Here is a 115,343-nt window from a genome sequence, read left to right as displayed (position 1 = left end):
CGCCTGAGCCGGTCGCCTGCCGAGGTCACCGCCGCGATCGGTACGGGGTCGAGCCGAAAGCGTCGCCGTCCGCTTCCCGCGCGGCCACGTTCCCCATCGGTGCGCTGACGTACGCACGGGTCGTGGCGGGCGTCCGCGACGCCCCGATCGACGGGACGAGCCGGACCGGTCCGTCGAGGCCGGCACCACCGCCGCTGCCCCCGCCGTCGGTGTCCCCCGCCGCCGGTGTCCACCGCCGGCGCCCCCCGTCGGCGTCGGCGGCCCTCGTCACCGTCGGCGTGGTCATGTCGTCGGTAAGCCGGGCGCCGGGCCCGCCCGGACACCGCAGCGACGGGCCGCGCGCGGCATGTACAGGGCAGGCGTTTTAGGCTGGCCGCATGGCTCGCCCCCGACGCATCGTGCTCCTCCGTCATGGGGAGTCGGAGGGGAACATCGACGACTCCATCTACGAGCGGGAGCCGGACCACGCCCTCTCCCTCACCAAGGCGGGGCGGCGGCAGGCGGAGGAGGCCGGTGGCCCGCTCCGTGAGATGTTCGGCGACGAGCGGATCTCCGCCTACGTCTCGCCCTACCGCCGCACCCACCAGACCTTCCGCGAGCTCGCCCTCGACCCGGGCAAGGTACGGGTGCGCGAGGAGCCGCGGCTCCGCGAGCAGGACTGGGGCAACTGGCAGGACCGCGACGACGTACGGCTGCAGAAGGCGTACCGGGATGCGTACGGCCACTTCTTCTACCGTTTCGCCCAGGGCGAGTCCGGTGCGGACGTCTACGACCGGGTCGGGGCGTTCCTGGAGAGCCTGTGGCGCAGCTTCGAGGACCCGAACCACCCGCCGAACGTCCTGATCGTCACGCACGGCCTCACCATGCGGTTGTTCTGCATGCGCTGGTTCCACTGGACCGTCGCCGAATTCGAGTCGCTGTCCAACCCGGGCAACGCCGAATGGCGCAGCCTGCTGCTCGGTCCGGACGGCCGCTACACCCTCGACCGGCCCTTCGAGCGCTGGTGTGAACCCGAGCCTTATGGCGTCACCGGTTAAAGTGCACACCGATGACCCCCGACCACCGTGACGCAGACCGCTGTGCGCGGGCTCTGGCGAGCCTGCGCGGACTGTCCGTGGGCGATGCCCTCGGATCCCAGTTCTTCGTCCCCGCCCACTATCCCGCCCTCAAGCGCCGCGAGCTGCCGCCCACCCCGTGGCAGTGGACCGACGACACGGAAATGGCCTGCTCCATCCTGGCCGTGCTGGTCACGCACGGCCGGATCGACCAGGACGCCCTCGCCGCCTCCTTCGCGGACCACCACGACTTCGACCGCGGCTACGGCCCGGCCGTCAACCGCCTGCTCCGGCTGATCCGCGAGGGCGGCGACTGGCGCGAGCTGTCGTCGGCGCTCTTCAACGGCCAGGGATCCTGGGGCAACGGCGCCGCCATGCGCATCGCGCCCCTCGGCGCGTGGTACGCGGACGACCCCGAGCAGGCCACGCACCAGGCGGAGATCTCCGCCTACACCACCCACCAGCACCGCGAGGCCGTGGTCGGCGCCATGGCCGTGGCCGCGGCGGCCGCCCTGGTCGCCGACCCGAGCCGGCAGACCGGCCCCGAGGAGCTGCTCGACGGGGTACTGGCACTGATCCCGCGCAGCGCCGTACAGGCCGGACTCCGCCGGGCCCGGGACATGCTCGACTACGCCGACTCCGGCACCGTCGCCGCCGTCCTGGGCTGCGGCCGGCGCACCAGCGCCCATGACACCGTGCCCTTCACCCTGTGGGCGGCGGCCCGCCATCTCGGCAACTACGAGAAGGCCTTCTGGACGACCGTGCGGGCCGGCGGCGATGTCGACACCACCTGCGGCATCGTCGGCGGGATCGTGGCCGCCGACCCCGCCGGCGCGCCCCCTGCGGCCTGGCTGGCGGGCACCGAGCCCCTCCCGTCCTGGGCCCCCACCCTCGAAGACTGACCCCACGCCTGACCTCACGCCCGACCACAAGCTGCCCCACGACTCCGCGCCCTGGCCGGGAGCTGATCCTTCACTCCGTGGTCGGCCGGGCACTCCGTAGTCGGCCAGGCTACGGACTGTGCCAACGCGCTGCGCGAGCCCCCCACTTCGCGCTGCCCGCTCGCGTCCGAGAAGGCGAACGGCAACGATCCGAAGGCCCGGGAGGCCCGCACGCCGGCGGCTCGCGTACCCGTCGGTAGGGTCACCCGCGTGGGCCGCCCGCTCCCGCACCGGCACCGTTTGCGGCCAGGTGTGGATCCGATGCGGAACGCTGGGCCGAATAGGCGTAATCTGGCTGGCGCCATGCCGTACGAGCCCCCCACCCATACCGTCGAGCGATCATTGCGCGCCACGACGGGCGCCAAGATCGTTGCAGGGATCGACGAGGTCGGACGCGGAGCCTGGGCCGGACCGGTCAGCGTCTGCGCGGCCATCACCGGACTCCGCCGACCGCCCGACGGACTCACCGATTCCAAGCTCCTGACCCACAAGCGCCGCGCCGAACTGTGCGCAGTGCTCGGCCAGTGGGTCACCGCCTACGCCTTGGGGCACTCCTCGCCGCAGGAGATCGACGAGCTGGGCATGACCGCGGCACTGCGGCTCGCGGCCGTACGCGCCCTGGAGGCGCTGCCGGTCCGTCCGGACGCGGTCATCCTCGACGGTAAGCACAACTACCTGGGCACGCCGTGGCAGGTCCGCACGGTCATCAAGGGGGACCAGTCCTGCATCGCGGTTGCCGCCGCGTCCGTGCTCGCCAAGGTGCAGCGCGACGCGATGATGGCCGAAGTGGGCCTGGAATACGCCGACTTCGACTTTGCGGCCAACGCCGGCTACCCGTCGCCGACCCATCGCATCGCCCTGGAGGAGTACGGACCCACGCCGCACCACCGGGTGTCGTGGTCCTACATGGACGCGCTGCCCCGGTGGCGGCATCTGAAGAAGGTGCGCATCACCCCCGAAGCAGCCGCTCTGGAAGCCGGCGGCCAACTCGGCTTCGACTTCTGAGCGGTGCGGGCATCAATTCGGTACCCGATGACGTGTCCCGCACTTACGTTTGATAGACATCCCTTTATGCCTCTCATCCCCGAGGAGCCTCAGATTCACGAGAGTGTCCCGGGTCCCCGCGCAACTTCGGCCGCCGGCCGTACCGCGCCGACCCCCCGTCCTGTTCCTGGCCCCGGTCCCCGCCCCGCGCCGCCGCGCGGTGCTCCCGCGGCCAGCGCCCGTCCGGGAAAGCCCGGACCCGCTGCCCCGCCGCGTGGGCCTGTCGCCGCTCCGCCGGCGCAGCGCACCGGCTCCCCGCAGCCCCCGGTCGGCACGACCGGCACGGCCGGAGCGCAGCTCCAGCTGATTCCGGCGCCCGCCGCCGGTGCCATCGACGCCGCCGACGAAGCCGTCGACCTGCTGTTGGACTCGGGGCGTGCCCCGGGCGAAATCCTGGTGCTCACCACGGGCGAGACCCACCCGTGGGCCGCGCACGAGCTGTCCTTCGGTGAGGCGTCCTACTGGGCCCAACACGACGCCGCTGACGACGTGTTCTACGCGGATGCCGACGCCGAGCGTGCCACCGGCCGTCCCGTCGTGGTCGTCGCCGTCAACGGCGACACGGACGAGGCCACCGCACGGGCGCTGCCTTCGGCGATGGCCCGCGCCGGAGCGCTGCTGATCGTCTGCGGCGACCCGCAGCGGATCAACACCGTTCTCGGCGCCGGCGTCTGACCGCTCCGGCTCGCAGCAGCCCGTCGGCCCCCGAGGCCGTCGGGCTCGCCTGCGTTCCGGGACGTCCACAGCCCTGCTTTCGCGCACAGCTCTCGCGTCTTCTACGGCTCTCGTCTTCTCGTACGGCCGTATCTCCGCGTACGGCCGGCGTTCTCGTGCGGGCTTGCTGTTTCCGTACGGCGGCGAGAGGTGCTCAGCGGGCCGCCGTGTGCCGATGAGCCTCCGGAGCCCCGCCGCCGGTGCTCCGCGGCGCCGGCCGGCCCTGTGCGACGACGGTGGCCGTACGTGGCGCCTCCGGGCGTGGCGCAGTGGCGCGGCGCGCCGCGGCGAAGCCGGCTCCCGGACGGCGGGCTTCCGTGCGCCGCTTTTCCTTGGACGAAGACCTGGGCCGGCGCCCGCCCCGGCCTTCCCCCAGTACTTGCCAGCGGTCGGGGGTCAGCGCGATGTACGCACCGCAGCGGAGACCGTGCAGCGTGCAGGCGTCGCGCAGCCCCCACATCCACGCCCCGTCGGTCTCCGTCCAACGGGGTTCCCCGTCACGGCAGTAGAGCAGCACGGCGGTCCGGACCGGGGCCCGCAATCGGAGGTCGTGCGGGATCACCCGGCGCAGATGCGCCAGCAGGGCATTGCGGAACTCCCAGCCGTCGGGGGCGGCAGCGGGCTCGGTGAAGGACGCGCTGGCCGTTATCCGATCCTGCGGGTCGAGCACCGCCACGATGGCCGTCGACGCCCCCGGACGATGCCGCTCGTGCAGGCCGGCGACGACCTCACGGGGGTTGCGCAGCAGGGGTATACCTGCCGAGGCCCACTCGGCGGGCTCCAGCATCCGGCCCAGCCGGGCGGCGGGGTCGGTGGACGAGGGCGGCGAAAGGCGCGGTGGCGGGACGAAGTCGAAGGTCACGGTCCTCCCTTCGTCCACGCGTCAGCGCATCGGGCGGTGTCCTGATGTCCGAGCACCAGGGCATGACCGAGCGTGACCGCGGAACGGCCGGTACGGGGAAGCACCTCCAATTCTTGCGGTCGTACAGGGATGCGGGCAACGAGCAATTCCCTCAGGAGACTGGAATCGCGCCATGTGTGACGAAAGTTCCCTGCTGTCGCAGCCGTGCGTCGGCCCTGACCCGAGTCGTCGGGATTCCCGATGGCCACGGCGCCACCGGGCGGCCGCTGCCCAGGCCCGGGACCATCGCCTACGCCTGCACGGCGAGGACCAGCGGAAACACCCCCTCGGCTCCGGACCGGCGCAGCAGGCGGGCGGCCACCGCCAGCGTCCAGCCGGTATCGGCGTAGTCGTCCACCAGAAGCACCGGGCCGCCCGCGGACACAAGGCTCTGCGCCAGCTGCGGCGGTACGCCGAGTGAGCCGTGCAACGCGCGCAGCCGCTGGGCGCTGTTGCTGCGCGGAATCCTGGTGTCGGCACCGTCCTCCTCCGAGGTCACCACGCCCAGGAACGGCATCCGGCCGACCGCCGCGATCCGCTCGGCCAGCGAGCGGATCAGCTGCGGCCTGGTACGCGAGGAGAGACAGACCACTCCCACCGGGCGGGCCGGAGCATCCGGCTCCCCGGATGCCCAACCGCCGGGCCCCTTCGCCCAGTCGGCGAGGACCGTGACCACCGCGGAAGCCACATCGTCCGGAATCGGACCGTCCGGTGCCTGCGCCGCGAGCATCGGGCGCAGTCGATTGCCCCAGCCGATGTCGGAGAGCCGGCCCAGCGCCCGGCCGGTCGCGGCCAGCTCGTCCGCCGGAATGCGCCCCTTGAGGTCGAGGCCGACGGCCGGCAGCCCGGTCGGCCACATCCGCCGTGGCTCCACCTCCACTCCCGGACGCCCCAGCTCACCGCGCGCGGCATCCAGCGAAGCGGCCGACACCTCGGCGGTGAACCGTGCCCCGGCGCAGTTGTCGCACCGGCCGCAGGCGGCCGCCGCCTCGTCGTCCAACTGTCGCCGCAGGAACTCCATCCGGCAGCCGGTCGTGGTCGCGTACTCGCGCATCGCCTGCTGCTCGGCCTCGCGCTGCCGCGTCACCCACGCATAGCGCTCCGCGTCGTACGCCCACGGCCGGCCCGTGGAGATCCAACCGCCCTTGACGCGCTGCACGGCGCCGTCCACATCGAGCACCTTGAGCATGATCTCCAGGCGCGAGCGGCGCAGTTCGACCCGCGGCTCCAGGGCCGGCAGTGACACCGGCCGGCCGGCGGCGGCCAGCACGTCGAGGGTCTGGCGCACCTGTTCCTCGGGGGGAAACGCCAGCGAGGCGAAGTACTTCCAGATCGCCTCGTCCTCCCGGCCGGGCAGCAGCAGCACCTCGGCGTGCTCGACCCCACGGCCGGCCCGGCCCACCTGCTGGTAGTACGCGATGGGCGAGGACGGCGAGCCCAGATGCACCACGAACCCCAGGTCGGGCTTGTCGAAGCCCATGCCCAGTGCGGAGGTGGCGACCAGCGCCTTGACCCGGTTGGCGAGCAGATCGTCCTCCGCCTGCTGGCGGTCGGCGTTCTCGGTCTTGCCCGTGTACGACGCGACCGTGTGCCCGCGGTGACGCAGGAAGGCGGTGACTTCTTCGGCGGCGGCGACGGTGAGGGTGTAGATGATCCCCGAACCCGGAAGCTCGTGCAGATGGTCCGCGAGCCACGCCAGCCGGTGCGCGGCGTCCGGCAGCGGCAGCACGCCCAGACTCAGGCTCTCCCGGTCCAGCGGACCTCGCAGCACCAGCGCCTCGGCCGTGCCCTCACCCGTCCCGAGCTGTTCGGCGACATCAGCGGTCACCCGCGCATTCGCCGTCGCGGTGGTGGCGAGCACGGGCACACCCGGCGGAAGATCGGCGAGCATGGTGCGCAGCCGCCGGTAGTCGGGGCGGAAGTCGTGGCCCCAGTCGGAGATGCAGTGTGCCTCGTCGACCACCAGCAGCCCCGTCGCCGCCGCGAGCTTGGGCAGGACCTGATCACGGAAATCGGGGTTGTTGAGCCGCTCCGGGCTCACCAGCAGGACGTCCACCTCACCCGCCGCCACCTCGGCCTGGACGGTGTCCCACTCCTCGGTGTTGGCCGAATTGATCGTGCGCGCACGGATGCCGGCCCGGGCGGCCGCCTCCACCTGATTGCGCATCAGGGCGAGCAGCGGAGAGACGATCACGGTCGGTCCGCTGCCGCGCTCGCGCAGCAGCGCGGTCGCGACGAAATAGACCGCCGACTTGCCCCAGCCCGTGCGCTGCACGACCAGCGCGCGACGACGCTCGGCGACCAGGGCCTCGATCGCCCGCCACTGGTCCTCGCGCAGCCGGGCCGTACCGCCGGGATCGCCGACGAGCCGGGTCAGGACGGCATCGGCTGCGGCACGCAGATCTTCGTTGCTCATGCCCCCATGCAACCCGATGCCACTGACAATGCGCGAACCCCCGCCCGAGCCTGTGGATAACTCGTCACCCAGAGTTATCCACAGGGGTCGCGGCGCAGCGGCCGATCGCGAGATCTTCGAGTCATGAATCCGCAGAACGAACCGCGCAAGCGCAACACCGACCCCAACTCCCCGGCGTCCCCGGCGACTTCCGAGACACCCCCGCCCCCTTCCGACGCACCCACCCCTCCGAACCCTTCGACATCCTCACCCCCGACCCCTTCGACCTCCTCGACCCCGCCCACGCCGTCCACCCGTCCCACCTCCGCCACCCCTCCGACGTCCTCGACACGTTCCCACCCACCGGCCCCTCCCACTTCCTCGGTCCCAGGCCCGCGTCAATCTCCCGAGTCCTCCCACGCGCCGGTCGATCCCCGGCCCACCGACCCTGTAGGCCCCACCGAGACCGCCCGCCACACCGGCGCAACCGACACCCCGCACCTCTCCGTACCGACACCTACCGACGCGCTTCCGGAGCCGGCCGCGGAGTCCCAGGTCACGCTGCGGAGCCCGGCCGAGCTGGCCGACGCGCTGCCGTACCTGATGGGCTTCTATCCGGACGACAGCGTGGTGCTGGTCGCGTTGCACGGTGAGCGCGGACGGTTCGGCGGCCGGGTCCGGCTCGGCATTCCGGCGGACCGGACGCAGTGGTCCGACGTCGCCGACCAACTCGCCGAATGTCTGGTCTCGGCCGGTCAGGACGGGTCCCCGCGACCCACGGCGATCATCGTCTACCTCTGTCAGGAACCCGCGGAGGGCGAGAACGGCCGGGACGTCAGGGACCGGCTCCAGCCGTTCGCCCAGCGGCTGCGCACGGCCTGCGGAGCGCTCGACGTCCCCGTCCTCGAAGCCCTCTGCCTCTCCAACGGGCGCTTCTGGTCCTACTGCTGCCCCGACTTCCGGTGCTGCCCCGCGGACGGCACCCCGATGGTGATGCCGGGCACGTCCGTGATGGCAGCGGCGGCGGCCTACGCCGGCATGCAGGTGCGCGGTTCGCTCAAGGACATGGAGGCCAGGCTGCGGCCCCGCACGGGACAGCGGGCCGTCGAACAGGAAAAGGCCCTGGACGCGGCGGCCCGGGCACTGGTGCCCCGGATGCTCCGCCCGGACGGTGCGGCGGTCGTACGGAAGGACACCCTCGATCTGGCCGCCGCGATGATCCACCGCTTCCGTCAGGACACCCCCACGGGCAGCAACCGGGCCCGGGACGCCTGCGACGACGCCCTGATCACCAACGCCGAGGCGGCCGGTCTCATCCTCGGGCTCCAGGACCGCGTCACCCGTGACCGGGCGGCCGAGTGGATGGACGGCACGGCCGCCGCCCCCGCCCTCCGTCTGTGGCGGGCCCTCGCCCGGCGCTGCGCCGGAAGCTATGCCGAGCACGCCACGGCGCCGCTCACCCTGGCCGGATGGGTCAGCTGGTCCACGGAGGACGGCCCCTCGGCGCGGGTGGCCCTCGGGTGCGCCCTCTCGCTCGACCCCGACTACACCTTCGCCCAGCTTCTGCACCGCGCGATCAACGAGGGGCTCGACCCGGAACCACTGCGCCGTTGCCTGCGCGAGCAACACCAGGAGGCGACGAGCGCCGCTGCCTGCGCGCCCAGCTCCGGTGCGAAGCGCTCCCCGTCCGCCAAGCGCCCGGCGCCCGGCCGGACCGCGCCAGCCGGCCGCCCCCGGGGACCCCGCGGCGGCACGGGCCCCGGGGCGCGTACCACCGGGGGACGTGGCGGGCGGCGGAGCGGTCATGCAGACCGGAGCCGACGGTGACCGCCCGGTCGTTGTGCGGCCGGCGTGACCTGGGCGCCGGCCGGACCGTTCACCTGTATGGCGCAGGCCGTACGAAGCCCCGACGTCACCAGGGAGTGCAGAGCGTGCCAGGCATCGTCCCCACTACCCAACCGGCCCGCCGGCCGTCCCAAGAACGGCGTCCGGCGCCACCCCGGACTCCTCAACCACAGCCCGTCCACTCCTCGCTGGTCTGCGTGGCACTGCCGGCCCTCGCGGTGTCCCCCGCATCGGGGCAGCTGACCGGCCAGGGCATGGACGGCTTCTACCGGGACGGCCGGCGGGTCCTGTCCCACTGCGAGTTGCGCGTCGCGGGCGGGGAACCGCTGGTCGTCCAGGGCCGGATGATCGCCGCCGACCGGGCCCGGTTCGTCGGCACGATCCGCAGAGCCGGTGAGCGGGGCCCGGACCCGGACATCCGGATGGAGCGGGTACGGACGGCCGACGGCACCGAGCGGATCACCTTCCTCAGCAGCACGACCCGGCCCGTCAGGCTGCCGGTGGAGATCCATCTGCAGACCGACCTGGCGGAGCTCGGAGCCGTCGCCGTCGGCCTCCCGGGCCCCGAGCTGCGCGCCGCCGTCCACGGCTCCGGTCTCCGCTGGTCAGCGCCGGGAGTGCACGCGGTGGTGACCGCCGATCCGCCGCCCGAGGATGCCCTGGCCTCGGCCGGGCTGCTGCGCTGGGAACTCGAACTCCCCGCCGGCGGCCGCCGCACCATCGAACTCCGCGTCGCGCTGGAGCGGACCGCCGGACCGGGCAGCGGCTCCACCGGGCACCGTCGCGCCGGGGACGCCCGCATCCCCGGCCCGAGGAGCGGCACCTTCGCGCCGCGCACCCGCGCCGACCGGCCACCCCGCCCCTGGTCGGACGCCCGGCTGGAGTGCGACGACCCCCGTGCCGACGCCCTCCTGGCGGCCGGTCTGGACGATCTGTACGGCCTGGCGATGCGGGACCCGGCCGCGCCCGCTGATGTCTATCTCGCGGGCGGGTTCCCGTGGCGCTGCGGGCTGGCACCGGCCGAGGCGCTGTGGGCCGCCAGAATGCTGCTGCCCTTGGGCACCCGGCTTGCCGCGGGCACTCTGCGGGCGCTCGCCCGTGGCCAACAGGCCGCACCAGGGCCGGATTTCGGCCGAATTCCGGGGGCCCTGCGGGACGCGGGACCGCACGCCCCGCCCAGCTGCACGGGTATCGAGGCGACCCTGCTGTTCCCCGCCGTGCTCGCGGAGGCGCGCCGCTGGGGACTGCCCGAGCCGGAGATTGAACGGCTGCTGCCCGCCGCGGAACGGTGTCTGAGATGGCTGCGGATCGTCTCCGACCCGGTGGGCCGCGCCCGCAGCGGCTACATCCCCGACCCGGCGCCCGACGGGCCGTACCGCTGCGAGACCCAGGCCCATGCCCATCGGGCCGCCCTGCTGGGCGCGGACCTCCTCGACGCCTGCGGATCCCCCGACGCCGCGGTGCTGCGTGAGTGGGCCGCGGAGCTGCGCGCACGCTTCCGCAGGGACTTCTGGCTGGAGGACCGGGCCGGCGGCCGCCCCGCCGCCCTGCTCACCGCCGACGGCCGGCCCGTTCCCTACCTGGGTTCCGCCGCCGCCCACCTCCTCGACACCGGACTGCTCGGCGGTGGCGCCCTCGCCCCGGGGCTGCTGGACGCGGCCCAGACGGACCAGCTGGCCAGGCTCCTGAGCGGTCCGGCCATGGACTCCGGGTGGGGGCTGCGCGGCCTGGGCGCCAAGGAGAGCGGCTACAACCCGTTCGGCCACCGCAGCGGTGCGGTGCGCGTGCACGAAACGGCGATCGCCGCAGCCGGACTGACCGCGGCCGGCCACGAGCGGGCCGCCGCGGCTCTGACCAGGGGCATCCTGGATGCCGCGGAGAGCTTCGGGCACCGACTCCCGGAGATGTACGCGGGGGAGCAGCGCACGGCCGACGGAGCCCCCGTGCCACACCCGGCGGCCTGCCGCCCGGCAGCGGTGTCGGCCGCCGGCGCGGTGCACATACTGGTCGCCCTCGCCGGCCTGCGCCCCGATGTCCCGGCCGGCACGGTGTCCGTGCGACCGCTCGGTACGGCCCCGCTCGGCGCGATGCAGCTCACCGGGCTGAGCATCGCCGAGCAGCCGTTCGCCGTACGGATCAGCAGACTCGGCATGGGCATGGTGGAAGCGGCTGCGGAGGGCCTGCAACTGGGCTCATGAGGTACTGCGGGCCTGTTTATCGTCAGGCGGACGACTATGATCACGCCATGCCTCCCTACGACCCGTCGGCCTTCCCGCCCTTCGCTGTCACCGTCGACCTGGTCGTGCTCACCGTGCGCCGCCACGCCCTCTGCGCGCTGGCCGTCCGCCGCGGTGAGCCGCCGTTCCAGGGCCGCTGGGCACTGCCCGGCGGATTCGTCCGGGCCGACGAGGACCTTGAGGCAGCGGCCGCCCGGGAGCTCGCAGAGGAGACCGGTCTGCACGCCCAGACCCCGGCCGGACCCACGCCCGTGTACGGCGCCCATCTGGAACAGCTCGCCACATACGGCGATCCGAAGCGGGATCCCCGGATGAGGGTCGTCAGCGTCGCGCATCTGGTCCTCGCGCCGGACCTGCCGGCTCCCACGGCCGGCGGTGACGCCCATAGTGCCCGCTGGGCGCCGGTCGAGACCCTGCTGGAGCCGGACGACGCCCATGCCCGCGAGGGCGAGCTGGCGGCCCCGCTCGCCTTCGACCATGCCCAGATCCTCGCCGACGGGGTGGAGCGGGCCCGCTCGAAGATCGAGTACTCCTCGCTCGCCACGGCCTTCTGCCCGCCGGAGTTCACGGTGGGGGAGCTGCGCCGGGTCTACGAGGCCGTGTGGGGGGTCGCCCTGGACCCCCGGAACTTCCACCGGAAGGTGACCGGCACCCCAGGATTCCTGGTGCCGACGGGCGGCACCACGACGCGTCAGGGCGGCCGCCCCGCGCAGCTCTTCCGGGCCGGCGGCGCGACGCTGCTCAACCCACCGATGCTGCGCCCCGAGGTCTGAGTACGACCTTCGGCCTGGTCCGCCGTGGATCCGGTGAGGGCGACAACGGGCCGCTGTTCTCTCCTGTGCCCAGCGCATCGCGGAAACCGACACGATTGAACAATTACAAGAAAATAGGACATATTCCGATACCTTGTCCGAGTGGGTCCGCTCGTCCCGCCGATGGCCGACGTCCGGCCGCGCGCCTGTCGACGGCCCGCTCTCGCGGCGTCGCGGTCCGTGCGGCCGCCGGCTGCCGGTCGCGCCTCGGCCTGCTTCGGCGCCGCTCGCACCGCCCGCATCCTCGGCGTCACCGCCGGGCGCACCCCCCGATGTCGCCGCCCCGAGTGGGTTGCTCAACTCACCTGCCGCGTAACGACCGTGGCACGGGGAGCCTCGTGAGCCGAGGTGCGAAATGGGGCGTCATTCGGTGTGGTGGAGGCTCGTTGGTGCCGCTGTTCCGCGTGGGAAATTCCCTGATTTCAGGGAGTGGTTGTGCGGTGGCCGTCAAGTGGCGGTCCGGAATCGACCGCGCCATATCGGTCGTGAGAAGCGGTTCGGCTCAATCCGCAGGCACTGCGCCGTCGTTGCCGGCAACCGGCCCTGGCCTGCGGCGATGTCGCCACGGAGCGCTGCGGCTCTCCGTTCCGGTCGAGTAAGGCGCCTGTTTTGACGCCCTGTTGTTGCGCATGCTGTCCATAACTCGCCCTGGGCAGCGCATTTCCTTCCGATAAAGCGTCAATTCAGAGATGGGGGGCGATCACCCTTTCGTGTGCTTTTCACCAAAGACCTCAAGGGTGTTCAGGGTGTCGCCGACAAAGGATGCGTGAGTACCCTTGCGCACACCATGATGACCGCGGCTCGCCCCGGCGACACCGGCCTCGCAGGCCCGGGCGAGCTTGACCGCTACCCCTACGCCAACGCCGCCAACGCCGCGAACACCGGCAGCACGGCCGGCCCGGAGCGTGCCGAGCGCGTTCCGCAGGTCTGGGACGGCTCCGAGGCCGAGATCGGCCGGGTCGGCCGGCGCGCGGCCGGCAGCCGCGGCCGCGGCCTGCACGGCCAACTCGTCCAGCAGCTCGGCCAGATGATCGTCTCCGGCGATCTCGGCGCCGACCGTCCGCTCGTCCCCGAGGAGATCGGCCAGCGCTTCGAGGTCTCCCGCACCGTCGTCCGTGAGTCACTGCGCGTCCTCGAGGCCAAGGGGCTCGTGAGCGCCCGCCCCAACGTGGGCACCCGGGTGCGGCCGGTCAGCGACTGGAACCTCCTTGACCCCGACATCATCGAGTGGCGCGCCTACGGGCCGCAGCGTGACGACCAGCGCCGGGAGCTGTGCGAGCTGCGCTGGACGATCGAGCCGCTGGCCGCCCGGCTCGCCGCCGGGCACGGCCGGGAGGACATCCAGCAGCGGCTGGCCGACATGGTCGAGATCATGGGCCACTCCGCGGCCCAGGGCGACACCATGACCTTCGGCCGTGCCGACGCGGAGTTCCACTCCCTGCTGCTCCAGCTCGCCGGCAACCGCATGCTGGAGCACCTCTCCGGCATCGTCTCCTCCGCCCTGCACGTCTCCGGCGGATCCGCCGGCGGCTGTGAGCGGCCGGTCGAGACGTCCGTGGGCCAGCACATGAGGGTGGTCGACGCCATCGGCTCCGGCGACGCCACGGCGGCCGAATCCGCGATGCGCCAGCTCCTCGCCGCCCATGGCGAGGTGGTCGGCCACGGCTCCGGGACGCCCGTGGACCACGTCGTCCCCGCGCCCCGCGAGCACTGAAGGCCGTACCCGACCGCGTACGGAACGTAGGCGCCGCGCGGCCCCGTGCCCCGCGTACCCCCTCGGGCCGGGCACGCCGTACGCGGCGGAGGCGCACACGCTCGCCGGATCCGGGGCGTCGACCGGATCCGGCGGCAGATCTCGGGAGGATTGCATGTCATATGACAGGGAATGGGTCGTTATGGGGTGTGACTCGGGCCACGCAGATTGGGCGTAACGCTCTCCCGGGAAGCGCGATGACTTAAGAGGTGATAGCCGAGGAGGGAATACGAGCGGCGTTCGTGACGCTGTTCAACTCCCCGGTTGCCCCTGCGCCGTCGGTCCATCCCCACCGGCGGTCGTCGGCTCCGATCCACACTGGACGGGGTCGGAAGCCGTTTCCATCGTTCCGAGAGGTTGTTCGTGTCGGCCAGCACATCCCGTACGCTCCCGCCGGAGATCGCCGAGTCCGAGTCTGTGATGGCGCTCATCGAGCGGGGAAAGGCAGATGGGCAGATCGCCGGCGATGACGTGCGTCGGGCCTTCGAGGCTGACCAGATTCCGCCAACCCAGTGGAAGAACGTTCTGCGCAGCCTCAACCAGATCCTCGACGAGGAGGGTGTGACGCTGATGGTCAGTGCCGCAGAGGCGCCCAAGCGCACCCGCAAGAGCGTCGCAGCGAAGAGTCCGGCGAAGCGCACCGCCACCAAGACCGTCGCGGCCAAGACCGCCACGGTCAAGAAGACCACCGCCGCCGCCACCGCCCCCGCGGCGGACCCGGCCGGTGAGTCCGAGTCCGCGCCTGCGAAGAAGGCAGCGGCGAAGAAGGCGACCGCCAAGAAGACGGTCGCGAAGAAGACCACGGCCAAGAAGGCCACCGCGAAGAAGACCGCGGCCAAGAAGGACGTCGACGAGCTGCTCGACGACGAGGTGACCGAGGAGACCCCGACGCCCGGCAAGGGCGAGGGCCCCGAGGGCGCCGACACTCCGGAGAACGCCGGTTTCGTCCTCTCCGACGACGACGAGGACGACGCCCCCGCCCAGCAGGTCGCCGCGGCCGGCGCCACCGCCGACCCGGTCAAGGACTACCTCAAGCAGATCGGTAAGGTCCCGCTCCTCAACGCCGAGCAGGAGGTCGAGCTCGCCAAGCGCATCGAGGCGGGCCTGTTCGCCGAGGACAAGCTGGCGAACTCCGACAAGCTCGCGCCGAAGCTCAAGCGTGAGCTGGAAATCATCGCCGAGGACGGCCGCCGGGCGAAGAACCACCTCCTGGAGGCCAACCTCCGTCTGGTGGTCTCCCTGGCCAAGCGCTACACCGGCCGCGGCATGCTCTTCCTGGACCTGATCCAGGAGGGCAACCTCGGTCTGATCCGTGCGGTCGAGAAGTTCGACTACACCAAGGGCTACAAGTTCTCGACCTACGCGACGTGGTGGATCCGCCAGGCCATCACCCGCGCCATGGCCGACCAGGCCCGTACGATCCGCATCCCCGTCCACATGGTCGAGGTCATCAACAAGCTGGCCCGCGTCCAGCGCCAGATGCTCCAGGACCTGGGCCGCGAGCCCACCCCGGAGGAGCTGGCCAAGGAACTCGACATGACCCCCGAGAAGGTCATCGAGGTCCAGAAGTACGGCCGCGAGCCGATCTCGCTGCACACCCCGCTGGGTGAGGACGGCGACAGCGAGTTCGGTGACCTGATCGAGGACTCCGAGGCGGTCGTGCCCGCCGATGCAGTGAGTTTCACGCTCCTGCAGGAGCAGCTGCACTCGGTTCTGGACACACTCTCGGAGCGGGAGGCCGGCGTCGTGTCCATGCGCTTCGGTCTCACCGACGGCCAGCCGAAGACGCTGGACGAGATCGGCAAGGTCTACGGCGTCACGCGTGAGCGGATCCGTCAGATCGAGTCGAAGACGATGTCGAAGCTGCGTCACCCGTCGCGCTCCCAGGTGCTGCGGGACTACCTCGACTAGTCGAACCGCCCGGCCCGTACAGCGCCGTGAGCCCGGTCTCTCCAATGGGGAGGGGCCGGGCTCGCCGCCGTCCGGGTGCGGGGCGCAGCCGTTTGGGTCACTCTGGGTGGGCGACCGTGTCCCACAGTCAGGAGTCCGTATGCGTCCGACCGCAGGCGCCGCTCTCGGAGCCCTCGCACTGGTCCTCACCCTGCCGGTGCCGGCGGCCGCGGACGAGTCGGTGATCGGTGGGAAGCCCACCCAGCTGTCCCAGAGCCCCTGGGCGGTGGCGCTGGCCTCCCACGAGCGCTTCGGGACCCAGCGCTCCGGTCAGTTCTGCGGTGGGGTGCTGGTGGGGCACTCCACGGTCGTGACGGCCGCGCACTGCCTGAGCAAGGAAGTGCTGGGCGTCCCCTGGCAGCAGGTCCGGGACCTGCGCATCGTGATCGGGCGCGACAACCTCACCGGCGGTGGGGGACAGGAGGTCAAGCCGGCGAAGGTCTGGGTGAACCCCCGCTATGACAGCTGGACCAACGAGGGCGACATGGCCGTGCTCACGCTCCCGAGGCCGGTATCGAACCGGCCCATCCCGATAGCGGGACGGAAGGACCGGGGCTACCGGCCGGGCAGCCGGGCCACGGTCTACGGCTGGGGAGACACCACGGGCGAGGGCAGATATGCGACACGGCTGCGCTCGGCGCACGTCAACGTGCTGCGCGACGCGGTCTGTGCGCGGGCCTATCCGGGCACGGCGGACGGTACGTACCGGTCCCGCTCCATGCTGTGCGCGGGGGAGCCGGACGGCGGGCGGGACGCCTGCCAGGGCGACAGCGGCGGACCGCTGGTCGTCCGTGGACGTCTCGTGGGGCTGGTGTCCTGGGGGACCGGCTGTGGCCAGGCGGGGAGCCCAGGGGTTTACACGCGGGCCTCGGCGCTGCTTCCGGCCGTATCGGCGCACGGTGCGGGCTGAGCCGCGGGGAGCCGGCAGGCGAGTGGGGCGCGCGTACGAGTGCGGGCGGCCCCCCCATGGTGCCGGGGTGACCGCCCGCCGCACGGCGCAAGGCCGCTGCTCGCTCGTCGTGGATGCGAAGTGTCAGCGTTCCTCATCGGACGCGGACGCCGGAGAAGCGTTCAGCCGCTCCGTCTCGTCCTGTATTTCCGCGGCGATCTTCTTGAGTTCTGGCTCGAACTTGCGACCGTGGTGGGCGCAGAAGAGCAGTTCTCCGCCGGACATCAGGACGACGCGCAGGTATGCCTGGGCGCCGCAGCGGTCGCAGCGGTCAGCGGCCGTCAGCGGGCTCGCGGGTGTCAGAACAGTAGTCACGTCGCCTCTTCTCTAGCTCGACGAGCTGTCGTACCAGGGTCAACATCCAACCAGGCCGAAAACGTTCCCGCTCGTGCCTTTTCCTCGAAAAAAATTCTTCGAGGGGGCCGGGTGCTGCCGGGTGGCGGCGAATGAGCCGTATTGCTTGGTGGTCTGATTCACGTTGGGTGCTGGGTCGGTCCCCCCGGCTGGCTTGCCGGTTGTTGATGAGGACGTGCCCGGAGCCTAAATGGTTCATGCCTCGAAGGGAACGTGATGTGCACGTCACTCGGACGTCACCCCAACGAGCGATCGAACGCACGAGCGAAATTCTACTACCATGAGCATGCTTACGGGTGGCGTCACATCGGCTCTACCAGGCCTCGGTACCCTCTGACGGGCGACACCGCCACAACCGAGTCCGCGGAATGCGGACTGCCAGAAATTCAGCGAGGAGCGAACCGCGTGACCGCCGAGATGTCCGTGCCGTCCACCGCAGTGCTGACCGGGGCAGACCGGGACGGTTCCAACTACACCGCGCGGCATCTGCTCGTCCTGGAGGGCCTCGAAGCGGTCCGCAAGCGCCCCGGCATGTACATCGGCTCCACGGACAGCCGCGGTCTGATGCACTGCCTCTGGGAGATCATCGACAACTCCGTCGACGAGGCGCTCGGCGGCTACTGCGACCACATCGAGGTGGTCCTCCACGACGACGGGTCCGTGGAGGTGCGCGACAACGGCCGCGGCATCCCCGTGGACGTCGAGCCCAAGACCGGGCTGAGCGGCGTCGAGGTCGTGATGACCAAGCTGCACGCCGGCGGAAAGTTCGGCGGCGGCTCGTACGCGGCCTCCGGCGGTCTGCACGGCGTCGGCGCCTCGGTCGTCAACGCCCTCTCCGCCCGCCTCGACGTCGAGGTCGACCGCAACAGCAAGACGCACTCGATCAGCTTCCGCCGCGGCGTCCCCGGCATCTTCACCGAATCGGGCCCGGACGCCCCGTTCGACCCGGCAAACGGGCTGCACAAGGGCAAGCGGATCCCCAAGACGAAGACCGGCACCCGGGTCCGTTACTGGGCCGACCGGCAGATCTTCCTCAAGGACGCCAAGCTCTCCCTGGAGACGCTGTACGCCCGCGCCCGCCAGACGGCCTTCCTCGTTCCGGGCCTCACCCTGGTCGTCCGCGACGAGCGCGGCCTCGACGGCGCCGGCAAGACGGAGGAGACCTTCCACTACGACGGCGGCATCAGCGAGTTCTGCGAGTACCTGGCGCAGGACAAGGCGGTGTGCGACGTCCTGCGGCTGACCGGACAGGGCACGTTCAAGGAGACCGTGCCGGTCCTCGACGACCGCGGCCACATGACACCCACCGAAGTCACCCGCGAACTGGGCGTGGACATCGCGCTCCGATGGGGCACCGGCTACGACGCCACCCTCCGGTCGTTCGTCAACATCATCGCCACCCCCAAGGGCGGCACCCACGTCTCCGGCTTCGAGCGCGCGGTCACCAAGACGGTCAACGAGGTCCTGCGGTCGAGCAAGCTGCTCCGCGTCGCCGAGGACGACGTCGTCAAGGACGACGCCATGGAGGGCATGACCGCGGTCGTGACCGTCCGCCTCGCCGAGCCGCAGTTCGAGGGCCAGACCAAGGAGGTGCTGGGCACCTCCGCCGCCTCCCGGATCGTCGCCCAGGTGGTCAGCCGGGAGCTGAAGGCGTTCCTGACGTCCACGAAGCGGGACGCCAAGCAGCAGGCGCGCGCCGTCCTGGAGAAGGTCGTCGCCGCGGCCCGCACCCGTATCGCCGCGCGCCAGCACAAGGAGGCGCAGCGGCGGAAGACGGCGCTGGAGTCCTCCTCGCTGCCGGCGAAGCTCGCGGACTGCCGCAGCGACGACGTCGACCGCAGCGAGCTGTTCATCGTCGAGGGCGACTCCGCGCTGGGCACCGCCAAGCTGGCCCGGAATTCGGAGTTCCAGGCCCTGCTGCCGATCCGCGGCAAGATCCTGAACGTCCAGAAGTCGTCGGTCTCGGACATGCTCAAGAACGCCGAGTGCGGCGCCATCATCCAGGTCATAGGGGCCGGTTCCGGCCGCACCTTCGACATCGACGCGGCCCGCTACGGCAAGGTCATCTTCCTGGCCGACGCCGATGTCGACGGCGCCCACATCCGCATCCTGCTGCTGACCCTCTTCCAGCGGTACATGCGGCCGATGGTCGAGCAGGGCCGGGTCTTCGCCGCCGTGCCGCCGCTGCACCGCATCGAGCTGACCAACCCCAAGAAGGGGCAGGACAAGTACATCTACACCTACTCGGACAACGAGCTGCGCCAGACCCTGCTGGAGCTCCAGCGCAAGAACGTCCGCTACAAGGACAGCATCCAGCGCTACAAGGGCCTCGGTGAGATGGACGCCGACCAGCTCGCCGAGACGACCATGGACCCGCGCCACCGCACCCTGCGCCGGATCAACATCAGCGACCTGGAGGCGGCCGAGAAGACCTTCGACCTCCTGATGGGCAACGAGGTCGCCCCCCGCAAGGAGTTCATCACCAACTCCGCGGCCACTCTGGACCGTTCCCGGATCGACACCTGAGCGCTCCCTGAGCCCGGGCGGGCGTCTCTCCACCCCAGGGTGGAGCGGCGCCCGCCGCGCTTTCCACCCGCTCCCCACCCTGGCGCCGATCCGCGCGGCGGCCACTCTCCGTAGCGTCGGGGACGTCGGAAATCCCGTTCTCCCGGAGGCTCAGGTCATGAGCGGCCTGCTCAACATCGTGGCGATCGTCGCGGCTGTCGTGTTCGTGTTCATCAAGCAGTTCAGCGCCCAGCGGATCACGTCCGAGGGCAGGAAGTGGTGGCTGATCCCCGCCGTCCTGGCGTTCCTGGCGCTGCGCGAGCCGGGCCTCCTGGACCCCGCGCACCGGGCCGTCTCCGCCGTCCTGCTGGCCGTGGGGCTCCTGATAGGGCTGGCCTGCGGTGCGGGCTGGGCCTGGACGACGCGCATCTGGACGGACGCGGACGGGGTGGTGTGGACCAAGGGGAGTTGGGCCGCGGCAGGGGTCTGGCTCTGCGCCATGGTGCTGCGCGGCGGCCTGATGGCCCTCGCCGCGGTCCTGGGCGTCCATCAGGGCAGCCCGGCGATCATGCTGTCGGTCGCCGCGATGCTGCTGACCCGGACCGGGGTCACCACCTGGCGGGCCCGGAGCGTCCAGCGGACGTACGGTGTCCCTGTCGCCGGCTGAGGCCCCGGCGCGCCCCGTGTCGCCGTCCACCGATCGAGGACCGTACGTGCTGCCCCCTTCCTTGACGAGCTGGCCCCTGCGGGAGTCGCTGTCGCGCGAAGGCATGAGCGGCGCCCGGTTGTGGATCGGCCGGTCGGTGCGCCTCCTGGTCGTCGCGGGGCTGACGTGGTCCACCGTGGCCGGGCCGCACTTCCGGGGCTGGGCACTGGTGGCGGCGCTCGCGGGGGTCGCCGCCACGCTCGTGGTCTTCCGCGCCTTCTTCCGTGTGACGCGCGACCGCCTTCTCGGGCCGTCCGTCGGCCTGTTGTTCGTCCTGGAGGCCGCGGCCTTCGGCTTCTCCTTCGCCGGCGCCCGGACGCCGGCGATCGTCCTGTGGTGCGCCTGCGCCATCACCGCGATGGAGCGGCTGCCGTTGGCCGTCGGCGTGCTGTGCTCGTCGGCCGCGCTCGCCGCGTACGCCGTGATGAACACCGACGGCTGGCTGACGACCACCACGACCACCGCGGGCCTGGCCCTCGCCGGTTACGTCATCCGCCTCGACGCCGAGGCACGGGGCAATGCCCAGCGGCTGCTGGCCCAGGAGCGGGCGGCCCGCAAGGCCGAGGCGGAGTCGGCCGCACTGGCCGAACGGGGGCGGATCGCGCGGGAGATCCACGACGTCCTCGCCCACAGCCTCAGCGCCCAGTTGGTGCATCTGGAGGCGGTGCGGCAGCTGATCCGGCGCAGTCCCGACCTGGAGGCGGACCGCGCACAGCTCCTGGAGCGGGTGGTGGCGTGCCGGGGGATGGCCCGGGAAGGGCTTGACGGCACCCGTGAGGCGCTTTCCGCCCTCCGCGGGGAGCTGATCCCGGTCGAGGACTTCCTGCGCCGTCTGACGGCCACTGAGGGCGCTCGGCTGGATGTGACGGGCGCGCCCCGTGTGCTGCCGGCCGAGGCGGGCCTCGCGGTCCGCAGGGTCGCCCAGGAGGCGCTCACGAACGTGCGCAAGCACGCCCCGGGGGCGCGGGTGAGCGTGCGGCTGGACTACGGGGCGGACGACGTGGGGCTGGAGGTGCGGGACGACGGCGGCCGCGGGCGGGCCCCGGAACTCTCCGCACTCTCCGCGAGCGGTTCCGGGTACGGTCTGCTCGGGATGCGGGAGCGCGCCGAACTCCTCGGCGGAACGCTGGAGTCCGGCCCCGATGAGGAGGGTTTCGTGGTGCGGTTGCGGGTGCCCGCATGACGGCACGTACGGTGACGCGGGTCGTGGTCGCCGATGACCAGACGGTGGTGCGCGAGGGGATCGTGATGCTGCTGGGGCTGCTGCCGGGCATCGAGGTCGTCGGTTCGGCGGCGGACGGCGAAGCGGCGGTCCAACTGGTCGCCCGGCACGCCCCGGACGTCGTCCTGATGGACCTGCGCATGCCCCGCTGCGACGGGGTCGAGGCCACCCGCCGCATTCGCGCGGAGCACCCCGGCACCCAGGTCGTGGTGCTCACCACGTACGCCGACGACGACTCGCTCTTCCCCGCCCTGCAGGCCGGCGCCCGCGGCTATTTGACCAAGGACGCGGACGGGGACGAGATCGTGCGCGCCATCGACGACGTGCTCTCCGGTGAGGCCGGACTGGCCCCGAAGATCCAGCGCCGCCTCCTGGAGCGCTTCACCGAGCCCGCACGCACCGTGCCGCAGCCGCCGGCGGAGCCCCCGGACGGGCTGACCGCGCGCGAGGTGGAGGTGTTGCGGCTGGTCGCCGAGGGATTGTCGAACCCGGAGATCGCCCGCAGCCTGCACGTCTCCACCGCCACCGTGAAGACCCACATCAACAACCTCTTCGCCAAGGCGGGGCTGCGCGACCGGGCCCAGGCCATCCACTACGCGTACCGCCAGGGGCTCGCACAGCCGCCCGGGTAGTTCCCGGTGGTCCATCACCTGATGGGGTGAAGGGTCGGCAAGCGAGCGTCCGGGATCTTCCTTTCTGTCCACCCTTGGGCGGCACGGACAACCAACCCGTGCACCAAGGAGAGTTCGGTGGACAAGCAGGACGGCCGCTCGGCCGGTGAGCCCGGGGCCGTACGGCTCGACGACCCCTGGTACGACGCCCTCGCCCCCGGCTGGGCAGAACCGGCCGGTGCGGCGGACGCGGCGGCCCACGAAGGGGAGGCCGAGGAGCCGCTGACCGTGGGAGGGGTACGGGACGGCGGGATTCCCCCGGACGAGATCTATCTGGCGGTGCACCGGAGTGGGGCGTTCCAGGAGGTGCGCCGCCGCTACCGGAGCTTCGTCGTCCCCGCCACCCTTGCCTTCCTGGTCTGGTACCTCGCCTATGTGGTGGCGGCGATCGCCGCGCCGGGTCTCATGGCCCGTCAGCTCGTCGGTCCCTTCAACGTCGCGATGGCCGCCGGGCTCGGCCAGTTCGCCACAACGTTTCTGCTTGCCTGGGCCTACATGCGGCACGCCCGGCTCCGACGGGACCGCGCGGCACTGGAGATCCGCTGGGAAACCCAGGAACTGACCGGGGGGAACGCGCGGTGACCGGCGGCCACGAGACCCTCGGCCTGACGCTGGTCAGCGCCTTCATCGCGCTCACTCTGGCGATCACTCTCTGGGCGGGACGCCGCAGACGTGGCTCCGCGGAGGAGTTCTACGCCGGCGGGAGGCTCTTCTCGCCCATGGAGAATGGTTTCGCCATCGCGGGGGACTACATGTCCGCCGCGTCCTTCCTCGGCGTCACCGGGCTGATCGCCCTCTTCGGGTACGACGGTCTGCTGTATTCGGTCGGCTTCCTCGTGGCCTGGCTGCTCGTGCTCTTCCTGGTGGCCGAACTCGTACGGAACTGCGGACGGTTCACCCTCGCCGACGTCGTCGCCGCACGGATGCGGGAACGCCCCGTACGGATCGCGGTCGGCGCGGCGTCCGTCACCGTGTCCGTGCTCTACCTGGTGGCGCAGATGGTCGGGGCCGGCAGTCTGGTGGCGCTGCTGCTCGGCGGCGCCGGACCACAGGCCCGTACCTGGATGGTGATCGGCGTGGGCGCCCTGATGGTGGTCTACGTCGCCTTCGGCGGCATGCGGGCCACCACCTGGATCCAGGTGGTCAAAGCGGTGCTCCTCCTGGGCGGTGCCGTGGCCCTGACCGTCCTGGTGGTGGTCCGCTTTCACGGGGACCTCGGTGCGCTGCTGAACACCGCCGCCGAACGCAGCGGCCACGGACGGGCGTTCCTGGCACCGGGTCTCAAATACGGCGGTGGCTGGACCGCGCGGCTGGACTTCCTCAGCCTCGGACTGGCACTCGTCCTGGGGACGGCGGGGCTGCCGCACATCCTGTCGCGGTTCTACACCGTGCCCACGGCGCGGGCCGCCCGTCGTTCCGTCGGCTGGTCCATCGGACTGATCGGCGGCTTCTACCTGATGACCGTCGTGCTCGGCTTCGGAGCCGCCGCCGTGGTGGGCAGCGATGCGGTCCGGGCCTCCAACCCGGCGGGCAACACCGCCGTTCCGCTGCTCGCCGTCGACCTGGGAGGCGGGGCGGGCTCCACCGGAGGAACCGTTCTCTTCGCCGTGGTGGCCGCGGTCGCCTTCGCCACCATCCTGGCCGTGGTCGCCGGGATCACCCTCGCCTCGTCGGCCTCCGTGGCCCACGACCTGTACGCCTCGTTGCGCCGCCCGCGTGGCACGGTACGGGACGCACAGCGCCGCGAGGTGGCCGTGGCACGCCTCGCCGCGGTCGGGGTCGGAGCCGTCGCCATCGCACTGGCGCTGCTCGCCCAGGACCTGAACATCGCCTTCCTGGTGGGCCTGGCCTTCGCGGTCGCCGCCTCGGCCAATGTGCCGGCCCTGCTCTACGCCCTCTTCTGGCGCCGCTTCACGACGCGGGGCGCCGTCTGGTCCGTCTACGGAGGGCTGGTTCCCGCGCTCACCCTGGTGGTGCTCTCACCCGTGGTCTCCGGAGGCCCGGAATCACTCTTGCCCCACCTGGACTTCGCCGTCTTCCCGCTGTCCAACCCGGGGGCGGTCTCGATTCCCTTGGGCTTCCTGATGGGCTGGCTGGGAACGCTGCTCTCCCCGGAGGCCGCCGATCCGGCCCGGCACGCGGAGGCGGAGGTGCGGGCACTCACGGGGGCGGGCGCGGTCTAGCCCGCTCTGCGGGTCAGACCCACTCGTAGCGGTGTTCCGGCCGGCCCGTCTCGCCGTACCGGAGGGTGAGGCGGACCCGGCCGGCGCGTTCCAGGAGCTTCAGATAGCGCTGGGCGGTCTGCCGGCTCAGTCCGGCCCGCTGGGCGACGTCCTGGGCCGAGAGCGGGGTGTCCGCGGAGCGCAGCACCGAGCGCACCCGGTCGGCGGTGGCGGTGGAGTGCCCCTTGGGCAGCTCGGCGGAGCCGGCGTTGGCGGCGCCCAACGCGCCGAAGAGCGCGTCCACTTCGGACTGCTCGGCCTGCCCGCCGCCGGCGAAGGTGCGGTGCAGTGCCGCATAGCCCTCCAGCTTGGAGCGCAGGCCCGCGAAGGTGAACGGCTTGACCAGGTACTGGAGCGCGCCGTGCCGCATCGCGGCCTGTACGGTCGCGATGTCGCGGGCCGCCGTCACCATGATCACGTCGGTGAAGAGGCCGCGGCGCCGTAGTTCGCCGACCAGTTGGAGGCCGGTCCGGTCGGGCAGGTAGTGGTCCAGCAGGATCAGCTCCACGGGGTGCGTCTCCAGGGCGGCCAGGGCCTCCGCCGCCGTATGTGCGACGCAACTGACCCGGAAACCCTGCACCTTGGCGACATATGCGGCGTTGATCCGTGCGACCTGCGCATCGTCGTCCACGACCAGTACGTCGATCATCGGCCGGCCTCCGTGGCGTCCTCGGCGTGGCGCGCGCCCTGGGGTTCGCCGGCTGCCCCGGCCGGCTCCTCGGAGAGCGCGTCGGGGACCGTGACGGTGAACACGGCGCCGCCTCCTGGGCGTTCCGCCACCACGGCGCCGCCCCCGTAGCGCTCGGCGAGCCGGCGGACCAGCGCGAGTCCGATGCCGCGCTGCCCGTGGGCGGGCGGCTCCTTGGTGGTCCAGCCCTCGGTGAAGATCTCGACCCGATGCTCCTCGGGGACGCCCGGCCCGTTGTCGGCGACGCGCACGACGGCGGTCCGTCCCTCGTTCCGCACCTCCACCTCCACCTGGGCGTCGGGCGCACCGGCAGTGGCGTCCAGGGCGTTGTCGACGAGGTTGCCGAGGACGGTGACCAGGCTGTGCGGGTCGATCAGGCGGTCGGGCAGCCGGGTGCCGGACGCGATCCGCAGGGACACCCCCCGTTCGGTGGCGACGGTTGCCTTGCCCACCAGGAGGGCGGCCAGCAGCGGATCGTGGACACGCTCGGTGACCTGTTCCGCGGTGGCCCGGTGGACGCCCACGGCACGGGTCACGAACTGCACGGCCTCCTCGTGCAGCCCCAGTTCGAGCAGGCCGAGGAGGGTGTGCAGCCGGTTGGCGTGCTCGTGGTCCTGGGCCCGGAGGGCGTCGATGAGACCGCGGGTGCCGTCGAGTTCGCGGCCCAGCCGCTCCAGCTCCGTACGGTCGCGCAGGGTGACCACGGCCCCGCCGTCGTCGGTCGGCATACGGTTCGCCACCAGCACCCGGTGCCCGCTGACCGCCAGCAGGTCGGCGCCCGAGACGCGGCCGGCCAGCACATCGGTGGTCCGGCCCGGGGGAAGGGCGGCGTCCAGGGGGCGGCCGGTGTGCTCGGCGCGCAGATCGAGGAGGCGCTGCGCCTCGTCGTTCATCAGGCGGATCCGACCCTGGCCGTCGAGCGCGAGGAAGCCCTCCCGGATGCCGTGCAGCATCGCCTCTCGCTCGGCGAGCAGCGCGGAGATGTCGGAGAAGGCCAGGTCATGGGTGCGGCGCTGGAGACGGCGGGAGACGAGATAGGCGGCCAGCGCGCCGACGGCGAGCGCGCCGCCCGCGTACGCGAGCAGTTGGGGCACGGTGGACAGCAGCCGCTCCCGCACGCTCTCGTACGCGATGCCGACCGAGACCGCGCCGACGACCTTGCCGTTCTCGTCCCGCAGCGGGACCTTGCCGCGCGCGGAGCGGCCGAGGGTGCCCTCGTCGATCTGCATGACCTCACGGCCGGAGAGCGCGGCGCTGGGATCGGTGGAGACATGGCGTCCGATCTCGTCCGGATCGGTGTGGGACCAGCGCACTCCGCGCTTGTCCATGATCACGACGTATTCGGCTCCGGTGGCCGCGCGGATGCGCTCCGCCTCGTTCTGGACGGGCCCGTGGCGGCTCGGGCGGGACGCCTCCAGTGCGTCGTCGAGGCGCGGTTCGGCGGCGGTGGTCTGGGCGATCGCGAGCGCCCGGCGCATTGCCTGATCGTCCAGCTGGGCGCTGAGCGGGGCGAGGAACAGGCCGGTCGCCAGCGCGGTGACGCCCGTGGCGATGGCCAGCTGCATCAGCAGCACCTGGGAGAAGACGCGCCGCGGCCAGCCCAGCCGGGGGCGCGTCAGGCGCGGCCCGGTCGTGGTGCGTGCCGTGGGCGTGCCGCTCGGGCCGGTCGCTTTGCGCGGGGTGGCGGGGCCGGCGGGAAACGGTGCGGGGCCCGAGGGCTCTGCGGCGCTCGGGCGCGGAACCGACGCTTCCTTCTCGCCCATACGCACGAACAGTAAGCGGGCCGACCGCCCGGCCGGTAATCCCTGCGGCGAGGAATTCGGAGGGTGTCCGGATGGCCACGCGTGGCGCGCCGGCCGGGCCGCGACGGGAGAGGCGGAGCGGCCTGTGGACGGGGAGGGGCGGGTTCTGCGGAGTTATCCACAGGCCTTTCGCTCGCGGAGCGTGAGCACTTACGCTCGCAGAGCCGTTACAGAGCGTGACGGTGTGGTGGCGGTGGCGGTGGCGGTGGCGGTGGCGGTGGTCAGCGTCGCCACGGCCCGTGTCGAGTCAGTGAGGCAGTGAAGCCGTGAAGGAGTCAGGCCAGGTCTGCGGCGGTGAACGAGGTGACCGCCATGCGAGCCGGAGGAAGGAGGGGTGCGCCGCAGCTGGCGGGCGCGGGAGCGCCGTCGGTGCGCTGTTCGACGGTCACCTGCCAGGTCCGGCCGTCCGCGTGCGCGACCGTGACTGCCCAGGACGGCCCGGCACTGTCGGCTGACGTGGCGGCGGGGGCCGACGGAAGGGCCTCGACCCGTACGACGTCGAGTGCGTCCGCGCGGTCCTCACGGATCCGGGCACGGACCGCGAGGTCGGCCGCCTGGGCGGGGCGGTCCCAGGCCGAACGGCCACGGCAGTGGTCCAAGGCGATCCGTCCGCTGCGCGCCGCCGTCACGGCGGACTTGACCAGATGCGCCGAGGCACGGCCGTAGGCGTAACCGTAAGGAAGGAGAAAAAGGGTGGGGGAGAAGCGATGGCCGCCCAGGTGGGTGACCTCCCAGGTATCGATTCCGTCGGCGGCGAGTTCCGCGGCCAGCGGTCGTCCGAGAAGGGCGCAGCAACGGTCCCGCTTGCCGTTGGTGCAGACGAGGGCCAGCGGGTCGCCGGAATGCGGTTCCCAGATGCCGTGGTGTTCGCCCGCGCCGAGGCCGGCGAAGTCCAGCCCGAGGGCGACGCCGGGATCGGTGACGGTGGTCGTGCGGAGCCAGGAGCGCCCCGGCGCGGTGTGCGCGAGGAAGAGCCGGCGGCGGGAGACGCCGTGGCGGTCGGCGTGGCGGCCCGGCCGCCGGATCAGGGCGATGCGTACGCCGGTCCCGTCCGCCGCGGCGTTCAGGGCCCGGCCGAGCCCTGGGTCGAGGTGGCTGTCCGTGAGCGCCTTGGCTCCCCAGGGGCCGGTCTGCTCGATGAGCAGCCAGGTGCGGGCGGTGGCCGAGGTCCCGGCGAGCGGTTCGGCCGCGTTACGGGAGGCAGTGGCGCAGGTACTCACGAAGGCGAGCCTAACCTCATGGTTCGGACGCCAGGCACGCCGGACCGCTCGCTCGCCCGCGCGGGAGGAACGGCGGAGGCGGAATGGCTTCGCGCCATGGCGGCAACGCGGGCCCGTTCTTGGATCGCCGGCGGGGGAACGACCGGCCACTCGCTCCCCGTCGCGGGAGGAAGGCCGGATCGCTCGGGGCCGCTCAAGGTGGGTGAGTGAGGTGGCTGGGGGTTGCTCAGGGTGGATGAGTGAGGGAGCTCCGGGTCGCTCAAGGCGGATGAGTGAGGTGGCTCGGGGTCGCCCAGGGCCGGCGCGCAAGATGGCTGAGGCCTGCTCCCGGCAGACGCGCAAGGTGGCTCAGGCCTGCTTACGGCTGATGCGGACGACCGCTGGTGCCGGCGCATGGTGGATGCGCAAGGTGGCTTGGGCCTGGTCACGGCAGCGGCAGCGGCTGCGGAGGTCGTGGGCCGTGGTACTGGCCGCTGGGGCGCATGCGCAGGGGGCGCTCGTCGAATTCCTCCAGGGCGTGCGCGATCCAGCCGGCGGTGCGTGCGAGGGCGAAGACCGTTTCACCCGCCTCGGGCGGCATGCCCGCCGCGACGGTCAGCACGGCGAGTGCCAGGTCGACGTTGGCGTGCAGCTCCGTGTGGCGGGCGGTGGTGGTGACGACCTCGCGGGCGGCCTGAAGGGCGGGGGCGGCCTGCGGTACGTCCGCCAGCAGCCGGAAGAGGACGGTGGCGCGCGGGTCCTCACCCGGGTAGAGGCGGTGGCCCAGGCCCGGCACCCGGCGTCCGGCCCGCAGATGATCGGCCACCACGGCGGCCGCACTGCCCCGGTCCAGGACCTCCAGCAGCGTCCGGTGCGCCAGTCCGCTCGCGGCGCCGTGCAGCGGACCGTCCAGCGCCCCCAGGCCCGCCGAGACGATCGCGTACGGATGGGCGCGGGCGGAGGCCGCGACCCGGACCGCGAGCGTGGAGGCGGCCAGGTCGTGGTCGATGAGCAGGACCAGCGCGGCGTCCAGGACGCGCAGCGAGGCGGGGTCGGCCGGCTCCGCGGTCAGCCGGGACCAGAGCCGAGGCGCGAGCGGTCCGATGGCGGAGGGTTCTTCGCCGAGGGCCGGGAGGGCGTCGACGAGGGTCGGGATGAGGCTCCGGGCGGTGCCGAGGACGGCGTCCTCGGAGAGGTCGAACCGCAGCGGGTCGGCGGCCGCGGCGGCGATCACCGCGACCCGCAGCTGGTCCATGGGCCCGCTGTGCGGCGGCAGTGCCCGTACGGCGCGGCGGGCCGCGGTCCGGGCGTCCTGCGGGGCGGTGAAGCGGATGCCGCGGCGCAGTACGCCGGTCCACAGCCACTCCGCGACCTCCTCGTAGCTGTAGTGGGCGGCGAGCTCCGCGGTGTCCACGCCACGGAAGTAGCAGTGGTCGTGGTCGATCAGGGTGATGCCGGTTCGGATCCCCAACTCGGCGCCGGCGGCGGACGGTTCGCGGCGGCCGCTGCGGCGGGCCAGCGCGTCGACCTCCTTCGGGTCGAAGGTGCTGCCGCGGCTGCCCGGTTCCCGGTGGCTGGTCAGCTGACCGCGGCTGACGTACGCATAGACCGTCTCCGGCTTCACGCCGAGCCGGTCGGCCGCCTCCCGTGTGCTCAGCCGTCGCTCGCCGGTGTCCTGCGCCGTGTCGTGATCCGCCATGGGATCACCGTATCCAGCCAGTCCGTACCCGGACTCATCCATGTCCAGGACCCTCCCGCATGGACTCTTACATTGATTCAATCAATATTGACGAGCTTTGAGTCAAGCATAGATATTCGAATCAATATTTGGGAAGGAAGAGCGAGGAGAGCTGTCATGCCGATCGCTGAGGCGAACGCACCCATCGAGGTACCCCGCGGACTCGCGGGCGTCATCGTCACCGAGACCCAACTCGGCGACGTCCGAGGGCGCGAGGGCTTCTACCACTACCGCCAGTACTCCGCCGTCGAGCTGGCCCGGACCCGCACGTTCGAGGACGTCTGGTACCTGATGTTCCACGGCGCACTGCCCGACGCGGCTCAGCTGGCGGCCTTCAGGGCCGAGACCGCCGCGCTGCGCCCGCTGCCCGCGGTGGTACGCGACGCACTGCCCGCCCTGGCCCGGGCCGGTGCGCTCGCGGGCCCGCTCGCCGGGCTGCGCACCGCGCTCTCGCTGCTCGGCGCGAGCGCCGGTTTCCGGCCGCTGTACGACATCGCCGCGGACCGTCGGCGGGCCGACGCACTCGCCACCGTCGCCGCCGTACCGACCCTGCTCACCGCGCTGCATCGGCTCGGCCAGGGGCAGCAGCCCGTGGAGCCGCGACCGGATCTGGGGCACGCCGCCAACTACCTCTACATGCTCACCGGCGAGGAACCCGATCCACGCCGGGTCCGGGCGATAGAGGCCTATCTGATCTCCACGATCGACCACGGCTTCAACGCCTCGACGTTCACCGCCCGGGTCATCACCTCCACCGGGGCCGACCTCGCGGCCTGCCTCGTCGGAGCCATCGGCGCGCTCTCCGGCCCGCTGCACGGCGGGGCGCCCAGCCGGGCGCTGGACACGCTCGACGCGATCGGCACACCGGACCGGATCGACTCGTGGATCCGCGAACGAGTCCTGCGCGGCGAACGGATCATGGGCTTCGGCCATCCCGTGTACCGCACGGAGGACCCGCGCTCACGGATGCTGCGGGGGATCGCGGAGGAGTTCGGCGGGCCGCTGGTGGAGTTCGCAATCCAGGTGGAGTCGCGCGCCGAGGCACTCCTGGCCGAGCTCAAGCCTGGCCGCGAGCTGCACATCAACGTGGAGTTCTACGCGGGCGTCGTCATGGAGCTGTGCGGACTGCCGCGCGAGATGTTCACGCCCAGCTTCTGCGCGGCCCGGGTCGTCGGCTGGAGCGCCAACGTCCTGGAGCAGGCGGAGGACTCGAAGATCATCCGGCCGGCTGCCCGGTACGTCGGCCCGCCCCCGCCGCAGCCGTTGCCGGAGGTGGTGCCCAGCTAGTCAGCACCACGAGGTTCTGGGTGGCGGCGGGAGGTCGGCGGCATGAGGTCGGTGTTGCAGGCCGAGGCCGGCACCGGGCGGGCGGCGCCGGACATTGGCGCCAGGCCTGCACTGTGCCTCGGCGCCGACCCCGACACCCTGCGTCGGTGCGGGTCCCGGCATGGAGCTCGGCCCCGGGCCCGGCACCGGCTCCGGCATCGATTCCCGGCGTCGGTTCCCGGCAACGTGCCTCGGTTCCGGGCCGAGGTGGCGGGCCGAGGTTCCGGGCTGCGGTGGTGGGCCGAGGTGCCGCGCCGCGGCGCAGGGTCCCAGCGCCGGACCAGGGCGCGCGGCCTGGTGCCGGCCCGTAGCGCCCAACCAGGCCAAGAGCGCGACCAGGCCAACGAGCGCGACCAGGGCAACGAGTCCGACCATGCCAACGAGCCTGACCGGGTCCCGGCCGGGCGTCGGCCGGTTGGCCCCGCCCCGCCCCCCGCGCCGGACGAGGCGCTCGGGCCGAGCGGCGTACCCCAACGGCGCCGCCCCGAGTATGGCGCGAGGAGCGGCGCCAGCAGGTCCGTTAGGATCGACGGCTCGTCCGTCGCCGGGCCGTGCCGCCCGCCACCCGCACCATGGAGGCGCCTTCTGGCCACGCAACAGATCCCGGTCGTCGTGCTCGCGGGGTTCCTCGGTTCGGGCAAGACGACACTGCTTAACCACCTGCTCCGGGCCGGCGACGGGACCCGTATCGGCGCGATCGTCAATGACTTCGGCAGCATCGAGATCGACGCCATGACCGTCGCCGGGCAGGTGGACTCGATGGTCTCGCTCGGCAACGGCTGTCTGTGCTGTGCGGTCGATACCAGCGAACTGGACACGTATCTGGAGCGGCTGGCCCGTCCCTCCGCCCGTATCGACGTGATCGTCATCGAGGCGAGCGGGCTGGCCGAGCCGCAGGAACTCATCCGGATGATCCTCGCGAGCGACAACGACCGGATCGTCTACGGCGGGCTGATCGAGGTCGTGGACGCCGCTGAGTTCGAGTCCACGCGGGCCCGCCATCCCGAGCTGGACCGGCACGTCGGTATCGCCGACATCGTGGTGCTCAACAAGGCCGACCGGATCGACGATGCGGCGCGCCGGGCGCTCCGGGACACCCTCGCGGACCTGGCGCCCGGGCGGCCGGTGATCTGTACGGCGTACGGACGGGTCGACCCCGAGCTGTTCTTCGATCGCGGGGTGGGAGAGAACCACGACGCGGCCGTGCGCCAGTTGTCCTTCGAGGACCTGCTGCGCGAGGCGGCGGCGGCCAACGACGAGCGCCCCCAGAACCTCCGTGAGACCGGCCACCACGATCCCAACGACCGCTCCAAGAACGGCCGTTGCGACCACGACGACCGCGACCACGACGACCGCGAGGGCCACCACCACGACGACGGTCACCGCGACCCCGACAGCCTCTGCGGCCACCACACCTGTGGAGCGCACGGGGCCCACGACCACGACGGCCACCTCCATGCCGCCTACCAGAGCGTGGAGTTCAGCTCGGCGGAGCCGATGCACCCGCGTCGGCTCATGGGCTTCCTCGACAGTCGGCCGGCCGGGCTCTACCGCATCAAGGGCTTCGTCCACTTCGACGTCCCCGAGAACCGGCAGAAGTTCACCGTGCATGCCGTCGGCGACTTCCTGCGCTTCTACCCGGAGCCCTGGCCGAGGGGCGAGGAGCGGAGCACCCAGCTGGTTTTGATCGGCAGTGGCGTCGACGCCCCGGTGCTCCGCAAGGAGCTGGACAACTGCCGGGAGACCGGGCCGCCAGAAGCCGATGTGAACACCATGTGGGGTGTGCTGCGGTACGTGGCCTCCCGCGAGGGAGATGAGTCGGGAGACGCGTCCCTCGACACGTCAGCAGACGCGTTCCCCGACACGTCAGAAGACGCGTTCCCCGACACGTCGGGAGACGCGTCGGGGGACGAATGATGAGCAGGGGAAACAGAAGAAATACGTAACGCCGTCGGGCCGGTTCCGTACCGGCCCGACGGCGTCCACTTCTTACCCGGCGGCGTCCGTGCACCCTCCGCCGACGGCGTCAACGCTCCCGTCAGCAGAGAGGCGGAGCCCCGCTTCCAGAGCCCCGCTTCCAGAGCCCCGCTTCCAGAGCCCCGCTTCCAGAGCCCCGCCTAGAGACGCTCGCCTACACCGGTCCCGCCAGTGCCGCCACCGGCTTCGTCAGGCCCACTCCCGAGCCGTCGCGGCGCGGGTCCGGTTCCGGCAGGGGCACCGGCGCGCCCTTGGTGTCCGCCGCTCGCACCGGCGCCGGTCCGGCCCATGCCTGGATCAGGCAGTCCTCGCCCTTCAGGAACCGCTGGCAGCGCACCCCACCGGTCGCCCGGCCCTTGCGCGGGTACTGGTCGAACGGTGTGATCTTGGCCGTGGCGACCGAGTCGTCCAGGGTGCCGTGCGAGCCGGCGACGGTGAAGACCATGGCGTCGGCCGCCGGATCGACCGCCGAGAACGAGATCACCTTCGCGCCCTCGCCCAGCTTGACCCCGGCCATACCTCCCGCGGGCCGGCCCTGCGGCCGTACCTGCGACGCCGGATAGCGCAGCAGCTGCGCCTCGGTGGTGATGAAGACCAGGTCCTCCTCACCGGTGCGCAGCTCGACCGCGCCCACGATGCGGTCGCCCTCCTTGAGGGTGATGACCTCCAACTCCTCCTTGTGGGCGGGGTAGTCGGGCACCACCCGCTTGACCACGCCCTGTTCCGTACCGAGCGCAAGGCCCGGGGAGGACTCGTCCAGGGTGGTGAGGCAGACCAGGTCCTCGCCGTCCTGGAGCGTCAGGAACTCCGAGAGCGGTGCGCCGCCCGCGAGGCTCGGCGCCGCCGCGGTCTCCGGGAGCTGCGGCAGATCGATCACCGAGAGCCGCAGCAGCCGGCCCAGGGACGTCACCACGCCCACCTCGCCCCGGGTCGTCGCCGGCACCGCCGAGACGATCACATCGTGCTTGACCCGCTTGGCGTCGACGTCGAACGGCACCTCGCCGGTGACCGTACGTGCCAGCAGGCCCGTCGAGGACAGCAGCACCCGGCACGGGTCGTCGGCGACCTCCAGCGGCACCGCGCCGACCGTGGTGCCCGCCGACTCCAGCAGGACCGTGCGCCGGTCCGTGCCGTACTTCTTGGCGACCGCGGCCAGCTCGCCGGAGACCAGCTTGCGCAGCTCGGCGTCCGACTCCAGGATCCGGGTCAGCTTCTCGATCTCCTCCTGCAGCCGGTCCCGCTCCGACTCCAGCTCGATCCGGTCGAACTTGGTCAGCCGGCGCAGCGGGGTGTCGAGGATGTACTGGGTCTGGACGTCGCTCAGCGAGAAGCGCTCGATCAGCCGCTCCTTGGCCTGTGCGCTGTTCTCGCTGGAGCGGATCAGGCGGATCACCTCGTCGATGTCCACCAGGGCCGTGAGCAGGCCCTCGACCAGGTGCAGCCGGTCGCGGCGCTTGCTGCGGCGGAACTCGCTGCGGCGGCGCACGACCTCGAAGCGGTGGTCGACGTAGACCTCCAGCAGCTCCTTCAGGCCCAGCGTCAGCGGCTGGCCGTCCACCAGCGCGACGTTGTTGATGCCGAAGGACTCCTCCATCGGCGTCAGCTTGTAGAGCTGCTCCAGGACGGCTTCGGGGTTGAAGCCGTTCTTGACCTCGATCACCAGACGCAGGCCGTGCTCACGGTCGGTGAGGTCCTTGACGTCCGCGATGCCCTGGAGCTTCTTCGAGCCGACCAGGTCCTTGATCTTGGAGATGACCTTTTCCGGGCCGACGGTGAAGGGGAGTTCGGTGACGATCAGGCCCTTGCGGCGCGCGGTGACGTTCTCCACCGTGACCGTGGCACGGATCTTGAACGTGCCGCGGCCCTTCTCGTAGGCGTCCCGGACACCGCTCAGGCCCACGATCCGGCCGCCGGTCGGCAGGTCCGGTCCGGGGACGAAGCGCATCAGGGTGTCGAGGTCGGCGTTCGGGTGCTTGATCAGGTGGCGGGCCGCGGCGATGACCTCGCCGAGGTTGTGCGGCGGCATGTTCGTCGCCATACCGACGGCGATGCCGGAGGTGCCGTTGACGAGGAGGTTCGGATACGCGGCGGGGAGGGCGACCGGCTCCCGCTCCTGGCCGTCGTAGTTGGGCGAGAAGTCGACGGTGTCCTCGTCGATCGACTCGGTCATCAGGGACGTCGCGGACGCCATCCGGCATTCCGTGTACCGCATCGCGGCCGGCGGGTCGTCGTTGCCCAGCGAGCCGAAGTTGCCGTGGCCGTCGACCAGCGGCAGCCGCATCGAGAACGGCTGCGCCATGCGGACCAGCGCGTCGTAGATGGACGCGTCGCCGTGCGGGTGGAGCTTACCCATCACCTCGCCGACGACCCGGGCGCACTTCACATAGCCGCGCTCGGGGCGCAGGCCCATCTCGTTCATCTGGTAGAGGATGCGGCGGTGCACGGGCTTGAGGCCGTCGCGGGCGTCCGGCAGGGCGCGCGAGTAGATGACCGAATACGCGTACTCGAGGAAGGAACCCTGCATCTCGTCGACGACGTCGATGTCGAGGATCCTCTCCTCGAAGTCGTCCGGCGGCGGGGTCTTCGTGCTGCGGCGGGCCATCGCGGCTGCGGCTCCTTCTGCTGCGTCTACTGCCGAGGTCGGGGACGGCGCCGGGGCGTCGTCGGTCAATCAGCCGGGTCGATCAGCTGGGGGATCAACCGGCGAGTATCTCTGAGTCTGACGCGGACCATTGTGGACCGCCCCACTGACAACGCCGACCGCGACTCCCCCTTCCGCCCCCGCAGCGGCCCGGTGGCGGCCCCCACGACGGCCCGGCGGCCGCCCCCTGCCGGCTCTGCGCGGGTGCTCGTTCGGGGGCGGTCCTGCGGGAACTTCGCCAGATGCCGATGCGGTTGCATACAGTGACAGAACTTCCTCGCAAGCGATCGAAGGGACGTACATGCCCATGGGTCACACGGCCACAGAACAAGCCGGCTCCGGCGGCCTGACAGCGACCGAGCACCGGCTGGCCAACGGCCTGCGCGTGGTGCTCTCCGAAGACCACCTGACCCCGGTCGCAGCGGTCTGCCTCTGGTACGACGTCGGCTCCCGCCACGAGGTCAAGGGCCGTACGGGCCTGGCTCACCTCTTCGAGCACCTGATGTTCCAGGGTTCCGCGCAGGTGAAGGGGAACGGCCACTTCGAGCTGGTGCAGGGCGCCGGCGGTTCGCTCAACGGCACCACGAGCTTCGAGCGCACCAACTACTTCGAGACCATGCCCGCCCACGAGCTGGAGCTGGCGCTCTGGCTGGAGGCGGACCGCATGGGATCGCTGCTGACCGCGCTCGACGAGGAGTCCCTGGAGAACCAGCGCGACGTCGTCAAGAACGAGCGCCGCCAGCGCTACGACAACGTCCCCTACGGCACGGCCTTCGAGAAGCTGACGGCCATGGCGTACCCCGAGGGCCACCCGTACCACCACACCCCCATCGGGTCGATGGCCGATCTGGACGCCGCCTCCCTGGAGGACGCCCGGGCGTTCTTCCGTACGTACTACGCGCCCAACAACGCCGTCCTGTCGGTCGTCGGCGACATCGACCCGGCCCGGACGCTGGCCTGGATCGAGAAGTACTTCGGCTCGATCCCCTCCCACGACGGCAAGCAGCCGCCCCGGGACGGCACCCTGCCCGACGTGGTGGGCAGCGAGCTGCGCGAGGTCGTCGAGGAGGAGGTGCCCTCCCGCGCCCTGATGGCGGCCTACCGCCTGCCGCACGACGGCACCCGTGAGGCGGACGCCGCCGACCTCGCGCTGACCGTCCTGGGCGGCGGCGAGTCCTCCCGCCTGTACAACCGGCTGGTGCGCCGCGACCGCAGCGCCGTCGCCGCCGGCTTCGGTCTGCTGCGGCTGGCCGGTGCGCCCTCCCTGGGCTGGCTGGACGTGAAGACGTCCGCCGGGGTGGAGGTGCCCGCCATCGAGCGCGCGGTCGACGAGGAGCTGGCGCGGTTCGCCGCCGAGGGGCCCACCCCGGAGGAGATGGAACGGGCGCAGGCCCAGCTGGAGCGCGAGTGGCTGGACCGCCTGGCGACGGTCAGCGGCCGCGCCGACGAACTGTGCCGCTTCGCCGTCCTGTTCGGCGACCCGCAGCTCGCGCTGACCGCCGTACAGCGGGTCCTGGACATCACCCCCGAGGAGGTGCAGGCGGTCGCCAAGGCCCGGCTGCGCCCCGACAACCGCGCGGTGCTCGTCTACGAGCCCACCGAGCCGGCCGGCAACGGCACCGAGGAAGGGGAGACGGAGCAGTGAGCGACGCCACCCGCCAGGATTCCGCAGGGAGCACCATGCAGTTCCACCCGCAGCCCCAGAGCGGCGCGCCCAAGCCGTGGGCCTTCCCGGCTCCCGAGCGCAGCCAACTGCCCAACGGCCTCACCCTCCTGACCAGTCACCGCCCCGGCCAGCAGGTCGTCGCGGTCGAGATCAACCTCGTCGCCCCGCTGGACGCCGAGCCCGAGGGCCTGGACGGCGTCGCCACGATCATGGCGCGCGCCCTGTCCGAGGGCACCGACAAATACGACGCGGAGGGCTTCGCCGCCGAGCTGGAGCGCTGCGGCGCCACGCTGGACGCGCACGCCGACCACCCCGGCGTACGCGTCTCCCTGGAGGTCCCGGCGTCCCGGCTGACCCGCGCGCTCGGCCTGCTCGCCGACGCGCTGCGCGCCCCCGCCTTCCCCGAGAGCGAGATCGAGCGGCTGGTCCGCAACCGCCTCGACGAGATCCCGCACGAGCTCGCCAACCCGGCCCGGCGCGCGGCGATGGCGCTCTCCAAGGAGCTGTTCCCGGCCACCGCGCGGATCTCCCGCCCCCGCCAGGGCACCGAGGAGACCGTCGCGCGGATCGACGCCGCGGCCGTGCGCGCCTTCTACGACGCGCACGTCCGGCCCGCCACGGCCACCGCCGTGATCGTCGGTGACTTCACCGACATCGACCTGGCCGCGGCGCTGGCCGACACCCTCGGCGCCTGGAGCGGTTCGACGGCCGAGCCGGTCAAGGCCACCCCGATCGCCGCCGACGACACCGGCCGCGTGGTGATCGTGGACCGCCCCGGCGCGGTCCAGACGCAGCTGCTCCTCGGCCGGATCGGCGCCGACCGGCACGACCGCGTGTGGCCGGCCCAGGTGCTCGGCACGTACTGCCTGGGCGGCACCCTCACCTCCCGGCTGGACCGCGTGCTGCGCGAGGAGAAGGGCTACACCTACGGGGTGCGCGCCTTCGGCCAGGTATTGCGCTCCACGGCTCCCACGTCCCCCGAGGGCGCCACCGGCGCGGCGTTGCTCGCCATCAGCGGCTCGGTGGACACGGCCTCCACCGGGCCGGCGCTGGAGGACCTCTGGAAGGTGCTGCGGACCCTCGCGGCAGAGGGGCTGACGGACGAGGAGCGGGACGTCGCGGTGCAGAACCTCGTCGGGGTGGCGCCGCTCAAGTACGAGACCGCGGCGGCCGTCGCGGGCACCCTCGCCGACCAGGTGGAGCAGCAGCTCCCGGACGACTTCCAGGCGCAGTTGTACCTCCGGCTCGCGGAGACCGGCACGGTCGAGGCGACCGCCGCCGCCGTCAACGCCTTCCCGGTGGACCGCCTGGTGACCGTCCTGGTGGGCGACGCCGCGCAGATCACCGAGCCCGTCAAGGCGCTGGGCATCGGAGAGGTGACGGTCGTCAGCGGCTAGCCTTCCCTTGGCGCATGACGATGCGTCACGTTCTGACCGGCTCCCGTGGTGTTCGCTCACCACGGGAGCCGTCGCATGTCCGCCGGAGTCGGCCGGAGTCCGGCCGAAGCCCGTCGGTGTCCGCCGTATGTCCGGTTTGTGAGGGCCTGTTGGGCCGGAACTTGTGGCATCCCGCACAAAATTGCCGTTCCGTTTGGCTCCGCAAAGTGGCCCCGATTAGCGTCGGTCCGGCTGTTCGTCACAACTCCGCCACAACAGTGGCACCGGACAGTCATCGCCGAGTCCCCCTACGGCGCGAGCCAGGGGAGCCGGGGACCCACGTCCCTGGGGTGAATCGGGCCCCTCTCCGGAGGAGCCCGTAGGAGACCTTCCTGCTCCGAACCCGTCAGCTAACCCGGTAGGCGAGAGGGAAGGAAAGGACAAGCCAGCACATGGCGTTCACCCGTGCCACCGGGAAGCACCGCAGGGCCAGCCGCAGCGCCCGGACGACCCGCAACCTCGCCGGCATAGCCACCCTCGCCACCTCCGGAGTCGTCGCCTCCCTGGCCTCGCCCGCGATGGCCGCCACCGACGAGGCGCGCACCCAGGACACCGGTCTCACCCAGGCCGTCGTGCTCGGTGACGAACTCGCCCACCGCCTGGAGGTCCAGGCCGACGCCCAGCAGGCCGCCGCCGAGGTCGCCGCCGTGAAGGCGAAGGCCGAGGCCGAGGCCAAGAAGCGCGCGGCGGAGGCCGAGCGGCACGCCGAGGCGGCCAGGAAGAAGGCCAAGGCGGAGCGCGAGGCCAAGGAGCGGGCCGCCCGGGACGCCGAGCGCAAGCGCCTGAACGCCTTCGTCGCCCCCGTCGCGGGCTCCTACGTCTCCACCGGCTACCAGGCCTCCAGCAGCCTGTGGTCGTCCGGCAGTCACACGGGCATCGACTTCCACGCCGCCACCGGGGCCTCCGTCCACGCGGTCGGCGCGGGCACCGTCGTCGAGGCCGGCTGGGGCGGCGCGTACGGCAACAACATCGTGATCAAGATGCACGACGGCACGTACACCCAGTACGGCCACCTGTCGTCGATCGGCGTCTCGGTCGGCCAGACCGTCACCCCCGGCCAGCAGATCGGCCTCTCCGGGGCCACCGGCAACGTCACCGGCCCGCATCTGCACTTCGAGGCCCGCACCGGCCCGGACTACGGCTCCGACATCGACCCGATCGCGTATCTGCGGTCGCACGGCGTCAACGTCTGAGTCGGCGTCCGACCGGCCCGCCCCACGCCCTCAGCGCACGCCTCCTCATGCCCCGCGTCGGCTGGCCAAAAAATATCGCCGAATACGCGGAGTCCGTCGGAAAAGCCGCGCCGGTCGAATAGAGTCTCGGAAAAGCCGCCGACCGGCGGCGTTTTCCGGGGATTACGGCGGAGGCACGATCGATGCGAGGCCATATTTCCGCGCATGCGGTGTGCACGGCGATTCGCGAGGACATCGTCTCCGGCGCACTGGCGCCGGGGAGCCGGCTGATCGAGGAGATCCTGGCGGCGCGCTACGGCGTCTCCAGAGTGCCGGTCCGCGAAGCGCTGCGCACCCTGCAGTCGGAGGGCTTCGTCACCACCCGCCACCACGCGGGCGCCTGCGTCGCCGAGCCCACCGAGCAGGAGGCCGCCGACCTGCTCGACATCCGCGCCCTGCTGGAGCCGCTGGGCGCGGCCCGCGCGGCCGCCCGGCGCACCCCCGCGCATCTGAAGGTGCTGCGCGGACTGGTACGGCTGGGCCGCGAGCGGGCCCGCCACGGCAGCCCCGCCGACCTGCGCCAACTCGACGGCTGGTTCCACGAGACGCTGGCCCAGGCGGCCGGCAGCCCCAGCCTGACCGCACTGCTGACCCAGCTGCGCCGCAAGATCGAGTGGATGTATGCGACGGAGCCGACGCCGCGGGCCGGTGAGGCCTGGGACGACCACGGCGCGGTGCTGGACGCGGTGGCCCGGGGCGACGCGGAACGGGCCCGGGCCCTGATGGCGGCGCACATCGAGCGGTCGCTCCCGGTGTACCGGCTGCGGCGCCTCGCGGCACCCGACGTGAGCGATACGAAACGGCCCGTCAACACAGCGCGAGCCCGTTCTTAACAAGCGGGCCGTATACAAAGGGGTGTGCGTTTTCCGGGGCGGCGATGGTTTCCGCCTTTGATTTCAGGTTTCGGCACCTGCCTGCTTTCCGGCACGTATATGACACCGCAGGCTTTCCGGTGCATGCCTTTCCCTCGCGTACCGGCCCCAAGCCATGAAAATTCCGTGGCGGTCGGCACGGCATTTGCGTGGCCGAGGGACGGCGGTATTTCGCCAGGAACGAGCTTTTCCCGGAACGACATTTCTCCGGCACGCAGAACGGCCCCGCCGCGGCACCTCTTCAGGTCACCGTGGCGGGGCCGCCGCACGAAGGGACGTCCCGGGGGACTCAGACCGTCTCGGGGAGCTCTTCGAGACCCTCGGCGACGAGCTTGGCCAGGCGGTCGAGCGCTTCCTCGGCGCCCTCGGCGTCCGAGGCCAGCACGATCTCCTCGCCGCCCTGGGCGCCCAGGCCCAGGACCGCGAGCATGGAGGCCGCGTTGACCGGGTTGCCATCGGCCTTGGCGATCGTCATCGGGACGCCGGCGGCGGTGGCCGCCCGGACGAAGATCGATGCGGGGCGGGCGTGCAGGCCCTCGGCCCAACCGACATTGACGCGGCGCTCAGCCATGGTGTTGCCCTTCAAAGTCGTGACTGTTGTCTAGACCATTCTCTCACGCTGCCGGGACTGCTCCCAGACTCCCTCGACCTCGACATTACGCGCGCCGGGCCGGTTGTCGGTGGCCGGTCGTACGCTGTCCGCATGCAGAAGCCGCCGGACCACGCATACCCGACCCACTGGGAAGCCGACGTGGTGCTGCGTGACGGCGGCACGGCGCGGATCCGCCCCATCACCCCCGACGACGCCGAGCGGCTGGTCTCCTTCTACGAGCAGGTCTCGGACGAGTCCAAGTACTACCGCTTCTTCGCGCCCTACCCGCGCCTGTCCGACCGCGATGTGCACCGCTTCACCCACCACGACTACGTCGACCGGGTCGGGCTCGCGGCCACGGTCGGCGGCGAGTTCATCGCCACCGTCCGCTACGACCGCATCAACGACCAAGGGCTGCCCGCCAAGAGCCCCGAGGACGACCAGGCCGAGGTCGCCTTCCTGGTGCAGGACGCCCATCAGGGGCGCGGGGTGGCCTCCGCCCTCCTGGAGCACGTCGCGGCCGTCGCCCGCGAGCGCGGCATCCGGCGGTTCGCCGCCGAGGTGCTGCCCGCCAACACCAAAATGATCAAGGTCTTCACGGACGCCGGGTACACCCAGAAGCGCACCTTCGAAGACGGCGTGGTGCGGCTGGAGTTCGACCTCGAACCGACCGAGCAGTCCATGGCCGTGATGCGCGGCCGCGAGCAGCGCGCCGAGGCCCGCTCCGTCCAGCGGCTGCTCGCACCCGGCTCGGTCGCCGTCATCGGCACCGGCCGCGCCCCCGGCGGCATCGGCCGCACGGCCCTGCGCCACATCCTCGACGCCGGCTTCACCGGCCGGCTGCACGCGGTCAACCACGCCTTCCCCGACGACCTGCGGCGGCTCGACCCCGAAGGCGTGCCGGCGGTCCGTGCGCTCCGGGAGATCCCCGACCCGGTCGACCTCGCGGTCATCGCCGTCCCCGCGGAGCGCGTTCCCGAAGTGATCCGCGACTGCGGCGAACACCGCGTCCAGGGCGTGCTGATCCTCTCCTCCGGTTACGCCGAGGCGGGCCCCGAAGGCAGGGAGCGGCAGCGCGCGGTGCTCCACCAGGCCCGCTCGTACGGCATGCGGCTCATCGGGCCGAACGCCTTCGGCCTGATCAACACCTCCGCCGACGTCCGGCTGAACGCCTCCCTCGCCCCGCAGATGCCCGGCGCCGGCCACATCGGCCTGTTCACCCAGTCCGGCGCCATCGGCATCGCCCTGCTCAGCGGACTGCACGCCCGCGGCCCCGGGGACGGCGGGATCGCCGGCATCTCCGCCTTCGTCTCGGCCGGCAACCGCGCCGACGTCTCCGGCAACGACCTCCTCCAGTACTGGTACGAGGACCCGGACACCGATGTCGTGATCCTCTACCTGGAGACCATCGGCAACCCCCGCAAGTTCGCCCGGCTGGCCCGCCGCACCGCCGCCGTCAAGCCGGTCGTGGTCGCCCGCGGCGCCCGGCACAACGGCACCGCCCCGCCCGGCCACGCCGTGCCCACCGTCCGCGTCCCCGACAGCACGGTCGCCGCCCTGATGCGCCAGGCCGGGGTGATCCGGGTCGACACCGTCACCGAGCTGATCGACGCCGGGCTGCTGCTGGCCTCCCAGCCGCTGCCGGCCGGCCCGCGCATCGCCATCCTCGGCAACTCCGAGTCCCTGGCCCTGCTCGCCTACGACGCCTGTCTGACCGAGCGGCTGCGGCCGTCGCGCCCCCGGGTGCTGCCCTCCGCCGCGACACCGGACGACTTCCGCGCCGCGCTCGACGAGACGCTCGCCGGCGACGGCTGCGACGCGGTGATCGTCACGGCCATTCCCTGGGTGGGGGAGGAGGGCGGCGCCGCCCCGGGCGCGAGCGAGGGCACCGCGCTCGCCGCGGCCCTGCGCACGGCCGCCGCGGCCCACCCGGAGAAGCCGGTCACGGTCGTCCACCTCGCCATGGACGCCCTGGCCGAGACCCTCGCCGCCCCGCCGCCCCTCCCGGACCCGGTGCCCCCGGCAGCGGACCGGCCCGCCCCGCCGGCCGCCGCAGAGCCGGACCCGCTGACGCCGACCGCCCCCACCTCACCGACGACGGCAGCCCCCGCCCCACCACCCCGGCCCCCGCACCCGCCCGCCCGTCCGCCGTTCCCCCCGGGCCCGCCGCCCGGATCCCGCCCCGCTCTCCGGACGCCCCCGGCCCCCGCCACCGAGGCCGCCGCCCCGCCCCGTCGCCGTCCCACCCCGCTGCGCATCCCCGCCTACCCCGCCGCCGAGCGGGCCGTACGGGCGCTCGCCGAGGCGGTCCGCTACGCCGCCTGGCGCCGGGAGGCGGCCGACCCCGGCCGGGTCCCCGAGTACGACGACATCCAGGAGGCCGCGGCCGGCGCCGACATCGAGCGGCTCCTCGACCGGCTCGCCGCCGACGTCCCCAGCGGCCGCTCGGTACGGGTGCCGGACGACGACGCCGCGGCCCTGCTCGCCCGCTACGGCATCCACACCCGCCCCGTGCTCCCCGCCCCCGACCCCGACGCGGCCGTGCGCGCCGCCGACCGCCTCGGCTACCCGGTGGCCCTCAAGACCACCGCGCCCCACCTGCGGCACCGCGCCGACCTCGGCGGAGTCCGGCTGGACATCGCCGGCGAAACGGAACTCCGCCGCACCTACGCCGAATTGACCGATTTCCTCGGCTCGCCCGAAGAGCTCCGTCCGGTCGTCCAGTCCATGGTGCCGCGCGGTGTCGACACGGTCATCCGTGCCGCCATCGACCCGGCCGCCGGCGCCGTGCTCTCCTTCGGCCTGGCCGGCGCCCCCTCCCAGCTGCTCGGCGACGTCGCCCACCGCCTCATCCCCGCCACCGACCGTGAGGTCGCCGAGCAGATCCGCTCGATCCGCGCCGCCCCGCTGCTCTTCGGCTGGCGCGGCTCCCAGACTGTGGACACCGCCGCCCTCGCCGAGCTGCTGCTCCGGGTCTCTCGGCTCGTCGATGACCACCCCGAGGTGGTCGGGGTGGAGCTCGAACCGGTCGTCGTCGCCCCCCGCGGCCTGTCCGTCCTGGGCGCCGCCGTCCGCCTGGCCCGGCCGCCCGCCACCACCGACCTGGGCCCCCGCCGCCTGCCCGCCTACTGAGCCGCCCGGACCGCACGGACCCCGCCCCACGGGGGCCGTGGTGCCCCCCGAGCCCCGTAGGATGGACCCCATGGCTAAGACCGGTACGACGACCCAGGGGCTGCGCGCGGCGATCGAGCGCAGTGGCTATTACCCGACGCTCGTGGCCGAGGCGGTGCAGGCCGCGGTCGGTGGTGAGCCGGTGGTGTCGTACCTCGTCCACCAGGAGACGACCTTCGACGCCAACGAGGTCCGCCGCCACGTCACCGTCCTCGTCCTGACCGGCACCCGCTTCATCGTCAGCCACACCGACGAGCAGGCCGCCGACGCCACCTCCCCCTCGCCGTACGCCACCACCTCCACGGAGTCCGTCAAGCTCGGCCGGATCTCCTCCGTGGTGCTCAGCCGCGTGGTCGCCAACCCGGAGTCGTACACCCCCGGCCAGCTGCCCCGCGAGGTCGTGCTCACGATCGGGTGGGGTGCGGTGGCCCGGCTGGATCTGGAGCCCGCCGCCTGCGGCGACCCCAACTGCGAGGCGGACCACGGCTACACCGGCTCCTCCACCGCCGATGACCTCTCGCTGCGGGTCAGCGAGGCCGGCGACGGCCCCGACTCGGTGCGCGAGACGCTCGCCTTCGCCCAGGCGCTCTCCGAGGCCACCGCGGCCACCACCACCCCCCGCTGATGGTCGACGTCGTCCCCGCCTGGCCGGAACCCGAACCGCTCGACCCGCTGGCCGCGCCGGTCCCGCAGTACGGCACCGGCTCGCTCGCCGATCTGCTGCCCACCATCGCCGCCGGCCTCGGCATGACCGAGCTCGCCACCGGCATGGACCTCGCACCCGCCGACCGGGCCTGCGTCTTCCTGATCGACGGCCTCGGCTGGGACCTGCTCCGCGCGCACCCGGAGGAGGCCCCGTTCCTCACCTCCCTCCTCGGGTCGTCGTTCAACGGCAGCGGCCGTCCGCTCACCGCCGGCTTCCCCTCGACCACCGCGACCTCGCTCGCCTCGGTGGGCACGGGCCTGCCGCCCGGCGCCCACGGCCTGCCCGGCTACACCTGCCAGGACCCGGCCACCGGCGAGCTGATGAACCAGCTGCGCTGGTACCCGTGGACCGACCCGTACGCCTGGCAGCCGTACCCCACGGTCTTCCAGCTCGCGGACGCCGCGGGCATCCACACCTGCCAGGTCTCCGCGCCGGACTTCCAGCACACCCCGCTGACCAAGATCGCGCTCAGCGGCGGCAGCTTCCACGGCCGGCTCTCCGGCGAGGAGCGGATGGACCTGGCCGCCGAGCAGCTGGCCGCCGCCGACCGCTCGCTGGTCTACACGTACTACTCCGAGGTCGACGGCAAGGGCCACCGCTACGGCGTCAACTCCGACGCCTGGCGCGGGCAGTTGATGTACGTCGACCGGCTGGCCCAGCGGCTGGCCGAGCAACTGCCGCCGCGCAGCGCGCTCTACATCACCGCCGACCACGGCATGATCGACATCCCGTTCGGCCCGGAGTCCCGGATCGACTTCGACGAGGACTGGGAACTCCGCGCCGGCGTCCGCCTGTTGGGCGGCGAGGGCCGGGCCCGGCACCTCTACGCCCATCCGGGCGCGGCCGCCGATGTGCTCGCCGTGTGGCGCGAGGTGGTCGGTGACCAGATGTGGGTCGCAAGTCGCGAAGAGGCCATCGCCGCCGGGTGGTTCGGGCCGTACGTCGACGACCGGGTGCGCGACCGGATCGGCGACGTGGTCGCGGCCGCCCACGCCGACATGGTGATCATCGCGACCGAACGGGAGCCCCGCGAGTCGGAGATGGTCGGGATGCACGGTTCGATGACCTCCATGGAGCAGCTGGTACCGCTCCTGGAAGTCCGCACCTGACCGCACCCCGCCCGAGCCCCCGCCCCTCACCTCCCTTGCGCCCTCCGCCCGTTGGCCCTGCGCGGGCCGTGCCCTTCCCTGGGCGGGCAACGACTCCGACCCGAAAGGCCAGCCCCCGAGCCATGTCCGAATTGGTATTTTTCTCCGGAACGATGGACTGCGGGAAGTCGACTCTGGCGCTGCAGATCGGGCACAACCGCGCCGCACGCGGGCTGGAAGGGGTCATCTTCACCCGTGACGACCGGGCCGGCGAGGGCAGGCTCTCCTCGCGGCTGGGCCTGGTCACCGACGCCGTCGAGGTCGAGGAGGGCATGGACCTGTATGCCTACCTCGTCGCGCACATATCCCGCGGCGGCCGGGCGGACTACGTGATCGTGGACGAGGCCCAGTTCCTCGCCCCCGGCCAGATCGACCAGCTGGCCCGCATCGTCGACGACCTCGACCTGGACGTCTTCGCGTTCGGCATCACCACCGACTTTCGTACCCGGCTGTTCCCCGGCTCCCAGCGCCTGATCGAACTCGCCGACCGCATCGAGGCGTTGCAGGTCGAGGCGCTGTGCTGGTGCGGCGCCCGAGCCACGCACAACGCCCGCACGGTGGACGGTGCGATGGTCGTCGAGGGCGCCCAGGTCGTGCTGGGCGACGTCCGGCAGACCGCGGAAGTGGGCTACGAGGTGCTCTGCCGACGCCACCACCTGCGCCGGATGACCAGCGCCACGGCCCGTGCGGGCGCGCTCTCCCCGGACGTCCTGCCGGTCGCCCCGCCGCCGCGGGACGCGACGGGCTGACCCTTCGCCGGGGGCGGCCCCTGCCAGACTCGTCCCATGAACGGCTCGCCGAACTGGCCAGCGCCTTGCGGCCGGTGGACTTCGCCGTCACCACGTACGGGCGGCTGGACGCGGCGTTCAGCAACGCGGGCATCGGCGGCGACCGCACCCCGCTCCATCTGATGTCCGACGACGGGTATACCGGGTCCGCGGCCTTTTGTGAGACTGCGGCAAACACCTGGGTCACGGGAGACGCGAGTTGGCGAAACAGGAACGGGCGATCCGCACACGCAAGGCCTGCCTGGTGGCCGCCGCGGAGATTTTCAACGAGTACGGCTACGAAGCCGCCACCATCGCCGCCATCATCGAGCGGGCCAAGCTCACCCGGGGCGCGCTGTATTTCCACTTCACCTCCAAGGAGGAGCTCGCCCGCGGTGTGCTCGACGAGGCGGTGACCACCGAAGGGCTGGTGCCGCAGGCGCTCAAGCTCCAGGAGTGGGTGGACATCTCACTGTTGCTGGCTCACCGCCTGCCCCGGGAGCCCCTGTTGAGTGCGTCGATCCGGCTGTCCGTCGACTCCAAGGCGCGCAGCCTGTTCGGCACCCGCTGGCCCGACTGGATCGTGCTGGGCCGGGAGCTGCTCATCGAGGCCCGGGGAAGGGGCGAACTGCTGCCGCACGTCGACCCGACCGACACGGCCCGGCTGTTCGTCGGTGCCTGGACCGGCGTGCAGCTCGTCGCGGAGGCCGTGCCGAACGCTCCCGACCTCTCCACCGAGATCTCCCGGCTCCTGGAGCTCTTCCTGCCCAATGTCGCCGTTCCCGGGGTGCTGGCGAGGCTGGACACCTCACCGTTCCGCGCCGAGCGGCTCTTCGAGGCCGGGAAGGCGACGGCGGTCTCCTGAGTCGGGTGCCGGGAGGAAGGCGCCGTGGTGGCGTGATCAAAGAGACCGCCCGGTATTTTTCTTGTCCGTGCTGCTGAGCGCTGCCCCGCCCCCCGGTTCAGCGTCAGCGTTGCCCTGCCCCGCTCAGCGCTGCGCTGTTCCGCTAGCGCTGCGCCGCCCCGCTCAGCGCTGCTGGACGATCGTGAAGACCGCGCCCTCGCTGTCGGCGACGGTGGCCGCCCGGCCGTGGGCGGACTCGTGGGCCGGCTCCAGTACACGGCCGCCCAGTTCGGTGACGCGGCGGGCGGCGGCGTCCGTGTCGGGGACCGCGAAGTACGTCATCCAATGGGGGCCGCGGTCGCGGAGCGGGGCGTTGCCCACGCCGTGGATGCCGGCCACCGGGTGGCCCTTGAGCCGCAGCATCAGATAGTCGGAGCCGGAGCCGGTTCCCGGGTCGGTGCCGTCGGCCGGAGCCGGCTCGGCCTCGAAGCCGAAGACGTGCTCGTAGAACGGGCTGACGGCGCCGGTCTCCTGGGTGACCAGTTCGTTCCACACCGGGGTGCCGGGCTCGCCGGTGACCTTGGTGCCCATCATCGTCCGGCCCTGCCAGATCCCGAAGATCGCCCCCTGTGGGTCGGAGGCGATCGCCATCCGGCCCGCGTCATGGTCCGCGTCCAGCGGGCCGACACCCACCGTCCCGCCGCAGCAACGGACCTGTTCGGCGGTCACATCCGCGTCGTCGCTGGCCAGATAGGTGGTCCAGGCGACCGGCAGATGGCGGTCGGGCGCCAGCTCACCGACCCCGGCGACCTCCCGGCCGTCGAGGAAGGCCCGTGCGTACGGACCGAAGTGCTGCGGTCCCGGGCGGAACTCCCAGCCGAACAGCGCGCCGTAGAACTCCTGCGTCGCGGAAAGACTGTGGGCCAGGAGGCTCACCCAGCAGGGCGCGCCGGGCATCCGCCGAGTCGCTGCCTCGGTCGTCATCGTCACTCTCCTCGGAGCATCGGGGGCTGACCATGGGGGTACGGGCGGGGGTCCCGAGCAGATGCTCGCACCCTGTGTCCTGGTGTGCGCCCCGGCCGCGCCGTCCACGGCGCGTTCGCAAAGGAGAATGCCCGTTTTGGTGTTTCGAGTCCGTTTCGGAGTCGTTAATGCAGAGCGTAACTCCGTCATACGGAGGGTGCGTACCCGCCTTCTGTACGTAGTCGCCGCTACGCAAGGATGAGTCCCATGAATGTCATCATCACCGCTACCGAACTCGCGAGCGAGCTGGCGCAGCCCACTCCTCCGGTGGTCCTGGACGTCCGCTACCAGCTCGGGGGCCCGCCCGGCCGCCCCGAGTACGAGGCCGGCCATGTGTCCGGGGCGGTCTACGTCGACCTCGACGCCGAGCTGGCCGCGCCGCCCGGCCCGGCCGGCCGGCACCCGCTCCCCGATCTCGGTGTCTTCGCCAAGGCGATGCAGGCCGCCGGGGTCCGCGCGGACCGCCCGGTGGTCGTTTACGACGGCGGACAGGGCTGGGCGGCCGCCCGCGCCTGGTGGCTGCTGCGCTGGAGCGGCCACCAGGACGTACGGGTGCTGGACGGCGGGCTGTCCGCCTGGCGGGCCGCGGGCGGTGAGTTGAGCTGCGACCAACAGGCGCCGGAACCGGGAGACTTCACACCGGTGCCGGGCGCACTGCCGCTGCTGACCGCCGACGAGGCGGCCGCTCTGGCCCGCCGCGGTGTCCTGCTGGACGCCCGGGCCGGCGAGCGCTACCGGGGCGAGGTGGAGCCGCTCGACCGGGTCGCCGGGCACATCCCGGGCGCGGTGTCCGCGCCGACGACCGAGAACGTCGCCGAGGGCGGCACGGTCCTCCGGGACCGCGCCGAGCTGGCCGAGCGGTTCGCGGCGCTGGGCGCCACCCCCGACGCCGAGGTCGGCGTCTACTGCGGCTCCGGGGTCTCCGCGGCCCACCAGGTGCTGGCACTGGCGCATGCGGGCATCCCCGCGGCCCTGTACGTCGGTTCCTGGAGCGAATGGTCCGCCGACCCGTCCCGACCGGTCGCCACCGGCCCGCAGCCCGGCTGAGCCGTACTCACGGCCGTCCGCGGCCCCGTACACGGCCGTCCGCCCGGCTCCTGAGCGGGACCGGGCGGACGGACGGCGTCACGGGCGGGCGGCCGCTACTCCGGCTTCTTCCGCCGGGTGCCGAAGACGATCTCGTCCCAGCTGGGCACCGCGGCCCGGCGGCCGGGCCGGACGCCGTCCGCCTCGGCCTGCCGGTCCGTCGTCCCGGTCAGGCGGTCGCGGTGGCCGGCCACCGCCCGCGGCATCAGCACATCGGCGTACGCGGAACCCGCCCCCGCGCTCGCCGCCGGGGCCGGCGGCTCCTCGACCTCGGCCTCGGACTCCTCGTCGGTCTGCGGCGCCTTGGCGCTCTCCGGCACGACCATGTCGCCGCGGAAGCTCGGCACCGCCTCCAGCAGGCTGGTCAGCGAATCCCGCTCCCGCTCGCCGGTGGCCTCCTCCGCGCCCCGGGCGTCGTCCTCGCCGCCGGACCGGTCACCGCGCTCACCGCGCTCGGAGTGCCGGTCCAGCGTGCGGTCCAGCGGCCGGTCGCGCGGCAACCGGGCGATCCGCGGTACGAACGGGAAGCTCGGCTCGGGCGTGTCGTCGGCCTCGCCGATCAGCGCCCGGGCCTCGTCGTCCACGGCCTGGACGAGCCGGCGCGGCGGGTCGTAGGTCCAGCTCGCCGAGTGCGGTTCGGTGGCGACCCGGTAGACCAGCAGCACCTCCCAGGTGCCGTCGTCCCGGCGCCAGGAGTCCCACTGGACGCTGTCCTTGTCGGCGCCGCGCAGCAGCAGCCGCTCCGCGACCGCCTCGCCGAGCTGCGGGCCGGTGTTCTCACCGGGCCGGCGCACCGGCGTCTTGCGGGCCCGCTCGGCCATGAACGCGCGCTCGGCCAGCACCGGGCCCTCGAAGCGGCGCACCCGGTCGACGGGGATGCCGGCCAGCTGTGCGACCTCTTCGGCGGAGGCACCGGCTCTTATCCGGGCCTGGATGTCCCGCGGCCGCAGGTGGCTCTCGACCTCGATCTCGATCTGGCCCAGCCGCGCACGGTCGTTGCGGACGGCGGCGCGCAGCCGCTCGTCGATCGGAAGCGTGTACTCGGTGCTGTCCGCAGCTTTGAGCACCAGCCGTGTGCCGTCGTTGGAGACGGCCACGACACGCAGTTCGGGCATGGGGACCTCCCGGGTGGTGCCTGCCGACGTCACGTGCGTCGCTGCTTCCGCTAGTCGAGTGTGGCCTGCCCGGGTGCAGCCTGCCACAACATTGCCGAGTTGCCCGGCGTGTCGAGGCTTGGCCCTCGAACGCCGTTATGACACGGTTACCAGTTCGCAACGCTCAGTGACCATGCCGCTTGTCCTGTCGCCGATCACCCGTGCCGAGCGGCGGCGCCCCGGGGTTGAGTGCCGCCATCTGGCCCCTCCCGTGGGTTCCGGGCAGCCGGACGGGAACCGGGGCCAGGGTTGGTCACAGTACTCCATTCGGACCACCGAGGTGGACCGCCGCGCCGCCGAACTTATGGGGGAACAGCGGCGGTCGGTCACCTTGTCGATCTCTCGACCTGACGCACGGGTGGCGAGTTTCACATATTCCCCAGATTCGGAACTGTTGACTCCGCCAATCGGTCATTTCTCCGTGCAAGATGGATCGAAGGGGCTATCAAAGGTTGGAGATGGACGAAGAAACCGAAACTGGCACGAAGAAGAAGGAGAAGCGGATAGACCTGAGCGTCGCTCAGGTGGCCGGCAGTGCACTCGCCGCGGCCGCCGCCGCGTATCTCGCCGGTCAACTCGGTGTGTACGGAACCATCATCGGCGCGGGTCTGGTCAGTGTCGTGGCCACCACCGGCGGGTCGATATTCCAGCACCTCTTCCGGCGTACCGGCGAGCAGATCAAGGAGGCTTCGGTCAGCACCCGGCCGAGGCCGCGCCGCTCCTCCTCCCGCTTTCGATCCACCACCCGCCAGGCCGGGCAGCCCGACCCCACGATGGTGCTGCCCACCTTCGACAAGCAGGGCGCGGAGGACCCCGTCACCTCCGTCGCCGCCAAGACCTCCGGGCCCGACGCGGCCCGTACGCAGGTGATCCCCCGGGCCGAGATGGCCCGCCGGCGTGATCCCGCGAACGCCCATCCCCTCGACCGGACCCAAATGGTGCCGCGCCTCGACGAGCGCACCGTGGCAGTGGGGCGGCCGCCCGCGCGCCCGGCTGCCGCTCCCACCGCGCCGGTTCCGGCCTGGCCGCCCATCGGCCGGCCCAAGGAGATCAGCGCCACCACGTACGGCACCCGGCTGCGCGGCTGGAAGCGGCCGGCGCTCGGCGCGCTCGCGGTGTTCGCCCTCGCCATGGGCGGGGTCACCGCCACCGAGCTGCTGACCGGGCAGACCCCGAGCGGCCAGCAGGGCACCACGCTCGGCAACCTCACCCGGACCGGGAGCACCGGCCGGCACCAGCCCGTCACCCCGCAGTCGCCCGGCCCGGGCGACACCCCGGGGGACGGCGGCCGGCACGGCAGCGGCAGCGGTGCGACCCCGGACCCGGGCAGGTCCACCGACACCGGCAACGGCCGGGGCACCGACCACGGCACCCCGTCACCGAGCCCCAGCCCGTCCGACGGCGGCAAGAGCTCGCCGGACCCGGAGAACTCGCCGTCCACGAGCCCGTCCCCGAGCGGTTCGCCGGACAGCGGCGGCACCGGAAGCGGTGACGACGCGACCGGCGGCACCCAGGGGAGTCAGCAGAACGGGCCGGAGACCGAGGCGGGGGCGCCCGAACCGGGAGCTTCCTGAAACCGGCCGCTCCCGCCCGCGTCGGGTGTCCGGGTCAGTCCCCGAGCACCCGGCGCAGGTAGGCGTTGCCGAACCGGCGGTCCGGGTCCAGCCGGTCCCGGACCGCGGTGAACTCGCCGAACCGTGGACAGGCGTCGGCGAGGTACGCCGCGTCACGGGTGTGCAGCTTGCCCCAGTGCGGGCGGCCCTCGTGCGCGGTCATGATCCGTTCGGCGGCCGCGAAGTACGCCTCGTGGGGCGTGCCGCGGTACATGTGCACGGCGACGTAGACGGTGTCCCGGCCGGAGGCGGTGGACAGCGGAAGGTCATCGGCCGGCGCGGTGCGCACCTCCACCGGGAAGCTGATCCTGAAGTCCGAGCGCTCCACGAGCGCCTTCAGCTCGCCCAGCGCCGCGACCGCGGCCGCCCGGGGCAGCGCGTACTCCATCTCCACGAACCGCACCCGCCGCGGCGAGGTGAACACCTTGTAGGGGATGTCGGTGTACGTACGGGCCGACAGGGCGCGGCTGGAGATCCTGGCGATGCCCGGTATGGCGGCCGGCACCGCGCGCCCGACGGCGCAGGCGACCTGGAAGACGCCGTTGGAGAGCAGCTCGTCCTCGATCCAGCCGCTGATCCGGCCGGGTGGCGCCGCGGGGCCCTGGCTGCGGTTGTTGCGCTTGGTGTTGCAGTTGCCGGTGTGCGGGAACCAGTAGAACTCGAAGTGCTCGTTCTCGGCGGCGAGTTCGTCGAACCGGCCGGTCACCTCGTCGAACGGCATCGGTTCCTCACGGGCGGTCAGCAGGAATTCCGGCTCCACCGCGAAGGTGAGCTCGCTGATCACTCCGAGGGCGCCCAGGCCCAGCCGGGCCGCGGCGAAGACGTCCGGGTTCTCCCCGGCGGAACAGGTCAGCACCGAGCCGTCGGCGGTGACCAGCTCCAGGGCGGTGACCTGGGCGGCCAGCGACGCCGAGTCCCGGCCGGTGCCGTGGGTGCCGGTGCTGACCGCCCCGGAGACGGTCTGCTCCATGATGTCGCCCATGTTGGTCAGCGACAGCCCGTGCGCGGCCAGCGTCTCGTTGAGGTGCTTGAGGGGCGTCCCGGCGGCCACCGTGACCGTGCCGGCCGCGCGGTCCACCGCACGGACACCGGTCAGCCGCTCGGGGCGGACCAGCAGCCCGTCGGTGGCGGCCGCCGGGGTGAAGGAGTGGCCCGTACCGGCCGCCTTGACCGTCAGCCCGTCCGTGGCGGCGGCGCGGACCGCGGCGGCCAGCTCTTCGGTGCTCGCCGGGGCCACGCTCCGGGCGGGGCGGGTGGTGACGTTGCCCGCCCAGTTGCGCCACGGGGCGGCGGTGGAGCCGCGTCCTCCCGAGCCGTCGACGGCGTTGCTGACTGCCATGGTGACGTCCCCTCCCTCCACGCGGGCCGGCCGGTCGGCCGCGCTTGGTGTGAGCGCATGATGTCAGTCACCGCGGTGTCCTCCACAGGGGCCGAGCGGAATTAACCGATCAAGGAATCGGCCGTAATCACCCGGCTCCGGGACATCTCGTACCGCCGGTAACCCCCGGGGTCGCGCGACTCACCCGACGGGCTGCCCGTCGGGCCGTTCCGCGGCCGCCGTGCCGCCCTCCGGCAGCCCCGCCGCGACCGGGCCCGCCGCCGCGGCCGCCGGCTGCCGCGGACGGAGCCGGTGGTAGCCCGCGAACGCCACCAGCGCCGCCAGTACGCCCGACGCCCCCGGCACCAGATAGCCGCGCTCCGCACCCGCGGCGTCCACCACCCAGCCGGCCGCCGACGAACCCAGGGCGACCCCCACGGCCAGACCGGTGCTGGTCCACGTCATGCCCTCGGTCAGCTTCGACCGCGGGACGTGCTCCTCGACCAGCGCCATCGTCGTCACCATCGTCGGCGCGATGGACAGCCCCGCCACGAACAGCGCGGCGGCCAGCAGCGGCAGCGAACCCACCAGCTGCAGCGGCACCATGCTCACCGCCATCGCGCACACCCCGATCACCCAGCGGCGCGACGGATGGCCCTTGAGGTGCAGCAGCCCGAAGACGGCGCCCGCCACACAGGAACCGAGCGCATACACGGCCAGCACCAGACTCGCCGCCGTCTTGTGCCCGGCCTCCTCCGCGAACGCCACCGTCACCACGTCGATCGCCCCGAAGATCGCGCCGGTCGCCACGAACGTCCCCACCAGCACCTGCAGCCCCCGCGAACGCAGCGCCGAGCCACCGGCCTGCTGCTCCCCCCGATGCGGCACCGGCTCCGTCGCCCGCTGCGCCGTCAGCCAGAAGACCCCGGCCGCCAGGAAGCCCCCCGCCAGCAGCGGCCCGGCCTCCGGGAACCACGCGGTGGACAGCCCGATCGACAGGATCGGACCGACGATGAAGCACATCTCGTCGACGATCGACTCCCACGAGTACGCGGTGTGAAGCTCCCGCGGCGAGCCGCGGTACAGCTCCGCCCAGCGCGCCCGGACCATCGACCCGACGCTCGGCACGCACCCCGCACACGCCGAGAAGACGAACAGCACCCAGTCCGGCCACCGCTGCTGGGCGCTCAGCAGCAGACCCGCGACCGCGGCCAGCGACACCAGCGTCGCCGGGCGCAGCACCCGGCGCTGGCCGTGCCGGTCCACCAGCCGGGAGATCTGCGGGCCGAGCACCGCCGCGGACAGCGCGAGGGTCGCCGACAGCGCGCCCGCCAGGCCGTACCGCCCGGTCAGCTGGGAGACCATCGTGACGACACCGATGCTCAGCATGGACAGCGGCATCCGGCCCAGCAGCCCGGCGGCGGAGAAGGACTTGGTGCCGGGGCGGCCGAAGAGGGCGCGGTAGGGACTGGGCAACGGGGGCGCTCCGCCGGATGAGGACCGAAGATCGGTAAGGAATGTATGTGGCCGATACAGCTTACGGGCGGTGCCGAGCCCCACGCCTCCGGTTTTTCGGACCGGTCCCGCCGCGCTCACCGGCCGTCCGCGTACCGGGACCTGCCCGCCGCACCCGGGGGAGGGGTGGCAGGATCGATGCCATGCCCGAACAGCGTGATCCCCGCCCCTACGACGCCCTGCTGCTGCTCTCCTTCGGCGGCCCCGAAGGCCCCGACGACGTCGTCCCGTTCCTGGAGAACGTCACCCGCGGCCGCGGCATCCCCCGTGAGCGCCTCAAGGAGGTGGGGCAGCACTACTTCCTGTTCGGCGGCGTCAGCCCGATCAACGCCCAGAACCGCGAACTGCTCGACGCACTGCGCAAGGACTTCGCCGAGAACGGCCTGGAACTGCCGGTCTACTGGGGCAACCGCAACTGGACGCCCTACCTGACCGACACCCTGCGCCAGATGGTCGGCGACGGCCACCGCCGCATCGCCGTACTGGCGACCAGCGCCTACGCGTCGTACTCGGGCTGCCGCCAGTACCGCGAGAACCTCGCCGACGCGCTCGCCGCCCTCCAGGCCGAGGGACTGCCGGTCCCGCAGGTCGACAAGCTGCGGCACTACTTCAACCACCCCGGCTTCGTCCGGCCGATGGTCGACGGGGTGCTGGCCTCCCTCGCCGCGCTGCCCGAGGACGTCCGCGACGGCGCCCACCTCGCCTTCACCACGCACTCCATCCCCACCGCCGCCGCGGACACCTCCGGCACCCCGGGGGACCACACCGAGGGCGGCGAGGGCGGCGCCTACGTGGCCCAGCACCTCGACGTGGCGCGGGTGATCGCCGACGCGGTCCGGGCGGAGACCGGGGTGGACCACCCCTGGCAGCTCGTCTACCAGTCCCGCAGCGGCGCCCCGCACATCCCCTGGCTGGAGCCCGACATCTGCGACCACCTGGAGGAGCGGCACGCCGCCGGCGCCCCGGCCGTGGTCATGGCCCCCATCGGCTTCGTCTCGGACCACATGGAGGTCAAGTACGACCTCGACACCGAGGCCACCGCCAAGGCCGCCGAACTGGGGCTGCCGGTCGCCCGGTCCGCGACCGTGGGCGCCGACCCCCGGTTCGCCGCCGCCGTCCGCGAGCTCCTCCTGGAGCGCGCCGCCACCGAACGCGGCCGCACCCCCGAGCGCTGCGCCCTGGGCGCCCTGGGCCCCTCCCACGACCTGTGCCCGGTCGGCTGCTGCCCGGCCCGCACCCCGCGCCCGGCCGCGGCCGGCGCCGACTGGCCGGGCCCGGTCGCTCAAGGCCCCGCGTAGACCCGTACCCCGCGGCGGCGGACGCCCGGCGGCCGCCCCGCGCGCCGTCCACCGCCCCACCCCTGCCCGCCCGACCGCCGCTCGTCCGAGCAAGGAGCACCGTGCCCGACCCGACGCAGACCGACGCGCTGTACGACGACCTCCTGGAGCTGGCCCTGGAGGCCGCCCGCCGCGCCGGGACGCTGCTGCGCGACGGCCGGCCCGCCGACCTCGGTGTGGCCGCCACGAAGACCAGCCCGATCGACGTCGTCACCGAGATGGACCTCGCCTCCGAGAAGCTGATCACCGGCTTCCTCGGGGAGCACCGCCCCGACGACGGCTTCCTGGGGGAGGAGGGCGCCAGCATCGAGGGCACCAGCGGCATCCGCTGGGTCATCGACCCCGTCGACGGCACCGTCAACTACCTCTACGACCTGCCCTCCTGGGCGGTGTCCATCGCCGCCGAGAAGGACGGCGAGGTGGTCGTCGGGGTCGTCGCCGCCCCGATGCGCGGCGAGACCTGTCACGCCGTCCTGGGCCGGGGCGCGTACAACAACGGCGAGCCGGTCCGTCACCGGCCCGCGCCGCCGCTCTCCCAGGCGCTGCTCGGCACCGGCTTCGCCTACCTGGCCGACCGCCGCGCCGCCCAGGCCGAGGTCGTGCGCACCCTGCTGCCGCAGGTCCGCGACATCCGGCGGGGCGGGTCGGCCGCCATCGACCTGTGCGACGTGGCCTGCGGCCGGCTGGACGCCTACTACGAGCGCGGGCTGAACCCCTGGGACCTGGCGGCCGGGACGCTGATCGCCCGTGAGGCCGGCGCCCGCACCGGCGGCCGCCCCGGGCAGCCGGCATCCCACGAGCTGACCCTCGCCGCCTCCCCGGAACTCTTCGCGCAGCTCCAGCCGCTGCTGGACGAACTCGGCGCCTGGCACGACTGACCCGCGACCACGCCACCCTCCGGGCACGACCGCGCCCCGGCACCCGTCCTGGGTGCCGGGGCGCGATCCCCGTACGCCGGCGTGATCAGGCGTTGCTGACCGCTCCGTAACGCACACCGTGCTCGTTCGCCAGCCGCTGGAGGTCCTCGAGCTCGGCCTGCTCGACCTCGACGAGGAAGTCATCGCCCGCGCGGCGGGCCCGGTCCAGATCGGCTTCGGTGTTCTCTATGCGCTGCAAAATGCCTGCGGTGAACGCGTCCATGTGCGCCCCCTCGTCGTGGGTCGGTGGCACGGGGGTGTGCCGACGGTGGGTCGATCACGGCGTGGTCCCTGTGGAATGGATCAGTTCATGGCACGTAGGTCGCCAACGACAGGGCGTGATCGCGGGTGTGCAGTCGTCCTCCCCACCCGCAACCTCAGGGAAACCTCAACCCGCCCAGGAATCCTGCCGACCGGGCTCCCAGGCGCCCGGCCCCAGGGCCCGCCCCTCCCGCCTTACTGCCGGTTTATGGCTCTTCGGGGCAGGATGGAAGGGCTCCCAGTGATTGTTGTGCCCGCCCGAAAGGGCCGTGAGGAAGGACTAGCGACGTGCGTGTTCTCGTCGTCGAGGACGAGCAGCTGCTCGCCGATGCGGTGGCCACCGGACTACGCCGGGAGGCCATGGCCGTCGACGTGGTCTACGACGGCGCTGCCGCCCTGGAACGGATCGCGGTCAACGACTACGACGTCGTCGTGCTCGACCGCGACCTCCCGGTCGTCCACGGCGACGACGTCTGCCGCAAGATCGTCGAGCTGGGGATGCCGACCCGCGTCCTGATGCTCACCGCCTCCGGAGACGTCAGCGACCGCGTCGAGGGCCTGGAGATCGGCGCGGACGACTACCTCCCCAAGCCGTTCGCCTTCACCGAGCTGACCGCCCGGGTGCGCGCGCTGGGGCGCCGGACGACCGTCGCGCTGCCGCCCGTCCTGGAGCGGGCCGGGATCAAGCTCGACCCCAACCGCCGCGAGGTCTTCCGCGACGGCAAGGAGGTCCAGCTCGCCCCGAAGGAATTCGCGGTGCTGGAGGTGCTGATGCGCAGCGAGGGCACCGTCGTCTCGGCCGAACAGCTCCTGGAGAAGGCCTGGGACGAGAACACCGACCCGTTCACCAACGTCGTGCGGGTCACGGTCATGACATTGCGCCGCAAGCTCGGCGAGCCCGCGGTGATCGTCACCGTCCCCGGCTCGGGATACCGGATCTGACCGGCGATGCCTTCCCTGCCCTCGTTCTCCAAGCCGGCCGCCGCACCGCCGCCCATCCCGCCCAAACCCGCCTGGGACCCCCGCCCGCCGGTCAACGTCCGGCCCTTCCCGTGGCTCCGTCCGACCATCCGGATACGGCTGACGCTGCTGTACGGCGGGATGTTCCTGATGGCCGGCATCGTGCTGCTGACCATCATCTACATGCTCGCCGCGGACGCCCTGCACGACGGCAGCGCGCTGCCGCTGAAGATCCTCGGCGGCAAGTTCGAGTCCACCAGTGACATCTGCGACCTGCCCACCCAGACGTCCGGGCCGCTGCTCCAGCAGGCCGTCGAGCAGTGCCTCCAGCACCAGCGCGCCCTGGCGCTCAACAGCCTGCTGAACCGTTCGTTGCTGGCGTTGCTGGGGCTGACGGTGGTGGCGTTCGCCTTCGGTTATGCGATGGCGGGGCGGGTGTTGTCGCCGTTGGGGCGGATCACGCGGACCGCGCAGCGGGTGGCCGGGTCGGATCTGCACCGGCGGATCGAGCTGGGGGGTCCGGACGACGAGCTCAAGGAGCTGGCGGACACCTTCGACGAGATGCTGGACCGGCTGGACCGGGCGTTCGAGTCGCAGCGGCGGTTCGTGGCCAATGCCTCGCACGAGCTGCGGACGCCGTTGGCGATCAACCGGACGTTGCTGGAGGTGCAGCTGGCCGATCCGGACGCCTCGCCGGAGCTGGCGCAGCTGGGCAAGACGCTGTTGGCCACCAACGAGCGCAGTGAGCAGCTCGTGGAGGGCCTGCTGCTGTTGGCGCGTAGTGAGAACAAGGTGGTGGACAAGAAGCCGGTCGATCTCTCGGAGGTCGCCGCTCAGGCCGTGGACCAGATCCGCGAGGAGGCGCAGGCCAAGGGCATCGCGCTGCGCGGGGTCCGCCAGCAGGCCTTCGTCCAGGGCAACGGTGTGCTCCTGGAACGCATCGCGCTGAACCTGCTGCAGAACGCGGTGCGCTACAACACCCCCGAGGACGGCTGGGTGGAGGTGAGCACCGAGCCGCAGCCGGGGTGTGCGGTGCTGGTGGTCACCAATACCGGGCCGGTGGTCCCCGCCTATGAGGTGGAGAACCTCTTCGAGCCGTTCCGCCGGCTGCGCACCGAGCGCACCGGCAGCGACAAGGGTGTGGGGCTGGGCCTGTCCATCGTCCGCTCGGTGGTCCGCGCACACGACGGCACCATCACCGCCCAGCCCCGTGAGGGAGGTGGTCTCGTGATGCGGGTGGTGCTGCCGTTGTGAGGCCCTCGACAAGGCCGCTGTGCGGCCGCTGGAGCCGTCCGGCACCGCCCTGACCAGCCACGGGCCTCCGTAGGTAGGATCGCCCGTCTCGCGGCCGTACATCAGGGAGGTCGGCCGGCGGGGCCGGTTTGACGAACAGGGGGGCGGGGAGCGATCCTTCGCCACGTTCGCTTTGCGCGGAATTGGACCGGTCCACCAGCCGGTCGTCGCGTGTGTGATCGCTCACAGACGCGAATTTCCAGCCATCTACGCTCCGTGATCAAAAGCCCAGGTGGAATGCCGGGGAAGTCCGGGTTTCCCGGGCCCCGAATCACGGGAAGTACAGGTGATGGGCTGCGCGAGGTGCGACATTCGGACCGTGTACGGTCCTGATCGCCATCCAAACCGATCACCTCTTCAGGGGTGCGGTTGGGTGTCGATTGAGTAACAGACCTTGATGTGAGGCAAAATCTCCGCCTCAGGTCGGGCACAAGTCCGGCCTCTCACGCGTTACGAGCGCTGAGACACCGCAGACACCCAGAGGGGGAGAGCGAAAATGGCTACGGATTACGACACTCCACGCAAGACCGATGACGACCTCAACGAGGACAGCATCGAGGAGCTGAAGTCGCGGCGGAACGACAAGTCCGCCTCGGCCGTCGACGTCGACGAGTTCGAGCAGGCCGAGGGCCTGGAGCTCCCCGGCGCCGACCTGTCCAACGAAGAGCTCGCGGTGCGCGTGCTGCCCAAGCAGCAGGACGAGTTCACCTGCATGAGCTGCTTCCTGGTGCACCACCGCAGCCAGCTGGCCGCGGAGGACAAGAACGGCAACCCGATCTGCCGCGACTGCGCGGCCTGAGCCGGTCTACGCCGTGGCTGGCGTGAACCCGTTCCGCAAGCGTCACGAGGGCGGCCAAGGTCCGGCGGCCGGCGCACGATCACGCGACGAAACCGCGCCCGTGCCCGCCGACCCGACCGCCCCGGTACGGCGCGGCCGGGTGCGGGCGACGATCGCCGCGATCGCCGACCGGATCATCGAGATCGCCCCGCGGATCCCGGTCCGCGACCTGGCCACCCTGCGCGCCCAGTTCCCCGGACTGACCCCCGAGGAACTCGCCGACAAGCTCGTCGCGGGCGCCTGTGCGGGGACCGCCACCGTCGGAGCGGGCGTGGGCGCGGCAGCCATGCTGCCCGTACCGCCCGCCATGCCGGCCGAGCTGGCCACCGAGATCATCGGCGTCGCCGTGATCGAGCTCAAGCTCATCGCCGAGCTGCACGAGGTCTACGGCCTCCGGCCGCCCGGGAACCTCCGCCAGCGCGCGATGGCCGCTCTGACGTCGTGGACGGAGGAGCGGGGCATCGACATCGCGAAACCGACGTCGGTGAACGCCGCGCTCGGCGGGCAGATGAAGCGCGAACTGCGCCAGCAGATCATGAAGCGCACGCTGCGCAACCTCCCCAGCCTCACCCCGTTCATGGTGGGCGCCACCGTCGGCGGGGTCATGAACCGCCGCGACACCAGAAAAGTTGCGAAAAAAATCCGTAAGGACCTGCGGGCCAAGCAGGTGCCCTGGGACGCGCTGCCCGACGCCCTCCCCGCGTCCCCGCCGCCCGGGCCGGCCCCGCTCCCGCCGGCCGACTGAAGCGGACCGCTGAAGGGGACCGGCGCCCTCGGCCCGATGAGCCCCGCCCGCGCGTCAGGCGCGTACGGCCGTCAGTGCCGCCACCAGACGCTCCGGGTCCCGCGTCGACAGATAGGCGTACGGCGTCGGGTCGTCCGGGTCCGTGATCTCCACCCGCACCGCGGTCGGGACATAGCTGCGGAGCAGCATGAACGCCCGGGCATCGGCCTTGTGCGTCCGCCAGGCCAGCGCCTCCGCCGCGTCCAGCGCCCGGGCCTCGCCCAGCGCCGACGCCGGGATCTTCGCCTCACCGGCGATCAGCGCACCGCCCACCACCCGGATCCGCACCGACCCGTACGCGCTCACCGCCACGGCGGACAGCGCCGCCCCGCCGATCAGCCCGCCGAGCATCGGCAGCGTCCCCACCGGGAGCAGCATCAGGGCACAGGCGACGCCGACCAGCCCGGCGATCACCCACCAGGACCGGGGCGCGGTGAGACGTTCTTCGTACGACTGCATGGCTCCAGCTTGGCACGGCGGCGCGGGCCCCTTACCCGCGCGGGTAGGGTCTGCACTCGTGAGTGGAACTGACACAACGAGGCGGGGGCTGACGCCACCGACGGACGCCGTGGCTCCGGTCCGGCATGCCGAGGCGCCGGCGCCCGGAGAGCTCCTCGGCGCGCACTACGACCGCTGCTTCGGCTGTGGCACCGGCCAGCCGCACGGTCTGCACCTGGAGGCGCGGGCCGGCGAGGGCGTGAGCGTCCAGGCGGAGTTCACGGTCAAGGAGGCCCACCAGGGCGCCCCGGGCCTGGCCCACGGCGGGGTGTTGGCCACCGCGCTCGACGAGACGCTCGGCTCGCTGAACTGGCTGCTGCGGGTGATCGCGGTGACCGGCCGGCTGGAGACCGACTTCGTACGGCCGGTTCCGCTCGGCACGGTGCTGCACCTGGACGCGCAGGTCACCGCGGTGCACGGGCGGAAGATCTACTCGACGGCGGTGGGACGCATAGGCGGCCCGGACGGCCCGGTCGCGGTGCGCGCCGACGCCGTCTTCATCGAGGTGAAGGTCGACCACTTCATCGAGAACGGCAGGACCGAGGAGATCCAGGCGGCGATGGCCGACCCGGACCAGGTCAAGCGCGCGCGAGCCTTCGAGGTGAACCCGTGAGTGAGGTACGCAACCCCGTCGACGTACTGCTGCGCCGGCTCGACCCGGAGGTGCCCGTTCCGGCGTACGGGCATCCGGGCGACGCCGGCGTCGATCTGGTGACCACCGAGGCGGCCGAGCTGGCGCCGGGGGAGCGCACGGTGCTGCCCACCGGCGTGGCGATCGCGCTGCCGGACGGCTACGCGGCGTTCGTGCACCCGCGGTCCGGGCTCGCCGCGCGCTGCGGACTGGCGCTCGTGAATGCCCCCGGGACGGTGGATGCCGGGTACCGTGGAGAGATCAAGGTGATCGTGGTCAATCTGGACCCGCGGGAGACCGTGCGGTTCGAGAGGTTCGACCGGATCGCCCAACTTGTCGTCCAGCAGGTCGAGAAGGTGCGCTTCCACGAGGTGGCGGAACTTCCCGGCTCGGCGCGGGCCGAGGGGGGATTCGGTTCCACCGGCGGTCATGCGGCGGTGGACGGCTCCACGGGCGGGAATGAATACGCAGCGGTCGGTGCCGACCGGGAAGGACAGTGACGTGTTCGGACGTCGCAAGAAGAACAAGACTCCTGAGGAGTCGGCAGCGGGGCTCGTCGAGGAGACGGTGACCGGTGCGCCGGCCGAGGAGGTCAGCGACGAGGAGCAGAGCCGGGTCAATCTTCCGCCCGCGCCGCGCCCCGACGGGCCGTGGGACTCCTCCGAGGTCACCAACCCCGGCGAGGGCCGGGTCGACCTCGGCGGACTGTTCGTGCCCGGGGTCGAGGGCATGGAGCTGCGGGTGGAGGTCGCCGGTGACGCGATCGTCGCCGCGACGGTGGTGCTGCAGGACAGCGCCGTACAGCTGCAGGCGTTCGCCGCTCCCCGCAACGAGGGCATCTGGGGCGAGGTCCGCGAGGAGATCGCGGCCGGCATCACCCAGCAGGGCGGGGTCATCGACGAGGTCGAGGGCCCGCTGGGCTGGGAGCTGCGCGCCCAGGTGCCGGTACAGCTGCCGGACGGCACGAACGGCGTGCAGGTCGTGCGCTTCGTCGGCGTGGACGGCCCCCGGTGGTTCCTGCGCGGCGTGATCTCCGGCCAGGGCGCGGTGCAGCCGCAGGCCGCGGGCGTGCTGGAGCACATCTTCCGGGACACCGTCATCGTCCGCGGCGAAGGCCCCATGGCGCCGCGCGACCCGATCGTCCTGAAGCTGCCGGACGACGCCCAGATGGTGCCGGACGGCGTGCAGCAGGAGCCGGCCGAGCAGTCCCGCTTCGGCGGCGGCGTGGAGCGTCTGGAGCGCGGACCGGAGATCACCGAGATCCGCTGACACACGGTCCGGCCGGCGGGGCCCGCAAGGGCGCCAGGACCGGCCGGAACACGACGGTCATACGGGCCCGCACCCCTTGAAGGGGGTGCGGGCCCTCCGTATTTGCGCAGGTCAGGCCGAGCGGCGTATGAGATCCGTCAACGGGGCGCCAATGGCCGTAAGGGAGGCGTCAACGCCGTTCAGGAGCGGTCATGCGGACGGTTTGCTCTAGGGGTCCGAACTCCCCTCCCCTCTAGGAGCACACGATGGCCGACGTGGCCTTCGTCGTCGTCACGGTCGCGGTCTTCGCGCTGGTGGCCCTCGTCGCCAAGGGGGTGGCGAAGCTGTGACCGTCGAGAACGCGGTCGGCCTGATCGTCGCCGTCGCCCTGCTGGGATACCTCGTCCTCGCCCTCGTCTTCCCGGAGAGGTTCTGAGGTGATCACCGCTGCCTCCCCGGCGGGCTCGATGAGCCCCGTCCTCGCCGGCGTGCTCCAGCTGACGGCGCTCATCGCGGCGCTGGCCCTGGCGTACCGCCCCCTCGGCGACCACATGGCCGCCGTCTACAGCTCCCCGCGGCACCTCCGCGTCGAGAAGGTCCTCTACCGCTGCATCGGCGCCGACCCGGACGCCCGGATGCGCTGGCCCGCCTACCTGCGCGCCGTCCTGGCCTTCTCCGCGGCCGGGGTGCTCCTCCTCTACCTCCTGCAGCGCCTCCAGGGCGGTCTGCCGCTGTCCCTCGGGTTCGCGTCGATCAGCCCCGACCAGGCGTTCAACACCGCCGCGTCGTTCGTCGCCAACACCAACTGGCAGTCCTACAGCGGCGAGCAGGCCATGGGCCACGTCGTGCAGACCGCCGGCCTCGCGGTGCAGAACTTCGTGTCCGCGGCCACCGGCATGGCCGTGGCGATCGCCTTGGTCCGCGGCTTCGCACTCCCCCGAGCTCTCGGCTCCGCTCAAGCAGGGGAGACCCCCATCCGCACCGGCGAACTGGGGAACTTCTGGGCCGACCTGGTCCGCGGCACCGTCCGCATCCTCATACCGATCGCCGTCATCGGCGCCGTCGTCCTGGTCGCCTGCGGCGCCGTCCAGAACTTCTCCGGCATCCACGACGTCGGGCAGTTCTTGGGCGGGCACCGGCAGACCAACGGCGGTGCGGTCGCCTCCCAGGAGGTCATCAAGGAACTGGGCACCAACGGAGGCGGCTACTTCAACGCCAACTCCGCTCACCCCTTCGAGAACCCCGACGCCTTCACCAACCTCTTCGAGATCTTCCTGATCCTGGTCATCCCGTTCGCGCTGACCCGGACCTTCGGCAAGCTCGTCGGCAACGTCAGGCAGGGATACGCCGTCCTCGCCACCATGGGAGTCATCTGGCTCGGCTTCACCGCGCTGATGATGTGGACCGAGTTCGCGCACGGCGGCCCGGCCCTGCAGGCCGCGGGCGCCGCCATGGAGGGCAAGGAGACCCGCTTCGGCGTCGGCTCCTCGGCGATCTTCTCGGTCGCCACCACCCTCACCTCCACCGGCGCGGTCGACTCCTTCCACTCCTCCTTCACCGCCTTCGGCGGCGGCCTCCAGCTGCTCGGCATGATGCTGGGCGAGATCGCCCCCGGCGGCGTCGGCTCCGGCCTCTACGGCATGCTGGTCATGGCCGTCATCGCGGTGTTCCTCGCCGGCCTGATGGTGGGCCGCACACCCGAGTACCTCGGCAAGAAGATCGGCACCCGCGAGATCAAACTCGCCGCCTGCTACCTCCTCGTCACCCCGACGCTGGTCCTCGGCTTCACCGCCGCCTCGATGGTGCTGCCCGACGCACTGGGCTCGATGCTCAACACCAAGGCACTGGGCGCCGGTTCGCACGGCTTCTCCGAGGTCCTGTACGCCTTCACCTCCGGCGCCAACAACAACGGCTCCGCCTTCGCCGGCCTCAACGCCGACACCCCCTGGTACAACACCACGATCGGGCTGGCCATGCTGCTCGGCCGCCTCCTGCCGATGGTGTTCGTCCTCGCGTTGGCCGGCTCGCTCGCCGAGCAGCAGCCGGTCCCGGAGACCGCCGGAACCCTGCGCACCGAGAAGCCGCTCTTCGCCGGGCTGCTCGTCGGCACCATCCTGATCATCACCGGTCTGACCTACTTCCCGGCGCTGGCACTCGGCCCGCTGGCGGAGGGCCTGTCATGACCGCCCCCGCCAAGCCTGAGGAGCCCGGCTCCATGACCACCAGCCCGACAGCCACTCCGACCCGTGCCCCGCACCAGGACGCCCCCGGCGGGCACAAGCCCGGTGACGGCCGCGTCGGCGGCGGCCTCTTCGATCCCCGGCAGCTGGTCAGGTCCCTGCCGGACGCGCTGCGCAAGCTCGACCCGCGGGTGATGGTCAAGTCCCCGGTGATGTTCGTGGTCGAGGTGGGCTCCGTCCTCACCACGCTCTTCGCCTGCCTGTCCCCCGGGGACTGGTTCGGCTGGGCGATCGCCGTCTGGCTGTGGCTGACCGTGATCTTCGCCAATCTGGCCGAGGCGGTCGCCGAGGGCCGCGGCAAGGCGCAGGCCGACACCCTGCGCAAGGCCAAGACCGACACCGTGGCGCGCCGGCTGAACGACGGCATGGAGGAGCAGGTCCCCGGCACCGAGCTGCGCATCGGCGATCTCGTCGTCTGCGAGGCCGGCGACATCATCCCCGGTGACGGCGACGTCGTCGAAGGCGTCGCGTCCGTCGACGAGTCCGCGATCACCGGTGAATCCGCCCCGGTCATCCGCGAGTCCGGCGGCGACCGCTCGGCCGTCACCGGCGGGACGAAGGTGCTCTCCGACCGCATCGTCATCAAGATCACCACAAGGCCCGGTGAGACCTTCATCGACCGGATGATCAACCTCGTCGAGGGCGCCGCACGGCAGAAGACCCCCAACGAGATCGCGTTGAACATCCTGCTCGCCTCGCTCACCGTCGTCTTCCTGCTGGCCGTCGTCACCCTCCAGCCGTTCGCGATCTACGCCGGCGCCGAACAGCCCATGATCGTGCTGCTCGCGCTGCTGGTCTGCCTGATCCCGACGACCATCGGCGCCCTGCTCTCGGCCATCGGCATCGCCGGCATGGACCGGCTCGTCCAGCGCAACGTCCTGGCCATGTCGGGCCGGGCGGTCGAGGCCGCCGGCGACGTCTCGACGCTGCTGCTCGACAAGACCGGCACCATCACCCTCGGCAACCGCCGGGCCGCCGAGTTCGTGCCGGTACGCGGCACGACGGAGGCCGAGGTGGCGGACGCCGCCCAGCTCTCCTCGCTGGCCGACGAGACCCCCGAGGGCCGTTCGATCGTCGTGCTCGCCAAGGAGAAGTACGGCCTGCGCGAGCGGCACCAGGGCGAGCTGGTGGCCGCCGAGTGGGTCCCGTTCACCGCGCAGACCCGGATGTCGGGCGTGGACGTCACCGAGGAGGGCCGCCACTGCAAGATCCGCAAGGGGGCGACCGGTTCCGTCATCGCCTGGGTCAAGGCGCGCGGCGGTGCGGTCGCCGAGGACGCCCAGCAGCTCACCGACACCATCTCCCAGGCCGGCGGCACCCCGCTGCTGGTCGCCCTGGAGGACGAGCGCGGGCCGCGCGTCCTGGGCGTCATCCACCTCAAGGACGTCGTCAAGGAGGGCATGCGCGAACGCTTCGTCGAACTGCGCAAGATGGGCATCAAGACCATCATGATCACGGGCGACAACCCGCTGACGGCCAAGGCCATCGCCGACGAGGCCGGCGTGGACGACTTCCTCGCCGAGGCTACGCCCGAGGACAAGATGGCGCTCATCAAGCGCGAACAGGCCGGCGGCAAGCTCGTCGCCATGACCGGTGACGGCACCAACGACGCCCCGGCACTGGCCCAGGCGGACGTCGGCGTGGCGATGAACACCGGTACGTCGGCAGCCAAGGAGGCCGGCAACATGGTCGACCTCGACTCCGACCCGACCAAGCTCATCGAGATCGTCGAGATCGGCAAACAGCTCCTGATCACCCGGGGCGCGCTGACCACCTTCTCGATCGCCAACGACGTCGCCAAGTACTTCGCCATCATCCCGGCGATGTTCGCGGTGGCCTACCCGGGCCTGGACACCCTCAACATCATGCGGCTGTCCAGCCCCAACTCCGCCATCCTGTCGGCGATCATCTTCAACGCGCTGATCATCATCGCGTTGGTGCCACTCGCCCTCAAGGGAGTGCAGTACCGCCCGGTCAGCGCCGATCGGATGCTCCGCCGCAACCTGACCGTCTACGGCCTCGGCGGCCTGATCGCCCCCTTCCTCGGCATCAAACTCATCGACCTGCTCATCTCCCTCATCCCCGGGCTGCACTGATGCGGAAAGCGTGGTAACCGCCATGAACAACTCGGTACGCAACACCGCCCGGTTGCTCGGCGCCGGCCTGCGCGCCCTGCTCGTCCTGACCGTGGTGTGCGGCGTCCTCTACCCGCTGGTGGTCACCGGCGTGGCCCAGGCGGCCTTCCCCGACCAGGCCAACGGCTCCGAGGTCCGCTCCCACGGCAAGGCCGTCGGCTCGTCCCTCCTCGGCCAGCGCTACGACAAGGGCACCGACAAACACGGCAACCCCATCCCCGACCTGCGGTTCTTCCAGCCGCGCCCCTCCGCGGGCCTGGGCAGCAACCGGGCCAACGGCGTCAACACCCAGTACGACCTGCAGGTCTCCGGCGCCTCCAACCTGGGCGGCACCAACACCGACCTGATCAAGGCGGTCGAGGAACGCAAGAAGTGGGTCGCCGAGACCTACGGCGTCCCCGAGCCAAAGGTCCCCGCCGACGCCGTCACCTCGTCCGGCTCCGGCCTCGACCCGGACATCTCCCCGGCGTACGCACAACTCCAGGCCGACCGCGTCGCCAAGGAGAACCACCTCCCGGCAACCACGGTGCACCGGCTCGTCACCCGCCACACGGACGGCCGCACCCTCGGCTTCCTCGGCGAACCGCGGGTGAACGTCTTGGAGCTGAACATTGCGCTGCGGGATCTGGTGCGGGGACAGGGGGAGACGGGCTGAACAAGGTCTGAACCGGGCTGCACAGGGCTGCACAGGGCTGCACAAGGCGCTGAACTCGCTGAACTCGGACTTCCCGTAGGGAAGTTGGGGCAACCGGTGCGCCCTGGTGCGGCAACGTGAATTGGGCCTGAGCATGAGGGAGGCCGCCGTCGTATCTCCGTTTCATGAAGGAGGCAAAGCCTCCTGCGGCAAGGCTCTCGCCACCTTCGCGCCCGCGTTCCTGCGTACGCGACTCGCGCCCAGAACCCGAACTGAGCCGCGGACCGGCCGGCCCAACTGCCCTTTCCAGGGCCCGTCCGAGAGTTATCCACAGGCGTTGCCTGCCGAACTGCGGTGTCCGCATACTGACGCCATCGGCAGGCACCGCCGGGGGGCCGGCCGGTCGGCGCGGCGGGTCGATGCGGACCGAAGCCGCAAGGGGAGTGGGGGAGCGAAAATGCACAACGGGGGAAGCACAACCAGCACAGCGTCAGGAACAGCCGGCGCGGAGGCGGCCGATTCCGCTTCCGCGGCGATGGTCGTCGTCGAGGACCTGCACCGCAGTTACGGCAGCGAGGGCAGTGGCGCCGGCGTCGTCCACGCGCTCCGCGGCGTCTCCTGCCGGGTTCCACGCGGTGAACTGGTCGCCCTGCGCGGCCGATCCGGGTCCGGCAAGACGACACTGCTCAACCTCATCGGCGGCCTGGACGCCCCGGACTCGGGGCGCATCACCGTCGACGGCACCCCGCTCGCCGAGCTTGACGAAACCGGGCTGCTCGCAATGCGCCGCGACCGCATCGGCTTCGTCTTCCAGTCGTTCGGGCTGATACCGATCCTGAGCGCCGCCGAGAACGTCGGAGTGCCCATGCGGCTCCGCAAGGTCCCGGCGCGTGAGCGAGAAGAACGGGTCGCGCTCCTGCTGGCCCTGGTCGGCCTCGCCGAGCACGCCCGGCAGCGCCCGGGCGAACTCTCCGGCGGCCAGCAACAACGCGTCGCGATAGCCCGTGCCCTCGCCAACCGCCCCGCCCTGCTCATAGCCGACGAACCCACCGGCCAACTCGACGCGGAAACGGGGCTGGAGGTGATGGAACTCCTCCGCGCCGTCGTCCGCAGCGAGGGCGTCACGGCCCTGGTCGCCACCCACGACAACACCCTCCTGGGCCTGGCCGACCGCGTCCTGACGCTGAACGACGGGTTGATCACGGAGATGGGCGCGAACGGCCGGGAGGGCGAGCCGAGCCAGGCCGGCTCAGGGGCGACGCGGTGAACGGAGGCCGCTCCCGGCGGGCTCAGGATGCCGCTGTGGGCAGCGGCAGCAGGGCAGAGGACAGCAGGGCAGCAGCGGCCTGGCGCGGCGTCAGGTGAGGGCGATCGTGAAGAGGACGAACGCGAGCACGATGATGGCCACGCGGACGTAGTGGAAGCGGTCCCAACGGCCTACCTGTTGCTTCCAGTCGGCGGGTACGCCCTCCTTCGACCAGGTCGCGACGCGTGAGTTGATCGGCACGAGCAGCAGGATCGACATCACCACGCTCAGTACGAGCAGCACGGTGCCCACGGCGATGAGTGGGGCGCCCCGGTCGCCCCATGCCAGTGCGGACCATGCCGCGCCGAGGACGACCGAGCCGATGTACCAGAACGGCATGACCCGGCCGAGGATGCGTGCTCCGTCGCTTCGGGCGTCGAGTCCGCCGTCGTCCGGGAGCCGGTCGAGGATCGGGTTGACGAACACCGCCACTGCGAATTCCACGCCCACCATCAGTCCGACCACGACGACCGTGATGACGGCCAGTGCGTTGTGCATGTCCCCTCCAAGGGCTTGAAGTGTCAGCGGTCAGCGGTTAGCCGTCAGCGGCCGGCCGGCACCTGCATGCGCAGCTGCGGTTGCTAGCGGCGCTAGCTGTAAGTTCGATGCTAGAGGTATCGATGCTCTGTTGTCTAGCAGCGCTAGAATCGGTTCATGTCGGTACGTGAACGCAAGGAACGTGAGCGGGCCAACCGCCACAAGCTGATCGTCTCCACGGCCCGCGAGCTGGCCGAGACGCACGGATGGGACGCCGTCACCACGCGCCGCCTCGCCAAGCAGATCGAGTACAGCCAGCCGGTGCTCTACAGCCACTTCCGGGGCATGAAGGAGATCGTCGGAGCGGTCGCGCTGGAGGGGTTCGCCGAGCTGACGACCGCGCTGCGTGCCGTGGTGCCGGAAGGGCCCGCCGGCCGGGAGGCGGTGGCGGCGCTGGCCCGCGCCTACACCGACTTCGCCGCGCGCAATCCGGCCCTGTACGACGCGATGTTCAGCCTCGACAACGGCCTCCCGTTCGCCGACGAGGCCACGCCCGTGCCGCTGCGCGAGGCGTTCCAGGCTCTGCTGGACCCTCTCGTCGACCATGCGCACCCCGACGAACCGGGGCTGTTCGTCGAGACGTTCTGGGCGGCGCTGCACGGACTGGTCACCCTCACCCGCGCCGGACGCCTGCCCGCCGACCGGGCCCCCGACCGCCTCACCCTCCTGGTCGACCGCTTCGTTCCCCGGTAGGAGCGATACGGCTGAACTCCGGCGGGTTGGTGGTTGCCGGTCACCGGCCGCCGGCCATCAGCTGACGCCGCCCACCACCAGCCACATCCCACCACCCCGTGGCGGTGCGTCAGCCCCCCGCCGCCCGCGCCGTTACCAGACGTCGCCGTCGCGCCAGTCGCAGGTGAGGTCGGAGTCGAGATCCAGGGTGGCGGCGGGCGTCGGCAGGACGTAGAGGCAGTCGTCCTCGTCGGGGGTGCGCCGGACGCCGGACGGGGTGAGGGTCCAGGAGCGGCCGCGCCACTGCTGCCAGCCGCGGGCGGCGTAGAAGGCGGCGGCCTCGTCGGAGGCGCCGAGCGCGCCGAGGTCGTATCCGGCGCGGATCACTCGTTCCAGCGCGGCCATCACGGCCGCCCCGTGGCCGCGGCCGCGGCGGTCCGCACGTACGCCGACCCCCTCGACGTAACCGCAACGCAGCGCCCGGCCGCCGTGCAGCAGCCGGCGCTGGATCACCGAGGCATGACCGATGAGTTCGCCGTCCTCGTAGGCCAGGGCGTGCAGCCCGCCGAGGGCGTGGTCCCAGTCCTCCTCGGTCATGTCGTCGAAGACGTCGTGGAGGAGGGCGTGCACCGACGCGAGCGTTGCGGCATCCAGGTCGGCGGTGTGGGCGACCCGCACCGCTGGCATGCGGCCCGTCGTCAGATCTCCCGCGGGCGCGGGGCGGTGGCCGGTGCCGGGGGTGGGCTCGGAGGCGGGCGCGGTGTCCGTCATGAGGGCATCGTCGCAGTCGGTCGTGGCGTCCGGCGAGGTGTTTCCACCGGGCGGAACGGAGGGGAGTGGAGGGGAGCGGAGTGGAGGGGAGCGGAACGGGCAGGGGAGTGGGACGGAGAAGGACCGCCAGGGGAGGAAGGGCGACGGACCTCGCTCGGAGACGGACCCAGCTCGGAGGCGGACCACATAGCCGCTGGTCGCGAGCCGCTGGTCGGAAGCGGAGGCCGTGGAGCGGCGAGCGGGAGGCCCGCGCCAAGCCGGGACCGGAGCCCCGTATCAGAGTCGCGTCAAGACCGGGGGCGAAGTCGTCAACTGCGGCTTTTGTTCCCTTGTGCGGTCGGTAGGGTCGCAGCAGGCCAGCCCGGTGGGGGCGGCCTTCACGTAAGACAATGGGGCCATGGCACGCGGCAAGCTACGGATCTATCTCGGGGCGGCGCCCGGCGTCGGCAAGACCTACGCGATGCTGTCCGAGGCACACCGGCGCGTGGAGCGGGGCACTGACCTCGCGGTGGCGTTCGTCGAGCACCACGGGCGGCCCCGCACGGAGGTCATGCTGCACGGGCTGGAGCAGATCCAGCGTCGCGAGCTGACGTACCGCGGCTCGGTTTTCACCGAAATGGACGTGGACGCGGCGCTGGAACGCAAGCCCGCCGTGGCCGTGGTCGACGAGTTGGCCCACACCAACGTGCCCGGCTCGCGCAACGCCAAGCGCTGGCAGGACATCGAGGAGCTGCTGGAAGCCGGCATCGATGTCATCTCGACGGTGAACATCCAGCACCTGGAGTCCCTCGGGGACGTCGTGGAGTCCATAACGGGCGTCCGGCAGCGCGAGACCGTACCGGACGAGGTGGTGCGGCGGGCCGACCAGATCGAGCTGGTCGACATGTCGCCGCAGGCGATCCGGCGCCGGATGGCGCACGGGAACATCTACCAGCCCGACAAGGTGGACGCCGCCCTGTCGAACTACTTCCGGCCGGGCAACCTCACGGCGCTGCGCGAGCTGGCGCTCCTCTGGGTCGCCGACCGCGTCGACGAGTACCTGCAGGAGTACCGGGCGGAGCACTCGATCCGGTCGACCTGGCAGGCCCGCGAGCGGATCGTGGTCGGCCTGACCGGGGGCCCCGAGGGCCGTACGCTCATCCGCCGCGCCGCCCGGATGGCGGCCAAGGGCTCGGGCAGCGAGGTGCTCGCCGTCTACATAGCCCGCAGTGACGGGCTGACCTCCGCCTCGCCCAAGGAACTCGCCGTCCAGCGGACGCTGGTGGAGGACCTCGGCGGGACCTTCCACCACGTCATCGGGGACGACATACCGAGTGCGCTGCTGGAGTTCGCGCGCGGGGTGAACGCCACGCAGATCGTGCTGGGGTCGAGCCGCCGCAAGACCTGGCAGTACGTCTTCGGCCCGGGGGTCGGGGCGACCGTCGCCCGCGAATCGGGGCCGGACCTCGACGTGCACATCGTCACCCATGAGGAGGTCGCCAAGGGCCGGGGGCTGCCGGTGGCGCGCGGTGCGCGGCTGGGGCGGGCCCGGATCATCGCCGGCTGGCTCGTCGGTGTCGTGGGCCCGGCGCTGCTCTCACTGCTGCTGTCCGGCCTCGCCAACGGGCCCGGGCTGGCCAACGACGTCCTGCTGTTCCTCTTCCTGACCGTCGTGGCGGCGCTGCTCGGCGGGCAGCTGTCGGCGCTGGCGTCGGCCGCGGTCGGCTCGCTGCTGCTGAACTTCTACTTCACGCCACCGACCCACACCCTCACCATCAGCGACCCGCAGAACATCGTCGCCATCGCGATCTTCTTCGCGGTCGCGGTGTCGGTCGCCTCGGTGGTGGACCTCGCCGCCCGCCGCACCCACCAGGCGGCCCGGCTGCGCGCCGAGTCGGAGATCCTGTCCTTCCTCGCCGGCAGTGTGCTGCGCGGCGAGACGACGCTGAGCGCCCTGCTGGAGCGGGTGCGGGAGACCTTCGGCATGGACACCGTGGCGCTGCTGGAGCGGCGCAGCGACGTCGACCCGTGGACCTGCGCGGGCCGGGCCGGCGGCCCGGACAAGGGCGAGCCGCTGCTGCGCCCCGAGGACGCGGACGTCGACATGCCGGTGGGCGACCACATGGCGCTGGCGCTGACCGGGCGGGTGCTGCCCGCCGAGGACCGCCGGGTGCTGGCCGCCTTCGCCGCCCAGGCCGCCGTCGTGCTCGACCGGCAGCGGCTGGTCGGCGAGGCGGAACGGGCCCGGGAGCTGGCCGAGGGCAACCGCATCCGAACGGCGCTGCTGGCCGCGGTCAGCCACGACCTGCGGACGCCGCTGGCGAGCATCAAGGCCTCGGTCACCTCCCTGCGCTCGGACGACGTGGCCTGGTCGCCGGAGGACGAGGCGGAGCTGCTGGCGGGCATCGAGGCGGGCGCGGACCGGCTGGACCACCTGGTCGGCAACCTCCTGGACATGTCCCGGCTGCAGACCGGCACGGTCACCCCGCTGATCCGCGAGATCGACCTCGACGAGGTCGTACCGATGGCGCTGGGCGGCGTACCCGAGGACAGCGTCACCCTGGACATCCCGGAGGAGCTGCCGATGGTCGCGGTCGACCCCGGGCTGCTGGAACGTTCGGTCGCCAATCTCGTCGAGAACGCCGTGAAGTACAGCCCGGACGGGGAGGCGGTGCTGGTCGCGGCCAGCGCGCTCGGCGACCGGGTGGAGCTGCGGATCGCCGACCGCGGGCCGGGCGTGCCCGACAGCGCCAAGGACCGGATCTTCGAGCCGTTCCAGCGCTACGGCGACGTGCCGCGCGGCGCCGGTGTGGGGCTGGGGCTCGCGGTGGCGCGGGGCTTCGCGGAGGCGATGGGCGGCACGCTCGCCGCGGAGGACACACCGGGTGGCGGTATGACGATGGTCCTCACGCTCCGGGCCGCGGGCGGCCGGCCGCCGGTCCGGCCCGACCTCCCGGCCCAGGTCACGACATGAGCCGGACCCCACCGCCGCCCTCCACCACACCTCCCGCGGGCCGCCCCGCCGGGAACCGCACCGACCCCGGCCCGCCGGGACACGCCACCACACCACGAGGAGATCGCCAGTGAACCGGGTGCTTGTGGTCGATGACGAGCCGCAGATCGTCCGCGCCCTCGTGATCAACCTGAAGGCGCGCAAGTACGAGGTCGACGCCGCCCCCGACGGGGCCACCGCCCTCAAGCTCGCCGCCGCCCGCCACCCCGACGTCATCGTCCTGGACCTCGGCCTGCCCGATATGGACGGCGTCGAAGTGATCAAGGGGCTGCGGGGCTGGACCCGGGTGCCGATCCTGGTGCTCTCCGCCCGGCAGACCTCCGACGAGAAGGTGGAGGCGCTGGACGCGGGCGCGGACGACTACGTCACCAAGCCGTTCGGCATGGACGAGCTGCTGGCCCGGCTGCGGGCGGCGGTGCGCCGGGCCGAGCCGACCGGGCCGGCCGACACCGAAGTGGTCGTGGAGACCGAGGGCTTCACCGTCGACCTCGCCGCGAAGAAGGTCAACCGCGGCGGCCGGGACATCCGGCTGACGCCCACCGAATGGCACCTCCTGGAGGTCCTGGTCCGCAACGCCGGCCGGCTGGTCAGCCAGAAGCAGCTGCTCCAGGAGGTCTGGGGCCCGTCCTACGGCACCGAGACGAACTATCTGCGGGTCTACATGGCCCAGCTCCGCCGCAAGCTGGAGAGCGACCCCTCACACCCGAAGCACTTCATCACCGAGCCGGGGATGGGGTACCGCTTCGAGCAGTGAGGTCGGGTGTCCGGCCGGGGGTGCGGGGGTTGGCCCCCGGGGGGTGCAGTATCACCGAGCCGGGGATGGGGTACCGCTTCGAACAGTGAGCCGGGCGGGCGGGCCGGGCGGACGGGGAGCACCGAACCGTGCGGGGAGGACCACGTCCTGCTGGGACGGCGGGGCGAGACCTGCCTGTGGACACCGTGATCCGCGGAGCCGGGCACCGGTACGCTGGCTTTATGAGTGCTGGGACCCGACCCGAGAAGCCGGCCGGTCGCTTTCGCCGGATGCTCGACAGGCTGTCCTCCTCCGAGGAGGAGCTGCAGTCCGCCGAGTTGCAGCAGGACGCCGAGGACGCGGGGTGCACCCGCATCTGCGACTGCGACGACCGCCAGATAGTGAAGGTCACCGGCACCCTGCGGCATGTCACGCTGCGGCCGCGCGCCGGTGTGCCCGCGCTGGAGGCGGAGCTGTTCGACGGCTCCGCCGCGCTCGACGTGGTGTGGCTCGGCCGCCGTTCCATCGTCGGGATAGAGCCGGGCCGCAAGCTCATCGCCTCGGGCCGGATCTCGCTGAGTCACGGACGCCGGGTGCTCTTCAATCCGAAGTACGAACTCCGACCGCTCGGACAGGAGTAGCCGGTGACGTCTTACGACCGACCGACCACCGACCCGCACGCCGCCGCCGGCGCCACCCCCGGCACCGACCCCGCCCCCGCCGCCCCGGCCCCGCCGGACGACGGCGGCGGAGCCGGCCGGGAGGTGACCGAGGCGGCGCTGTTCGAGGCGTTCGGCGGGGTGCGGGGCCTGGTGGAGACGGTGCTCCCCGGCCTGCTGTTCGTCGCGATCTTCACGGTCAACAAGGACCTGCACGTCTCGGCGATCGCCGCGCTGGCCGTCTCGCTGGTGCTGGCGGCCGTCCGCCTGGTCCGCAAGGACACCGTCAAGCACGCCTTCGGCGGTGTCTTCGGTGTGGCCTTCGGCGTGGTCTTCGCGATGATGACCGGCAACGCCAAGGACTTCTACCTGCCCGGCATGCTCTACACCCTCGGCCTCGCCGTGGCCTACATGGTCACGACGCTCGCCGGCGTGCCGCTGATCGGCCTGATCCTGGGACCGGTCTTCAAGGAGAACCTCTCCTGGCGCACCCGCAACCCCGGCCGGAAGAAGGCTTACGCCAAGGCCAGCTGGGCCTGGGGGCTGATCCTGCTCGGCAAGTGCGCGATCCTCTTCCCGCTGTACTGGTGGGCGGACACCACCCAGCTCGGCTGGGTGCTGATCGCGCTGAAGATCCCGCCGTTCCTGCTCGCGGTCTATCTGACCTGGGTCTTCCTGGTGAAGGCGCCGCCGCCGATCGACGTCTTCGCCGAGATGGAGGCGGCCGAGCAGGCGGAGCAGGCCGAGAAGGAACGCAAGGCCACACTGGCGAAGGACGGCGGGACGACGACCGGCCGCCACCGCCGCGAGTCCTAGCCGCGGCTCCCACCGCACGCGACGAAGGGCGCTCCCGGAGACCTCCGGGAGCGCCCTTCGTCCGTGCTCGTGCCGTACGCCGGGTGCCTGGCGTACGACCGGGCCCGCTAGCCCGCCGCGTCCTCGCGCCGGACCGACAGCAGGTCCTCCAGCTGCTCCTCACGGGACTGGGCCGCGACGAACAGCAGCTCGTCGCCCGCCTCCAGGACGTCCTCCTTGTTGGGCGTGAGCACCCGCGTGCCGCGGATGATCGTGACCAGGGAGGTGTCCTCGGGCCATGCCACATCGCCGACCCGGGTGCCGGCCAGCGCGGCCTCCGGGGGCAGCGTCAGCTCGACGAGGTTGGCGTCGCCGTGGCTGAAGCGCAGCAGCCGGACCAGGTCGCCGACGCTGACCGCCTCCTCGACCAGGGCGGACATCAGACGCGGCGTGGAGACCGCGACGTCGACGCCCCAGGACTCGTTGAACAGCCACTCGTTCTTCGGGTTGTTGACCCGGGCGACCACTCGCGGCACGCCGTACTCGGTCTTGGCGAGCAGGGAGACGACCAGGTTGACCTTGTCGTCGCCGGTCGCCGCGATGACGACGTTGCAGCGCTGCAGCGCCGCCTCGTCGAGCGAGGTGATCTCGCAGGCGTCGGCCAGCAGCCACTCCGCGAGCGGCACCCGCTCGACCGAGATGGCGGTCGGCGCCTTGTCGATGAGCAGGATCTCGTGACCATTTTCCAGGAGCTCGCCCGCGATGGAACGGCCCACCGCGCCCGCGCCTGCGATAGCGACCCTCATGCGCCTGCCTCCTCGGGCTGTCGGGTGACCGTTCCGACGAGCTCGCCCGCGATGGAACGGCCCACCGCGCCCGCGCCCGCAATTGCGACCCTCATGCGTGCGCCTCCTCGGGACCCGTGGCGAATGCCGCCTCGACCTTCTCGACCTCGTCGGTGCGCATCATCACGTGCACCAGGTCGCCTTCCTGCAGCACCGTCTGGGAGGTCGGCAGCATCGACTCGCCCAGCCGGGTGAGGAAGGCGACGCGTACGCCGGTCTCCTCCTGCAGCTTGCTGATCTTGTGGCCGACCCAGGCCGGGGCGGTGTGCACCTCGGCGAGCTGGACGCCACCGCTGGGGTCCCGCCACAGCGGCTCGGCGCCCGACGGCAGCAGCCGGCGCAGCATCTGGTCGGCCGTCCAGCGGACGGTGGCGACCGTGGGGATGCCCAGCCGCTGGTAGACCTCGGCGCGGCGCGGGTCGTAGATCCGGGCCGCGACGTTCTCGACCCCGAACATCTCGCGGGCCACCCGGGCGGCGATGATATTGGAGTTGTCACCGCTGGAGACGGCCGCGAAGGCGCCCGCCTCCTCGATACCGGCCTCCCGCAGGGTGTCCTGGTCGAAGCCGACGCCGGTCACCCGGCGGCCGCCGAAGGACGAGCCCAGGCGACGGAAGGCGGTCGGGTCCTGATCGACCACCGCGATGGTGTGGCCCTGGCTCTCCAGGGTCTGTGCGAGCGCGGATCCGACCCGCCCGCACCCCATGATGACGATGTGCATGCTGATTACCCCGTGCCCTGTACTAGCGCGCTGACCTGCACAAACACCCTGCTCACTACTTCCTTCTCCCAGTACCGGCGACACGAAGCCACAGCTCGCGATACGGACCGGGTGCGGCAACGGGCGCGCTGGTCGCACCGGTGGTCCGGTACAACCGTAGCCGCAAGAGCGGCTCCTGTAGGGGGCGCGGTAGGCAGCAGCTGGGGGCTCATCGACCGGGCGGTGCGACGGCCTCCCACGCCGGGCTGCGCCGCCCGCCGCCGGTAAGGCACGCTACGGGGTGTGCCCAACCTGCCTCTCCAGCCCCAACAGGGCTCTGCCGCCCCGCACATGGTGGTCTGCGGCGATGATGCGCTCGCCCACCGGCTCGCCACCGAGCTCCGGGACGTCTACGGCGAACGGGTGACGCTGGTGGCCCCCTCGGCCCGCGAGCCGCACCGGCCACGGATCCCGCCGCCGGCCGGCCCGCTCGTCCGGGCCGGTGCGCTGCTCGGCCGGGTGTCGGCGGCGGTGACGCGGACCGCGCTGCCCGCGGAGCCGCCCGGCGAGGGCACCGAACCGCCGCCCGAGCCGCTGCGCATCCTGGAGGCGGCGCAGCCGGACGACGCCGCGCTCATCGAGGCGGACATCGCCGGTGCGGAGGCGCTGGCCCTGGTCTACGACGACGACGAGCTCAACATCCACGCCGCACTGCGGGCCCGCCGGCTCAATCCCCGGCTGCGGCTGGTCATCCGCCTCTACAACCGCAAGCTCGGCCAGCACCTGGAGGAGCTGCTCGATCAGGCCGCGGCGGTCGCCGCCCTGGGTGCCGGCGCGGACGGGCCCGGCGGACTCGTCGACGGTCCGGCCGGGGTCGATGCCTCGACGACCGTGCTGTCCGACGCGGACACCGTGGCCCCCGCGCTGGTCGCCACCGCGGTCGCCGGGACCAGCAAGGTCATCGAGGCGGACGGGCTGCTGCTGCGGGCCGTGGAACGTACACCGGTGCCGCCCGGCCGGCCCGGGGAACCGGAGCTGTGCACGCTGGCGGTGCTCCCGCCCTCCGCCGCCGACCCGGGAGCGGGCGGGGCCTTTGACACCGTTACCGTCCTGGGTTCGCCCGTTGCCGCCAACTCACTTGAGGGCGCGTCGAGTTCGGGCGCCCTGGCGGACGAGGGGGCGGTGCTGCTGCCGGACGACGAGGTGGCCGAGGCCGCCACCGGCCGGGCCCGCATCGTCCTGGAGACCGTCTCCTATACGGGCACGGGCTCCGCCACGGGCACGGGCTCCACGGGTACGGATCCCTCCGCGGGCCCGGGTGCGGGGCGGCCGGTGCGCCGGCGAGGGCTGCGCGGCCGTGGTGCCCCGCTCGCCTCGCTGTTCTCCCGGCGGCTGCGCTGGTCGCTGGCCGGCCTCGTCGGCGCGGTGCTGGCCCTGGCCGTCGCCTCCTCGCTCACCACCGGCGAGGACCCGCTGCACGCCACCTACCTCACGCTGCTCGACCTCTTCGCGATCAACGACCCGGCACTCGGCGAGCCACTGCCCCGCAAGCTCCTCCAACTGCTCTCCGGGCTGACCGGTCTGTTGCTGCTGCCGGTGCTGGTCGCCGCGGCGTTCGAGGGGCTGGGCACGTTCCGCAGCGCCTCCGCACTGCGCCGGCCGCCGCGCGGGCTGTCGGGCCACGTGGTGCTGCTGGGCCTCGGCAAGGTCGGCACCCGGGTGCTGGCCCGACTGCACGAGATGGGCATCCCCGTGGTGTGCATCGAGGCGGACCCGGAGGCGCGGGGGCTCGCACTGGCCCGGCGGCTGCGGGTGCCGACCGTCCTGGGGGACGTCACCCACGAAGGCGTCCTGGAGGCCGCGATGATCGGGCGGGCGTCCGGTCTGCTCGCGCTGACCAGCGAGGACACCACCAACCTGGAGGCCGCCCTCTACGCCCGCTCGGTCACCCCGCAGCTGCGGGTGACCCTCCGGCTGTTCGACGACCGCTTCGCCACCGCCGTCTACCGCACCCTGCGCGCCGCCCACCCCGGGGCGTTGACCCGCAGCCGCAGCGTCTCCTTCCTGGCCGCCCCCGCCTTCGCCGGCGCCATGATGGGGCGGCAGATCCTGGGCGCGATCCCGGTCGAACGCCGGGTGGTGCTGGTCGCCCGGGTCGAGGTCCGCGGGCACGCCGCGCTGGAGGGCCGTACGGTCGGCGAGGTCCGCCGGCCGGGCCGGCTGCGGGTGCTGGCGGTCGACGCCTCGGCCCCCGACGACCCGGACCCGGACGCCCCGGCCGCCGCACCGCCGCCGGCCGCCGAGCGCGAGCCGGCCCGTCTCGCCCACGAGCTGGGCGACGGCTACGTCCTGCGGCCCCAGGACCGGGTGTTGCTGGTCGCCACTCGTCAGGGCCTGGGCGCCCTGCACTCCCGGCGCCCCCGGCCGTCCGGCCCCGGACCGGCGGCCGCGACACGAGCCGGGGGAGGGGCCAGCGGCCCGGCGTGACGAGGGAGGGACGGAGCGTGGCGCAGGGCGGAGCGCTCCGCGACCCGCTCCGCCCCACGTGACGAAGACCACGAAAGCCCCCGGCACCCCACGCCCGGCGGGTGTCCTGTGCGTACGACGTGCGGATCCTGTGCAGGCACAGGTTTTTGGACCGCTCGCGACCTGGGGTGGTGTGGCCCGCGCCACGGCGGGTTGCTCCCCCGTGCGGGTGGCGGGTGGGCAGGGGGCTTGACCAAGCCTTAGCATCCTCTGCGTGTCCAAACTGACCGACGTGCCCAAACGGATCTTGATCGGGCGCGCACTGCGCAGCGACCGGCTCGGGGAGACCCTGCTCCCCAAGCGCATCGCACTCCCCGTCTTCGCCTCCGACCCGCTCTCCTCCGTGGCCTACGCGCCGGGCGAGGTGCTGCTCGTCCTGTCCGTCGCGGGAGTGTCGGCCTACCACTTCAGCCCCTGGATCGCGGTCGCGGTCGTGGTGCTGATGTTCACCGTCGTCGCGTCGTACCGGCAGAACGTGCACGCCTACCCGAGCGGTGGCGGTGACTACGAGGTCGCCACCACCAACCTCGGCCCCAAGGCGGGCCTCACCGTCGCCAGCGCCCTGCTCGTCGACTACGTGCTGACCGTCGCGGTGTCCATCTCCTCCGGCATCGAGAACCTGGGCTCCGCGATCCCGTTCGTCGTCGAGCACAAAACGCTCTGCGCGATCGCCGTCATCGTCCTGCTGACCCTGATGAACCTGCGCGGGGTCAAGGAGTCCGGCAAGCTCTTCGCGATCCCGACGTACGTCTTCGTGGCCGGCGTCTTCATCATGATCATCTGGGGCGTCATCCGCTCCGTGGTCATGGGCGACACGATGAAGGCCCCCACCGCCGACTACACCATCCACGCCGAACAGGGCGGTCTGGCCGGCTTCGCGCTGATCTTCCTGCTGCTGCGCGCCTTCTCCTCCGGCTGTGCCGCGCTGACCGGTGTCGAGGCGATCTCCAACGGCGTCCCGGCCTTCCGCAAGCCCAAGTCGAAGAACGCCGCCACGACCCTGGCCCTCATGGGCGGCCTGGCCGTGACCATGTTCTGCGGCATCATCGCGCTGGCCATGACGACGCGGGTCAGGATGGCCGAGAACCCGGCCACCGACCTGCTCAACAACGGCAAGCCGCTGGGCTCCGGATACACCCAGAACCCGGTGATCTCCCAGGTCGCCGAGGCCGTCTTCGGCAAGGGCAGCTTCCTCTTCGTGGTCCTGGCCGCCGCCACCGCGCTGGTCCTGTTCCTGGCCGCCAACACCGCCTACAACGGCTTCCCGCTGCTCGGCTCGATCCTGGCCCAGGACCGCTACCTGCCGCGCCAGCTGCACACCCGCGGCGACCGGCTGGCGTTCTCCAACGGCATCGTGCTGCTGGCCGGCGCCGCCGCGGTCCTCGTCTACCTCTACGGCGCGGACTCCACCCGCCTCATCCAGCTCTACATCGTCGGCGTCTTCGTCTCCTTCACGCTCAGCCAGACCGGCATGGTCCGCCACTGGAACCGCCACCTGCTCACCGAGAAGGACCCGGCCAAGCGCCACCGGATGCACCGCTCCCGGGCGATCAACGCCTTCGGCGCCTTCTTCACCGGGCTCGTCCTCGTCGTCGTCCTGCTGACGAAGTTCACCCACGGCGCCTGGGTGGCCCTGCTCGGCATGGTCATCTTCTTCGCCACCATGACCGCGATCCGCCGCCACTACGACCGGGTCGCCGACGAGATCGCCGCCGAGGACACCCCCGACGAGGACGTCGCCCGCCCCTCCCGCGTGCACTCCCTCGTCCTGGTCTCCAAGGTGCACAAGCCCACCCTGCGCGCCCTGAACTACGCCAAGCTGATGCGCACGGACACCCTCGAAGCGGTCAGCGTGGACGTCGATCAGGCCGACACCAAGGCCCTGCGCGAGGAGTGGGAGCGCCGCGGCATCGAGGTGCCGCTCAAGGTCCTGGCCTCGCCCTACCGCGAGATCACGCGCCCGATCATCGACTACGTCAAGTCGCTCCGCCGGGAGAGCCCGCGCGACGCCGTCTCCGTCTACATCCCGGAGTACGTCGTCGGCCACTGGTACGAGCACCTCCTGCACAACCAGAGCGCCCTCCGCCTCAAGGGCCGCCTCCTCTTCACCCCCGGCGTCATGGTCACCTCCGTTCCTTGGCAGCTGGACTCCTCCGAGGCCGCCAAGCTGCGCGCCCGCAAGCGCGCCGAGTGGAACGCCCCGGGCGCGGTACGCCGCGGCCCGGTCGCCCAGCCGAAGAAGGAGAAGGCGGCGACCAAGAAGTAGCGGCCGGCCGCGGCCGCGCGCCCGGTGCCTCACCGGCCGGGCGTGCGACCGGGCACACCGCGCCGGGACGTAGACTTGACGGCTGGCCTCCCTCCGGAGGCCGGCCGTCGTCGCGTCGTACCACCACCTCAGGAGCCCACCCGCCATGCCGGAAGAACGGAAGAAGTCGCTGGTCGGCGAGGAGAAGTCGCTGGTCGGTACGGAGCAGCCGCTGGCCGACGAGGGGAAGACCCTGCCCGCCGCCGCTGCGAAGTCGCTGATCGGCGAGGAGTACGAGGTCGAGGTCGGCCCGGTCGCACACGGCGGCCACTGCGTCGCCCGTACCGAAGCGGGCCAGGTCCTCTTCGTCCGCCACACCCTCCCCGGCGAGCGTGTGATCGCCCGGGTCACCGAGGGTGAGGAAGGCGCACGCTTCCTCCGCGCCGACGCCGTACAGATCCTCCAGCCCTCCAAGGACCGGGTCGAGGCCCCCTGCCCGTTCTCCGGCCCGGGCCGCTGCGGCGGCTGCGACTGGCAGCACGCCAAGCCGGGCGCGCAGCGCCGCCTCAAGGGCGAGGTGGTGGCCGAGCAGCTGATGCGGCTGGCCGGACTGACCCCCGAGGCGGCCGGCTGGGACGGCACCGTCGAGCCCGCCCCCGGCGACAAGGTCGGCCCCGGCGAGGTCCCCGCCTGGCGCACCCGCGTCCAGTACGCCGTCGACGCCGAGGGCCGCGCCGGTCTGCGCAAGCACCGCTCGCACGACGTCGAGCCCGTCACCCACTGCCTGATCGCCGCCCCCGGCGTGTCCGAACTCGGCGTCGAGAAGCGCGACTGGCCCCAGATCGCCACCGTCGAGGCGATCGCCGCCACCGGCTCCCACGACCGCCAGGTCATCCTCACCCCCCGCCCCGGCGGCCGCCTCCCGATCGTCGAACTCGACAAGCCGGTCTCCGTCCTGCGCATCGGCGAGAAGGACGAACAGGTCCACCGCGTCCACGGCCGCCCCTTCGTCCGCGAACGCGCCGCCGGCCGCACCTGGCGCGTCGGCAACGGCGGCTTCTGGCAGGTCCACCCGAAGGCCGCCGACCTCCTCGTCGACGCCGTCATGCAGGGCCTGATGCCGAAGAAGGGCGACATGGCCCTCGACCTCTACTGCGGCGTCGGCCTGTTCGCCGGCGCCCTCGCCGAACGCGTCGGCGACAAGGGCGCGGTCCTCGGCATCGAATCCGGCAAGCGCGCCGTCGAGGACGCCCGCCACAACCTCGCCGACCTCGACCGCGTCCGCATCGAACACGGCAAGGTCGAATCCGTCCTCCCCCGCACCGGCATCACCGACGTCGACCTCGTCGTCCTCGACCCACCCCGAGCCGGCGCCGGCAAATCCACCGTCCACCACCTCGCCTCCCTCACCCCCCGCCGCCTCGCCTACGTAGCCTGCGACCCGGCAGCCCTCGCCCGCGACCTCAACTACTTCAGCGAGGCGGGGTACGTGCCGCGACGGATGCGGGCGTTTGATCTGTTTCCTATGACGCATCATGTGGAGTGTGTGGTGATTCTGGAGAAGGCAGCTAAGGGTGTCTGACCTGCGGTTTTTGGGGGACCGAGGAAGAGGCCCGGTCATCGTTCCGCCAGATCTTTCAGCGTATTGACGCTCAAATGACGCTCGCTCGGCAACATCGCTGGTACTGCGTCAATGAGGAAAAGGTCGCCGCTCGGGGTCGCGCTACGTGGCGGCTCCGGACAAACAACCGTTCTTGGAATTGGCCTACGCAGCCACTCGCCCTGCGCCGTGCACACGGCAGGGTGCTTGTGAGTTCGGGTGAGCTTCGTTTCCAGTTATTGCACGACTACCTGGTGCAGCCGCCATCCGCGCGGACGGCAGCGGCATCGAGCTCTGTCGGAGGGCGCCTTCTGACACTGAAGCAGGCGAGCCGCTCCGGTCGAAGGACACGGTCATGCGCATGATCAAGGCAGGTGACGGATGTGCAGCGGTCCTTGAGGCTGTCGGTGGTCGCGCGACGATGTTGTGCTCAGCCCTCCGTGCAGTGCCTTGAAGAAGAGGTCGACGGCAGAGCCCCGCGGACGTCCCGCTCCTTGTGTTGGGCGCACTCGCTGATGTCGACGTCATCCTGGTACGGCTTGCCGGGCTCTGTCGCGTCCTTCGTAGTGAGCTCTCAAGGTCGGTGCTGCACGCGCTGTACGCGATCTCGTTTGCGAGGCCGGGAAACCGCGTCGCTGCGGGACGAGCCGGCAGGCAAAGCGCGGCAGATGCCGGCCGAGAAGGCATGCCTGGTCCCGGCGACGGACCTTCTCGTACGAGAACCTGCGGCAGGGCGAATGATCTGCACCAGCCGTCGAACCCGTACCTTGGCGCATATCGGTGTCCGCCTCACGAGGCAAGGAACGGGCTCGGTGCGCCGTGCCAGGAGACCCGCAGCACCTCACGTGCGCGAGTGCAGGCGACGAAAAGGAGGCTCAATTCGCCGAGCAGGTCTTCCCGGTGCTGCTGAGCGTCCACTTCCGCGGGCGTCAGAGCAGAGGTCAGGGGGACGACGCTGTCGCTCACGCCGGCGACAGCGACGAAGCGGAACTCAAGTCCCTTCATACGGTGCATGGTTCCGATGCAGACTCCGTCGCCGGACGCCTGAGCGGTGCTGAGGAGGCAAACAGGCAGATCGGCTTGTTCCAGCGCGTGCGCGATCTCCTTGCCCAGTTGTAGATATCGAACGGCCACCCCGATGTCGCTCGGTTCCACACCGTCCTTCACCCACTGGGTGATGCGCGACGTGAGGTCCCCGATCTCCTCGGCCCTGTCGGCCGATGCCTTCAGCTCGGGCTTCCCGCCGTTCAGTACGGACCGGTAGCCCGTCAGCGATTCGGTTCCCCCGTCCATGTCGTCCAAGCGTTCCTTGCTGAGCAGGGAGGCCGACCACTGCAGAATCTCGTGTGTGGTGCGGTAGTTGATGCGCAGTCGGTGAGATCTACCGCTTACGTTCACGCCGAGGCTGCGTAGGGATACCTTGTTGCCGTAGATGCGCTGGTGGGTGTCGCCGGCAATGAACAGATCGTCCGGCCCGGGCGCGACCGATGCTCGCAGTAAGCGCCACTGCGCCGGGTGGAGGTCCTGGGCTTCGTCGATCACCACATGGCGGAACGGGCGGTCGGTACGCGGCTCCAGCAGCCGGGCGGCCTCGGCGCAGACCTGGAGGAAGGTCCATTCCCCGGCCTGGCGCAGTTCCCGTGTGAATCCCTCGATGGCACGCCAGACCTGGGCGCGTCGCAACGGGCTCAGCGCGGTACCCCGGCCGGTGCGTGGTGCCTTGAGGTAGGCCTCGGGTGAGCGCAGGTCCTGGGCCAGGACGACCTGTCGCCATTCCTGGTCGAGGAAGACGTCGCTGTAGTCGATTCCGAGTCGGCGGGCGAGGGCGTCCCAGCGGGAGTTGATCTCCTTCTGGCTGGTCAGGATGGTCAGAGGCCCGCCCCGGTCCTCGCGTACGAGCTGGTTGGCGAGGGCGTCGATGTTGACGACACGGATCTTCGCGCGCAGCGCCTCGTCCGGGATGAGCAGTTCGAGTCCGTGGCGCAGATCGGCTGCGAGATTCCTGGTGAAGGTCGTGAGCAGCACGGATTCTTCGGGCGCGTCGTCCGGCAGTTGTCGCGCCAGATGGAGAGCACGGTGCAGGGCCACCACGGTCTTGCCCGTGCCGGGGCCTCCGGTCACCCGGGCAGGCCCGTTGTAGGACGGGTGATACGCGATGCGCCGCTGACTGGGGTGCAGGAAGACCCGCCACGCGTCGAACGGCCGGGACAGGACGTCCAGCAGTTCCTCGGGCCCGGAGAGCAGGGCGATGCGCCCTTGAGAGCGGGCCATGGCGGCGGTGAGTTCGTCCTCGGCCGGTGTCTGCTGCGTCTTGGTGGCGGTGGCGCTCTCGGCGTGCACCGCCACGGACTCGCGCCAGACGTCCTCCGGGGTCAGCCCCGCGGCCAGGCCCGCGAGCACGTCGTACTGCTGCTCGGGCAGGATCTTGCGGAGCGCGTCGAGGTGGGCCTCGGTGCTGAGATTGCGTACGAGCGGGAGCAGATCGGGGTCGATGCCGAGGCGCGTCAGCTCCTTGTCCGCAACCTCGGAGAAGAGCCGGCTTTCCACCACGGTCGGGGCATGGTGCACGTCGGCGGTGGCTTGCTTCAAGGCGATGTCGTCACGCAGTTCGATGCCCTGGGTCGCAGAATTCACCGTCGCCCGATGGCTCAGGGCCCAGGCGATGGCGTCATCGTGCGCCATGACCTTCAGGAGAAGGAAACTGTCTCCGGAGTCCGGTGCGAGCACGACGCCCCGCATGAACTTGCTGACGCGGATGGTGCGGATCCGGGAGTCCCGCGGATTCTCCAGCTTCTCCAGGTGAAGACCGGCATGGCGGTGCTCGCGGAACTTGTCGAAGACCTCGTGGACCCGCTTCTGGACGGGCTTCTCCAGCTTGGCGAACTCCATGAGGAAGTCCTTGTGGATTCCCAGTGTCGCCATGTGTGCCCCCGGGTCGTGCGTGTGCCGACGTTTCGACTGATCACCGTACGGTATGGGGCGACAATGGCGGGTCGGCGTCGAGGGTTTGGGGAGAGGGCGGGCATGCACGCTCAGGAGACCACGTTCAGCAAGCTGGTCCAGGGGGAGCAGCAGTTCCAGGTCCCGCTCTATCAGCGCACCTACAGCTGGCAGCGTGATGAGTTGCGGCAGTTGTGGGACGACGTGCAGGAGCTGGTCGAGGACCGGCAGGAAGGGCGGCTGGGCTCGGGCCACTTCCTCGGTTCAGTCGTGCTGGCGCCCGAGCGCGTCATTGCGGGCGGCATGCAGCGCTGGCTCGTCGTCGACGGTCAGCAGCGGATGACTACCCTGATGCTCGCGTTCACGGCTCTGCGGGACCACCATCGGGGCCGGGACTCGGCGAAGAAGGCCGCCCGAATCAACGACCTCCTCCTGGTCAACACGTATCAGGACGGGTACGACGGCTACCGGCTGCTGCCGACGCAGGCGGACCGGGAGGCGTACACGGCCTGCGTGGACAGTCTTCCGAAGGCCGGCGGCGCCGGAAACGTGGGCGCTGCCTACCGCTTCTTCGTCGCTGCCCTGGCCGACGGTGCCGAGAGTGGTGGTGATGCCTGGGTGGACGCGGTCGAGTCCGTTCTCGGTGACTGCCTCTCGATCGTGGCGATCACCGCCGCCGAGGGCGACAACGTCTACCGCATCTTCGAGTCCATCAACAACACCGGTGTGGGGCTCAGCCAGAGCGACTTGCTGCGCAACTACCTCTTCATGTGCCTGCCGAACAGGGGCGAGGACGTCTACCGCAAGCGGTGGCTCCCCATGCAGGAGCTGCTCGGCCCCGCCCGTCTGGAGCTGCTGGTGTGGCTGGACCTCGTCGTCGGCGGGAACAGCCGGGCCCGGCAGAGCGAGATCTACCGGGATCAGAAGAAGCGCCTGGAGCCGCTGAGCGGGGACGAGGCTGCGCTGGAAGCCGAGATCGCCCGGTTCTCCCGGCGCGCCGGCCGTCTCATGCGGATCCTGGAGCCCGGGAGGGAAGGCGACCCCGGGCTGCGGGCGGTACTGGAGCGCCTGTCGCGTTGGGGCGGCCAGACGTACTACCCCCTGGCCCTTCACCTCCTGGACCTCGTGGACGAGGGCAGGACCACAGCCTCGGAAGCGGCGGACGCGCTCGCCTTCGCGGAGAGTTACATGGTGCGGCGCCTCTTCGCGGGCCTGTCCACGACGGGCAGCAACCGGGTGTTCATGGAACTCCCCAAGGAACTGGACAAGGACGGCTCCCCGGCCGAGGCGGTGCGCCGGTTCCTTTCGCGCCCCCGTACGGGCGCCCGCCTATGGCCGGGCGACGACGCGGTCCGTGCAGCCGTCCGCACCCGCCCCTTCTACAAGACCGGACGCAGCAACCAGCGCTTCCAGATCCTGCGCCGACTTGAGGAGAGCTACGGTTCGAGCGAGCCCGTCGACTACGACAAGGCGCCGCTGACCGTCGAACACGTCCTGCCCCAGAGCCCGGCCCAGCAGTGGTTCGACCTGCTGGCTGAGGAGGCCGCGGACGGCGAGAGCCCCCAGGAGATCCACAACCTGCTCGTGCACACCCTCGGAAACCTTACTCTCTCGGGCGAGAACGCTCGGCTCTCCAACCACCCCTTCCGCCGCAAGCAGGAGCTGCTCGACTCCAGTGCGCTGCGGATGAACCAGGAGATCGCCGCACAGGAGCGCTGGGGCCGCAGGGAGATCCTTGCCAGGGCCGAGGAATTGGCAGACCGGGCCGTGGGGTTGTGGCCCGGGCCCCTGGAGGAAGCTGCGCATTCGGACGACGAGTGGGCGGGCTGGCGGGAGTTGAGGGAAGTCCTGCTCGCCGTGCCGGCCGGGACCTGGACGTCGTACGGTGAGCTCGCCGCCCTCATCGGTACCAGCGCCATCGCGGTCGGCAACCACGTGGCGGCCAGGACGGGACTGCACTGCGCCTACCGCGTACTGACCGCCGACGGCCGGATCGCGGGCGGGTTCCGGTGGACCGACGACCGCCAATCCGGGGACCCCAAGGCCGTCCTGGAGGCTGAGGGCGTGCCCTTCGACGAGAACGGCCGGGCCTCGAAGTCCCATCGGCTGAGCAGCACCGACCTGGCCGTCCTGGTGGGCAAGGAGCTGCCGGAGGAGACCCCGGCGGCGTCGGCCGCATCGCAGACCGCTGGCGACGAGGCCGGCACCCGCTTCGAAACGCTGCTGCGCGCGAACCAGACGCCGGAGGCCGTCGAAGGCGTCCTGGCAGCACTCCGCTTCTGGGAGGAGCAGGGCGGCCACCAGGTCTACGGCAAGGCGAACGAGACCAGTTGCTTCCCGACCGTGGACGCGGGCGGGCCGGGCTCGCCGCGTGCCCTGTGGCCGATCGGCATCTACCCGGTGACCGGGACGGCGGAGGTCGTCTTCCAGTACCTCAAGCGGCGCCCGCCGTTCGACGACGAGCCGCTGCGCCGCGCTCTGATGGAGCGGTTCAACGCCATCGATGGCATCGACCTCGCCGAGGCCAAGCTGGATCTGCGCCCCTCCTTCCCGCTGGAGGTCTTCGCCGCGCACACTGAGGAGATCCGTTCCGTACTGGAGTGGTTCATCCACGAGGTCGCCTTGGCGGAAGCCCGCCGTCCGATCGGCGATGACCACCCGGCGGTGTTCTGACAGACACGGTGACGGTCGGACCGTTCTCACCTGGCCGGATCCGGCCCTTACCGGAAGATCACTGCTCGGGTAGCCTGCCCGGGCAGTGATCGGTGTCACTCCGGGCGTGGGTGCGTGGCGGGTGGCCTGCGACCGGAGCACGGGAGCGCATGGAGCTCAACAACCACCAGGGCTGGTACGGAGAGACCTTCGTGGCCGCGATCGCCGCGGCGGCCGGATTCCAGGTGGCTGTGCCGTATCCGGATATCGGCAAGGACCTGATCCTGGGCCGGGATCACGAGGAGCCCGAGCTCGATGTCCAGATCGCGCTCCAGGTGAAGACGCGCCGGGTCGAGGGCCTCGCGGACACGGACACCGGATTCAAGATCACACTCTCGGTCTCGCAGTACAAACGCCTCCGTGGCAAGCGTCAGGTGCCCGTCTACCTGGTCGTCGTGCTCGTGCCCACGCTCCCGGCGGACTACATCCGTACGAGTGAGGACGCCCTCGTCCTGCGCCGCTGCGCGTACTGGGTCTCGCTCGAACACCACGTCCCCGCGCAGACCGGCCGGGACAGCGTCACTGTCACTGTTCCGCGCGACAATCTGCTCACGGTCGACGCTCTGCACGAGTTCTTCGCCCGGGCGTGTGAGGAGGTGCCCGCACCATGACTTCGATCGGCGTACCCGAGGACGAGTTGGAGCGGCTGCGGCCGCATGACGTCGCGCACTACCTCCGCAGCAGGGGGTGGCAGGAAGCCGGCCAGGTCCGCTACAGCCGCCGCTGGGAGAGGGACTGGGCAGGGCGGGCGCGGCGACTGCTGCTGCCCATGGACACCGACCTGGCGGACTTCGCGGACCGCATGGCGGATCTCGTCGGAGCGCTCGCCGAGCTGGAGGCCCGGCCACCGGCGGCCGTTCTCCAGGATCTGCGGGCGACCGGTCTCGATGTGCAGTACATCAGGACCATGCCCGGCACACCGTCCGGCACGATCCCCGTTCAGGCGGGAGTGCTCGCCGTGACCAGCGCCCGTGACCTGCTGATGGCGGCGGCCTGCCACACCATCGAGCCGAGGCTCGTGCAGCCGCGTCGGAAGCCGCGTGCGGCGCGCGACTTCGTGGACAGCGCCCGCTTCGGACCCACCGTGCCCGGCAGCTACATCCTGAGCGTGCAGGTGCCGCTGCCGGAGCGGGGCGTACAGCCGACGCTCTTCGGCGACGACCCGGAGCCCTTCGCCCGGAGCGTCTCGCGCAGGATGTACCGGGCGGTGGCGGCGGCCCGCACAGCGGCCGAGGACGCGATGGACGCCGACGACTCGGCTCCCTTCGCGGATGCCGTCGGGGACGGCGTCTCCGCGGACCTGTGCGAGGCGCTCGCGGGCATCGGCGGCCACGACGGTCGGGCCACGAGCACCGTGCACGCCTTCTCCATCGACTTCGCCTGGTCCCCCAGGTGGCGCGTGCCGCCCACGGAATCCCTGGCTGCGTTCACTCCCCGGCTGGTCCACGCCCTGCGCGAAGGCGCCCAGGACCTGCGCCAGCAGGAGCCGGACCCCGGTGTGACCGTCATCGGCCGATCGACCAAGCTCAAGCGTGCCGCGGAGTACGGCCCCGGCGAGGTGACGGTGGAGGCGGTGGTGCTGGGTGTGGCGGGCAAGATCGGCCCTAAGCGCCAGATCCACGTGACCCTGGCGGAGGACGAGTACACCCGTGCCACTGATGCCCATGCGCAGGGCAGGACGCTCAAGATCGAAGGCGATCTCACGCGCCGAGGCACCTATTACGAGCTGGCCGGCATCACTGCCTTCGACGTGCTGTGACGGCCTGGCCGCAGCCGGTGCACCGAAGTTCCCCGAGTGCGGCCGGGCGGCCATTCGTGCGTGTTTGAATGACTGTGTTTGACGCGAATCGCCCTGGCGGGGCGGCATGGAGGGGCGGATACCCGATGACGACGCCGACCACCGACCTGGCGGGTGTGGCGCAGCGGGCGGTACGCCGCCGCGCCGACGCGCAGGACCACACTGCCGTCCCCGAGATCAGCGATCTCGTCGAGGTACGCGGGCAGCGCTGGGTCGTGGCCGACATCGATCACGGCACCGGTTCCCCGGCGATCAGCGCGCCTGGCACCCTCGTCACCCTCAACAGCGTCGAGGACGGCCGCTACAACGACACCCTCTCTGTCATCTGGGAGATCGAGCCCGGTCGCCGCCGGCTCCCCACCGGCTCCCTGCCCGAGGTCACCGCGCATCGTTTCGACCCGCCGGAGCGCCTGGCCGCCTTCCTGGACGCCGTCCGGTGGTCCGCGGTCACCTCGGCCGACGTGCGCACCCTCCAGGCAACCTTCCGTTCCGGCGTCGCCGTCGAGCCGTACCAGCTCGAACCCGTCTCCCGGGCCGTGGCCGCGCCCCGCGTGAACCTGCTCCTCGCGGACGACGTCGGCCTCGGCAAGACCATCGAGGCGGGCCTGGTCGCCCTGGAGCTGATCCTCCGCAACCGCGCCCACAAGATCATGATCGTCTGTCCGGCCGGCCTCACCGTGAAGTGGCGCGACGAGATGGCCGAGAAGTTCGGCCTCGACTTCACGATCATCGACTCCGAGCGGGCCGCCGAGGTCCGCCGCAGCCACGGCAGCGCCGCGAACCCCTTCAACATCCATCCGCGCAGCATCGTGAGCCTGCCCTGGTTGCGCGGTCCGAAGGCCCAACGGCTGCTCGCCGAGGTGCTCCCCGCCCAGGACGCCGAGGCGGCCGTCCCCGGCAAGCGGGCCTTCGACCTGCTCATCCTCGACGAGGCCCACCACGTGGCGCCGTCCGCGCCCAAGCAGTACTACCCCGTCGACTCACAGCAGACGAAGCTGATCCGCCGGCTCGCCCCGCACTTCGAGCACCGGCTGTTCCTGTCGGCCACCCCTCACAACGGCTACCAGCAGTCGTACACGGCCCTCCTGGAGATCATCGACAACCAGCGCTTCGCACGCGGCGTCGAACCCGACCCGCAGGCCGTCGAGGACACCGTCGTCCGCCGCCTCAAGACCGACATCCGTGATCCGGAGACCGGCGAGCGGCGCTTCCTGGAGCGCCGCACCACGTCGCTGTCGGTCGAGTACACCGAGGACGAGCGCCGCATCCACGCCCTGCTCAAGGAGTACGCCCAGCTCCGCAGGGACAAGCTCGGCACCCGCTTCAAGGGCGGCCGCAAGGCGGCCGACCTGGTCACGCTTCTGCTCAAGAAGCGGCTGTTCTCCTCGCCCGACGCCTTCGCCCGCACCATCGAGGTCTACCTGGAGACGCTGCGGACCAAGAAGCAGCAGGCCGCCGAGGAGGTCGAGGACTGGCAGGAGACCTTCTTCGACGACTACGCGGACTACGACGACGAACCCCTCGCCGAGGCCGAGGACGACGCCATCGCCCGGGCCACCACCCTCCAGCCCGGCACCGACGGCGACGAGTCGGCCCTGCTGGAGCAGATGCGCGACTGGGCCCAGCGTCACCAAGCGCAGGCCGACTCCAAGGCCCGCGAACTCATCACCTACCTCAAGGCCAACTGCCTGGCCGAGGGCGGTCACTGGCTCAACGAGCGCGTGGTCGTCTTCACCGAGTACCGCGACACCCAGATCTGGCTCCAGAACCTGCTGCGCGACCACGGACTCGGCGGTGACCGCGTCGCCCTCCTGCACGGCGGTCTGAACGCCGAGGACCGGGAGCAGCTGCGCCTGGCCTTCCAGGCCGAGCCCGTCGACAACCCCGTACGCATCCTGCTGGCCACCGACGCGGCCAGCGAGGGCATCGACCTCCAACGGCACTGCCACCGGCTGGTCAACTACGACATCCCCTTCAACCCCAACAAGCTCGAACAGCGCATCGGCCGCATCGACCGCTACGGCCAGCGCACCGCCCCCGAGGTCGTGCACTTCGTCGGCAGCGGCTACGAGAAGAGCACCGACACCTACGAGGCCGACCTCGAATTCCTGGCCCGGGTCGCGGTGAAGGTCGCCCGCATGGAAGAGGACCTCGGCAAGGTCAACGCCGTCCTCGCCGACGCCGTACAGCGCCGGATGACCGGCGACCTCGGCACCGACTTCGACGTGGAGCGCGCCGAGGTCTACGCCGGTCGCAAGGCAAGGAAGGGTGGCGGCAACGTCGCTGCCGAGCGCGACGCCCAGGCACAGGCCCAGCGCCTGAGCGAGCAGGTCGCGGGCACGGTGGCCACCCTCGGCATCACCCCCGAACGCATCGCCCGCGTGGTCTCCACCGCGCTGCCGCTCGCCCGCCAGCAGGACATCCGGCCCGTCCTCGATGACAAGGAGGCGGCCGAGGGCTTCTACGAGGTTCCCACCCTCACCGGTTCCTGGGAGCGGGCCGCCCACGGCCTCGCCGACAAGCTGCGCCCCGAGATCCAGCGTCCGGTTACCTTCGCGGCGGCCAATCTCAGGGACCGCGACGGCAAGGAACGCGACGACGTAGTCCTCGCCCATCTCGGGCACCCTCTCGTCTCCATGTCCACCCGGCTGCTGCGCGCCGCCGTGTGGAACAAGGAGCAGACTGGCCTCGCTCGCGTCAGCGCCGTGATCAGCGACCACCCGGAGCTGGAGACCACCCTCGTCGGCGCCTTCGCGCGGTTCGTCCTCGTCGGCGCCGACGGCGTGCGGCTGCACGAGGAGGTCCTCCAGGCGGGCGGCTGGCTCCGCGTGGCGGAAGGCGCCGGCCAGCCCCGCTTCAGCCGGCTGGAGAAAACCACCACGGTCCGAGAGATCCTCGACGACGCCTTCGCCGACCACGCCACCCAGGCCGCCCCCGTCCTGCGAGGCAGGCTCGCCGACGCCTGGCCGCACGTCAGCGAGGGTCTGGTCTCGGCCCTGGAATGGCGGGCCCGCAACCGCCAGACCGCACTGGAGACCCGCCTGGAGACCCGCCGCCGCGTCGAGGCAGAGCGGATCACCGCCCAGATCGACCGCTTCCGCGAGTCCCTGCGCCGGGCCATCGGCAACCCCGCGGAGCAGGAGGAGGAAGGCCAGCTGGAGTTGGCCTTCGACGAGGTCGAGCAGCAGCGCCGGGACCGGGAGAACTGGGAACAGCGCCGGGACGCCCTGGAGAGCGAGAAGCAGCGCGAACTCGCCGCCATCGCCGCCCGGTACGACCGGCCCAAGCCCCTGCTGTTCCCCGTCGCCGTCGTCTTCGTCGTTCCCCGCCGGGAGGCCGTGAAGTGAGCACCACCCACCGTACGAGCACGGGCCGCGGACGGACCCGGAGCGGAGCCCCCGGCCCCGACGGCCGGCAGGACCACCTGGACTGGCTCAGCCTGGTCGATGTGTCCGGCCCCTTCCTGACCCTGCCCGTCCTGCTCAAGACCTGGCCGCAGCTCGACTCCATCGACAAGCCGCTGCGGGCCCGGCTGCGCTACGAGCACGGAGTCTGGCAGTCCGACCCGGCAGCCGGGCAGCAGGCATGGACGGACTTCGTCCTGAACGAGCTCCTGGGCTGGGGCGACGCGATGCGCGAGGGCACAGAGCTCTCCGAGGCGCTCGCCGTGGACGTCCCCGAGCACGACGAGCGGATCGCCCCCACCTTCGCCCTGCTCGAACCGGGCAGCACCGCCGAGGACACGGCCGGCCTGGTCGCCGACTGCGCCATCCTCGGCATGACCGTCCCCGCAGGCCGGCACCCGTCCCAGCGCGTCCCCGGCTCGGCCTGGGCGGCGACCCCCGTCGACCGCATGGCCCACCTGTGCCGCCACCACGGGGTGGAGCTCGGCCTCGTGACGGACGGCCGCTGGTGGACCCTGGTGTGGGCGCCGCGCGGCGGCGTCACCACGTCGGCGCTCTTCGACACGGTCGCCTGGACCGAGCCGGTCGAACGGGTCGTCGTACGCGCCTTCCTGTCGCTGCTCAGCCGCCGCCGCTTCTTCGCCGTCGAGGACGCCGAGACGCTGTTGCCGCTGCTCAAGGAATCCCTGGACAGCCAGGAGGACGTCACTGACGCCCTCGGCGTCCAGGTCCGCCAGGCCGTCGAACTGCTGGTGGAGGCCATCGGCCGGGCCGACGTCACCGAGCGCGCGCGGGGCGGCAACGGCCTGGCCGACGTACCGGCCCAGGACGTCTACCGGGGCGCCGTCACCGTCATGATGCGGATCGTCTTCCTCCTCTTCGCCGAGGAGCGCGGGCTGCTGCCGAGCGACAACGAGCTGTACGTGCAGGCGTATTCGGCCGGGCGGCTGTGCCAGGAGCTGGAGGACCGGGCGCGCGAGACCACCGAGGACGACCTGGAGCAGACTGGGGTGGGCTGGCACCGGCTCATCGCGCTCTTCAACGCGGTGTATGGGGGAGTGGACCACCCGGCGCTGCGGATGCACGCGTACGACGGCTCGATCTTCGACCCGAACGCCTTCCCGTGGCTGGAGGGCCGGGGTACGGGGGAGGGCGATCCGACGGACCCGCTGCCCATCGACGACCGGACCGTCCTGCACATGCTCCAGTCGGTGCAGCACGTCTGGATCGGCACGGGCAAGAAGCGGGAGCGGCGCCGGCTGACCTTCCGGACCCTGGACGTCGAGCAGATCGGCTACGTGTACGAGGGCCTTCTGTCCTACCAGGGCCGCCGGGCGGAGGACACCATCGTGGGCCTGGTCGGTAAGGCGGGCCTGGAGGCGGAGGTGCTGCTGACCCGGCTGGAGACGCTGGCCCGTACGGAGGGCGAGGGGCTGGGCGCGGCGCTGGCGGAGGAGTACAACAAGACGACGGGGCTGGGCAGTCCGGCCAAGGTGTCGAAGCTGCTGGCGCCGCTGTCGGATGTGGAGCGCGCGGCCGCCCGGAGCAAGCTGCTGGCGGCGACGGGCAGCGACGCCGAACTGACGGAACGGCTGCTGCCGTTCTACCGTCTGATCCGCCGTGACCTGCGGGACCTGCCGGTGGTGATCGGCGCGGGCGGACTGTACGTCACGGAGTCCTCGCTCCGGAAGAACACCGGTACGCACTACACCCCGAAGTCCCTGGCCCAGCAGGTCGCGGACGGCGCGCTGGAGCCGCTGGTGTACGAGTACGGCCCGCTCCAGACGGCGGACCGGACCCAGTGGCGTCCCAAGTCCGCGGACGAGATCCTGAAGCTCAAGGTCGCGGACATCGCGATGGGCTCGGCGGCGTTCCTGGTGGCGGCGTGCCGTTACCTGGCGGGCGCGCTGGTGGAGGCGTGGAGCCGGGAGGGCGACGCGCGGGCGGTCGCTTACCTGGAGGCGGCGGACTCGCTGTCGGCTTCGGCGGTGGAGGCCGAGGTCGAGCCGGTGATGGTGGAGGCGCGTCGGCAGATCATCGAGCACTGCCTGTACGGCGTGGACATCAACCCGATGGCCGTGGAGATGGCGAAGCTGTCGCTGTGGCTGGTCTCCATGGACAGGGATCGTCCCTTCACGTTCCTGGACGACCGTCTGGTGGCGGGCGACTCGCTGCTGGGCATCACGTCGGTGGAGCAGCTGGAGGCGATGCACCTGGATCCGGCGCGGGGCCGCCAGATTCATGGGGACGGTATCGACTTCACGGGTGGCGTGCGGCGGGTCATCGCGGAGGTCGCGGAGGAGCGCCGCAAGCTGGTCGGCATCCCGGGGTCGGGCTTGGAGGAGCTGGAGCAGAAGCGCGCCATGCTGGCGTCTGTTCGGGAGAAGACCCGCCAAGCCGGCGTCTTCGCGGACCTGGTGGTGGGCGCGGCACTGGCCGGTGCGGGGCGGGCTGACAAGGACCAGGACCAGCTGTCGTTCGCCGCGATGACGGCGGCGCACGCGGTGTCCGACGCGGGGGACGACGAGGAGCTGGCGGCTGCCGAGCTGCGGCGTGCGGAGTCGCTGGCCCGGGGGTGGCTGGCTACAGGCAAGCCGGCGGGGGCGTTCGAGCGCGAGCCGGTTCATTTGCCGCTGGTGTTCCCGGAGGTCTGGGAGGAGCGGGGTGGGTTTGATGCGGTGGTGGGCAACCCGCCGTTCCTAGGTGGGCAGAAACTGACCGGGGCGATAGGGGATGCCTACAGGGAGTACTTGGTGGCAGAACTCGGGCGCGGAGCGAGAGGGAGTGCAGACCTTGTGGCATATTTTCTGCTCCGCGCACACGAGCTCCTCAATCATCGAGGGCAAACAGGGCTAATTGCAACCAATACCCTGGCCCAGGGCGGGTCTCGGGAAGTTGGCTTGGATCAATTGGTGGCGGATGGTGTAGAGATTCGCCAGTCTGTCAAGAGTGCGACCTGGCCTTCGCGTAGTGCTGCATTGGAATATTGCGCGGTATGGACTTGCTGTGCGGATGTGTCGGAGGGTGTCTGGCGCGTCGCCGACGGGGCGCAAGTGAAGAAGATTACGTCCTCCCTGGAACGGGCCTCACGGGTTACGGGTGTGGCGCAGCGACTTGTTGAGAATCGTGGGGTGGCGTTCCAGGGATCCATCATCCTCGGGCTGGGCTTCACGATGGACCCAGAAGCTGCACAATGCCTGATCGCCAAGGAAGAGCGCTATCGTGAAGTTTTGTTTCCATATCTGAATGGCCAAGACCTGAACGCGCGCCCAGACGGCTCCGTGAGTCGGTGGGTAATCAACTTCCATGACTGGAGCGAAGACCACGCCAGGCAGTACACGGAGGCGTATGAGCAGGTCCGCAGAGAAGTGATGCCTGAACGTCTGCTGGTCAAGTTCAGTAAGAATGCGCGTGAGCGATGGTGGCAATATGAGCGCCGGCGTCCAGAATTGTATGAGGCGCTCAAGGGTCTGGATCGGATGATTGTGCTGACGCGGCACAGTAAATCCGTGATGCCGCTTTTCGTGCCTACAGGGGCAATCGCTAGTGAAGCGACCGTGGTATTTGCTGCCGATGACTCGGCGATGCTAGCGATGCTCAGCAGCGCTGCCCACTATTGGTGGGCCATCGGGCATGCAGGCACGATGAAGGGCGATCTCCGGTACGGTCCGTCTGACGCATTCGAAACCCTCGCACGGCCTGCGGCAACGCAGGAACTGGATAGTCTCGGTGATCAGCTTCACACCAGACGTCGAGAGGTTATGCTCGCGCGCGGCGGCCTCACCGCAACGTACAACCTTGTTCACAACGAGATCTGCACAGATGCCGACATCGCTCACCTTCGCGAGATTCACCGCGCGATTGATGAAGGGGTTGCCCGGGCCTATGGCTGGGACGACCTCCTAAACCAGCCCGGCGGGCTCGACCACGGGTTCCATGACACCCGCCAGGGTCCCCGCTACACCGTCGGGCCGGTCGTCCGGCAGGAGATTCTCGACCGGCTGCTCGAAGAGAACCAGCGGCGTTACGCGGCCGAAGTCGCTGCCGGTCTGCACGACAAGAAGGGCGCCAAGAAGAAGGCGGCGGCCCCTGCCCAACGGAAGCCGAAGCCTCCGGAAGAGGAGCCGCCGAGCCTGTTCTGAGGGCGAAGACGGGGTAGGCGGGCCTGTCAGCGCCAGTGGCGTACCGGTCCGCCGCCGGCGTTCCGGTCACGGGAGACCTTGACCGTGGCCCACCGGCCCAGAACGAAGACGTTCCCGTCCTCCAGTCGCTTCCGCCACTCCCGTAACTCCCTTACATCCCGGACCCGGTGCGGGATGCCGCCCACGGCGATCACATCCCTTCGCCGCACCCCATCGGGCATGACCTCCAGGGTCTGCGTTACCCGCTGCATGCCCAGCCCCCTACTGCCGAGGCGCAAGGCTGCGCTTGTTGGCCTCGCGGACCTTGGCCAGCAGTACCTCGTGGCGTACTGCGCCGGCCGTGGCGTCCTCGGTTGAGTCGGCCTCGTCCTCCGTCTCCGGCGCCGACTCCTCGGTCACTGGGCACACTTCCTCAAGGCCGCCGCCAACTTCCACGCCACATCGGCCCGGCAGCAACCGAGTTCAACCAGCGGCGACAGGTAGTCGCTCGTCAGGGACACCAGATCGACCCCGAGTGACGGCAACACGACATCCACCCCCGTCAACGCCTCGCGCAGCTCGTCCCGTGCCGCCTCCGCCTCCCGCGCCTTGTCCGCCGAGCGCCCACGCCTGCCCGCATCCATGTCCGCCTGCCTCCTTGCCGATCACTGCCTTTCAGGGATGAGCATGGAGGCGTAGCGCTACGCTCACCAGGGGTAACGGTTTTCGGAGCATCGGAACGAAAACGGGAGTCGCCAGTGCCCGCCCCCAAGGAACTCGACCCGAGCGCCTCCCTCGCCGCGCTCTATGGTGCGAAGCTGCGCAAGCTCCGGATCCGTGCCGGGCTCACGCAGCGGCAGCTCGGTGACAAGGTCCCCATTGCGCACAGTCGGATCGCTCAGTTTGAACTGGGCAACGACACACCTCCCGAGGACGTCAACGTCAAGTTGGACGGGTTACTCAATGCCGACGGTGATCTGGTCGACCTGTGGGGTCACATCCAGCGAACGCCGTATCCAGACTGGGCGCAGAAGTTCATGGCCTACGAGGCAAGGGCCAGCGCCATGCACAAGTACATGGCGCACAGCGTGCCTGGCCTCCTCCAGACCGAGGCCTATGCCCGCGAGCTGCTCAGGCTCGGCCTGCCTTGGTGCACAGAGGCGGAGGTGGAGGAGAAAGTGGCTGCGCGGATGGAGCGACAGGCGCTGCTCCAGAGCAAGCAGCCGCCCTTGCTGTGGGTCGTACTCGACGAAGCGGTGATCCGTCGGCCAGTGGGCGGAGGGGCAATCATGAGGGACCAGCTGGCGCGCGTTGCCGAGGCGGCCACGACTCCGCGCATCGAGATCCAGGTGCTGCCATTTGTTGCTGGTGGCCACTCGGCAATGGGAGGTTCCCTCACCGTGCTGTCGTTCCAGAACGGGCCTGATGTGGCATATCTGGAAGCCGGTCACTCCGGTGAACTGGTAGAGGACAGAGCCATGGTGGCACAGCACTCGTATCGTTACGATCTTGTACATGCCCAGGGGCTGTCGCCCGAGGCATCAACCGCCTTGATTCGGAAGGCGATGAAGGAGTTCGGACCATGAGTGCTGCACGGATAGACATGGCGATCGTGTCGTGGCGCAAGAGCACCTATAGCGATGGGGGCGGTGGCGACTGCGTGGAGGTCGCCGACGGCGTCCCCGGCGCCGTGCCCGTCCGGGACAGCAAGACGCCCGCCGGTCCCGTGATCCTCGTCGGGAACGCCGCCTGGAGCGCCTTCGTGCAGCACGTCCGAGAGGCGTAGGGCGGTCCGTCGCCGGGGCGCGGATTGCTGGACCCCGGTGCGGCACATCGCCCTTCAAAGGAACGAGAGAGAACCCACCCAACCAAACCCGGTGGCCCAACTCCCGTCGCCACACGATCGGGTGAAGGGCGCGACGCACACCCTGACCCGTGGGGTACGGTCGGCCGCAACAACCCCATACACGCAGACGGCCCCCGACAGGATTGCAGTCCTGGCGAGGGCCTGACCGATCCGGAAGAGCGAAGCTTCCCGATGGCTGATCCGCAGTCTAACGCGGTCGCGCCCGCGCGCCCCGCGAATCCGATCCCCACGGACGCCCCCAGCGCCGGGGTGATCCACTTCCGCCACCGCCACACCGACCGGTTCACGGTCGTCGGCAACCACCTGGCCCAGCATCCGCACCTGTCCGCCGTCGCGATCGGGCTCGCCGTCTACATCCAGTCCGTTCCGGACGGGGTCAGTGTCACGGCCAAGGCCCTCACCCTCCGCTTCCGCGAAGGCGAGATCACCATCCGTCGAGCCCTCAACGAGCTTGAGCAAGCGGGGTATCTGGCGCGCCGGAGGATCCCGCTCGGGGGCGGCCGTTTCGCGACCCGCACCCTCGCCTACGACAAGCCCGGTTGTGCAGCCGGACCTTCAGCCGCGCCAGCTCCGCAACAACCAACCGCGCCGCAACCCGAGCCCGAGCCCGTCCCACCACCGGCCGCAGGGCCGGCGGCGGACCTCCTGGCCCGGCTTCGGACCATCGACGCCCGCCTCATCCTCTCCCTGCGCGACGTCCAGCGGTTGACACCCGCCGTTGAGGAGTGGCTCGCTCGGATGCGACCCCCGAGCAGATCACGCGCACTCTCACCGCCAACCTGCCACCCGTACCGGTCCCCATCCACCACCCGCCCCGCTTCCTGGAACACCGCCTCACCACCCTCTTGCCGCCGCCCCTCCCGGTGTCCGAGCCCGAGCCACAACGCCCCCGGCCCGCACCTCTCATCACGTGCGACGGCTGCGAACGTGCCTTCCGCAGCTGCGTCCCAGACGCCCGGTGCGCGGACTGCGGCCCCGCGCCGGACCGGACCGCTGCGTGAGCAAGGGCGCCGGCTCCTGAGGAATGTGGACTGCCCCCTGGTCAGGCGGCACAAGAAGCGTGATCATGGAGTGACTGTCAGTGGGGGATCGTAAGGTCGAGCGAGTCATTCACCGACCGTGGCCGCCCGCCCCGTCTCTGGAGTGTCGCCCGACCATGACATCCGCCGCGCCGTACGCCTCCACCTCGCTGGCCGATCTCCTGCCTGCCCTCCGATACGCCGATCCGCACCTGCTCGCCGGCCGGCTGGAGGACGTACGGCTGCCGCTCGGCTGGTGGCACGCAACGCCGTTGATGGAAGATTGAGCGCGTCATCGGAGTGGAGGCGCTCAGCCACCAGGTGGCGCAGGCCCTGCGGTCCCTGTGGTCGCATGCGGAGCTCGGGGACGTGATTCCCGTACTGAGGCTGCTCGGTACCCCGGGAGCCGAGCCGGGGAAGACGGTGGCGCAGGTCGCTCGGGAGGCAGGGCCCGGGGTGGTGGACGGAGACCGGGTACTCGCCGCGGCGTTCGCTTCGATCCTGGACCGGTTGCACCAGCGCGGCGTGCCCCGGGACGAGAGCGAGGGGACGCGCGTACGGGATGCCGTGGCCGCGATCGCCCGGTGGTTACCGGCGGATGCCCCGGTCGAGGTACGTGCGGCGCTCGCCGTACTCCAGGGGTTGGAGGAAGAGCCCGATGACGTGCCGTCGCCAGCTTTTGTTCCCGCTCCCGCCGAAGACCAGGCGACCGGGGATCAGCCGCCGGCCGTAGAACTTCCGGCGCCCCGTGAGGACTTCGAGGATGACGACCCGGCCGAAGACGCCGAGGAGCGGCACGTCGGCGACGATGCGAGCCCGACGCCCGCTCCCGCGCTGATGGCCGAGCCGCTCGCCGCCTTCACACGGCTGGTCGACGGCTGGGATGAGCGCGCCCTGGTGATCGCCGGGCAGCGGACGTTCACCGATGAGCCGGTGAAGCTCCAGGGCCTGGGCGAGCGGTTCTCCGTCAGCCGGGAGAGGGTGCGGCAGTTGGAGCGCGCCGTCATGGGCTCCGTCCGGCGGTGGCTCTCAGCCGATGAGGAAGGCCGGGCCTTCGCCGGGCACCTGGCCGCCGTGGCTGAACAGCTCGGCACCGTGGGCCGGGTGGCCGAGGTGCACGCTCTGCACCCGGACCACGCCCGCCTCGTAGAGGCGATGGGTGTCCCCCTCGGGGACATCGTGGCACGGCTGCTGCCCGGAGGGACACTCGTCGGGACCTGGATCGTGCAGGGCGACGTGGCCGCACTGCGGACGGTCATGCAGGAGGACCTGCTCGCCGTCTGTGGAGACACCCCGTTGGCCTGGGACGACGCGGTGGCCCTCGGGCAGCGTTACGGAGTCCGGGGCGAGGTGCTCGCCGACTGGGCAGCTGAGATCGGACGCTTCCAGGTGCGGGAGGGACGGCTGCTGTACTGGGGGCGTTCGCTCAACGACCGGGCCGCCGCCGTGCTCGCCCTGCACGGGACGCCGATGTCCATGGAGGACATCCACGAACAGCTCGCCGACGGCACCGCCATCAACAGCATGCGCAACCAGATCTGGACCGACGAGCGCTTCATCCGGCTCGACCGGAACCTGTACGGGCTGCGCGCGTGGGGCGGCGAGGAGTATCTCGGCATCCGGGAGATGATCGCCCGTGAAATCACCAACGCGGGTGGGGAAGCTGAGGTCAACGCGATCGCTGAGGCCATCAGTTCCCGGTTCGACGTATCGGCGGCATCGGTCCGCACCAACCTCGGCGGACCCGGGTTCGCCCGTACCCGTCGCGGCTGGGTCCGCGTCGCCGACCAGGCGAGCGAACAGGACGCGCCGTACGTGCCGCGCAACGACGTCGCCGGTACGCGGCGTTGCTTCGTCGGAGCGGACGGACGCTGGTGGTATCGGATCGAAGTGACGGGCGACCATCTGCGCGGCTCCGGCTTCCCGGTGCCTGCCGGCTGGGCCGCCCACATCGGCGGCGCCCCCCACTGCGAACCGGTCCCGCTGGGCCACGAGGCCGGGGAAACCTCCCTCACCTGGCGCGCCCAGCCCACCTTCGGCTCGGTGAAGCCGCTGCTGGAGCACCTCGGGGCGACCGTCGGCGACCAGGTCTTCTTCAACGTGACCGACGACCGGCTCACCGCACTGCGGCTGCCCGCACCGGCAGACGGACTCAGCGCCGAGGACGGGGCTGCCCGGCTTACCGGCTGGACAGCCGCGGTGACCCCGACGGAAGCGGTGGAGGTGATCGCCCGGCGGATCGGGATGGAGCCGGGCCAGGACGCTGCCGCCCTGCTGGAGCGGCTGGCCGAGCGCGGGGACAAGGACATCGGTGAACTGCTCGAACAGGCCCTGCCCCGCGCGGTACCGGCATTCTGATGTCAGAGGTGCTCGCTAGCATCGGAATCATGACCGGCTGTCACGGTCCGGGCGGCGTCGGCCGCGCTGTGGGGAGGGGCCCGCGAGGGCACCGCGCGAGGGACGAAAGAGGGGTGGACTGATGGCGACGGGCAAGACCGCCGAAGGCCAGGGCGGCACGAGCGGTTCGACGGAGGAGGACCTCCTCCAGCGGGTCCGCGAGGTGGCACAGGACCTCGTACCGGCGTCCTCGTATGAGATCCGGGACGACCTGGGCGAGCTCATCAGCCGGGATCTCCTCGGCCCGTGGGACGGGCCGGACGAGGAGTTCGACCACCGGGCCGCGGGGCCCCGCGACCGGTACCTTGTCGGGCGCATCGGGCCGAAGCGTGCCTTGAGTACCACCCTTGCTGCCGCCGACGAGCAGCTCCTCGATGACTCCGACGGGGAAGGGGACGGCACCGACCAGGGGCTTCCGGAGCGGCTCACCACCCAGAACGCGGGGCGCATGTGGGCCTCGTCGATGGGCCTGATGTTCGCCGTCCCGGCGACGGACGACGCGGCCGCGGTCTCCGTGCGGGTCCGGTGGGGGCAGTATCACCGTTCGCAGGTTCTGGGCGACGACGGCGTCGCGCGTTCCACCTGGACCCGGGAGCAGGTGGAGAAGTCCGTCACCGTCCCGGTCGACGGCGCGCCCCGCCAGGTCCTTCCGCTCACCGCCGACCAGGAGGACGCCCCCGCTGTCCGGCTGGTCGCGGAAGTACGCAACCGGCCGGGCGCCGCCGGACCGAGCCGCGTCGTCGAACTGTCCCTCGTCAACGCGCAGGACGAACCACAACAGGCCAAGGACGTGGCCTGGCTGTTCCAGACCGAACTGCACGTCACCGCCACCGACGGCAAGGCGCCGGTCTTCCTGCCGATCTCCGATCCGCTGGACGAGGCGGAGGAAGCCGCCCAGGACGCTCTCGGAGCGGCCGACCTTGAGGAGCAGCACCTGACGCTGCTCTACCGCAACCACCTGAAGCACGCGGCGGGCCGCAACGTGGCCGTGGCGGTCACCCTCGACAAGGGGGAGCGCAGGGCCCACGCCCTCACGACCACCTGGCTTCCGGTTCACGACGTTCCGGCCACGATCGCCCCGTCCGGGACGAACGCGCAGCACCTCGACGGCATCGAGCTGTCCATGGACGAGCTCGCCGTGCTCCCCCCGTCCGCGCTGAGTGACGCCCTGGCTCCGCTCGCCAACGGCTACAGCGCCTGGCTCGATGAGCGGGAGGCTCAGGCCGAGCAGTTGACCGGGGCGCTGCGCACCAGCGCCCTCGACGCGGTGAGCCAGGCCCGTGACGTCGCAGTCCGGATCACCCTCGGCGTGGACGCCCTCTCGAATCCTGAACGCCCCGACGTGCTGGAAGCGTTCCGCTTCGCCAACCGGGCGATGGCCCTGCAGCGAAAGCACACTGCCATCGCGGCCCTGCGGGAGCGGGAGGGCATCGAGTTCCAGGAGGCCAAGAAGCGCATCGACGCCGAGGGCCCGGCCGCCGCATCGTGGCGTCCGTTCCAGCTGGCCTTCGTCCTCCTCAACCTCCGGGCGCTCGCGGACCCGGCGTTGAAGGAGCGCGAGGCGGGGCCGGACGGCATCGTCGACCTGCTGTTCTTCCCGACCGGCGGCGGCAAGACCGAGGCCTACCTCGGGCTTGCGGCCTTCACCTTCGCCATCCGCCGGCTCCAGGGCACGATCGGCACGGGGGAGGACGCCCGCAGTGGCGAGGCCGGCGTCGCCGTGCTGATGCGGTACACCCTGCGGCTGCTGACTGCCCAGCAGTTCCAGCGTGCGGCGGCTCTCGTCTGCGCCGCCGAAGTGCTGCGCCGCGAGGCCTACGACGGCGGCGACGTACGCTGGGGGACGACTCCCTTCCGAATCGGCCTCTGGGTGGGCGGCGCGGTCTCCCCGAACGGGTTCGACGAGGCCCAGAAGCAGATCGCCGAGGCAAAGGACGCCGGAGACGGCAAGGGCGCGAAGGTGCTTCAGACGCTGGCCTGCCCCTGGTGCGGCTCCGCACTGAGCGCCCAGCGCGACCTGCACGCCGACGAGGACCTGCGCCGCATCCTGCTCTACTGTCCCAACGGCGAGGGCAAGCAGGCCTGTCCTTTCTCGCAGCGCCGCTCACCGGGCGAGGGACTGCCCATCCTGACCGTGGACGAGGAGATCTACCGGCTGGCCCCCAGCCTGCTGATCGCCACAGTCGACAAGCTGGCGCAGCTGCCCTGGCGCGGCCAGGCGGGCATGCTGTTCGGGCGGGTGACCGACCTCTGCCCGCGGCACGGCTACCGACACGCGGATCTCGACACCCGCACCAAGTGCGGGGACAAGCACCAGGCCAAGGGCAAGCACGCGGCCGTGAAGAGCAAGCCGGTGACGAGGCGGCGTCCGCCGGACCTGATCATCCAGGACGAACTCCACCTGATTTCCGGTGCGCTGGGCACGACCGTCGGCCTGTTCGAGGCGGCCGTCGACGAGCTGTGCGGCTGGCCGGCGCAGGACGCTTACGGCACCACTGTCCGGGTCGGTCCCAAGATCGTGGCATCGACAGCCACGACCAAGCGGTCGGCGGACCAGATCAGCGGTGTCTTCGCGCGGAAAACGGCGATCTTCCCACCTCAGGTCATCGACATCGGCGACACCTTCTTCTCCCAGCAGGTCGAGGTCTCGAAGGAGGCGCCGGGGCGGCGTTACCTGGGCATCTGTGCCCACGGCGTCCGTATGAAGCAGGCCGAGATCAGGGTCGCCGAAATCCTCTTCCTGGCCGGCCAGACCCTCTTCGACAGGCACGGAAAGCCCGCCGACCCGTACATGACGCTCGTCGGCTACTTCAACGCCACGCGGGAACTCGCCGGTATGCGGCGCTTCCTCGACGACGACATCGCCACTCGCGTACGGATCCACGGAATCCGCAAGGGCCTGTCGAACCGCCTCCTGCGGCGCACGGAGATGCTGTCCGTCCAGGAGCTGACCTCGCGCATCTCTTCCGCGGACATCACCGAGGTGCTGTCCCGTCTGGAGGTGTCCTTCGACGAGTCCATGGACACCACCCTGCGGCGGCAGGCGGTGGTCGATGAACTGCGGGTGGCAGCACAGCACAAGCAGCGCATCGACATCTCGAAGCTCGGACTGCGCAACGAGGGCACCGGAGCGGTCGACGCGGTGATCGCGACCTCCATGCTCCAGGTGGGGGTCGACGTCTCCCGCTTCGGCCTCATGCTGGTCGTGGGCCAGCCCAAGAACACGGCCGAGTACATTCAGGCCTCCTCGCGCGTGGGCCGTGACGCCCAGCGCCCGGGACTGGTCGTGGCGCTCTACAACTGGACGCGGCCGCGGGACCTTGCCCACTTCGAGAACTTCGGGCACTACCACGACACCTTCTACCGTCAGGTCGAAGCCCTCTCGGTCACCCCGTTCGCCCGCCGGTCCCTGGACCGTACGACGGCGGCGGCCTGGATCGCCGCAGTGCGCAACGCGACCACGCCCCACTCCCGCAACCACGACGCCTACGACGTCGACCTCGACGGCCCCCTCGCGCAGCAGGTCACCGATCGGTTCCTGGCCCGCGCCGAGACCGTCGGCGGGCCGCGCGCTCGCAAGTACCTCGGGGAGCGTATCGAGGTCCTCAAGGACGCCTGGGCGCACAAGAAGCAGGGCTCCGCCCGCCTCGGATACGAAGAGGCGGCGTGGCAGGGCCAGCGGCTCAGCGGACTGCTCAACCGGGCCACCGGCGCCACCTGGGACGAGCTCACGGTCGCCCAGTCGATGCGTGAGACGGAGAACGAGATCAACCTGCTGGTACCGGGAGCCGGCCTCTACGACGTGGTCGGCGGTGCTCCCGCGTGGAACTACGCGGCCGGGGCGGGCCAGGCCGGTTCCGACGGTGAGGACTCGCCTGAGGGAGACGAAACGGGCGCCGTACTGGACGGCAAGGCCGACAAGGCCGGCAGTCAGGGGAAGAAGGCACAGGCATGACGGACAAGACACAGCACCGGCGCCGGGTCGGCTCCGTACGCCCCAGCCACCTCATGTACACGGGCGGTGTGGGCGCTCTGGTCGATCTGCCCAACTTCGCTGTCCTGGTGCGGGGGATCGACGACTGGCAGTACGACGCCTTCGAGTGGGCGGACCTGAAGGAGCCGCGGCTGCTGCGGGCAGTCAACGGCCTGATAGGCGACCCGTACGGCGCCCAGGTCACTCAACTGCGCCCGGCACCCTGGATGGACGGCACGGACAACGACCCCAACGGTCCCGCATCCCGCGTCGGCGTCCCGGTCCTGCCCTTCCCTCAGTGGCTGCGCTGCACCGCCTGCAACGCCCTCGGCGGCCTCGACTCGAAGATCTTCAAGTTCGAGAACGCCAAGCCCCGGCGTCCCGACCAGGCGCGCTTCTTCCACGACAACTGCACGGCCAAGCGCAAGGGCAAGCGCCCGCTCGCCGTAGCGGCGCGCTTCGTCCTGGTCTGCCAGGCCGGACACCTGGACGACTTCCCGTACGCGTCGTTCGTCCACCGGGGCGGGAACTGCGCGGAGGCCAGCCACCCGCGGCTGGAGATGCTCGACCACGGCGGCAATCAGGCGGCCAACGTGAAGGTGCGCTGCGTGAACTGCGGCAGCGAGCGCAACATCCGCGACGCCATGGGGCAGCGCGGCGAGATCACTCTGCCGCAGTGCCGGGGCCGCCACCCCCACCTGGCGACCTTCGACCCCGCGGGCTGCCAGCAGCGGCCCAAGCCGCTGGTCATCGGCGCCTCGAACCAGTGGTTCGCGCAGACGCTCAGCGTCCTCGCGGTACCGCCGACCAGCGGAAGCGCCCTCCAGGGCAAGGTGGAACAGCTGTGGGAGCAACTTCAGAAGGCCAAGTCGCAGGAATTCCTCGACATGGTCTGGGAGCTCCCGCAGTTCAAGCCGCTGCACCAGTGGAGCCAGGCCGACGTGTTCGAAGCCATCGAGGCGCACCGGGTCTCGGCCGCGGAGCCCCGGTCCTCGGAGGCCGCCTCGTACCCGGACCTGCTCACGCCCGAATGGGAGGTCTTCACCAGTCCGCAGCTTCCGGAACCGACCGAGGACTTCGCGCTGCGCGACGTCCCTGTGCCGCCGGCCCTCGACGGGGTCATTTCGCACGTCGTCCAGGCGGAGCGGCTGCGGGAGGTGAGGGCGTTGATCGGTTTCACCCGGCTCGACGCCCCGGACCCCGAAGATCCCACTCTGGTGGCCCGCGCACCTCTCTCCCGCAGCCGCGTCCCCGCCTGGGTGCCGGCCAGCGAGGTGCGCGGCGAGGGGATCTTCCTGCGGGTCTCGGACGAGCTGATGGCCGACTGGGAGCAGCGGGTGGCCGGCACGGCGGCGCTCGCGGCGCACCGGGACGCCTACGTGGAATTCCGCCGCAACCGCTACTCGGGCCGTGTCGAGGACACCGACGATCCGCTGCGCGGCTGGCCCGGAGCCCGGTACATCGCGCTCCACACCCTGTCGCACCTGCTGATCCGGGCCATCTCGCTGGAATGCGGCTACTCCTCGGCGAGCCTCTCCGAACGGATCTACGCCGGCCGCGAGGACGACCGGCGTACCGGCATCCTGATCTACACCGCGGTCCCCGACGCCGAAGGGACCCTGGGCGGCCTGGTGGCCCTGGCAGAACCGGAGAAGTTCAGCAGGGTGGTCCGGCGCGCCCTCCACGATGCCGAGCGGTGCTCCTCCGACCCGCTGTGTGCGGACCGGCTGCCCCGGCCCCCGCACGAGGACTTCCTGCACGGCGCCGCATGCCACGTATGCCTGTTCGTGTCGGAGACGACCTGTGAGCGAGGCAACCGCTTCTTGGACCGACGGTTCATAGTCCCCATTGACGACCCGGGCCTCGTGCTCCTCCAGGGCCTCAAATGAGATGGGCACGGCTGCTCAAGGCCGCCGTGGAGGTAGAGGCGGCCGCAGGGAACCTCGCGCTGGGCGCACTGGCCGAGGGCATAGCCGCCGGACAGCCTCGCGCCACGCTCCTCACGGTCCGGTCGGCCTCCGCCTACACGGAGCCCGCCGCCGCCTTGCTCGACGCGATGGACGCGGACGGCCTGTCCCGGGAGGAAGCCGCGGCCTGCCTGCACGGGCTGGCCGCCGGCTACGCACAACGCGACCGGGAACAAGAGGTCTCACTGGTGTGGAGCGGCCCCTCTTCGCACCGGGTGCCCGTACGGTCCACGGACCGGGCGCTCTTGGGGCTGATCGCCGAGGCACGGACAGAGCTGACCCTGATGACCTATTCGGCACGGCGGTACCCGCTTCTGACACAGGCGTTGCAGGATGCCGCGGCCCGCGGCGTCGGCCTGGACATCGTCGTCGAGACGCTGCAAGGCGCAGGCAGCGCCCTGTCCGGGGACGAGCCGGCGAGCGCGTTCGCCGATGTGCCGGGAGTGCGCCTGTGGCACTGGCCCCCGGGCCAGAGGACGGAGCCCGGGGCCAAGACGCACGCGAAGCTTGCGGTGGCCGACCGGCAGACGCTGCTGATCACCAGCGCCAACTTCACGCAATCGGGAGTGGACCGCAACATCGAGGCCGGAACACTCATCAGAGGGGGTTCCGCGCCGGCGCGTGCCGCGGAACACGTGGCGGAACTCCAGCGCACCGGCGTCCTCCAGCGCTTCTGGTGACGTCGTTGCGGTCCGGACACGGTCGGGGCCGATGCGAATCGGCCAAGTACTCAAGTCCCTGCCGATCAGACGAGGCTCCAGGAGGATGTCGGGCAATGGACATGACCTCTCCGCAGGCGGAGGGCCTGCCCCACGGCTACGGCCCCTTCGCGCATCTCACCGCTCCGAACGTGCTGCTTTACCGGGCGGTGATGCGGGCCTTCCTCGTCGCCAAGGAGCGGTTCGCCGTGCATCTGCGGCCCGAGGACGTGTACGCGGGGCTGGCCTCCGAGGCCCAGCCGGCGGAACTCGACGTCGTGGTCAAGGCGCTCGACAGCTTGGTGGGGTGAGGGAACCTGCGGGCCGATCCGGACACCGGCCGGGTCACCGCCGTGGAGGACTTCTACCGCAAGCGGTTCATCTACCAGCTCACGACGGAGGGGGAGGCGGCGGAGGAGGCCCTGTCCGCGTACGACGAGGCGCTCGGGCGGCGAGGCGCGCTGCAGGCCGTCGCGCTGCACGACATCGTGACGCAGCTGCGGGCCCTGCTCGTGCTGGCGGCCGAGGAGGAACCCGATCCGGCCAAGACACATCTGGCGCTGGACGGGCTCGCGAGCCGTTCGGCGCGCTCGCCGACAACGCGCGGGCCTTCATGGGCTCCCTCCAGCGGACCATCGACCTCCACGACGTGGGGGGGAGGTCTTCCTCGCCTACAAGGACCAGCTCATCCAGTACCTGGAGCGGTTCATCCAGGACCTGATCACCCTCGGCGGGCGCATCGCCCGGCTGATCCTGGAGCTGGAGCTGGAGCTGGAGGCGGGCGGGAGTATCGAGTTGCTGTTGCGGGCCGCGGTCGCCCGTGAGGCGGCGGACGCCACCCCGCAGGAGGCGGCGTCCGCGGAGCGGGCCGCGTACGAGCGGTGGGCCGGCCGATGGGCGGGGCTGGCGGCCTGGTTCCTCAGCCGAGATGGCCGGGAGTCGCAGGCCCGGCTGCTGCGCGGCCGGGCACTGGGCGCGATCCCGCAACTGCTGGCCGTCGTACGGTCGCTGAACGAGCGGCGGGCCGGGCGTTCGGACCGCTCCGCCGACTTCCGTACCCTTGCGCGCTGGTTCGCCGAAGCGCCCGACGACGACGCCCGGCACCGGCTGTGGCGTACCGCCTTCTGGCTGTACCCGGCTCGGCACCTCACCGTGGACCCCGAGACACTGGCTGCCCGCCACACCCGTCCCGAGCCCGCCGGCACCGCGTGGGCCGATGCCGCGCCGCTGCGGATCAGCCCGCAGGACCCCAGCCAGCAGCCCTGCTCCGAGTGCGGCACCGGCATGGAGGTCCTGATGACCGTCGCCACGTTTGAGGAAGGGGACGACGCCGGGAACAGCTGGTCGCCGTACCCCCACCCAGGTGCTGGACCGTACCCCGGCCACCGCGGCTACAACGCGACCGGGGTCCAGGTAGGCAGCGGCTACCGGCAGCATCTGTTCGTCTGCCCGGCGAAGCCCGAGCATCCGCACATCGAGTTGATGACGTAACCCGTCCGCAGTGTGCAGCCGGGGCGTCACGGTGCGGGCATTCCGTGACGCCGGGTGTCCGCGAGGCTCAGGGTCCCGGACAACCGACGGATTTTGTTGACCTGCAGGAACGTGGCCTCCGACGCGTGGAGTTCCCGCGCAGGTGAGCCCGCATTCCCTTCCACGAGGGTCGGTAGACGAACGTAGGCACATCCTGACGGTACCCGACCGGCCCATGCCTGTGTTTCGTCACTCGGTGAGGCCCACTTCGTCGGTACCTCAGGTATTCCGGGAGTTCCCATACCCGAGCCCACCATTACACCTCCAACCCGATGCCCACAAAGCCGTCCTTGGCGCGTGGACACCGGCGAGGAACTCCTCCACGTCGACCTTCTGCGCGAAGCGGAAGCAGTATCCGTCGCGGCGGTCCCTCGGATGCGCGTCGTAGCCGTTCTGCAGCAATTCGAAAAGCGAGCGGCCGGCGTACTCCCGCGCGCTCGTGTACGACGCTGCGTTCACTTGCCGTGCCATGCGCAGCACTTGCTCCGAGCGGGCCCCCTCCAGCACCGACAGGCCGTACTCCCGCAGCTGCTTGGCCCGGGCGTTCCTCGCCATGGTTCTCCCCTCACCTCAGCGTGGAGAGGACGGTATCCCGCCTCACTGACATCGGATGGGCGCGGGGAGTCACCGAGTGGAGCGTGGCTCGGCGCTGAACTTGATGTGGTTCGTCGTGGTGTGAGGACACGGCGCGGCGCGGGGAGACCGGCTTGGGGAACGAGTTGGTCCGGGGCCAACGGGACACGTTTCAGGCATAGCCATTCTTGGTGTGTACATCGAGAACGCCAGCCGCTACAGGTTTCGCGTTGGAAAACCACTGCCTACGGTTGACGCGGGCGGCTAGTTTCAGACCCATGAGCAAGCATCTCCCCCTGCGCGATGCCGTGTTGTCGTGGCTCGAGTACGCGGGCAGCCTCTCGCCGAAATCCCATTCCATAGTGATGCTGATGCTCCAGCCCCACTGGGAGGACGT

90 protein-coding genes, 1 pseudogene and 1 riboswitch (2 of these 92 cut by a window edge) are annotated in these 115,343 nt (G+C 71.4%); of the genes and pseudogenes, 67 read left to right on the top strand and 24 right to left on the bottom strand.

Annotation, left to right across the window (positions count from 1 at the left end; genetic code table 11):
- The 5 genes from AB0E02_RS07760 to AB0E02_RS07740 all read left to right on the top strand — a co-directional run.
- Window positions 1-7, top strand: the final stretch of a protein-coding gene (locus AB0E02_RS07760; RefSeq protein ID WP_362137105.1) for an ABC-F family ATP-binding cassette domain-containing protein. Its footprint begins 1,658 nt before the window's first position; only the last 7 of its 1,665 coding nucleotides appear in the window; its start codon lies beyond the left edge, outside the window; the stop codon is at window positions 5-7.
- A gap of 370 nt (window positions 8-377) precedes the next feature.
- Window positions 378-1,037, top strand: a complete 660-nt coding sequence (locus tag AB0E02_RS07755) for a histidine phosphatase family protein (protein ID WP_362137104.1) — start codon at window positions 378-380, stop codon at window positions 1,035-1,037.
- Between the two features lie 11 nt (window positions 1,038-1,048).
- Entirely contained in the window at window positions 1,049-1,957 is a 909-nt protein-coding gene (locus tag AB0E02_RS07750; protein WP_362137103.1) for an ADP-ribosylglycohydrolase family protein, read from the top strand.
- A gap of 342 nt (window positions 1,958-2,299) precedes the next feature.
- Complete coding sequence (locus tag AB0E02_RS07745; protein WP_030412890.1) at window positions 2,300-3,001, top strand: ribonuclease HII; 702 nt, start codon at window positions 2,300-2,302, stop codon at window positions 2,999-3,001.
- 66 nt (window positions 3,002-3,067) lie between these two features.
- Window positions 3,068-3,715, top strand: a complete 648-nt coding sequence (locus AB0E02_RS07740; RefSeq protein WP_362137102.1) for a hypothetical protein — start codon at window positions 3,068-3,070, stop codon at window positions 3,713-3,715.
- 193 nt (window positions 3,716-3,908) lie between these two features.
- Here AB0E02_RS07740 and AB0E02_RS07735 read toward each other — a convergent pair whose 3' ends face one another.
- Window positions 3,909-4,616, bottom strand: coding sequence for a hypothetical protein (locus AB0E02_RS07735; protein WP_362137101.1), 708 nt, complete (start codon window positions 4,614-4,616; stop codon window positions 3,909-3,911).
- Between the two features lie 289 nt (window positions 4,617-4,905).
- Complete coding sequence (locus tag AB0E02_RS07730; RefSeq protein WP_362137100.1) at window positions 4,906-7,071, bottom strand: RecQ family ATP-dependent DNA helicase; 2,166 nt, start codon at window positions 7,069-7,071, stop codon at window positions 4,906-4,908.
- 540 nt (window positions 7,072-7,611) lie between these two features.
- On the opposite strand from AB0E02_RS07730, the gene AB0E02_RS07725 reads away from it, so the two are divergent.
- The 6 genes from AB0E02_RS07725 to AB0E02_RS07700 all read left to right on the top strand — a co-directional run bounded on the left by AB0E02_RS07725 (window position 7,612) and on the right by AB0E02_RS07700 (window position 16,557).
- Window positions 7,612-8,877: a DUF4192 domain-containing protein gene (locus AB0E02_RS07725; RefSeq protein WP_362137164.1), complete on the top strand. Its 1,266-nt coding sequence runs from the start codon at window positions 7,612-7,614 to the stop codon at window positions 8,875-8,877.
- Window positions 8,878-9,092: 215 nt separating this feature from the next.
- Entirely contained in the window at window positions 9,093-11,093 is a 2,001-nt protein-coding gene (locus tag AB0E02_RS07720; protein ID WP_362137099.1) for a glycogen debranching N-terminal domain-containing protein, read from the top strand.
- Window positions 11,090-11,905 carry an NUDIX domain-containing protein gene (locus AB0E02_RS07715; protein WP_362137098.1) on the top strand — a complete coding sequence of 272 codons (816 nt, stop codon included), beginning with the start codon at window positions 11,090-11,092 and terminating at the stop codon, window positions 11,903-11,905. Before AB0E02_RS07720 ends, AB0E02_RS07715 begins: the two co-directional genes overlap by 4 nt.
- 751 nt (window positions 11,906-12,656) lie before the next feature.
- Window positions 12,657-13,658 (top strand): FadR/GntR family transcriptional regulator, encoded by a 1,002-nt coding sequence (locus tag AB0E02_RS07710; protein WP_362137097.1) that lies wholly within the window; start codon window positions 12,657-12,659, stop codon window positions 13,656-13,658.
- Between the two features lie 402 nt (window positions 13,659-14,060).
- Window positions 14,061-15,608 carry an RNA polymerase sigma factor gene (locus AB0E02_RS07705; RefSeq protein WP_030799015.1) on the top strand — a complete coding sequence of 516 codons (1,548 nt, stop codon included), beginning with the start codon at window positions 14,061-14,063 and terminating at the stop codon, window positions 15,606-15,608.
- 139 nt (window positions 15,609-15,747) lie between these two features.
- A complete protein-coding gene (locus AB0E02_RS07700; protein WP_362137096.1) occupies window positions 15,748-16,557 on the top strand; it encodes a serine protease in 810 nt (269 codons plus the stop codon).
- A gap of 123 nt (window positions 16,558-16,680) precedes the next feature.
- Here AB0E02_RS07700 and AB0E02_RS07695 read toward each other — a convergent pair whose 3' ends face one another.
- Complete coding sequence (locus AB0E02_RS07695; protein ID WP_030412880.1) at window positions 16,681-16,911, bottom strand: hypothetical protein; 231 nt, start codon at window positions 16,909-16,911, stop codon at window positions 16,681-16,683.
- Between the two features lie 444 nt (window positions 16,912-17,355).
- Between AB0E02_RS07695 and AB0E02_RS07690 the strand changes: the two genes are divergently transcribed.
- From AB0E02_RS07690 to AB0E02_RS07665, 6 genes are all read left to right on the top strand, one after another.
- Window positions 17,356-19,476 carry a DNA topoisomerase IV subunit B gene (locus AB0E02_RS07690; protein WP_362137095.1) on the top strand — a complete coding sequence of 707 codons (2,121 nt, stop codon included), beginning with the start codon at window positions 17,356-17,358 and terminating at the stop codon, window positions 19,474-19,476.
- A 157-nt stretch (window positions 19,477-19,633) separates the two neighbouring features.
- On the top strand, window positions 19,634-20,122 hold the full coding sequence (locus AB0E02_RS07685; RefSeq protein ID WP_362137094.1) for a DUF1453 domain-containing protein: 489 nt from the start codon (window positions 19,634-19,636) through the stop codon (window positions 20,120-20,122).
- 46 nt (window positions 20,123-20,168) lie between these two features.
- On the top strand, window positions 20,169-21,344 hold the full coding sequence (locus tag AB0E02_RS07680) for a histidine kinase (RefSeq protein ID WP_362137093.1): 1,176 nt from the start codon (window positions 20,169-20,171) through the stop codon (window positions 21,342-21,344).
- The gene (locus tag AB0E02_RS07675; protein WP_362137092.1) at window positions 21,341-22,015 is read left to right on the top strand and encodes a response regulator transcription factor; all 675 of its coding nucleotides are present in this window, start codon (window positions 21,341-21,343) and stop codon (window positions 22,013-22,015) included. The genes AB0E02_RS07680 and AB0E02_RS07675 overlap by 4 nt, the downstream gene beginning before the upstream one ends.
- 117 nt (window positions 22,016-22,132) lie before the next feature.
- Window positions 22,133-22,636, top strand: a complete 504-nt coding sequence (locus AB0E02_RS07670) for a DUF485 domain-containing protein (RefSeq protein ID WP_362137091.1) — start codon at window positions 22,133-22,135, stop codon at window positions 22,634-22,636.
- Window positions 22,633-24,237, top strand: a complete 1,605-nt coding sequence (locus AB0E02_RS07665; RefSeq protein WP_362137090.1) for a cation acetate symporter — start codon at window positions 22,633-22,635, stop codon at window positions 24,235-24,237. The genes AB0E02_RS07670 and AB0E02_RS07665 overlap by 4 nt, the downstream gene beginning before the upstream one ends.
- Before the next feature lie 13 nt (window positions 24,238-24,250).
- On the opposite strand, the gene AB0E02_RS07660 is transcribed toward AB0E02_RS07665, so the two are convergent.
- The 4 genes from AB0E02_RS07660 to AB0E02_RS07645 form a co-directional block, all read right to left on the bottom strand.
- Window positions 24,251-24,925 (bottom strand): response regulator, encoded by a 675-nt coding sequence (locus AB0E02_RS07660; RefSeq protein WP_362137089.1) that lies wholly within the window; start codon window positions 24,923-24,925, stop codon window positions 24,251-24,253.
- Window positions 24,922-26,529 carry a sensor histidine kinase gene (locus AB0E02_RS07655; RefSeq protein WP_362137163.1) on the bottom strand — a complete coding sequence of 536 codons (1,608 nt, stop codon included), beginning with the start codon at window positions 26,527-26,529 and terminating at the stop codon, window positions 24,922-24,924. The genes AB0E02_RS07660 and AB0E02_RS07655 overlap by 4 nt, the downstream gene beginning before the upstream one ends.
- 512 nt (window positions 26,530-27,041) lie before the next feature.
- Complete coding sequence (locus tag AB0E02_RS07650; RefSeq protein ID WP_362137088.1) at window positions 27,042-27,986, bottom strand: sucrase ferredoxin; 945 nt, start codon at window positions 27,984-27,986, stop codon at window positions 27,042-27,044.
- A 424-nt stretch (window positions 27,987-28,410) separates the two neighbouring features.
- Window positions 28,411-29,664 carry a citrate synthase gene (locus tag AB0E02_RS07645; RefSeq protein WP_362137087.1) on the bottom strand — a complete coding sequence of 418 codons (1,254 nt, stop codon included), beginning with the start codon at window positions 29,662-29,664 and terminating at the stop codon, window positions 28,411-28,413.
- A gap of 156 nt (window positions 29,665-29,820) precedes the next feature.
- Between AB0E02_RS07645 and AB0E02_RS07640 the strand changes: the two genes are divergently transcribed.
- Together AB0E02_RS07640 and AB0E02_RS07635 are read left to right on the top strand one after the other, a co-directional pair.
- Window positions 29,821-30,990, top strand: coding sequence for a citrate synthase/methylcitrate synthase (locus tag AB0E02_RS07640; RefSeq protein ID WP_362137085.1), 1,170 nt, complete (start codon window positions 29,821-29,823; stop codon window positions 30,988-30,990).
- Between the two features lie 624 nt (window positions 30,991-31,614).
- Complete coding sequence (locus AB0E02_RS07635) at window positions 31,615-32,946, top strand: CobW family GTP-binding protein (protein ID WP_362137162.1); 1,332 nt, start codon at window positions 31,615-31,617, stop codon at window positions 32,944-32,946.
- Between the two features lie 214 nt (window positions 32,947-33,160).
- Here AB0E02_RS07635 and AB0E02_RS07630 read toward each other — a convergent pair whose 3' ends face one another.
- Window positions 33,161-35,608, bottom strand: coding sequence for a DNA topoisomerase IV subunit A (locus tag AB0E02_RS07630; RefSeq protein WP_362137084.1), 2,448 nt, complete (start codon window positions 35,606-35,608; stop codon window positions 33,161-33,163).
- Window positions 35,609-35,954: 346 nt separating this feature from the next.
- On the opposite strand from AB0E02_RS07630, the gene AB0E02_RS07625 reads away from it, so the two are divergent.
- The 4 genes from AB0E02_RS07625 to AB0E02_RS07610 all read left to right on the top strand — a co-directional run bounded on the left by AB0E02_RS07625 (window position 35,955) and on the right by AB0E02_RS07610 (window position 40,814).
- Window positions 35,955-37,292 (top strand): pitrilysin family protein, encoded by a 1,338-nt coding sequence (locus tag AB0E02_RS07625; protein ID WP_362137160.1) that lies wholly within the window; start codon window positions 35,955-35,957, stop codon window positions 37,290-37,292.
- 35 nt (window positions 37,293-37,327) lie between these two features.
- On the top strand, window positions 37,328-38,710 hold the full coding sequence (locus AB0E02_RS07620) for a pitrilysin family protein (protein WP_362137159.1): 1,383 nt from the start codon (window positions 37,328-37,330) through the stop codon (window positions 38,708-38,710).
- A 265-nt stretch (window positions 38,711-38,975) separates the two neighbouring features.
- Window positions 38,976-39,129, top strand: a riboswitch (cyclic di-AMP (ydaO/yuaA leader).
- A gap of 12 nt (window positions 39,130-39,141) precedes the next feature.
- The gene (locus AB0E02_RS07615; protein ID WP_362137083.1) at window positions 39,142-39,942 is read left to right on the top strand and encodes a M23 family metallopeptidase; all 801 of its coding nucleotides are present in this window, start codon (window positions 39,142-39,144) and stop codon (window positions 39,940-39,942) included.
- A 182-nt stretch (window positions 39,943-40,124) separates the two neighbouring features.
- Window positions 40,125-40,814 (top strand): GntR family transcriptional regulator, encoded by a 690-nt coding sequence (locus AB0E02_RS07610; protein WP_362137082.1) that lies wholly within the window; start codon window positions 40,125-40,127, stop codon window positions 40,812-40,814.
- A gap of 328 nt (window positions 40,815-41,142) precedes the next feature.
- On the opposite strand, the gene AB0E02_RS07605 is transcribed toward AB0E02_RS07610, so the two are convergent.
- Entirely contained in the window at window positions 41,143-41,424 is a 282-nt protein-coding gene (locus tag AB0E02_RS07605; RefSeq protein ID WP_030799053.1) for an HPr family phosphocarrier protein, read from the bottom strand.
- A 132-nt stretch (window positions 41,425-41,556) separates the two neighbouring features.
- On the opposite strand from AB0E02_RS07605, the gene AB0E02_RS07600 reads away from it, so the two are divergent.
- The 5 genes from AB0E02_RS07600 to AB0E02_RS07580 all read left to right on the top strand — a co-directional run bounded on the left by AB0E02_RS07600 (window position 41,557) and on the right by AB0E02_RS07580 (window position 48,102).
- Window positions 41,557-44,577 carry a GNAT family N-acetyltransferase gene (locus AB0E02_RS07600; protein ID WP_362137081.1) on the top strand — a complete coding sequence of 1,007 codons (3,021 nt, stop codon included), beginning with the start codon at window positions 41,557-41,559 and terminating at the stop codon, window positions 44,575-44,577.
- Between the two features lie 70 nt (window positions 44,578-44,647).
- Window positions 44,648-45,241 carry a DUF5998 family protein gene (locus AB0E02_RS07595; protein WP_030417303.1) on the top strand — a complete coding sequence of 198 codons (594 nt, stop codon included), beginning with the start codon at window positions 44,648-44,650 and terminating at the stop codon, window positions 45,239-45,241.
- Window positions 45,241-46,431: a nucleotide pyrophosphatase/phosphodiesterase family protein gene (locus AB0E02_RS07590; protein ID WP_362137078.1), complete on the top strand. Its 1,191-nt coding sequence runs from the start codon at window positions 45,241-45,243 to the stop codon at window positions 46,429-46,431. The genes AB0E02_RS07595 and AB0E02_RS07590 overlap by 1 nt, the downstream gene beginning before the upstream one ends.
- Window positions 46,432-46,553: 122 nt before the next feature.
- Window positions 46,554-47,219 (top strand): thymidine kinase, encoded by a 666-nt coding sequence (locus tag AB0E02_RS07585; RefSeq protein ID WP_362137076.1) that lies wholly within the window; start codon window positions 46,554-46,556, stop codon window positions 47,217-47,219.
- 238 nt (window positions 47,220-47,457) lie between these two features.
- The gene (locus AB0E02_RS07580; RefSeq protein WP_362137074.1) at window positions 47,458-48,102 is read left to right on the top strand and encodes a ScbR family autoregulator-binding transcription factor; all 645 of its coding nucleotides are present in this window, start codon (window positions 47,458-47,460) and stop codon (window positions 48,100-48,102) included.
- A 162-nt stretch (window positions 48,103-48,264) separates the two neighbouring features.
- Here AB0E02_RS07580 and AB0E02_RS07575 read toward each other — a convergent pair whose 3' ends face one another.
- Complete coding sequence (locus tag AB0E02_RS07575; protein WP_362137072.1) at window positions 48,265-49,065, bottom strand: VOC family protein; 801 nt, start codon at window positions 49,063-49,065, stop codon at window positions 48,265-48,267.
- A gap of 246 nt (window positions 49,066-49,311) precedes the next feature.
- Here AB0E02_RS07575 and AB0E02_RS07570 point away from each other — a divergent pair, with 246 nt between their 5' ends.
- Complete coding sequence (locus tag AB0E02_RS07570) at window positions 49,312-50,151, top strand: sulfurtransferase (protein WP_362137070.1); 840 nt, start codon at window positions 49,312-49,314, stop codon at window positions 50,149-50,151.
- A 95-nt stretch (window positions 50,152-50,246) separates the two neighbouring features.
- On the opposite strand, the gene sepH is transcribed toward AB0E02_RS07570, so the two are convergent.
- Window positions 50,247-51,305, bottom strand: coding sequence for a septation protein SepH (sepH, locus tag AB0E02_RS07565; protein WP_362137068.1), 1,059 nt, complete (start codon window positions 51,303-51,305; stop codon window positions 50,247-50,249).
- 497 nt (window positions 51,306-51,802) lie between these two features.
- Between sepH and AB0E02_RS07560 the strand changes: the two genes are divergently transcribed.
- Entirely contained in the window at window positions 51,803-52,918 is a 1,116-nt protein-coding gene (locus AB0E02_RS07560; protein ID WP_362137066.1) for a hypothetical protein, read from the top strand.
- 34 nt (window positions 52,919-52,952) lie between these two features.
- Here the strand turns inward: AB0E02_RS07560 and AB0E02_RS07555 are convergent, their stop codons facing one another.
- Window positions 52,953-54,296 carry a D-arabinono-1,4-lactone oxidase gene (locus AB0E02_RS07555; RefSeq protein WP_362137064.1) on the bottom strand — a complete coding sequence of 448 codons (1,344 nt, stop codon included), beginning with the start codon at window positions 54,294-54,296 and terminating at the stop codon, window positions 52,953-52,955.
- A 180-nt stretch (window positions 54,297-54,476) separates the two neighbouring features.
- On the bottom strand, window positions 54,477-55,751 hold the full coding sequence (locus AB0E02_RS07550) for an MFS transporter (RefSeq protein ID WP_362137062.1): 1,275 nt from the start codon (window positions 55,749-55,751) through the stop codon (window positions 54,477-54,479).
- A 182-nt stretch (window positions 55,752-55,933) separates the two neighbouring features.
- On the opposite strand from AB0E02_RS07550, the gene AB0E02_RS07545 reads away from it, so the two are divergent.
- On the top strand, window positions 55,934-57,088 hold the full coding sequence (locus AB0E02_RS07545; protein ID WP_362137061.1) for a ferrochelatase: 1,155 nt from the start codon (window positions 55,934-55,936) through the stop codon (window positions 57,086-57,088).
- Window positions 57,089-57,189: 101 nt separating this feature from the next.
- The gene (locus AB0E02_RS07540; RefSeq protein WP_310723128.1) at window positions 57,190-58,005 is read left to right on the top strand and encodes an inositol monophosphatase family protein; all 816 of its coding nucleotides are present in this window, start codon (window positions 57,190-57,192) and stop codon (window positions 58,003-58,005) included.
- 85 nt (window positions 58,006-58,090) lie between these two features.
- Here the strand turns inward: AB0E02_RS07540 and AB0E02_RS07535 are convergent, their stop codons facing one another.
- Entirely contained in the window at window positions 58,091-58,267 is a 177-nt protein-coding gene (locus AB0E02_RS07535; protein ID WP_199812429.1) for a hypothetical protein, read from the bottom strand.
- 326 nt (window positions 58,268-58,593) lie between these two features.
- Between AB0E02_RS07535 and AB0E02_RS07530 the strand changes: the two genes are divergently transcribed.
- The 4 genes from AB0E02_RS07530 (at window position 58,594) to AB0E02_RS07515 (ending at window position 62,141) form a co-directional block, all read left to right on the top strand.
- Window positions 58,594-59,247, top strand: a complete 654-nt coding sequence (locus tag AB0E02_RS07530; protein ID WP_006602630.1) for a response regulator transcription factor — start codon at window positions 58,594-58,596, stop codon at window positions 59,245-59,247.
- Window positions 59,248-59,253: 6 nt separating this feature from the next.
- Window positions 59,254-60,519: a HAMP domain-containing sensor histidine kinase gene (locus AB0E02_RS07525; protein WP_362137059.1), complete on the top strand. Its 1,266-nt coding sequence runs from the start codon at window positions 59,254-59,256 to the stop codon at window positions 60,517-60,519.
- A 535-nt stretch (window positions 60,520-61,054) separates the two neighbouring features.
- A complete protein-coding gene (locus AB0E02_RS07520) occupies window positions 61,055-61,357 on the top strand; it encodes a DUF4193 domain-containing protein (protein ID WP_016575747.1) in 303 nt (100 codons plus the stop codon).
- Window positions 61,358-61,370: 13 nt separating this feature from the next.
- Window positions 61,371-62,141 (top strand): hypothetical protein, encoded by a 771-nt coding sequence (locus AB0E02_RS07515; protein WP_362137056.1) that lies wholly within the window; start codon window positions 61,371-61,373, stop codon window positions 62,139-62,141.
- A 54-nt stretch (window positions 62,142-62,195) separates the two neighbouring features.
- On the opposite strand, the gene AB0E02_RS07510 is transcribed toward AB0E02_RS07515, so the two are convergent.
- Window positions 62,196-62,639 carry a DUF3093 domain-containing protein gene (locus AB0E02_RS07510; protein ID WP_362137054.1) on the bottom strand — a complete coding sequence of 148 codons (444 nt, stop codon included), beginning with the start codon at window positions 62,637-62,639 and terminating at the stop codon, window positions 62,196-62,198.
- A gap of 58 nt (window positions 62,640-62,697) precedes the next feature.
- Here AB0E02_RS07510 and AB0E02_RS07505 point away from each other — a divergent pair, with 58 nt between their 5' ends.
- The 8 genes from AB0E02_RS07505 (at window position 62,698) to AB0E02_RS07470 (ending at window position 70,833) form a co-directional block, all read left to right on the top strand.
- A complete protein-coding gene (locus tag AB0E02_RS07505) occupies window positions 62,698-63,291 on the top strand; it encodes a PaaI family thioesterase (RefSeq protein WP_362137052.1) in 594 nt (197 codons plus the stop codon).
- On the top strand, window positions 63,288-63,809 hold the full coding sequence (gene dut, locus AB0E02_RS07500; RefSeq protein ID WP_030412312.1) for a dUTP diphosphatase: 522 nt from the start codon (window positions 63,288-63,290) through the stop codon (window positions 63,807-63,809). Before AB0E02_RS07505 ends, dut begins: the two co-directional genes overlap by 4 nt.
- 1 nt (window position 63,810) lies before the next feature.
- Window positions 63,811-64,578 (top strand): DUF3710 domain-containing protein, encoded by a 768-nt coding sequence (locus tag AB0E02_RS07495; RefSeq protein WP_362137050.1) that lies wholly within the window; start codon window positions 63,811-63,813, stop codon window positions 64,576-64,578.
- A 325-nt stretch (window positions 64,579-64,903) separates the two neighbouring features.
- The gene (gene kdpF, locus AB0E02_RS07490; RefSeq protein ID WP_037807896.1) at window positions 64,904-64,993 is read left to right on the top strand and encodes a K(+)-transporting ATPase subunit F; all 90 of its coding nucleotides are present in this window, start codon (window positions 64,904-64,906) and stop codon (window positions 64,991-64,993) included.
- 31 nt (window positions 64,994-65,024) lie between these two features.
- Window positions 65,025-66,740, top strand: coding sequence for a potassium-transporting ATPase subunit KdpA (gene kdpA / locus AB0E02_RS07485; RefSeq protein ID WP_362137158.1), 1,716 nt, complete (start codon window positions 65,025-65,027; stop codon window positions 66,738-66,740).
- Between the two features lie 32 nt (window positions 66,741-66,772).
- On the top strand, window positions 66,773-68,893 hold the full coding sequence (gene kdpB / locus AB0E02_RS07480) for a potassium-transporting ATPase subunit KdpB (protein WP_362137047.1): 2,121 nt from the start codon (window positions 66,773-66,775) through the stop codon (window positions 68,891-68,893).
- Between the two features lie 22 nt (window positions 68,894-68,915).
- Window positions 68,916-69,587, top strand: coding sequence for a potassium-transporting ATPase subunit KdpC (gene kdpC, locus AB0E02_RS07475; RefSeq protein ID WP_362137045.1), 672 nt, complete (start codon window positions 68,916-68,918; stop codon window positions 69,585-69,587).
- A 514-nt stretch (window positions 69,588-70,101) separates the two neighbouring features.
- Entirely contained in the window at window positions 70,102-70,833 is a 732-nt protein-coding gene (locus tag AB0E02_RS07470) for an ABC transporter ATP-binding protein (RefSeq protein WP_362137157.1), read from the top strand.
- Between the two features lie 90 nt (window positions 70,834-70,923).
- On the opposite strand, the gene AB0E02_RS07465 is transcribed toward AB0E02_RS07470, so the two are convergent.
- The gene (locus AB0E02_RS07465; protein WP_362137043.1) at window positions 70,924-71,370 is read right to left on the bottom strand and encodes a DUF1772 domain-containing protein; all 447 of its coding nucleotides are present in this window, start codon (window positions 71,368-71,370) and stop codon (window positions 70,924-70,926) included.
- A gap of 156 nt (window positions 71,371-71,526) precedes the next feature.
- Here AB0E02_RS07465 and AB0E02_RS07460 point away from each other — a divergent pair, with 156 nt between their 5' ends.
- Window positions 71,527-72,102 (top strand): TetR/AcrR family transcriptional regulator, encoded by a 576-nt coding sequence (locus AB0E02_RS07460; RefSeq protein ID WP_362137041.1) that lies wholly within the window; start codon window positions 71,527-71,529, stop codon window positions 72,100-72,102.
- 132 nt (window positions 72,103-72,234) lie between these two features.
- Here AB0E02_RS07460 and AB0E02_RS07455 read toward each other — a convergent pair whose 3' ends face one another.
- Entirely contained in the window at window positions 72,235-72,768 is a 534-nt protein-coding gene (locus tag AB0E02_RS07455) for a GNAT family N-acetyltransferase (RefSeq protein ID WP_362137156.1), read from the bottom strand.
- A 481-nt stretch (window positions 72,769-73,249) separates the two neighbouring features.
- Here AB0E02_RS07455 and AB0E02_RS07450 point away from each other — a divergent pair, with 481 nt between their 5' ends.
- From AB0E02_RS07450 to AB0E02_RS07435, 4 genes are all read left to right on the top strand, one after another.
- On the top strand, window positions 73,250-75,805 hold the full coding sequence (locus AB0E02_RS07450) for a sensor histidine kinase KdpD (protein WP_362137039.1): 2,556 nt from the start codon (window positions 73,250-73,252) through the stop codon (window positions 75,803-75,805).
- A gap of 109 nt (window positions 75,806-75,914) precedes the next feature.
- On the top strand, window positions 75,915-76,598 hold the full coding sequence (locus tag AB0E02_RS07445; protein ID WP_030412320.1) for a response regulator: 684 nt from the start codon (window positions 75,915-75,917) through the stop codon (window positions 76,596-76,598).
- 221 nt (window positions 76,599-76,819) lie between these two features.
- Window positions 76,820-77,218, top strand: a complete 399-nt coding sequence (locus AB0E02_RS07440; RefSeq protein ID WP_107052695.1) for an OB-fold nucleic acid binding domain-containing protein — start codon at window positions 76,820-76,822, stop codon at window positions 77,216-77,218.
- A gap of 3 nt (window positions 77,219-77,221) precedes the next feature.
- Window positions 77,222-78,052 (top strand): DUF3159 domain-containing protein, encoded by an 831-nt coding sequence (locus AB0E02_RS07435; RefSeq protein WP_362137036.1) that lies wholly within the window; start codon window positions 77,222-77,224, stop codon window positions 78,050-78,052.
- Between the two features lie 107 nt (window positions 78,053-78,159).
- Here AB0E02_RS07435 and AB0E02_RS07430 read toward each other — a convergent pair whose 3' ends face one another.
- Window positions 78,160-78,837, bottom strand: coding sequence for a TrkA family potassium uptake protein (locus AB0E02_RS07430; protein WP_030412323.1), 678 nt, complete (start codon window positions 78,835-78,837; stop codon window positions 78,160-78,162).
- A gap of 91 nt (window positions 78,838-78,928) precedes the next feature.
- Window positions 78,929-79,597, bottom strand: a complete 669-nt coding sequence (locus AB0E02_RS07425; protein ID WP_030412324.1) for a TrkA family potassium uptake protein — start codon at window positions 79,595-79,597, stop codon at window positions 78,929-78,931.
- Between the two features lie 330 nt (window positions 79,598-79,927).
- Between AB0E02_RS07425 and AB0E02_RS07420 the strand changes: the two genes are divergently transcribed.
- The 3 genes from AB0E02_RS07420 to AB0E02_RS07410 all read left to right on the top strand — a co-directional run bounded on the left by AB0E02_RS07420 (window position 79,928) and on the right by AB0E02_RS07410 (window position 85,929).
- On the top strand, window positions 79,928-82,063 hold the full coding sequence (locus AB0E02_RS07420; RefSeq protein ID WP_362137155.1) for an NAD-binding protein: 2,136 nt from the start codon (window positions 79,928-79,930) through the stop codon (window positions 82,061-82,063).
- Window positions 82,064-82,316: 253 nt separating this feature from the next.
- The gene (locus AB0E02_RS07415; protein ID WP_362137033.1) at window positions 82,317-84,368 is read left to right on the top strand and encodes an APC family permease; all 2,052 of its coding nucleotides are present in this window, start codon (window positions 82,317-82,319) and stop codon (window positions 84,366-84,368) included.
- 145 nt (window positions 84,369-84,513) lie between these two features.
- Window positions 84,514-85,929 (top strand): TRAM domain-containing protein, encoded by a 1,416-nt coding sequence (locus AB0E02_RS07410; RefSeq protein WP_362137031.1) that lies wholly within the window; start codon window positions 84,514-84,516, stop codon window positions 85,927-85,929.
- An 807-nt stretch (window positions 85,930-86,736) separates the two neighbouring features.
- Here the strand turns inward: AB0E02_RS07410 and AB0E02_RS07405 are convergent.
- Complete coding sequence (locus AB0E02_RS07405) at window positions 86,737-88,869, bottom strand: UvrD-helicase domain-containing protein (protein WP_362137029.1); 2,133 nt, start codon at window positions 88,867-88,869, stop codon at window positions 86,737-86,739.
- A gap of 102 nt (window positions 88,870-88,971) precedes the next feature.
- On the opposite strand from AB0E02_RS07405, the gene AB0E02_RS07400 reads away from it, so the two are divergent.
- The 5 genes from AB0E02_RS07400 to AB0E02_RS07380 all read left to right on the top strand — a co-directional run bounded on the left by AB0E02_RS07400 (window position 88,972) and on the right by AB0E02_RS07380 (window position 100,943).
- Window positions 88,972-91,560, top strand: coding sequence for a DUF262 domain-containing protein (locus AB0E02_RS07400; RefSeq protein ID WP_362137027.1), 2,589 nt, complete (start codon window positions 88,972-88,974; stop codon window positions 91,558-91,560).
- A 149-nt stretch (window positions 91,561-91,709) separates the two neighbouring features.
- On the top strand, window positions 91,710-92,210 hold the full coding sequence (locus AB0E02_RS07395; protein ID WP_362137025.1) for a DUF4365 domain-containing protein: 501 nt from the start codon (window positions 91,710-91,712) through the stop codon (window positions 92,208-92,210).
- Window positions 92,207-93,358, top strand: coding sequence for a hypothetical protein (locus AB0E02_RS07390; protein WP_362137022.1), 1,152 nt, complete (start codon window positions 92,207-92,209; stop codon window positions 93,356-93,358). The genes AB0E02_RS07395 and AB0E02_RS07390 overlap by 4 nt, the downstream gene beginning before the upstream one ends.
- Window positions 93,359-93,483: 125 nt before the next feature.
- Window positions 93,484-96,744, top strand: a complete 3,261-nt coding sequence (drmD, locus tag AB0E02_RS07385) for a DISARM system SNF2-like helicase DrmD (protein ID WP_362137020.1) — start codon at window positions 93,484-93,486, stop codon at window positions 96,742-96,744.
- Window positions 96,741-100,943, top strand: a complete 4,203-nt coding sequence (locus AB0E02_RS07380) for a DNA methyltransferase (protein WP_362137017.1) — start codon at window positions 96,741-96,743, stop codon at window positions 100,941-100,943. The genes drmD and AB0E02_RS07380 overlap by 4 nt, the downstream gene beginning before the upstream one ends.
- 26 nt (window positions 100,944-100,969) lie before the next feature.
- Here AB0E02_RS07380 and AB0E02_RS07375 read toward each other — a convergent pair whose 3' ends face one another.
- Genes AB0E02_RS07375 through AB0E02_RS07365 form a run of 3 tightly spaced genes read right to left on the bottom strand, consistent with a single transcriptional unit; the run spans window position 100,970 to window position 101,566 of the window.
- Window positions 100,970-101,194 carry a hypothetical protein gene (locus AB0E02_RS07375; protein ID WP_362137015.1) on the bottom strand — a complete coding sequence of 75 codons (225 nt, stop codon included), beginning with the start codon at window positions 101,192-101,194 and terminating at the stop codon, window positions 100,970-100,972.
- Between the two features lie 10 nt (window positions 101,195-101,204).
- A complete protein-coding gene (locus tag AB0E02_RS07370; protein WP_362137013.1) occupies window positions 101,205-101,342 on the bottom strand; it encodes a hypothetical protein in 138 nt (45 codons plus the stop codon).
- Window positions 101,339-101,566 (bottom strand): hypothetical protein, encoded by a 228-nt coding sequence (locus AB0E02_RS07365; protein WP_362137011.1) that lies wholly within the window; start codon window positions 101,564-101,566, stop codon window positions 101,339-101,341. The genes AB0E02_RS07370 and AB0E02_RS07365 overlap by 4 nt, the downstream gene beginning before the upstream one ends.
- A 114-nt stretch (window positions 101,567-101,680) precedes the next feature.
- Here AB0E02_RS07365 and AB0E02_RS07360 point away from each other — a divergent pair, with 114 nt between their 5' ends.
- The 9 genes and pseudogenes from AB0E02_RS07360 (at window position 101,681) to AB0E02_RS07320 (ending at window position 114,334) form a co-directional block, all read left to right on the top strand.
- A complete protein-coding gene (locus AB0E02_RS07360) occupies window positions 101,681-102,508 on the top strand; it encodes a helix-turn-helix transcriptional regulator (protein WP_362137009.1) in 828 nt (275 codons plus the stop codon).
- Window positions 102,505-102,708: a DUF397 domain-containing protein gene (locus tag AB0E02_RS07355; RefSeq protein WP_362137007.1), complete on the top strand. Its 204-nt coding sequence runs from the start codon at window positions 102,505-102,507 to the stop codon at window positions 102,706-102,708. The genes AB0E02_RS07360 and AB0E02_RS07355 overlap by 4 nt, the downstream gene beginning before the upstream one ends.
- A gap of 1,237 nt (window positions 102,709-103,945) precedes the next feature.
- Window positions 103,946-104,095: a hypothetical protein gene (locus AB0E02_RS07350; RefSeq protein WP_362137005.1), complete on the top strand. Its 150-nt coding sequence runs from the start codon at window positions 103,946-103,948 to the stop codon at window positions 104,093-104,095.
- Between the two features lie 13 nt (window positions 104,096-104,108).
- The gene (locus AB0E02_RS07345) at window positions 104,109-106,166 is read left to right on the top strand and encodes a hypothetical protein (RefSeq protein ID WP_362137003.1); all 2,058 of its coding nucleotides are present in this window, start codon (window positions 104,109-104,111) and stop codon (window positions 106,164-106,166) included.
- Between the two features lie 121 nt (window positions 106,167-106,287).
- Complete coding sequence (gene drmA, locus AB0E02_RS07340; protein WP_362137001.1) at window positions 106,288-110,160, top strand: DISARM system helicase DrmA; 3,873 nt, start codon at window positions 106,288-106,290, stop codon at window positions 110,158-110,160.
- Window positions 110,157-112,067 (top strand): DUF1998 domain-containing protein, encoded by a 1,911-nt coding sequence (locus AB0E02_RS07335; RefSeq protein WP_362136999.1) that lies wholly within the window; start codon window positions 110,157-110,159, stop codon window positions 112,065-112,067. The genes drmA and AB0E02_RS07335 overlap by 4 nt, the downstream gene beginning before the upstream one ends.
- Window positions 112,064-112,825, top strand: a complete 762-nt coding sequence (gene drmC / locus AB0E02_RS07330) for a DISARM system phospholipase D-like protein DrmC (protein ID WP_362136997.1) — start codon at window positions 112,064-112,066, stop codon at window positions 112,823-112,825. The genes AB0E02_RS07335 and drmC overlap by 4 nt, the downstream gene beginning before the upstream one ends.
- Window positions 112,826-112,920: 95 nt before the next feature.
- Window positions 112,921-113,667, top strand: a pseudogene (locus AB0E02_RS07325) (DUF2397 family protein).
- Window positions 113,552-114,334 (top strand): DUF2397 family protein, encoded by a 783-nt coding sequence (locus AB0E02_RS07320; RefSeq protein WP_362137154.1) that lies wholly within the window; start codon window positions 113,552-113,554, stop codon window positions 114,332-114,334. The pseudogene AB0E02_RS07325 and the gene AB0E02_RS07320 overlap by 116 nt, the downstream one beginning before the upstream one ends.
- 258 nt (window positions 114,335-114,592) lie before the next feature.
- Here AB0E02_RS07320 and AB0E02_RS07315 read toward each other — a convergent pair whose 3' ends face one another.
- A complete protein-coding gene (locus AB0E02_RS07315) occupies window positions 114,593-114,928 on the bottom strand; it encodes a hypothetical protein (protein WP_362136995.1) in 336 nt (111 codons plus the stop codon).
- Window positions 114,929-115,224: 296 nt separating this feature from the next.
- Here AB0E02_RS07315 and AB0E02_RS07310 point away from each other — a divergent pair, with 296 nt between their 5' ends.
- On the top strand, window positions 115,225-115,343 hold the 5' end (the start) of the coding sequence (locus AB0E02_RS07310; protein ID WP_362136993.1) for a hypothetical protein. 1,288 nt of this gene lie beyond the right edge of the window; the window shows 119 of its 1,407 coding nt (coding positions 1-119); the start codon lies at window positions 115,225-115,227; the stop codon falls past the right edge of the window.

This window comes from Streptomyces sp. NPDC048196, assembly GCF_040652715.1.
GTDB classification, from domain to species: domain Bacteria; phylum Actinomycetota; class Actinomycetes; order Streptomycetales; family Streptomycetaceae; genus Streptomyces; species Streptomyces siderophoricus.
Note: the sequence above shows the minus strand (reverse complement) of the source record. Positions and strands in the feature narration are given on the sequence as shown.

Coding starts and splice junctions, on each gene's coding strand:
- AB0E02_RS07335 (WP_362136999.1), top strand. CDS start 110,157: ATGACGGACAAGACACAGCACCGGCGCCGGGTCGGCTCCGTACGCCCC.
- AB0E02_RS07450 (WP_362137039.1), top strand. CDS start 73,250: ATGGCACGCGGCAAGCTACGGATCTATCTCGGGGCGGCGCCCGGCGTC.
- AB0E02_RS07350 (WP_362137005.1), top strand. CDS start 103,946: ATGACATCCGCCGCGCCGTACGCCTCCACCTCGCTGGCCGATCTCCTG.
- AB0E02_RS07520 (WP_016575747.1), top strand. CDS start 61,055: ATGGCTACGGATTACGACACTCCACGCAAGACCGATGACGACCTCAAC.
- AB0E02_RS07715 (WP_362137098.1), top strand. CDS start 11,090: ATGAGGTACTGCGGGCCTGTTTATCGTCAGGCGGACGACTATGATCAC.
- AB0E02_RS07730 (WP_362137100.1), bottom strand. CDS start 7,071: ATGAGCAACGAAGATCTGCGTGCCGCAGCCGATGCCGTCCTGACCCGG.
- AB0E02_RS07570 (WP_362137070.1), top strand. CDS start 49,312: ATGAATGTCATCATCACCGCTACCGAACTCGCGAGCGAGCTGGCGCAG.
- AB0E02_RS07575 (WP_362137072.1), bottom strand. CDS start 49,065: ATGACGACCGAGGCAGCGACTCGGCGGATGCCCGGCGCGCCCTGCTGG.
- AB0E02_RS07630 (WP_362137084.1), bottom strand. CDS start 35,608: ATGGCCCGCCGCAGCACGAAGACCCCGCCGCCGGACGACTTCGAGGAG.
- AB0E02_RS07595 (WP_030417303.1), top strand. CDS start 44,648: ATGGCTAAGACCGGTACGACGACCCAGGGGCTGCGCGCGGCGATCGAG.
- AB0E02_RS07400 (WP_362137027.1), top strand. CDS start 88,972: ATGCACGCTCAGGAGACCACGTTCAGCAAGCTGGTCCAGGGGGAGCAG.
- AB0E02_RS07455 (WP_362137156.1), bottom strand. CDS start 72,768: ATGCCAGCGGTGCGGGTCGCCCACACCGCCGACCTGGATGCCGCAACG.
- kdpB (WP_362137047.1), top strand. CDS start 66,773: ATGACCACCAGCCCGACAGCCACTCCGACCCGTGCCCCGCACCAGGAC.
- AB0E02_RS07535 (WP_199812429.1), bottom strand. CDS start 58,267: ATGGACGCGTTCACCGCAGGCATTTTGCAGCGCATAGAGAACACCGAA.
- AB0E02_RS07685 (WP_362137094.1), top strand. CDS start 19,634: ATGAGCGGCCTGCTCAACATCGTGGCGATCGTCGCGGCTGTCGTGTTC.
- AB0E02_RS07750 (WP_362137103.1), top strand. CDS start 1,049: ATGACCCCCGACCACCGTGACGCAGACCGCTGTGCGCGGGCTCTGGCG.
- AB0E02_RS07640 (WP_362137085.1), top strand. CDS start 29,821: ATGCCGATCGCTGAGGCGAACGCACCCATCGAGGTACCCCGCGGACTC.
- drmD (WP_362137020.1), top strand. CDS start 93,484: ATGACGACGCCGACCACCGACCTGGCGGGTGTGGCGCAGCGGGCGGTA.
- kdpA (WP_362137158.1), top strand. CDS start 65,025: ATGAGCCCCGTCCTCGCCGGCGTGCTCCAGCTGACGGCGCTCATCGCG.
- AB0E02_RS07675 (WP_362137092.1), top strand. CDS start 21,341: ATGACGGCACGTACGGTGACGCGGGTCGTGGTCGCCGATGACCAGACG.
- AB0E02_RS07510 (WP_362137054.1), bottom strand. CDS start 62,639: ATGCAGTCGTACGAAGAACGTCTCACCGCGCCCCGGTCCTGGTGGGTG.
- AB0E02_RS07355 (WP_362137007.1), top strand. CDS start 102,505: ATGAGTGCTGCACGGATAGACATGGCGATCGTGTCGTGGCGCAAGAGC.
- AB0E02_RS07375 (WP_362137015.1), bottom strand. CDS start 101,194: ATGCAGCGGGTAACGCAGACCCTGGAGGTCATGCCCGATGGGGTGCGG.
- AB0E02_RS07405 (WP_362137029.1), bottom strand. CDS start 88,869: ATGGCGACACTGGGAATCCACAAGGACTTCCTCATGGAGTTCGCCAAG.
- AB0E02_RS07625 (WP_362137160.1), top strand. CDS start 35,955: ATGGGTCACACGGCCACAGAACAAGCCGGCTCCGGCGGCCTGACAGCG.
- AB0E02_RS07740 (WP_362137102.1), top strand. CDS start 3,068: ATGCCTCTCATCCCCGAGGAGCCTCAGATTCACGAGAGTGTCCCGGGT.
- drmA (WP_362137001.1), top strand. CDS start 106,288: ATGGCGACGGGCAAGACCGCCGAAGGCCAGGGCGGCACGAGCGGTTCG.
- AB0E02_RS07410 (WP_362137031.1), top strand. CDS start 84,514: ATGCCGGAAGAACGGAAGAAGTCGCTGGTCGGCGAGGAGAAGTCGCTG.
- AB0E02_RS07430 (WP_030412323.1), bottom strand. CDS start 78,837: ATGAGGGTCGCTATCGCAGGCGCGGGCGCGGTGGGCCGTTCCATCGCG.
- AB0E02_RS07700 (WP_362137096.1), top strand. CDS start 15,748: ATGCGTCCGACCGCAGGCGCCGCTCTCGGAGCCCTCGCACTGGTCCTC.
- AB0E02_RS07590 (WP_362137078.1), top strand. CDS start 45,241: ATGGTCGACGTCGTCCCCGCCTGGCCGGAACCCGAACCGCTCGACCCG.
- AB0E02_RS07620 (WP_362137159.1), top strand. CDS start 37,328: ATGCAGTTCCACCCGCAGCCCCAGAGCGGCGCGCCCAAGCCGTGGGCC.
- AB0E02_RS07525 (WP_362137059.1), top strand. CDS start 59,254: ATGCCTTCCCTGCCCTCGTTCTCCAAGCCGGCCGCCGCACCGCCGCCC.
- AB0E02_RS07585 (WP_362137076.1), top strand. CDS start 46,554: ATGTCCGAATTGGTATTTTTCTCCGGAACGATGGACTGCGGGAAGTCG.
- AB0E02_RS07465 (WP_362137043.1), bottom strand. CDS start 71,370: ATGCACAACGCACTGGCCGTCATCACGGTCGTCGTGGTCGGACTGATG.
- AB0E02_RS07660 (WP_362137089.1), bottom strand. CDS start 24,925: ATGATCGACGTACTGGTCGTGGACGACGATGCGCAGGTCGCACGGATC.
- AB0E02_RS07420 (WP_362137155.1), top strand. CDS start 79,928: ATGGTGGTCTGCGGCGATGATGCGCTCGCCCACCGGCTCGCCACCGAG.
- AB0E02_RS07315 (WP_362136995.1), bottom strand. CDS start 114,928: ATGGCGAGGAACGCCCGGGCCAAGCAGCTGCGGGAGTACGGCCTGTCG.
- AB0E02_RS07610 (WP_362137082.1), top strand. CDS start 40,125: ATGCGAGGCCATATTTCCGCGCATGCGGTGTGCACGGCGATTCGCGAG.
- AB0E02_RS07440 (WP_107052695.1), top strand. CDS start 76,820: ATGAGTGCTGGGACCCGACCCGAGAAGCCGGCCGGTCGCTTTCGCCGG.
- AB0E02_RS07555 (WP_362137064.1), bottom strand. CDS start 54,296: ATGGCAGTCAGCAACGCCGTCGACGGCTCGGGAGGACGCGGCTCCACC.
- AB0E02_RS07425 (WP_030412324.1), bottom strand. CDS start 79,597: ATGCACATCGTCATCATGGGGTGCGGGCGGGTCGGATCCGCGCTCGCA.
- AB0E02_RS07745 (WP_030412890.1), top strand. CDS start 2,300: ATGCCGTACGAGCCCCCCACCCATACCGTCGAGCGATCATTGCGCGCC.
- sepH (WP_362137068.1), bottom strand. CDS start 51,305: ATGCCCGAACTGCGTGTCGTGGCCGTCTCCAACGACGGCACACGGCTG.
- AB0E02_RS07600 (WP_362137081.1), top strand. CDS start 41,557: ATGCAGAAGCCGCCGGACCACGCATACCCGACCCACTGGGAAGCCGAC.
- AB0E02_RS07655 (WP_362137163.1), bottom strand. CDS start 26,529: ATGCAGCTGGCCATCGCCACGGGCGTCACCGCGCTGGCGACCGGCCTG.
- AB0E02_RS07390 (WP_362137022.1), top strand. CDS start 92,207: ATGACTTCGATCGGCGTACCCGAGGACGAGTTGGAGCGGCTGCGGCCG.
- drmC (WP_362136997.1), top strand. CDS start 112,064: ATGAGATGGGCACGGCTGCTCAAGGCCGCCGTGGAGGTAGAGGCGGCC.
- AB0E02_RS07365 (WP_362137011.1), bottom strand. CDS start 101,566: ATGGATGCGGGCAGGCGTGGGCGCTCGGCGGACAAGGCGCGGGAGGCG.
- AB0E02_RS07560 (WP_362137066.1), top strand. CDS start 51,803: ATGGACGAAGAAACCGAAACTGGCACGAAGAAGAAGGAGAAGCGGATA.
- AB0E02_RS07615 (WP_362137083.1), top strand. CDS start 39,142: ATGGCGTTCACCCGTGCCACCGGGAAGCACCGCAGGGCCAGCCGCAGC.
- AB0E02_RS07545 (WP_362137061.1), top strand. CDS start 55,934: ATGCCCGAACAGCGTGATCCCCGCCCCTACGACGCCCTGCTGCTGCTC.
- AB0E02_RS07395 (WP_362137025.1), top strand. CDS start 91,710: ATGGAGCTCAACAACCACCAGGGCTGGTACGGAGAGACCTTCGTGGCC.
- AB0E02_RS07755 (WP_362137104.1), top strand. CDS start 378: ATGGCTCGCCCCCGACGCATCGTGCTCCTCCGTCATGGGGAGTCGGAG.
- AB0E02_RS07605 (WP_030799053.1), bottom strand. CDS start 41,424: ATGGCTGAGCGCCGCGTCAATGTCGGTTGGGCCGAGGGCCTGCACGCC.
- AB0E02_RS07645 (WP_362137087.1), bottom strand. CDS start 29,664: ATGGCGGATCACGACACGGCGCAGGACACCGGCGAGCGACGGCTGAGC.
- kdpC (WP_362137045.1), top strand. CDS start 68,916: ATGAACAACTCGGTACGCAACACCGCCCGGTTGCTCGGCGCCGGCCTG.
- AB0E02_RS07470 (WP_362137157.1), top strand. CDS start 70,102: ATGGTCGTCGTCGAGGACCTGCACCGCAGTTACGGCAGCGAGGGCAGT.
- AB0E02_RS07460 (WP_362137041.1), top strand. CDS start 71,527: ATGTCGGTACGTGAACGCAAGGAACGTGAGCGGGCCAACCGCCACAAG.